The 115,343-nt window shown below is 70.6% G+C and carries 81 protein-coding genes, 2 tRNA genes and 3 pseudogenes (2 of these 86 running past the window's edge); 46 read left to right on the forward strand and 40 right to left on the reverse strand.

The features are described from left to right. Positions 1–4,869 carry the 3' portion of a fatty acid synthase subunit beta domain-containing protein gene (locus tag ACQPYY_RS07030; protein WP_433593145.1) on the forward strand. 4,488 nt of this gene lie to the left of the window's left edge, so the window shows 4,869 of its 9,357 coding nt (coding positions 4,489–9,357); the start codon falls outside the window, past its left edge; its stop codon occupies positions 4,867–4,869. Positions 4,870–5,070: 201 nt separating this feature from the next. Beyond that, the gene (gene acpS, locus ACQPYY_RS07035; RefSeq protein ID WP_357284227.1) at positions 5,071–5,493 is read left to right on the forward strand and encodes a holo-ACP synthase AcpS; all 423 of its coding nucleotides are present in this window, start codon (positions 5,071–5,073) and stop codon (positions 5,491–5,493) included. 19 nt (positions 5,494–5,512) lie between these two features. Here the strand turns inward: acpS and ACQPYY_RS07040 are convergent, their stop codons facing one another. After that, a complete protein-coding gene (locus tag ACQPYY_RS07040) occupies positions 5,513–6,151 on the reverse strand; it encodes a TetR/AcrR family transcriptional regulator (RefSeq protein WP_357284577.1) in 639 nt (212 codons plus the stop codon). A gap of 337 nt (positions 6,152–6,488) precedes the next feature. On the opposite strand from ACQPYY_RS07040, the gene ACQPYY_RS07045 reads away from it, so the two are divergent. Continuing rightward, positions 6,489–7,772, forward strand: a complete 1,284-nt coding sequence (locus ACQPYY_RS07045; RefSeq protein WP_379100759.1) for a hypothetical protein — start codon at positions 6,489–6,491, stop codon at positions 7,770–7,772. A gap of 188 nt (positions 7,773–7,960) precedes the next feature. Here the strand turns inward: ACQPYY_RS07045 and bcp are convergent, their stop codons facing one another. Further along, positions 7,961–8,461 carry a thioredoxin-dependent thiol peroxidase gene (bcp, locus tag ACQPYY_RS07050; RefSeq protein ID WP_379100762.1) on the reverse strand — a complete coding sequence of 167 codons (501 nt, stop codon included), beginning with the start codon at positions 8,459–8,461 and terminating at the stop codon, positions 7,961–7,963. 142 nt (positions 8,462–8,603) lie between these two features. Here bcp and ACQPYY_RS07055 point away from each other — a divergent pair, with 142 nt between their 5' ends. Continuing rightward, positions 8,604–8,828: a DUF3618 domain-containing protein gene (locus ACQPYY_RS07055; protein ID WP_357284235.1), complete on the forward strand. Its 225-nt coding sequence runs from the start codon at positions 8,604–8,606 to the stop codon at positions 8,826–8,828. Between the two features lie 93 nt (positions 8,829–8,921). On the opposite strand, the gene ACQPYY_RS07060 is transcribed toward ACQPYY_RS07055, so the two are convergent. Beyond that, positions 8,922–9,227, reverse strand: coding sequence for an excalibur calcium-binding domain-containing protein (locus ACQPYY_RS07060; protein WP_357284238.1), 306 nt, complete (start codon positions 9,225–9,227; stop codon positions 8,922–8,924). A 318-nt stretch (positions 9,228–9,545) separates the two neighbouring features. Between ACQPYY_RS07060 and ACQPYY_RS07065 the strand changes: the two genes are divergently transcribed. After that, positions 9,546–10,010, forward strand: a complete 465-nt coding sequence (locus ACQPYY_RS07065; protein ID WP_433593146.1) for a MarR family winged helix-turn-helix transcriptional regulator — start codon at positions 9,546–9,548, stop codon at positions 10,008–10,010. Between the two features lie 35 nt (positions 10,011–10,045). Here ACQPYY_RS07065 and ACQPYY_RS07070 read toward each other — a convergent pair whose 3' ends face one another. After that, the gene (locus tag ACQPYY_RS07070; protein ID WP_433593147.1) at positions 10,046–11,104 is read right to left on the reverse strand and encodes a crotonase/enoyl-CoA hydratase family protein; all 1,059 of its coding nucleotides are present in this window, start codon (positions 11,102–11,104) and stop codon (positions 10,046–10,048) included. A 61-nt stretch (positions 11,105–11,165) separates the two neighbouring features. Further along, positions 11,166–11,480, reverse strand: coding sequence for a hypothetical protein (locus ACQPYY_RS07075; RefSeq protein ID WP_433593148.1), 315 nt, complete (start codon positions 11,478–11,480; stop codon positions 11,166–11,168). 355 nt (positions 11,481–11,835) lie between these two features. On the opposite strand from ACQPYY_RS07075, the gene ACQPYY_RS07080 reads away from it, so the two are divergent. Then, on the forward strand, positions 11,836–12,693 hold the full coding sequence (locus tag ACQPYY_RS07080; RefSeq protein ID WP_357284247.1) for a GNAT family N-acetyltransferase: 858 nt from the start codon (positions 11,836–11,838) through the stop codon (positions 12,691–12,693). A gap of 16 nt (positions 12,694–12,709) precedes the next feature. Here ACQPYY_RS07080 and ACQPYY_RS07085 read toward each other — a convergent pair whose 3' ends face one another. Further along, positions 12,710–13,156: a MarR family winged helix-turn-helix transcriptional regulator gene (locus ACQPYY_RS07085; protein WP_379100776.1), complete on the reverse strand. Its 447-nt coding sequence runs from the start codon at positions 13,154–13,156 to the stop codon at positions 12,710–12,712. Between the two features lie 79 nt (positions 13,157–13,235). On the opposite strand from ACQPYY_RS07085, the gene ACQPYY_RS07090 reads away from it, so the two are divergent. After that, positions 13,236–13,610, forward strand: a complete 375-nt coding sequence (locus tag ACQPYY_RS07090; protein ID WP_433593149.1) for a cupin domain-containing protein — start codon at positions 13,236–13,238, stop codon at positions 13,608–13,610. A 96-nt stretch (positions 13,611–13,706) separates the two neighbouring features. Beyond that, the gene (locus ACQPYY_RS07095; protein ID WP_433593150.1) at positions 13,707–14,528 is read left to right on the forward strand and encodes a thioesterase family protein; all 822 of its coding nucleotides are present in this window, start codon (positions 13,707–13,709) and stop codon (positions 14,526–14,528) included. 9 nt (positions 14,529–14,537) lie between these two features. Here the strand turns inward: ACQPYY_RS07095 and ACQPYY_RS07100 are convergent, their stop codons facing one another. Continuing rightward, a complete protein-coding gene (locus ACQPYY_RS07100; RefSeq protein WP_433593151.1) occupies positions 14,538–15,293 on the reverse strand; it encodes an EI24 domain-containing protein in 756 nt (251 codons plus the stop codon). 56 nt (positions 15,294–15,349) lie between these two features. On the opposite strand from ACQPYY_RS07100, the gene ACQPYY_RS07105 reads away from it, so the two are divergent. Continuing rightward, on the forward strand, positions 15,350–15,997 hold the full coding sequence (locus ACQPYY_RS07105; protein WP_433593152.1) for an NUDIX hydrolase: 648 nt from the start codon (positions 15,350–15,352) through the stop codon (positions 15,995–15,997). Between the two features lie 13 nt (positions 15,998–16,010). Here ACQPYY_RS07105 and ACQPYY_RS07110 read toward each other — a convergent pair whose 3' ends face one another. Next, positions 16,011–16,889, reverse strand: coding sequence for a LysR family transcriptional regulator (locus ACQPYY_RS07110; RefSeq protein ID WP_433593153.1), 879 nt, complete (start codon positions 16,887–16,889; stop codon positions 16,011–16,013). A gap of 168 nt (positions 16,890–17,057) precedes the next feature. Between ACQPYY_RS07110 and ACQPYY_RS07115 the strand changes: the two genes are divergently transcribed. The 4 genes and pseudogenes from ACQPYY_RS07115 to ACQPYY_RS07130 all read left to right on the forward strand — a co-directional run bounded on the left by ACQPYY_RS07115 (position 17,058) and on the right by ACQPYY_RS07130 (position 19,951). Beyond that, a complete protein-coding gene (locus tag ACQPYY_RS07115; protein ID WP_433593154.1) occupies positions 17,058–18,044 on the forward strand; it encodes a LysR family transcriptional regulator in 987 nt (328 codons plus the stop codon). 56 nt (positions 18,045–18,100) lie between these two features. Beyond that, positions 18,101–18,190, forward strand: a pseudogene (locus ACQPYY_RS07120) (hypothetical protein); the annotation flags it as partial. A 127-nt stretch (positions 18,191–18,317) separates the two neighbouring features. Next, positions 18,318–19,091 carry an FAD-dependent monooxygenase gene (locus tag ACQPYY_RS07125; protein WP_433593155.1) on the forward strand — a complete coding sequence of 258 codons (774 nt, stop codon included), beginning with the start codon at positions 18,318–18,320 and terminating at the stop codon, positions 19,089–19,091. Between the two features lie 155 nt (positions 19,092–19,246). Beyond that, positions 19,247–19,951, forward strand: a complete 705-nt coding sequence (locus ACQPYY_RS07130; protein WP_433593156.1) for a flavodoxin family protein — start codon at positions 19,247–19,249, stop codon at positions 19,949–19,951. A gap of 74 nt (positions 19,952–20,025) precedes the next feature. On the opposite strand, the gene ACQPYY_RS07135 is transcribed toward ACQPYY_RS07130, so the two are convergent. The 3 genes from ACQPYY_RS07135 to ACQPYY_RS07145 form a co-directional block, all read right to left on the reverse strand. Then, on the reverse strand, positions 20,026–20,424 hold the full coding sequence (locus ACQPYY_RS07135) for a PPOX class F420-dependent oxidoreductase (protein ID WP_433593157.1): 399 nt from the start codon (positions 20,422–20,424) through the stop codon (positions 20,026–20,028). Between the two features lie 167 nt (positions 20,425–20,591). Beyond that, positions 20,592–21,206, reverse strand: coding sequence for a hypothetical protein (locus tag ACQPYY_RS07140; protein WP_433593158.1), 615 nt, complete (start codon positions 21,204–21,206; stop codon positions 20,592–20,594). After that, entirely contained in the window at positions 21,203–22,399 is a 1,197-nt protein-coding gene (locus ACQPYY_RS07145) for a hypothetical protein (RefSeq protein ID WP_433593159.1), read from the reverse strand. Before ACQPYY_RS07145 ends, ACQPYY_RS07140 begins: the two co-directional genes overlap by 4 nt. A gap of 266 nt (positions 22,400–22,665) precedes the next feature. On the opposite strand from ACQPYY_RS07145, the gene ACQPYY_RS07150 reads away from it, so the two are divergent. From ACQPYY_RS07150 to ACQPYY_RS07160, 3 genes are read left to right on the forward strand one after another with little or no spacing between them, the layout of a single operon-like run. Continuing rightward, entirely contained in the window at positions 22,666–23,403 is a 738-nt protein-coding gene (locus ACQPYY_RS07150; RefSeq protein ID WP_379100805.1) for a vWA domain-containing protein, read from the forward strand. 8 nt (positions 23,404–23,411) lie between these two features. Further along, positions 23,412–24,926 carry a protein phosphatase 2C domain-containing protein gene (locus ACQPYY_RS07155; protein WP_433593160.1) on the forward strand — a complete coding sequence of 505 codons (1,515 nt, stop codon included), beginning with the start codon at positions 23,412–23,414 and terminating at the stop codon, positions 24,924–24,926. An 11-nt stretch (positions 24,927–24,937) separates the two neighbouring features. Then, the gene (locus tag ACQPYY_RS07160) at positions 24,938–26,056 is read left to right on the forward strand and encodes a hypothetical protein (RefSeq protein ID WP_433593161.1); all 1,119 of its coding nucleotides are present in this window, start codon (positions 24,938–24,940) and stop codon (positions 26,054–26,056) included. 17 nt (positions 26,057–26,073) lie between these two features. Here the strand turns inward: ACQPYY_RS07160 and ACQPYY_RS07165 are convergent, their stop codons facing one another. From ACQPYY_RS07165 to ACQPYY_RS07185, 5 genes are all read right to left on the reverse strand, one after another. Beyond that, a complete protein-coding gene (locus ACQPYY_RS07165; protein WP_433593162.1) occupies positions 26,074–27,681 on the reverse strand; it encodes a protein kinase domain-containing protein in 1,608 nt (535 codons plus the stop codon). A 66-nt stretch (positions 27,682–27,747) separates the two neighbouring features. After that, positions 27,748–27,972, reverse strand: a complete 225-nt coding sequence (locus ACQPYY_RS07170; protein ID WP_433593163.1) for a hypothetical protein — start codon at positions 27,970–27,972, stop codon at positions 27,748–27,750. 68 nt (positions 27,973–28,040) lie between these two features. Next, the gene (locus ACQPYY_RS07175) at positions 28,041–30,638 is read right to left on the reverse strand and encodes an AAA family ATPase (protein ID WP_433593164.1); all 2,598 of its coding nucleotides are present in this window, start codon (positions 30,636–30,638) and stop codon (positions 28,041–28,043) included. A gap of 126 nt (positions 30,639–30,764) precedes the next feature. Beyond that, positions 30,765–31,175 (reverse strand): DUF6463 family protein, encoded by a 411-nt coding sequence (locus tag ACQPYY_RS07180; protein WP_433593165.1) that lies wholly within the window; start codon positions 31,173–31,175, stop codon positions 30,765–30,767. Then, complete coding sequence (locus ACQPYY_RS07185) at positions 31,172–31,801, reverse strand: DUF2867 domain-containing protein (RefSeq protein ID WP_433593166.1); 630 nt, start codon at positions 31,799–31,801, stop codon at positions 31,172–31,174. The genes ACQPYY_RS07180 and ACQPYY_RS07185 overlap by 4 nt, the downstream gene beginning before the upstream one ends. A 94-nt stretch (positions 31,802–31,895) precedes the next feature. Between ACQPYY_RS07185 and ACQPYY_RS07190 the strand changes: the two genes are divergently transcribed. Both ACQPYY_RS07190 and ACQPYY_RS07195 read left to right on the forward strand, forming a co-directional pair. Continuing rightward, a complete protein-coding gene (locus tag ACQPYY_RS07190) occupies positions 31,896–32,480 on the forward strand; it encodes a TetR/AcrR family transcriptional regulator (RefSeq protein WP_433593167.1) in 585 nt (194 codons plus the stop codon). Beyond that, positions 32,452–33,189: a ubiquinone/menaquinone biosynthesis methyltransferase gene (locus tag ACQPYY_RS07195; protein WP_433593168.1), complete on the forward strand. Its 738-nt coding sequence runs from the start codon at positions 32,452–32,454 to the stop codon at positions 33,187–33,189. The genes ACQPYY_RS07190 and ACQPYY_RS07195 overlap by 29 nt, the downstream gene beginning before the upstream one ends. 84 nt (positions 33,190–33,273) lie before the next feature. Here ACQPYY_RS07195 and ACQPYY_RS07200 read toward each other — a convergent pair whose 3' ends face one another. Together ACQPYY_RS07200 and ACQPYY_RS07205 are read right to left on the reverse strand one after the other, a co-directional pair. Further along, positions 33,274–33,897 (reverse strand): IclR family transcriptional regulator domain-containing protein, encoded by a 624-nt coding sequence (locus tag ACQPYY_RS07200; protein ID WP_433593169.1) that lies wholly within the window; start codon positions 33,895–33,897, stop codon positions 33,274–33,276. Positions 33,898–33,906: 9 nt separating this feature from the next. Beyond that, a complete protein-coding gene (locus ACQPYY_RS07205; protein WP_433593170.1) occupies positions 33,907–34,140 on the reverse strand; it encodes a helix-turn-helix domain-containing protein in 234 nt (77 codons plus the stop codon). A gap of 232 nt (positions 34,141–34,372) precedes the next feature. Here ACQPYY_RS07205 and ACQPYY_RS07210 point away from each other — a divergent pair, with 232 nt between their 5' ends. Continuing rightward, positions 34,373–34,807, forward strand: coding sequence for a YdeI/OmpD-associated family protein (locus ACQPYY_RS07210; RefSeq protein WP_433593171.1), 435 nt, complete (start codon positions 34,373–34,375; stop codon positions 34,805–34,807). A gap of 145 nt (positions 34,808–34,952) precedes the next feature. Here ACQPYY_RS07210 and ACQPYY_RS07215 read toward each other — a convergent pair whose 3' ends face one another. Continuing rightward, positions 34,953–35,855: a LysR family transcriptional regulator gene (locus ACQPYY_RS07215; protein ID WP_433593172.1), complete on the reverse strand. Its 903-nt coding sequence runs from the start codon at positions 35,853–35,855 to the stop codon at positions 34,953–34,955. A gap of 131 nt (positions 35,856–35,986) precedes the next feature. On the opposite strand from ACQPYY_RS07215, the gene ACQPYY_RS07220 reads away from it, so the two are divergent. From ACQPYY_RS07220 to ACQPYY_RS07235, 4 genes are all read left to right on the forward strand, one after another. Further along, positions 35,987–36,298 (forward strand): EthD family reductase, encoded by a 312-nt coding sequence (locus ACQPYY_RS07220; protein ID WP_433593173.1) that lies wholly within the window; start codon positions 35,987–35,989, stop codon positions 36,296–36,298. 184 nt (positions 36,299–36,482) lie between these two features. Then, complete coding sequence (locus ACQPYY_RS07225) at positions 36,483–36,881, forward strand: DUF4870 domain-containing protein (protein WP_379100842.1); 399 nt, start codon at positions 36,483–36,485, stop codon at positions 36,879–36,881. Between the two features lie 168 nt (positions 36,882–37,049). Beyond that, positions 37,050–37,661, forward strand: coding sequence for a transglutaminase-like domain-containing protein (locus ACQPYY_RS07230; RefSeq protein WP_433593174.1), 612 nt, complete (start codon positions 37,050–37,052; stop codon positions 37,659–37,661). Between the two features lie 93 nt (positions 37,662–37,754). Beyond that, a complete protein-coding gene (locus ACQPYY_RS07235) occupies positions 37,755–39,173 on the forward strand; it encodes a serine/threonine-protein kinase (protein ID WP_433593175.1) in 1,419 nt (472 codons plus the stop codon). Between the two features lie 7 nt (positions 39,174–39,180). On the opposite strand, the gene ACQPYY_RS07240 is transcribed toward ACQPYY_RS07235, so the two are convergent. From ACQPYY_RS07240 to ACQPYY_RS07260, 5 genes and pseudogenes are all read right to left on the reverse strand, one after another. Further along, positions 39,181–39,256, reverse strand: a tRNA-Lys gene (locus ACQPYY_RS07240). Positions 39,257–39,364: 108 nt separating this feature from the next. Then, positions 39,365–41,176: an acetyl/propionyl/methylcrotonyl-CoA carboxylase subunit alpha gene (locus ACQPYY_RS07245; protein ID WP_433594592.1), complete on the reverse strand. Its 1,812-nt coding sequence runs from the start codon at positions 41,174–41,176 to the stop codon at positions 39,365–39,367. Between the two features lie 816 nt (positions 41,177–41,992). Continuing rightward, positions 41,993–42,520, reverse strand: a pseudogene (locus tag ACQPYY_RS07250) (FAD-dependent oxidoreductase); the annotation flags it as partial. Positions 42,521–42,573: 53 nt separating this feature from the next. Then, positions 42,574–44,031: a purine-cytosine permease family protein gene (locus ACQPYY_RS07255; protein ID WP_433593176.1), complete on the reverse strand. Its 1,458-nt coding sequence runs from the start codon at positions 44,029–44,031 to the stop codon at positions 42,574–42,576. A gap of 225 nt (positions 44,032–44,256) precedes the next feature. After that, the gene (locus ACQPYY_RS07260; RefSeq protein WP_433593177.1) at positions 44,257–44,688 is read right to left on the reverse strand and encodes a MarR family winged helix-turn-helix transcriptional regulator; all 432 of its coding nucleotides are present in this window, start codon (positions 44,686–44,688) and stop codon (positions 44,257–44,259) included. A 134-nt stretch (positions 44,689–44,822) separates the two neighbouring features. Here ACQPYY_RS07260 and ACQPYY_RS07265 point away from each other — a divergent pair, with 134 nt between their 5' ends. The 13 genes from ACQPYY_RS07265 (at position 44,823) to ACQPYY_RS07325 (ending at position 84,324) form a co-directional block, all read left to right on the forward strand. Beyond that, positions 44,823–45,896: an alkene reductase gene (locus ACQPYY_RS07265; RefSeq protein WP_433593178.1), complete on the forward strand. Its 1,074-nt coding sequence runs from the start codon at positions 44,823–44,825 to the stop codon at positions 45,894–45,896. Positions 45,897–46,060: 164 nt separating this feature from the next. Beyond that, complete coding sequence (locus ACQPYY_RS07270) at positions 46,061–46,984, forward strand: zinc-binding dehydrogenase (protein WP_379100858.1); 924 nt, start codon at positions 46,061–46,063, stop codon at positions 46,982–46,984. 158 nt (positions 46,985–47,142) lie between these two features. Continuing rightward, positions 47,143–48,459 (forward strand): FAD-dependent oxidoreductase, encoded by a 1,317-nt coding sequence (locus ACQPYY_RS07275; protein WP_357284315.1) that lies wholly within the window; start codon positions 47,143–47,145, stop codon positions 48,457–48,459. Between the two features lie 2 nt (positions 48,460–48,461). After that, on the forward strand, positions 48,462–49,325 hold the full coding sequence (locus ACQPYY_RS07280; protein ID WP_433593179.1) for an alpha/beta fold hydrolase: 864 nt from the start codon (positions 48,462–48,464) through the stop codon (positions 49,323–49,325). Further along, positions 49,322–50,854, forward strand: coding sequence for an aspartate aminotransferase family protein (locus ACQPYY_RS07285; protein ID WP_433593180.1), 1,533 nt, complete (start codon positions 49,322–49,324; stop codon positions 50,852–50,854). Before ACQPYY_RS07280 ends, ACQPYY_RS07285 begins: the two co-directional genes overlap by 4 nt. A gap of 23 nt (positions 50,855–50,877) precedes the next feature. Then, on the forward strand, positions 50,878–52,392 hold the full coding sequence (locus tag ACQPYY_RS07290; RefSeq protein ID WP_433593181.1) for an FAD-binding oxidoreductase: 1,515 nt from the start codon (positions 50,878–50,880) through the stop codon (positions 52,390–52,392). 31 nt (positions 52,393–52,423) lie between these two features. Beyond that, a complete protein-coding gene (locus tag ACQPYY_RS07295) occupies positions 52,424–52,951 on the forward strand; it encodes an ester cyclase (RefSeq protein WP_433593182.1) in 528 nt (175 codons plus the stop codon). 92 nt (positions 52,952–53,043) lie between these two features. Next, on the forward strand, positions 53,044–53,820 hold the full coding sequence (locus ACQPYY_RS07300; RefSeq protein ID WP_379100873.1) for a thioesterase II family protein: 777 nt from the start codon (positions 53,044–53,046) through the stop codon (positions 53,818–53,820). Between the two features lie 114 nt (positions 53,821–53,934). Further along, on the forward strand, positions 53,935–67,218 hold the full coding sequence (locus tag ACQPYY_RS07305) for an SDR family NAD(P)-dependent oxidoreductase (protein WP_433593183.1): 13,284 nt from the start codon (positions 53,935–53,937) through the stop codon (positions 67,216–67,218). A gap of 50 nt (positions 67,219–67,268) precedes the next feature. Next, positions 67,269–76,277, forward strand: coding sequence for a type I polyketide synthase (locus tag ACQPYY_RS07310; RefSeq protein ID WP_433593184.1), 9,009 nt, complete (start codon positions 67,269–67,271; stop codon positions 76,275–76,277). Positions 76,278–76,292: 15 nt separating this feature from the next. Next, complete coding sequence (locus ACQPYY_RS07315) at positions 76,293–82,520, forward strand: type I polyketide synthase (RefSeq protein ID WP_433593185.1); 6,228 nt, start codon at positions 76,293–76,295, stop codon at positions 82,518–82,520. Beyond that, the gene (locus tag ACQPYY_RS07320) at positions 82,520–84,109 is read left to right on the forward strand and encodes an acyl-CoA carboxylase subunit beta (protein ID WP_433593186.1); all 1,590 of its coding nucleotides are present in this window, start codon (positions 82,520–82,522) and stop codon (positions 84,107–84,109) included. Before ACQPYY_RS07315 ends, ACQPYY_RS07320 begins: the two co-directional genes overlap by 1 nt. Beyond that, complete coding sequence (locus tag ACQPYY_RS07325; RefSeq protein ID WP_433593187.1) at positions 84,106–84,324, forward strand: hypothetical protein; 219 nt, start codon at positions 84,106–84,108, stop codon at positions 84,322–84,324. The genes ACQPYY_RS07320 and ACQPYY_RS07325 overlap by 4 nt, the downstream gene beginning before the upstream one ends. Before the next feature lie 48 nt (positions 84,325–84,372). On the opposite strand, the gene ACQPYY_RS07330 is transcribed toward ACQPYY_RS07325, so the two are convergent. Together ACQPYY_RS07330 and ACQPYY_RS07335 are read right to left on the reverse strand one after the other, a co-directional pair. Then, entirely contained in the window at positions 84,373–85,863 is a 1,491-nt protein-coding gene (locus tag ACQPYY_RS07330) for an FAD-binding oxidoreductase (RefSeq protein WP_433593188.1), read from the reverse strand. A 47-nt stretch (positions 85,864–85,910) separates the two neighbouring features. Further along, positions 85,911–87,965, reverse strand: a complete 2,055-nt coding sequence (locus ACQPYY_RS07335; RefSeq protein ID WP_433593189.1) for an AfsR/SARP family transcriptional regulator — start codon at positions 87,963–87,965, stop codon at positions 85,911–85,913. Positions 87,966–88,402: 437 nt separating this feature from the next. On the opposite strand from ACQPYY_RS07335, the gene ACQPYY_RS07340 reads away from it, so the two are divergent. After that, a complete protein-coding gene (locus tag ACQPYY_RS07340) occupies positions 88,403–91,732 on the forward strand; it encodes a BTAD domain-containing putative transcriptional regulator (protein WP_433593190.1) in 3,330 nt (1,109 codons plus the stop codon). Positions 91,733–91,807: 75 nt separating this feature from the next. Further along, complete coding sequence (locus tag ACQPYY_RS07345) at positions 91,808–92,242, forward strand: TIGR03667 family PPOX class F420-dependent oxidoreductase (RefSeq protein WP_357284353.1); 435 nt, start codon at positions 91,808–91,810, stop codon at positions 92,240–92,242. A 63-nt stretch (positions 92,243–92,305) separates the two neighbouring features. Here the strand turns inward: ACQPYY_RS07345 and ACQPYY_RS07350 are convergent, their stop codons facing one another. Beyond that, entirely contained in the window at positions 92,306–97,777 is a 5,472-nt protein-coding gene (locus tag ACQPYY_RS07350; protein ID WP_433593191.1) for a carboxyl transferase domain-containing protein, read from the reverse strand. A gap of 165 nt (positions 97,778–97,942) precedes the next feature. Between ACQPYY_RS07350 and ACQPYY_RS07355 the strand changes: the two genes are divergently transcribed. After that, a complete protein-coding gene (locus ACQPYY_RS07355; protein ID WP_379100899.1) occupies positions 97,943–98,236 on the forward strand; it encodes a hypothetical protein in 294 nt (97 codons plus the stop codon). A gap of 50 nt (positions 98,237–98,286) precedes the next feature. On the opposite strand, the gene ACQPYY_RS07360 is transcribed toward ACQPYY_RS07355, so the two are convergent. After that, complete coding sequence (locus ACQPYY_RS07360) at positions 98,287–99,753, reverse strand: PLP-dependent aminotransferase family protein (protein ID WP_433593192.1); 1,467 nt, start codon at positions 99,751–99,753, stop codon at positions 98,287–98,289. A gap of 28 nt (positions 99,754–99,781) precedes the next feature. Here ACQPYY_RS07360 and ACQPYY_RS07365 point away from each other — a divergent pair, with 28 nt between their 5' ends. Both ACQPYY_RS07365 and ACQPYY_RS07370 read left to right on the forward strand, forming a co-directional pair. Next, on the forward strand, positions 99,782–100,267 hold the full coding sequence (locus ACQPYY_RS07365; protein WP_379100905.1) for a carboxymuconolactone decarboxylase family protein: 486 nt from the start codon (positions 99,782–99,784) through the stop codon (positions 100,265–100,267). A 42-nt stretch (positions 100,268–100,309) separates the two neighbouring features. Then, entirely contained in the window at positions 100,310–100,537 is a 228-nt protein-coding gene (locus ACQPYY_RS07370) for a SelT/SelW/SelH family protein (RefSeq protein WP_357284367.1), read from the forward strand. 50 nt (positions 100,538–100,587) lie between these two features. Here the strand turns inward: ACQPYY_RS07370 and ACQPYY_RS07375 are convergent. Beyond that, positions 100,588–100,663, reverse strand: a tRNA-Lys gene (locus tag ACQPYY_RS07375). 218 nt (positions 100,664–100,881) lie between these two features. On the opposite strand from ACQPYY_RS07375, the gene ACQPYY_RS07380 reads away from it, so the two are divergent. Then, a complete protein-coding gene (locus ACQPYY_RS07380; RefSeq protein ID WP_433593193.1) occupies positions 100,882–102,090 on the forward strand; it encodes a L,D-transpeptidase in 1,209 nt (402 codons plus the stop codon). A gap of 82 nt (positions 102,091–102,172) precedes the next feature. Here the strand turns inward: ACQPYY_RS07380 and ACQPYY_RS07385 are convergent, their stop codons facing one another. From ACQPYY_RS07385 to ACQPYY_RS07395, 3 genes are all read right to left on the reverse strand, one after another. Beyond that, positions 102,173–102,592 (reverse strand): hypothetical protein, encoded by a 420-nt coding sequence (locus ACQPYY_RS07385; RefSeq protein WP_379100914.1) that lies wholly within the window; start codon positions 102,590–102,592, stop codon positions 102,173–102,175. 115 nt (positions 102,593–102,707) lie between these two features. Continuing rightward, entirely contained in the window at positions 102,708–103,355 is a 648-nt protein-coding gene (locus ACQPYY_RS07390; RefSeq protein ID WP_433593194.1) for a cyclase family protein, read from the reverse strand. A gap of 1 nt (position 103,356) precedes the next feature. Next, a complete protein-coding gene (locus ACQPYY_RS07395) occupies positions 103,357–104,196 on the reverse strand; it encodes a class I SAM-dependent methyltransferase (protein ID WP_433593195.1) in 840 nt (279 codons plus the stop codon). Positions 104,197–104,281: 85 nt separating this feature from the next. Here ACQPYY_RS07395 and ACQPYY_RS07400 point away from each other — a divergent pair, with 85 nt between their 5' ends. Then, positions 104,282–104,710 (forward strand): helix-turn-helix domain-containing protein, encoded by a 429-nt coding sequence (locus tag ACQPYY_RS07400; RefSeq protein ID WP_433593196.1) that lies wholly within the window; start codon positions 104,282–104,284, stop codon positions 104,708–104,710. Between the two features lie 17 nt (positions 104,711–104,727). Here the strand turns inward: ACQPYY_RS07400 and bla are convergent, their stop codons facing one another. Beyond that, positions 104,728–105,636, reverse strand: a complete 909-nt coding sequence (bla, locus tag ACQPYY_RS07405) for a class A beta-lactamase (RefSeq protein WP_433593197.1) — start codon at positions 105,634–105,636, stop codon at positions 104,728–104,730. 47 nt (positions 105,637–105,683) lie between these two features. Continuing rightward, the gene (locus ACQPYY_RS07410; RefSeq protein ID WP_433593198.1) at positions 105,684–107,462 is read right to left on the reverse strand and encodes a penicillin-binding transpeptidase domain-containing protein; all 1,779 of its coding nucleotides are present in this window, start codon (positions 107,460–107,462) and stop codon (positions 105,684–105,686) included. A 154-nt stretch (positions 107,463–107,616) separates the two neighbouring features. Between ACQPYY_RS07410 and ACQPYY_RS07415 the strand changes: the two genes are divergently transcribed. Then, on the forward strand, positions 107,617–108,522 hold the full coding sequence (locus ACQPYY_RS07415) for a serine hydrolase (RefSeq protein ID WP_433593199.1): 906 nt from the start codon (positions 107,617–107,619) through the stop codon (positions 108,520–108,522). Here ACQPYY_RS07415 and ACQPYY_RS07420 read toward each other — a convergent pair. Both ACQPYY_RS07420 and ACQPYY_RS07425 read right to left on the reverse strand, forming a co-directional pair. Next, the gene (locus tag ACQPYY_RS07420; protein ID WP_433593200.1) at positions 108,471–109,424 is read right to left on the reverse strand and encodes a LysR substrate-binding domain-containing protein; all 954 of its coding nucleotides are present in this window, start codon (positions 109,422–109,424) and stop codon (positions 108,471–108,473) included. The genes ACQPYY_RS07415 and ACQPYY_RS07420 overlap by 52 nt on opposite strands. A 36-nt stretch (positions 109,425–109,460) precedes the next feature. Beyond that, positions 109,461–110,315 (reverse strand): thioesterase family protein, encoded by an 855-nt coding sequence (locus ACQPYY_RS07425; RefSeq protein WP_433593201.1) that lies wholly within the window; start codon positions 110,313–110,315, stop codon positions 109,461–109,463. Between the two features lie 149 nt (positions 110,316–110,464). Between ACQPYY_RS07425 and ACQPYY_RS07430 the strand changes: the two genes are divergently transcribed. Further along, positions 110,465–110,653: a YegP family protein gene (locus tag ACQPYY_RS07430; protein WP_433593202.1), complete on the forward strand. Its 189-nt coding sequence runs from the start codon at positions 110,465–110,467 to the stop codon at positions 110,651–110,653. A 55-nt stretch (positions 110,654–110,708) separates the two neighbouring features. Here ACQPYY_RS07430 and ACQPYY_RS07435 read toward each other — a convergent pair whose 3' ends face one another. Next, positions 110,709–111,638 (reverse strand): LysR family transcriptional regulator, encoded by a 930-nt coding sequence (locus ACQPYY_RS07435; RefSeq protein ID WP_433593203.1) that lies wholly within the window; start codon positions 111,636–111,638, stop codon positions 110,709–110,711. Between the two features lie 71 nt (positions 111,639–111,709). On the opposite strand from ACQPYY_RS07435, the pseudogene ACQPYY_RS07440 reads away from it, so the two are divergent. Beyond that, positions 111,710–111,943 (forward strand): annotated as a pseudogene (locus ACQPYY_RS07440) (indolepyruvate ferredoxin oxidoreductase subunit alpha); the annotation flags it as partial. An 11-nt stretch (positions 111,944–111,954) separates the two neighbouring features. On the opposite strand, the gene ACQPYY_RS07445 reads toward ACQPYY_RS07440, so the two are convergent. The 3 genes from ACQPYY_RS07445 to ACQPYY_RS07455 all read right to left on the reverse strand — a co-directional run. Beyond that, a complete protein-coding gene (locus ACQPYY_RS07445; RefSeq protein WP_379100944.1) occupies positions 111,955–113,463 on the reverse strand; it encodes an amino acid permease in 1,509 nt (502 codons plus the stop codon). 36 nt (positions 113,464–113,499) lie between these two features. Beyond that, entirely contained in the window at positions 113,500–114,570 is a 1,071-nt protein-coding gene (locus tag ACQPYY_RS07450) for a Glu/Leu/Phe/Val dehydrogenase dimerization domain-containing protein (protein WP_433594593.1), read from the reverse strand. A 281-nt stretch (positions 114,571–114,851) separates the two neighbouring features. After that, on the reverse strand, positions 114,852–115,343 hold the 3' end of the coding sequence (locus tag ACQPYY_RS07455; protein ID WP_433593204.1) for an indolepyruvate ferredoxin oxidoreductase family protein. Its footprint extends 3,003 nt past the window's final position; 492 of the gene's 3,495 nt are visible here — the last part of the coding sequence; its start codon lies off the right edge, out of view; its stop codon occupies positions 114,852–114,854.

Consider the following 115,343-nt stretch of genomic DNA (forward strand, 5'->3'; position numbering starts at 1 on the left):
ATGCACGAGCTGGTGCCCCGGGATGCCCAGGGCCGCAGCGACTACCGCATGGCCGCCATCCGCCCGTCGCAGATCGGCATCGCGGACGACGAGGTCATCGGCTGGGTCAAGGGCCTGGGCGAGCAGGCCGGCGAGTTCCTCGAGGTCGTGAACCTGAACCTGCGGGGGGCGCAGTACGCCATCGCGGGCACGGTGAAGGGCATGGAGGCGCTCGAGGACGAGATCGAGCGTCTGCGCGCCGAGACCGGAGGCAAGCGCGCGTTCGTGCTCATCCCGGGCATCGACGTGCCGTTCCACTCGACCGTGCTGCGCGCCGGCGTGCCCGAGTTCCGCACCAAGCTGCTGGACCTGTTGCCCGCGGACCTGCAGCCGGAGCTGCTGATCGGCCGCTACATCCCGAACCTGGTGCCCAAGCCGTTCAACCTGGAGCGCGAATTCGTCCAGGAGATCGCGGATCTGGTGCCGTCGGAGCCGCTGGCCGAGGTGCTGGCGAACTGGGCCGACTGGTCTTCCGAGGCCAAGCGCGTCGAGCTGTGCCGCGTGGTCCTGGTCGAGCTGCTGGCCTGGCAGTTCGCCAGCCCGGTTCGCTGGATCGAGACCCAGGACCTGCTGTTCACCGATGTGGAGCACGGCGGCGTGGGCGTCGAGCGGTTCGTCGAGATCGGTCTGGCCGCGACGCCGACCGTGGCGAACCTGGCCTCGAACACGCTGAAGCTGCCGCAGTTCGGCAATGCCGTCGTCGAGGTGCTCAATATCGAGCGCGAGCGCGGCATCGTCTACTCGACCGACAACGATCCGGCCCCCGTGGAGGAGCCGGAGGAGACTTCGGCCGAGACCGCTGCCGCCGCACCGGCTCCCGCCGCTGCCGCCGCCCCAGCCCCCGTGGCCGTGCCGACCGGTGGCCCGACCCCGGACGACATCGCGTTCTCCGCCGCCGACGCCACCCGCGTGCTCATCGCGCTGTGGACCAAGCTGCGGATGGACCAGATCGGCCCGGTGGACACCATCGAGGGTCTGTGCGACGGCGTGTCCTCGCGCCGCAACCAGCTGCTGGTCGACCTCGGCGCGGAGCTGTCGCTCGGCGCCATCGACGGCGCGGCCGACGCCGACATGGGCGCGCTGTCCAACACCGTCGACCGCCTGGCCCGCACCTACAAGCCGTTCGGTTCGGTGCTGTCCGACTCCATCGGCGACCACCTGCGCAAGGTGTTCGGCCCGTCCGGCAAGCGCCCGGCGGCCATCGCCGACCGGGTCAAGAAGACCTGGGGTCTGGGCGACGGCTGGGCCAGCCACGTCACCGCCGAGGTCTCCCTCGGCACCCGTGAGGGCCAGTCGGTCCGCGGTGGCGACCTGGGTGGCCTGGTGGCGGGCGGACTGTCGGACGCCTCGTCCGTGGACGCCGCGATCGACGCCGCCGTGCAGTCCGTGGCCGCGCGCCGCGGAGTCGCGGTCTCCATGCCGTCCGCCGGCGGCGGTGCGGGTGGCGCGACCGTCGACGCCGCCGCGCTGGGCGAGTTCACCGAGCAGATCACCGGCCGCGACGGCGTGCTGGCGCAGGCCGCCCGGGTGATCCTGGAGTCCCTCGGCCACGCCGAGCAGGCGTCCGCGCCGGAGGCCACCGCGGACACCCTGGTGGATCTCGTGTCGGCCGAACTGGGTTCGGACTGGCCGCGTCTGGTCGCGCCCGCGTTCGACGCCAAGAAGGCCGTCCTGATCGACGACCGGTGGGCCTCGGCCCGTGAGGATCTGGCCCGCCTGTGGTTCGGCAACGACGGCTCGCTGCCCGCCGAACCCGCGGTCGAGGGCTACCTCGGCGCCGGTGAAGCCGTTGCGGCGCAGGCCACCTGGTGGCGCAACCGCGCCATGAAGGAGGCCCGCTCGGTGCTGGCGGGCGTCTACGGCGCCATCGCCGAGGCCGCGCTCAGCTCGGACGAGCCGGGCATCTGGTCCTCCGACATCGCCGTGATCACAGGCGCCAGCAAGGGTTCCATCGCGGCGGCGGCCACCGGCCGGCTGCTCGCGGGTGGCGCGACCGTCGTGGTCACCACCTCCAAGCTGGACGATGACCGCCTGAGCTTCTACAAGCGGCTCTACCGCGACAACGCCCGCAAGGGCGCGGCGCTGTGGGTGGTCCCGGCGAACATGGCCTCCTACACCGACATCGACGCGCTCATCGACTGGGTCGGCACCGAGCAGGTCGACAATGCCGGTGGCGCCAAGATCCTGGTCAAGGAGGCGATGACCCCCACCCTGCTGCTGCCGTTCGCCGCGCCCCGCGTGGCCGGCGACCTCTCCGACGCCGGTGCCCGCGCCGAGATGGAGATGCGGGTGCTGCTGTGGTCGGTGGAACGCCTGATCGGCGGCCTGTCCGCCATCGGCGCCGACCACGACGTGGACGCGAAACTGCATGTGGTGCTGCCGGGTTCGCCCAACCGCGGCATGTTCGGCGGGGACGGCGCCTACGGCGAGTCCAAGGCCGCCCTGGACGCCATCGTCGCCAAGTGGCGCGCCGAGACCTCCTGGTCCGAGCGGGTCACCCTGGTGCACGCGCTGATCGGCTGGGTGCGCGGCACCGGCCTGATGGGCGGCAACGACCCGCTGGTCGAGGCCGTCGAGAAGGCCGGCGTGCAGACCTGGTCCACCATCCAGATGGCCGACGAGCTGCTCAAGTGGTGCACCTCGCGGGCCCGCGTGGTGACCGCGTCCGGACCGCAGCAGATCGACCTCACCGGTGGTCTGGCCGGGGCCAAACTGGATCTGCCCGCCCTCGCCAAGGAGGCGCGCGAGCAGGCCGAGGCCGCGGCCGCCGACTCCGAAGGCGTTGACGGCTCGACCATTTCGGCCCTGCCCGCCCCGCCCACCCTGAGCTCCAAGCTGGTCACCCCCGAATGGGGTTCGGTCACCGCCGATCTCGACGACATGGTCGTCATCGTCGGCGCGGGCGAGCTCGGCCCCTACGGCTCGGCGCGCACCCGCTTCGAGATGGAGGTCTCCGATCAGCTCTCCGCCGCGGGCGTGCTGGAGCTGGCCTGGACCACCGGCCTGGTCACCTGGGAGAACGACCCCAAGCCGGGCTGGTACGACACCGAATCCGGTGAGTACGTCGAGGAATCCGAGCTGGCCGACCGCTACCACGACACCGTGGTGGAGCGCTGCGGCGTGCGCCGCTACGGCGACGACGGGGCCATGATCGAGAACGCGGCCCCGCTGCTCACCTCGGTGTTCCTGGACAAGGACCTGTCCTTCGTGGTCAACACCGAGGCCGAGGCCCGCGCCTTCTTCGCCGCCAACCCGGAGCAGACGGTCGTCACCCCGGTCGCCGGCCAGGGTGGGTCCGGGGGCTCCAGCACAGACTGGCAGGTGACGCGCAAGGCGGGCACCGAGATTCGCGTGCCCCGCAAGGCCAAGCTGACCCGTACCGTCGGCGGCCAGATCCCCACCGGCTGGGACCCCACCAAGTGGGGCATCTCCGCCGACATGGTGAGCTCGGTCGACCGGGTGGCGCTGTGGAACATCGTCTGCACCGTGGACGCGTTCCTGAGTTCCGGCTTCAGCCCCGCCGAGCTGATGAGCTGGGTGCACCCGGCCATGGTGGCCAACACCCAGGGCACCGGTATGGGCGGCATGTCGTCGATGCGCTCGCTCTACATCGACAACCTGCTCGGTGAGCCGCACGCCAACGACATCCTGCAGGAGGCCCTGCCCAACGTCGCCCTGGCGCACGTGGTGCAGAGCTACGTCGGCTCCTACGGCGGCATGATCCACCCGGTCGCGGCCTGCGCGACCGCGGCGGTCTCCGTCGAGGAGGGTGTGGACAAGATCAAGCTCGGCAAGGCCGACCTGGTCGTGGCCGGCGGCTACGACGATCTCGGCATCGAGGGCATCGTGGGCTTCGGCAACATGTCCGCCACCGCCGACTCGGCCGCCATGTCCGCCAAGGGCATCAGCGACCGCTACTTCTCCCGCGCCAACGACCGTCGCCGCGGCGGCTTCGTGGAATCGCAGGGTGGCGGCACGGTGCTGCTGGCGCGCGGTTCGGTGGCGCTGGAGATGGGTCTGCCGGTGCTGGGTGTGGTCGCGTTCGCGCAGTCCTTCGCCGACGGCGTGCACACCTCGATCCCGGCTCCGGGCCTGGGCGCCCTGGGCGCGGGCCGCGGTGGCCCGGAGTCCAAGCTGGCCAAGGAACTCGGCAAGCTGGGCGTCGCCGCCGACGAGATCGCGGTCATCTCCAAGCACGACACCTCCACCGCCGCAAACGATCCCAACGAGTCCGAGCTGCACGAGCGGCTGGCCTCGGCGATCGGGCGCTCGGAAGGCGCTCCGCTGTTCGTCATCTCGCAGAAGACCCTCACCGGTCACGCGAAGGGCGGCGCGGCGGCGTTCCAGATGATCGGCCTGTGCCAGGTGCTCGAGCAGGGCGTCATCCCGCCCAACCGCAGCCTCGACTGCGTGGACGAGAAGATGGCCCAGTACCCGCACCTGGTGTGGCTGCGCGAGGCGCTGACCGTGGGAGATCGCTTCCCGCTCAAGGCCGGTCTGGTCACCTCGCTCGGTTTCGGCCACGTCTCCGGCCTGGTCGCCATCGTGCACCCGCAGGCCTTCGTGGAGGCCATCGCCGACGCCGAGGCGCGAGAGGCGTACCAGCGCAAGGCCGAAGAGCGGCAGCTCGCGGGCCGTCAGCGCTTCGCCGAGGCGATGTGCGGTGGCGCTCCGATGTACGAGCGGCCCGCCGACCGCCGCCTGGGCGGCGACGGCACCCCGGCCAAGCAGTCGCGGCAGCTCGAGGCCGACATGCTGCTCTCGCAGCAGGCGCGGCTGGGCTCCGACGCCGTCTACGTGACGGCGCCGAAGGGACCGGCCTGCCGGTAACCCGAGAAAAGACCGGCCTGTCGGCCAAGTAGCTCCCGGCAGGTCTGACACGGCGGGTTCGTGTCCTGTGCTCCGCGCGACGCAGGACGCGAGCCCGCCGTTCCATGTCAATGGAACGCGCGAGCCTACGGTGCCGTAGGTCCGCTGGTATGTTCGCAGCCAATTCGACTGCACTAACGAGGAATCTAGGAGTCCCGCACTGTGACGATCCTGGGTATCGGCCTGGACTTGGTCACCATCTCCGAGTTCGCCGAGCAAATGGAACGCACCGGAACCACCATGCTCCGGGAGAGTTTCACCGCTGGGGAGCGGCGCTATTGCCAAAGCAAGGGCACCGACCCGGCACGCAGCTATGCCATCCGCTGGGCGGCGAAGGAGGCGGTCATCAAGGCGTGGGCGTCATCCCGCTTCGCTCGCAGCCCGCAGATCGGCGACAACCCGTACCCGCTGATCGAGGTCGTCAACGACGCCTGGGGACGGCCCAGCATCAAATTGCACGGGCTGGCAGCGGAATTCCTGCCGCGGGTGCGAGTTCACCTGTCGCTCACCCACGATGGCGACACCGCCGCCGCCATGGTGGTGCTGGAGGATCCCGGCGAGATCGCCGACCTGATCCGCGACTGACGCGGTTCGCGGGTGCGCGCTACTCCGGATCGAAGGTGGTGCGCTGCCCGCCGGATCGCGATTCCTTCTCCGCGATCAGCAGATACGCCACCATGAGGCGCTTGAGCTCGGCGACGGCGTCCTCGTGGGCCAGGCCGTCCTGCACCGAGAAGTTCAGCATCGAGTACACGACGTGCACCAGCACCTGCGCCATCATGGAGCGGCGGCCGCGCGGGGTGCGCGGCATCAGCGGGCGCAGCATCTGCGAAACCGCTTCGGCGAACTCCTTTTCGTGGATCGCGCCGGTGGCCCGGGTGGACGGGGTGGACTGCATGGCCAGCCACACCTCGCGCCGGGAGGGGTCGGTCATCCACAGGTCGGCCAGGTGGTCGACGAGCTGGGTCATGTGCCGCAGCCAGTCCATGGACGGGATCTCGCCGTGGAAGTCGGCCAGCTCCTGCGAAACCGCCACCAGGTCTTGACGATTCAGCTCGCAGACGATGACGTACTTGTTGGCGAAGAACTGGTAGAGCGTGCCGATCGGCACCTCCGCGCGGGCCGCGACCTCTTCGCAGGTGAACGATTCGAAGCCGACCTCGACCAGTAATTCGCGGGAGGCCTGCAACAGGGCGTCGAACTTGCGCTTCGATCGTTCCTGCGTCGGGCGGCGACGGGGCATCAGCTCCTGTGGGTCGTCCTGCAGCTCCAACGCAGGGTCCGGTCGTCGCGCCGACCTGGTTCCCGTGCGTGCTTCCACGCTCAACAGCCTACGGGTTACGACACGCGCATGACACGCTGCGGTAGTTCGTGTGTCACCGAATCCGACCCATCCGAGCCGTCGTCGGCTCCGAAGAATCATCGCAGCTGCCTCTCAGCTGCGGTTCTCCGTTGAAAGGGGCCCGGCCTCTTTCGAACCCGGTTCGTCCTCGGTTCTCCTCTCTCGACCGCGTGATCTTCGCCTGTACGTCGACGTTGGAAGGCTGATTGTGGTTGCTCCTACCCCTGTTCGTACCGCGGTGACGCTCGGCGTCGCCACCGAACGCGGCACGGTGCGCGCCGTGGCCCTCGCCGACACGGGCGACAAGCTGACCGAGCGGGTACTGCTCGAGCGCGTCCTGCCGATCGGCGGAGAGGCGAAGGCCGACTTGGCGGTCGCGGTGGAGACGGCGCTCGAGGACATCGCCGACAAGATCGGCGCGGATCGGGAGATCATCGGCGCGGCCGTCACCTACCGCGACGCCGCCGAGCGCCGCGCCATCGTCACCAAGCTGGCCGCCGGCCCCTGGCACGACGCCTCGCTGGTGTCCGCCAAGGCCGCGCACCTGGCGGTGGCGCGCGCCATGACCTGGGTGGACGAATTCGAGGACCTCGCCATCTGCGAGGTGGTGCCCGGCTTCCAGGCGTTCTCCCTCATCTCGCCGGACCGCGCCCGGGTGCTCGCCGCGGTGACGCTGACCGGCGGCGCGGCCACCGACGACGCCATGCGTTCCGCGGTGACCGCCGCCTGGGACCAGTTCGACGCGGCCGGGGTGAAGCCCGACGCGGTGGTGCTGATCGGTTCCGCCGCAACCGAATCCGCGGTGGTCGCGGCGCTGGAGTCCGGCTTCGGCGCGCCCGTGATCCCATGCCAGGTGGCGGCGGCCGCCCCGGCCCTCGGCGCGGCCCTGACCGCGCTGCCCGAGGCCGAGTTCGCGGGTGAGGCGGCCGAGCGCATCCGCCGGGCCCGTGGTTCCGCGGCACTGTTCGCGGCGGCCAGCGTGCTGGCGGGCGGTCTGGTGGTGGGCGGCGTCCTCGCCTCGGGCAGCGATTCCAAGAAGGTGCCCGAGCCCGTCCTCACCGATTCCCGGGTCACCGCCGACGGGCACGACGGCGAGCCTCGGATGAGTGAGGCGGCCGTCCCCGGCCCCGACTCGGGTTCCGTGCTCGGAGTCGACGGCCTGCCCATCGGCCCGGTGGCGGGGGAGGACGGTGTGGTCCCGAACGCTGACCCGCTGCCCGCGTCCGAATTGCTGCCCGGTGATTGGGTGACCGTCGACCCGGCCACCCTGAACTGGGGTCCCGCCCGTTCCGGCGGGAAGCCGCGGCCGCTGATCAAGGCCGAGCCGGAACCCACGATGGCCTCCAGCCCGGAGTCGATCATCCCCGCGCCGACCCGCACGGCGGGATCCCCGAGCGAATCCGGCTTGTTCCCGGGCGAACTCGCGCCGCCGGCGTACGGCACCGAGGAGTTCTCCTCCTGGTGGGACAACCACTGGCGCATGATGCTGAAGTGGGCCGCCCAGATGATGCCCAAGGTCTGACACCCGCCCCCGACATGACGAGAACCCCGGCTCCGGAATGGGCCGGGGTTCTGCGCTTTCGGTGGCCGGGGCGACAACCGATCTCGTGCCGATCCCGGTAACTCCCCGGGTACGTCCAGGATCGTTTCGGCACCTGGCCGCCGGCCCGGGTGCCGAAATAGTCCGGGTGCCGAAACGGTCGGCGGCTCTCAGTCGCCCGCTGAAGTCTCGGGGAGGCGGAGATTCAAGTCGCGGCGCAGCTTGGCCACGTGGCCGGTGGCCCTCACGTTGTACTGGGCGACCTCGACCTTGCCGTGCTCGTCGATCAGGAAGGTGGAGCGGATGACGCCGGTCACCTTCTTGCCGTACATCATCTTCTCGCCGAAGGCGCCGTACGCGGACAGCGTCTCCTTCTCCGGATCCGACAGCAGCGGGAAGGTGAGCTGTTCGGTGTCGCGGAACTTGGCCAGCTTGGCCGGCTTGTCGGGGGAGACGCCGATGACGTCGATGCCCGCGCCGTCGAGATCGGCCAGGTTGTCGCGGAAATCGCAGGCCTGCTTGGTGCAGCCGGGAGTGCTGGCGGCCGGGTAGAAGTACACGATCACCTTGCGGCCGCGGTAGTCCGACAGCGAGACGTCCTTGCCGTCGGCATCGGGCAGCGTGAAGGCGGGCGCGGTGTCCCCGGGACTGAGTCGGTGATTCTCGGTCATGCCGCCACGCTAGTCGACGGGCTCGAGCCGGTGTTGGCGATACACTCTCGGCAGGTCGGCTCGCCTGCGCGTGCGTCGCGCGAGAGCGGCCCCGATTCGACGGCGCCGCGGATTCCGCGCGGCTTTCAGACAGGAGTGTGACGTGGCGAGAGATACCGAAGCGATCGAGCGGGAGATCGAGGCCGCACGCAACCGGCTCGCGAGCACCCTCGACGAGCTGGCGGTACGCGCCGACCCCCAGCGGCTGGCGGACAATGCCAAACAGTCCCTGGTGGCGAAGATCAACGAGCCGAAGATCAAGTACAGCCTGATCGGCGCGGGCGCCCTGATCGCGACCCTGGTCGTGGTGAAGATCTTCCGCCGCTGAGCGGCAGCCGGATTCGGGGGACAGCCGCCCGAATCCGAACACGAATGTGGCCCGGTCCCATCGGACCGGGCCACATTTTTGTTTGGGTCTCTGTCAGACCGTCGGGCAAGCCATGCCGGTGCCGTCGGGGTCCAGATGCGGGCTGTAGCCGGGCTGGCCGCGGAACAGCGGAGCGGCGCCGGCGGCGCGGGCCTGGTCGCAGTTCTGGTACACGGGGCCGCCGGCGGAGCCGGTCTGGCTGAGACCCGCGGAGCCGGTGGCGGCCGAACCGGTGTCGATGGCGGAGGATCCGGTACCGGCGGATCCGGTGATGACATCGGCGGTGGCGACGGCGGTCTGGGCTGCGATGGTCGTCAGGCCCGCGACGCTGGCGGTGACGAGTAGCCGGCGAACGTTCATGTATTCCTCAATGTCGGCGCGGTTAGGGTTAGCTGGCCCGAGTGTTCTGGCGCAACGTTGCATTGTCAACCGGATGAGCTATTCATCGAGGTGAATTAGGGGATTTACCCCGAATGCCGGAACCTCTTCTGCCACTATGTGTCTCATTCGTCCTGACTGAAATGCGCTCGGGCATTGACGATTTCCGCCAGAACTACGCAAATCGAACGGTCAGTACTGTACCGAAGGTTGCATGCCGGGGGTGGCACGGATTCTCCGTGAACTTCCTGAGGATTGTTATGGTGTCCATGTCAACTATTTCCCGATACCATGGATGTCATGACGCGCTGGCTGACCGATGAGGAACAGACGACCTGGCAGTCCTTCATCCGCATGCGGCAACGCCTGGACTCGGCGATCGCCGCCGGACTGACCCGGGACGGGCTGTCGTTCTCCGACTACGAAGTGCTGGTCGCGCTGTCCGCGGCCGGTGGCCAGCTGCGTGCCAAGGAACTGGGCGCGGAGATCTGCTGGGACAAGAGCCGCCTGTCCAAGCATCTGTCCCGGATGGCGACCCGCGGCCTGGTCGACCGCTGCCAGGCCGCCGACGACGCCCGCGGCCGCGAGATCCGGCTCACCGACGCGGGCCGCGCCGCCCTCGAGGCCGCCGCGCCCAACCATGTGGAGCTGGTGCGGCTGCTGTTCATCGACGAGATGACCGCCGAGGAGGCGAAGGCCGTACGGTCACTGGCCGACCGGGTGGTCGCCGAGGTCGAGCGCACGGATCTGGACGGGATCGACTGAGCCGCGACCGACGGGGTTCGCCGACCAGGCCCCGACTACGCCTCGGGCTCGGCCGGTTTCGACTCGCCCGCGGGCTTCCCGAATTGCGCGCGCTTCCAATCGCCGAACGGCTCGTCGCGTTCCCGCACGGCCTCGCGGAAACCGGCGGTGGCCGAGCGCAATTGGAAGGCATAGCCCTCGCGGGTGTGCCGTGAGATCCCGTCGAACACGGTGCTGACCATGCCGGAGTTGGCCACGCCCTGGTTGAGTAGCGCGCTGTTGAGGGCCAGTTTCGCCATGACCAGCTGGTTGATCGGCACCATCGAAATGCGTTCCAGCAGTTCCTCGGTGCGCGCGTCCAGTTCGTCGGCGGGCGGGGCCTCGATGGCGAGGCCCCATTCGAGGGCCTGTTCGCCGCTGAGGCTGTCGCCGGTGAACAGCAGGCGCTTGGCCCGCTGGTCGCCGACACGGTGCGCCCACATGCCCGCGGCGGGGATGCCCCAGGTGCGGGTGGGCGGGTAGCCGAAGCGGGCGTCGTCGGCGCAGATGATCTGATCGGCGAACAGCGCGATATCGGTGCCGCCCGCGATCGCGAAGCCGTGCACCTTGGCCACGGTCGGCTTGTTGGCGTGCAGCAGGCTGGAGAAGCCGCGGTTGAAGCGCGACATCATGGCGTAGTCGACCATGGGATCCCAGGTGGCCCACGGATTGTGATTGCGCGCCTGCACGACCGGATCGAGCACGCTGCCCTCGGCGGGCTGGGCGCCCTCGGCCGGTTCGAGGCCGTTCTCGGCGAAGATCGACAGGTCGTAGCCGCCGCAGAAGCCCTTGCCGCGCCCGCTCACCACCATGACGTGCACCCGTGGATCCAGGTCGGCGCGCTCGACGGCCGCGGCCAGTTCGATCGGGGTGTCGACGGTGATGGCATTGCCGCGCTCGGGCCGGTTGAAGGTGATGCGCGCGATCCGGCCGGTCACCTCGTAGGTCAGGGTGCGCCCGGTGTACTCGTTCACCGGTTCCGGGCGGCCCGCGAACAGCGAGTCGTCGCCACCGGTCAGGTCGTCGCGCCAGGCGGCCGGGCGGGTGCCGGCGTGGTTTTCGTAGTCGGGGGACACCCAAGCAGTGAACCCTTGTTCATTTCTTGCTGTCAAGAGTTCGCGGGCGGCGGGTTTCCCGCTACTCCCACGGCTTGACCGGCGGTTTCACCCACAGGATCTTCTCGTCCGCGTGATCGCGCGTGGCCGCCGGATGCCCCGGATTCCGGGCCGCCCACGCGTCCTTCTCCCCGAGTAACCGGGCCACCACCTGCCAGGTCTCCTCGGTGCTGGGCGGATTCGTCTCCGCCGCCCGGGCCAGTTTCCGCCGCTGCGCCACCGGCAGTTCCAGCAACTCGTCCCCGCTGATCCCGCGTGCCCAGACATACGCGGCCAGCCGCCGAGCCTTCTCCTCGCGGCTTCGGCTGGCGTGATCGGAATGTGCGTAGTCGGCCATATCTTCCTCGAACTCCGCGCAACCTCGCAGGTCGCGGGGCATGACACACCGACCCTACCGGAGTCCCGGCCCCCGATCGCCGCGTGCTCGAGTCCCCGCTGCCGCACCCGGTCCTCGCCGTCGGCGCCGAGTGGCGGCGGTGCGGACGGCCTGTCCCCGGCGGTTTCACCGCGAACGGCCCGTCCGTCCCGGCTTGTCCAGCACGTGGCGCATCGCGGTGCCGGGACCGGAGCGGATTGTACCCACGTCGGGGCGGCGTCGTGCTGCCGCGCGGGCCGGGCGGCGCTGCTCGCGCTCTGCCCCGGCTCCGCGAATTATGCCGAGTAGCAGCGGTTTTGCGGCTACCGTTGGTCGCATGCCGGAGACCGTGCGCATCGATGATCTGGTCGTTTCCCGGGCGACGCCGGGGGAGTGGGCCACCGTGGTGGAGTGGGCGGCCGCCGAGGGCTGGAATCCCGGGCGGCGGGATACCACCTCGTATTTCGCGCAGGATCCCGACGGGTTCTTCCTGGGTCGGGTGAACGGGGAGCCCGCGTCCGCGGTGTCGGTCGTCAATTACGGCGCGGACTACGCCTTCCTGGGTTTCTATCTGGTGCGGCCCGAGCTGCGCGGGCGTGGCTTCGGGCTGGCCACCTGGGAAGCGGGGTTGAAGCACGCGGGAAACCGGGTGGTCGGCCTGGACGGGGTGCCCGCGCAGCAGGACAACTACCGGCGCAGTGGATTCGAACTCGCCTACAGCAGTGCGCGATTCATCGGGGTGCCACGACTGCCGTTGCCCGACAACGCGGTCACGGCGCTCGCCCCGGCGGATACGGCGGAGCTGCTGCCGTACGACTCCGCGTGCTATCCGGCGGATCGCCCGGCATTTCTCACCGCCTGGCTCGACGAACCGGGGCATCGGACGTTCGCGCGCATTGTCGACGGCACGCTCACCGGGTACGCCGTCCTGCGACCCGCCCGGGACACCCTGCGGGTCGGGCCCCTGTTCGCGGATACGCCCGCCGACGCGCGTCAACTGCTGGCCGCGCTCGCCGCGCACGCTGCGGGAATGCCGCTGGCGGTGGATGTTCCGCTGGTCAACGAGCCGGCGGTGCGCCTCATGGAGGAGGCCGGTCTGACGCCGAGCTTCGAGACCGCGCGCATGTACACCGGACCGGTGCGGGATTACCGGCTGGATCGGGTGTTCGGCGCGACCACCCTCGAACTGGGCTGAGTTCCCGGCGGATCGGTCACCAGGCCGAGGGGCGCACGCGGCCCGGTGTGACCACGCGTGCGAGGGCGTTGCGCAGCTCGGCCGTCGCCGCGACTCCGAGTGTCGCCGCCCATCGCTCGGTGAATCGGGCCGCGGCGGCGTCGGCGGCGCGGGTGCACGCCCAGCCGCGTTCGGTGAGCGTGACGATCTTGGCGCGGGCGTCGGTGGGATGCGGATTGCGCTGCGCGTAGCCCTTTTTGACGAGTTCGTCGACCAGCTGGCTGGCCGCCTGCTTGGTGACGCCCAGGTGTTCGGCGATCTCGCCGACCGTCGCCCCGGACGGCGCCATGCGCACGAAGGCGAAGCCGTGGGTGGGCCGGATGTCGGTGAACCCGGCCGCCACGCAGCCGTCGTTGATGGCGTCGGTCACCTCGGCGGCGGCCGCGAGCAGCAGCAGCGGCAGGTCCTGTGCGAATCCGGGCATGTCTGAGATCTTGACACTTGACAAAGAAGTCAACAAGCTTGACTATATAGTCAACCTGCTTGACCAAAGGAGAGTGTCCATGCCCGTCGTCCACGCCGCCGATGTCCAGTCCCACGAGATGCACGGTGCCCGCTTCACCCCCTTGATCCGTCCCGCTGTCGGCAGCAGCGAGCTGTGCGTGTGGCGTCTCGAGATCGCGCCCGGCACCGAAGGTGTCGCGCACCGCATCCACCGCGAGGAGGGCTTCGTGGTGCTGGCGGGCTCGATCACGCTGACCATCCAGGGGGAGTCGGCGCGACTCGCCGCCGGTGACGCGGGCGTGGCGCCCGCGGATTCGGTCATCCGCCTGGACAACCCGTCCGACCGGCCTGCCGAGGTGCTGGTCACGGCCCCCGTCGGTTTCACCGGCGAGCTGCTCGACGGCACCGTGGTGAACCCGCCCTGGGTGAACTGACCCCGTCCGTTGCTCGCTGATCGGGACGCGCGCCTTCCCCCGCGTTTCTGACACGTGTTCTAATTTGGAAGATCATCACCAGGTAGGGGAGGCACCATGACCGCGTTCTTCACTCGGGAGGACGGTCGCTACACGGCGACCCGTATGGCGGTCAGCGCCTGGTCTTCCAGCCAGCTCGCGGGCACCGCCGTCTGCGGCCTGCTGGCCCACGAGCTCGAAACCCACAGCCCCGGTCCCGGGTTCGTGCCCGCCCGTTTCACCGTCGACATGTTCAGCCCCGTCCTGAACGAGCCGATCGAACTGCACAGCTCGATCGTCCGCGACGGCAACCGCATCCGCGTCGTCGACGCCTCGATCGTCCAGCAGGACCAGGTCCGGGCCCGCGCCACCGTCCAATTCCTGATCGCCGCGGCCGAGCCGCCCGGCGAGATCTGGCAGCCCACCCAGGAACTGCCGGTCCCCGACCAGCGGCTCGACCGGCCCGAGGGCGCGCCGCCGCTGTTCAAGTCCGGGTCCGCCGACTGGACCCACGATTTCGCCTCCGGCGTCAACCCGCACCGCAAAGCCGCCTGGAACAACGTTCCGCCCCTGATCGCGGGCGAGCCCATCACCCCGTTCGAGCGCGCGGCCTTCGCCGCCGACACCACCAACCTGGTGTGCAACTGGGGCACCGCGGGCGTCGGCTACATCAACACCGATGTCACCATGACCCTCTCGCGCCTGCCGGAGGGCCCGGAGATCGGCGTGCACGCCCGGGATCACGTGTCCGCGAACGGCATCGCCGTCTCCACCGCCACCCTCTACGATCGCACCGGCGCGCTGGGCGTGTGCACCATCACCGCCCTGTCCAATGCCCGCCGCATGGTCGACATGGCGGCATTCGCCGAAGCCCAGTCCCTGCCCGCCGTCACTCGCTGAGCGGCGGCGTCAGGCCCGGGTCGGTTCGCCCAGCAGTTGGCGGCTCAGCAGTGTGGCCCCGGCGACCGCCCCGGGCATGAGGAACACGGCCACCACCGGGATGAGGAACGCCGCCGCGAGCGGTGCGCCGAAGCCCCAGGCCACGGTCTTGCGGGAGCGCAGCATGGCCATCTGCTGGTTCAGCTGCACTCCGCGTCGTTGCAGCGCAACCGATGTCAGTTCCTGGGTCAGGAAGAACCCGGTGACGAACACCGCCAGCACGGGAATCACCGTCTGTCCGATGACGGGTACGAACCCGAGCACGAACAGCAGTACCGCCCACAGCATGGCCCGCACCAGGATTCGGGCGCTGTCGCGGACGGACACCCACAGCTCGACCCACCAGGCCAGCCCCGATTCGGGCGCGGTTCCGTCCGGAGAGACCGACCGATCGACCCGCTCGGAGATCACGTCGTAGAACGGCGATCCGATCAACAGGGTCACCGCGGTGAAGGTCAACGCGGCCACCAGCACCGCCAGCGCGATCAACGCCACCATCAGCGCCCCGCGGAACAATCCCAGCCAGGGGCTCGGCCACCCGTCCGCGAACGGTGTCAGCGTCTCCGTCACGTCCCCGCCCCAGGTGATCACCCCGACCAGCGCGGCCCCGTAGATCACCAGCGTGATCAGTGCGGGCACCAGCCCCAGCCCGTACTCCCGGCGATGCCGGGCCACCCACCGCTGCCCCGCCAAGAACTGGGCAAATCCCATCCCGAAATCGCGCATGCCGGAACGATACTGGCTGCTTGACGGTGGGTGTCGCGGCGATCTAGGTTCGGCGAATGCCCGTCGACCAGGACAGCAGCGGATACCGCTGGACCGACGTGCCCGCGACCCGGTTGCGGGACGCGATGGCCGAGGCGCTCGACGCGTTCCCGCGCCGGACCGTCGATCCGGAAGGCCGCAAGCCCGCCGCGATGCTGATCGCGATCGTCGACCGCGGTGCGGACCAAGGCATCTGGCTGACCGAACGCGCCCCGAGCCTGCGCGCCCACGCCGGCCAGCTGGCTCTCCCCGGCGGCCGCCTCGACCCGGGTGAGGACCCGCAAGCCGCGGCCTTGCGCGAACTGCACGAGGAACTGGGCATCGCGCTGCCCCGATCGGCTGTCCTGGGCCTGCTCGACGACTACCCGACCCGCTCCGGCTACATCATGACCCCCGTCGTGGCCTGGGTCGGCGACCCGCCCCCGCTCACCCCGAATCCTGCCGAAGTGGCCGTCGTGCACTGGATCCCGCTCTCCGAACTCGACGTCGACCCGCGATTCGCCGCCGTCCCCGGTTCCGATCGCCCCACCATTCAGCTCCCGATGATGGGCGGCCACTTGCACGCCCCGACCGCCGCGATCCTCCACCAATTCCGTGAGGTCGTCCTCCACGGCCGCCCCACCCGCGTCGACCACCTCGACCAGCCTCGCTGGGCTTGGGAGTAGCGGGCGGTGATCCTCAGGCTCCGCGCAGGTCGGTGAGGACCTGGGCGAGCGCGCGGATGGGTTCGGTGTCGGCGTCGGCGCGCCAGCAGAGGTGGTAGGTGAGGGGTGGGACGTCGGGGATGGGGATGAAGCGGACGTGCGACATCTTCCAGAATTCGGTGACGTGGGCGGGGAAGGAATGGATGATGTCGCCGTTGATGACCCATTCGATGAGGTCGTCGACATTGGTGACCGGGCGCAGGCGGTTGATCGGGCGTCCGGTCGGCGTGGTGAAGGGGAGATAGGTCTCCTCCCATTCGCGGGCGTTGCCCGGCGGCATCGAATGCGTGTAGTCGGAGTAGTCCTCGATCGACACCGTGTCGCGGTCGGCGAGTTCGTGGTCGGAGCTGACCGCCATCACCCGGCTGTCGCTGAACAGTGCGGGCCCGATGGTGACGTCGTCGGGGACCGGGCCCCAGACCGCGATGACGTCGTAGTCGCCATTGCGCAGGGACCCGAAGACGTCGGTGTAGGGGAGTCGGTGGACCTGGAGCTCCCACTGCGGGTGGCGGGCGCGGAATTCGTTCCAATAGCGGTGGAACTCGGGGATATTGAACGGCAGCAGGGCCAGTTTCAGGACCGCGGTGTGCCCGCGGGCGGCCTGCTTCGCGCGCCGCACGCTGCGTTCCAATCCCTCGAACAGCGGCCGCAGATCGTCGCGTAGCTGTTCGCCGACGGAGGTGAGCCGCACCGTGCGATTGGTGCGTTCGAACAGCAGCGCGCCGATCTGCCGTTCCTGCTTCTTGATCGCCTGCGTGATGCGCGCCGGGGTGACATTGAGTCGTTCGGCGGTCCGGCCGAAGTGCAGTTCTTCGGCCAGCGTCAAGAAGATCTCGATCTCGCGCAGCTCCACGGAATCCCTGTCTCGTTAACTCCGCGGTTAATGCGGCATTGCTGGTTCTGTCGTTGTTCGGCGGTGGCCGGGCGACCACTCTAGTACGTGAGCCCCTGACGCCCGGTGTGAGCAGGGGTTCCGTCGTGGTGACCGGTCCGGTCGCGATCCCTTTGGAGGAGTTGTGGAATGACTTCCGAGCAGTTGCCGGCGGGTGTGCGGGATCGGCCGCCGGACCGCCGTCCCCGCTCGGTGCTGCCGGAGTTGAGCATCCGCCAGCTCGAGTCGTTCGGGGCGGTCGCGGAGGAGGGCAGCATCACGCGGGCGGCGGCCCGGCTGCACACCACCCAGCAGACGCTGTCCGCGCAGATCAAGCAGCTGGAGCGGGCGCTGGGAGTGATTCTCCTGGTGCGAGACTCTCGAGGGGTGAGTCTCACCGCTGCCGGCGAGATCTTCGCGGACGGCGCCAAAACCATGGTGGCCGGTTTGATGGAGTTGTCCGAACGGATGAATACCGTTGCGGGGCAGTCGATCAAACAGCTGCGGGTGGTGTGCTGCCCTCGGTCGGCGGCGCCGTCGCTGATCCGGGTCGCCGATCGGCTGGAGGCGGCCGATCCCGGGCTGCGGGTGGTGCTGGTGGGTGTCCGGTCGATGCCGGAGAGCCTGCGCGAACTCGAGTCGGGCCGAGTGGACGCGGGTCTGGTGTGGCTGCCGCTTGCCGGAAACCGCCTGCGCTACAGCGTGATCGGGCAGGACCGGTGGGTGGCGGTGCTCGCGCGTGGGCACCGGCTGGCCGCGCGGGAGCGGCTGCCGCTGGCCGATCTGGCCGCGGAGACCCTGGTGCTCCCGGCCATCTTCCCGTCCGATCCGGTCGAACGGCAGTGGGCCGCCGCGTTGCGTCCCGCCGCCGGGCGTCCGGCGCCGGCGGTGCTCGACACGGCGGACGGGCCGGGCATCGCCGTCCGGCGGCAGGGGATCTGGCTCGCACCGGAGTCCCTGGGCCGCCGTTTCGCCGACCCCGTGACCAGCGTGGTCCCGATCACCGACGCGCCGCCCATCGAGGCGGCGGTGGTCTGGACCGCGCGGGCGTCGGAACCGCTGATAACCGAATTGATCCGCGCGGTCGTGGTGGAGAGCTCGGCCGCGCTCGCCACCGAACCATACGAAAGGCACTGAGCGACAATGGGTGTGGAAACCGACGTCATCATCGTGGGAGCGGGCCCGACCCGCCCATGCGGGCACTGTCCATCGCCCAGCACGCCATCGAACGCGTGCTGGGCGAGCACGCCGACGCACTCGGCGCGGAGATCCGCCGCGGCCACGAAGTGACCGGGCTGAGTCAGGACGACTCGACCGTCACCGCGGAGGTGCGCGGTCCTTCCCAACGGCGACCTCGAAATCCCCGGAACAGGCACGGTCCGTTCCGGTTTCACCCGCACCGAGCGCGGCATGTTCGCCGTGGCGGCTCACGGCGGCATCCTCTATCTCCAGTCCACCGAGGACGACCCCGCCGACTACGACAGCGACGACCCGCTGACGATGGCCGAACTCGGCGCCAGCATCCGTCGCGTCCTGGGCTTCGACCTGCCTTTGGGCGAGCCGACCCGTCTGTCCCGCTATGTCTTCCAGGACCGCCAGGCCGAAAACTATCGCGCTGGACGGGTCTTCCTCGCCGGCGACGCGGCCCACCTCTTCCCGGCCACCGGGACGGCCCTCAACTGCGGCCTCTCCGACACCGTGAATCTGGCCTGGAAACTGGCTGCGGCAGTGCAGGGTTGGGCCCCCGCTTCACTTCTCGACACCTACCACACCGAACGCCACTACGCCGGTGCCCGAGCCCGCCGCCAAACCCGCGCCCAGGTGGCCCTACGCCGAGGCGGCGACCCCACCCCCGAAACCCACCCATTGACCGGAACTTTCGCCCCGAACCTCACCCTCCACACCGACCCCGACATCATCACCGTCGCCGAACTCATGCACACCTCCCGCCCCGTCCTCCTCGACTTCACCGACCGCCCCGAACTCCGGGAAATCGCCGAACGCCGGCCCCTCCGAGTCGACATCATCACCGCCAAAACCGACAACCCTCCAGCCGACGCCCTGCTGATCCGCCCCGACGCCTACATCGCCTGGGCAGCGGATTCCACCGAGCCCGCCGAAACCGCCACATCCGGTCTCCACCGGGCCTTGTCGACCTGGTTCGGCGCCGCTACGGCCCATTGACAGATACCCCATGCCCCGGCAGTCGATTGCCGGGGCATGCTGTCAGCGTTTCGTCACCTTGTTTCGGCAGTCCGCCGGGGTGCGGCGGTCCTAGGCTCGACTGATCCGGATGCGGTGCTCACGTCCGATCCTGTCGACGAGAGGTGAATGTTGTCATGTCCGATTATTCCGACCTGCGGGCCCTGTTCATCAATTGCACGTTGAAGCGGTCGCCGGATCGCAGCAACACACAAGGGCTTATCGATGTGAGCGCGCGCATCATGGAGAAGAACGGCGTGCGGGTGTCCCATATCCGGGCCGTCGACCACGATATCGCCACCGGGGTATGGCCCGACATGACCGAACACGGCTGGGCGACGGACGCGTGGCCCGCGTTGCAGGAGCAGGTCATGGCCGCCCACATTCTGGTGCTGGCCGGACCTATCTGGCTGGGCGACAACAGTTCGGTGATGAAGCGCGTCATCGAGCGCCTCTACGGCAACTCCTCGATCCTGAACGAATACGGCCAGTACGCGTACTACGGGCGCGTCGGCGGATGCCTGATCACCGGCAACGAGGATGGCGTCAAGCACTGCGCCATGAACGTCCTCTACAGCCTCCAGCACCTGGGCTACACGATTCCGCCCCAAGCGGACGCCGGCTGGATCGGCGAAGCCGGCCCCGGCCCGTCCTATCTGGACCCGGGTTCAGGCGGCCCCGGCAACGATTTCACCAACCGCAACACAACATTCATGACCTGGAACCTCATTCACATGGCCCGCATGCTGAAAGACCACGGCGGCATCCCCGCCCACGGCAATCAGCGCTCGGAGTGGGATGCGGGCTGCCGCTTCGATTTCGAGAATCCGGAGTACCGCTGACCACGTGATCCAGCTCATCGTCCGACGGGCGTCCACCGGACAACGAGCTCGATCACCTGTTGGACCGCACCTGATTACTCGGCGCGGCGGCTGGTGAAGTCGAAGGAGCCGCCGTCGATGCCCCAGGAGATGATTCGTTCCGGGTGGATTCGGATGATGGCGCGTTCCTGGTGGGGGAACGGCGGGTCGATGTCCTCGATCGCCTCTGCCGTGCCGCGCACCTCGACGCCGCGAATCTCGTACGGTTCCAGCGAAACCTGTTGGTCGACAACGAATGACACCCGGCTGCCGGACTGCACATTGCGGTACTTTCGAGTGGCGACCATCCGCATGCCGCCGATATCGATGGTGCCGTCGGCGTTCACCCGGTAGCTGGTCGGATTGTTCTGCACCACACCGTCGGCCGACACCGTCGCCAGCCGGCCGAGTCCGGCCTCAGTGAGGAACTTCTGTTCATTGATGGTGAAGCTCATGTCGATTACTCCTCGTCGATTACCTGCAATCTAGCATTGCTAGATTCTAGAGCAACGGTAACACGCACTCGAGAGCTTGTCTAGCATTGCTAGATCTCGAGTGTTCGCGCAGGGAACGAGGTCGAATAGGCCAGCTGCACAAGCCTGTTCGATGGAGTATGGGTCGTTCAGCGGCGCGGGGTGCCGGGGCGCGGACTCGGGCGCGGACTCGGGCCGACCAGCGTGATCGGCCGGCGGAGGTCGACCGCTCTCGCGGTCGGGAACGTGGTGTCGCGGGTGATGATCGGGCCGAGGTCCGGGGTGCCGATGGAGACCGTGGCGGTGCAGTCGCCCGGGCCGAGCCCGACCAGTCTGCCCCCTTGGACGGTGGCTTCGAGCGGCAGGAATTTCAGCGCTATGTCGACCGTGACGTCGAATCGGCCGACCTGCTGATCGTCCACGAACACCTCGAGGGTGGGCTGATAGGAGTGGGTGATCTCGTGCTCGTAGAGGGGGACGCGTTCGGATCCGCCGTGGCGGCTCCGTTCGGCGGCGCGTAGCAGCCGGTCGTAGCGGCACCAGCCGTCCACGGCGACCTGGGCCAGGTTGATGTTCAGCAGGCCGTCGATCGCCTGGGCGATCTCGTTGAGAGCGGCCGTGCGCAAGGGTTCGGTGATCGCTACCGCCCCGTTCAACGCGATGCGGTCGATTCCGCTGGAACGCAGGTAGTTCGCGAGGTCACCGGCATCGGGTGCGGAATAGCCGAGCACCACCGCGCGGGCGGAGATCATCGGGGTGGTCATCGCAGTAGCTCTCTCACGAGCACCTCGGCTGCGCCGACGTGCATGCGGACATGGACGGTGGGCGGAGCGGCCGCGCGGGGGATCTCGCGAATGCCGGTGCGCGGGGCGAGATCCGGTGAGACGGAGACCCGCACCGTCGGCTGATGCGGCGGCTGCCGGTGCGGCGATCGCAGCGAGGGCGGCGGCTGCGGAAGGAGTGTTTCGGGTGCGGCAGGTCGGCCGCGGCGGGCGATCAGGGCAACCACGGCGATGGCGATCACGGCGATGACGCCGAGCGCCGCCGGAATCGAGACGAGCGGGATCGGGTCTCGACCGTCGGCGCTCGTGGATGTCGGCGGCTGTGGCTGCGCCGGAGGCGGAATCTCGACCTCCGATGTCGTGCCGCCATTGTTGCCGTTATTGCCACCCTGATTGCCATTGTTGCCGCCCGGCGACGCAAGGACTTTCACCGATGCGCTCTGGGGCGCCGAGGGCGACCCCACGCAGGCCGCCTGCACCTTCCGATTGCCGGCCACGGCCTGGGACGGTACGGACACGGAGGTCGAGAATGCCCCTTTGGACACTGAAACGGTCTGTGTGGCGGGCGAATCGGACCAGTAGGCGGACAGCTGCACCGATGTGCAGGGCCAGCCGGTGCCCTTCACGGTGATCGAGCCGCCCGGTGTCGCGGTGGGCGGAACCTGCAGGTCCGGCGGATCGACCGGCGCCGCTTCTATGGTGATGGGCTTGGTGCGGGTGAGTGTGTCCGCGCCGCAGCAACCCCCGTTGATGTTGGGCACACTCGTTTTCACCACTGTGGTGGAGCAGGTGGCGGTGACCGATTGCGCCCCGAGTGCCGCCTGCTCGGTTACCGGCAGGCTGGTGCTGAAGGAGTTGTTCGACACCTGTGTGGTGGTCGTGCTCGACCAGCTCGTGGTCAGGGTCAGCGCGCCGCCGCAGACCCAATTGTCGCCGGAAACGGTGATCGTGGTTCCCCGCCGGGCGGTCGCCGGGACCGTGAGTGACGGCCCGAGCCCGTCGTGCGTGCCGCCACCGGTCGGCGGTGGCGTCGACGGCGTGGTGGGCGTGGTCGTCGGAGCCGCAATCGCGACAGAGCCGGTGCTCATGCCCAGCAGTACCGCTACGACGGCGGACGCCGCCAGCAGCCAGGCCGCGGCGAAGCGCCGGTCGCGGCGCGTTTTCGTCTCTTCCATCGTTGTGCGTCCTCCCCCGGGCCTGCACTACGACCCGATCTCAGGGTGCGCCTGTTTCCGAAAGAAGACTGAAGTAGTGCGCTACCTCAATTCCGGTCGCTACCGGTCGGCACGTCCGCGTTCGGACCTGGAGTAGTGGCCGTCCCGAAATCGAGTAGTCCGCTACCTCCGTCGCCGGGCCCGATCGGGGGCATGGTCGAGCCAGCGGTGCGCCGGGGCGGCGCGGGAAGGCGACTCGGTGATGAGGCCGTGGCGGCGGTGGTGTGATGCGTAGCGAATCTCGTTTCGGGGTGACCCAGGCCGGTGTGAGCGCCCGCCGGGTGTTCCCGTTCTACATCGTCTGCGACGTCTCCCGATCGATGTGGGATCCGGAATTCAATCCGGGACAGCCGGTTACGCCGCTGGACACCATCGAGCAGTCGCTGCCCGACATGCTGGGTGTGCTGGCGGACGACCCCACCACCTACGACACCGCCCACCTGAGCGTGATCGCCTTCGGCGACGCTCCGGTGGCGGTGCTCCCGTTGACCCCGCTGCGATCCGATCCGGCATTGCCGCGCCTACCCAGACAGGGTTCGACCGATTACGCGCAGGTGTTCTCGTTCCTGAACCGGATGCTCCGCGACGATCAGCAGCGCTTCTCCCGCGCCGGACTCCAGTCCTACACGCCGGTCGTCTTCTTCCTCACCGATGGCAATCCGCAGGTCAACGGCCAGCTGCAGCGTGACGAGGTGTGGCTGCCGGTCCGGCACGCGCTGGAGTCGCCGGGCCATCCGTTCCGTCCGGTGGTGGTGGCGCTGGGCATCGGCGAGGTGACTGAGGGGACCGTGCGGCAACTGCGGTCGATCGACCCGGTCGGCGCGGCCTGCGTGGCGACGGGAGGCGTCGCGCCGGGAGATCTGTTGCGCGCCATCATCAACAGCATCAAGTTCTCGATCAGCAGCAGCGTGGGTCAGGGCGCGTTCCTGTTCCGCACGCCGGCGGGAATGCGGCGGCTGGAGTGAGAAATTCGATGAATCGCCCGGCCTGGTCCGGACGCGGGAGCGGATTCGCGCGGCTGCGCCTGGCGTCGCTGGTCGTGCTGGGCGCCGCGCTCGGCTTCTTCCTGGTGGCCCTGCTGGTCCAGTGGTTCGGTAGCTCGTCGCCGCACCCGGTGGATCCGAAAGTCGTGTCCACGGCGGCAAACCAACTGCAGGCGAGTGGATGCGCGCCGAGCACCGCGCAGCCTCCCGCCGGGGGCCAGTCGGGCAATCCCGCATCGGCCACCACCGTGACGCCGGTCTACGGCGGCACCGCGGGACTCCCGAATGGCGTGGTGGGACTGGTCTTCCCGAATCCGGGCAACCGATCGCCGGACGAGATCGGAACACCGTGTACCGTGCTCGGAATCGCTGCGGCGCAACAGTATCCGGTCGCCAACCTGCGGCGGACGACCAACGACAGCGGTGTGGTCGTGGTGCTGGCCGAGCCGCCGCGCACCGCGGACCGGGGGCTCCTTCCGGCGGCAGTGGTCGCCGCGATGGCGGCACTGGTGACCGGAGGCGCGGTGATGTTGTTGTCCGCCATCGGTGATCGCAGGGTCGTTTCGGCTTCGGCTTCGGCTTCCGGATCGGCGGCAGGCCCGCGGCCGACCACCCCGTCCACCGCCGCGGCGGCCCGGCCGGTCGAGTTGGCGGCTGTCACCACCTCCGGTGTCAGCGGATTGACCGTGGACCGCGGGCGCAGTGGGTGTTTCGAGGTCTACGCCGCCACCCAGGTCGGGTTGCAGCATGCCCGAACCGGGCATACCCGGGAGGATGCCTACGCGATCGGCGGTGCGCCGGACCATCATTGGGCCTTCCTCGCCGTCGCCGACGGGCTCGGCTCGGCGGAGAACTCGCATGTGGCGGCGCAGCGGGCGTGCCGTACCGCGGTCGAGGCGCTGCATCGCCGGTTGCCGGGGTATCGTCCGGGTGATGTGGCCGCGCAGTGGAACCTGCTGGCGCGGGACATCACCGCTGAGGTCGCACACAGTCTGGGCGCGGAGGACCTCACCCGGTTGGCGGCCGAGATCGGCTATCGCGGCCCGCACGGTGCGGCGGAGGGCAAGCGGACATCGGTTCCAGCGTGCACGTTGACCTTCGCGGCGTTGGGTCCGGTGGGTCCGGGCGGATATCCGGTGCTCTGGGCGGCGGTCGGCGACTGCGACGCGCTCACCGTCGATCTGGCCACCGGCGCGGCGAGCTGGCTCACCCGCAACGACACCAAGTCGGGCGGCCGGATCAGCAATGTCACCGCGTCGCTGCCGCGCAATGCCGATCGCATGGTCTGCGGCGCCGAGCTGCTGCCGGTCCGCCGCATGGTGGTGCTGGCCAGCGACGGCATGGCGGACGCGATTCGCCTGGTGCCGCAACAGTTCTCGACGATCCTGCCGGAGCTCGCGGGCCCCGCGCCCGCCGAGCACGTGTTCGCCGAGATCGTCGGCTTCCAGCTGCCGGGCCTGCACGACGACCGGACGATCGTCGCGGCCTGGCCGGTCGAGCGGTAGCAGGGGCGCTGATGACCACGGCCGAATCCACCGGCGGCCAGGCCTGGTATCGATTGACCAGTCTGCGCCTGGACCCGGGCGGTCCGCTGGGGGAGGGCGGCGCGGCCGAGATCTGGCGCTGCACCGTGCCGGATCGGGATCGGATGGTGTTCAAACGGTTCCGGGACGAGGCCCGAGCCGACCTGGACGGCGACCGGTTGCGGCAGCTGGTGGCCTGGCCGCGGCGGCTCGCCGCCGAGGATCGGGAACGACTGCTGGCGCGGTGCGCGTGGCCGAGCGCCGTGGTCACCGACGGGGCCGAGGTCGTCGGCGTGGTGCTGCCCGAGGCGCCGGCCCTGTACTTCCACCATGCCGGGAGTGGCTGGAAGCCGAGGCATTTCACCCGCTTGGCGGTGCCGGAGCAGGTGGCGCACCGGCGCGGTTTCGAGTACTACGACTTCCCGCACAAGCTCGCCCGGCTCGGGCGGCTGCTCGGTGACCTGGACTTCCTGCACGACAACGGGATCGTGATCGGCGACCTGCAGCCGAACAATATTCTCGTCACCAGTGCCGTCCCGGCCGGGCAGACGGTGGTGACGCAGAACTACTTCCTGGACTGCGATTCGTTCCTCATCGACGGGCGGTCCGCCATGCCGAATCTGGATCCACTGCCGTGGCGGCCGCCGTACACGAACGACGACGGTTTCACGGCGACCACCGATCTGTTCAAGTTCGCGCTGCTCGCGATCCGGTGCCTGGCCGAGGATCTCGCGGCCGACCGGATCGACTATCAGCGCTTCGGGCAGCTGGTGCCAGTGTCGGACTTCGGCACTCTCGACGCCTTGCTGACCTCGCCGACCCCGGCATTGACCTCCGCCGACCTGCGCTCGCTGGCGCGGGCCTGGCAGTCGGTGGTGCGCCCGGACGGGGGAATGTTCCGGCGCACCGACGCGGTGCTGCTGGAACGATGGTCACCCGCGATGCGCGCCGCGCACCTCGCGGAGGTGGCCGTGCCGGAACCCGTTGCCGTGCAGCAGGATCTGCCCGTGAGGGCATCCGGCCGAGCGGCGGTGCTGGTGCCCGCCCTGCTGGCGGCGGCACTGGCAGCCCTGGTGATCCTGGTCGTACTCGGGGTGGCGCTGCACGGCTGAGATCGGTGCCGACCGGTTCAGCGGCCGCCGAGTAGCTGCAACGCCACCAGCACGCTCAGCATCCCGACGAGCAGCCCGGCCACGCCCACCGCGGTCGCGAGCCGGGTCCGTCGCGGCGGTTCGGCATACGCGCGGCGCGCGTACACCCGTGCTCGGGTCGCCTGGATCAGCGCCGCCGGTCCGAACAGCAGGCCGAGCGGCGGTATCAGCGACATCCACGCCAGGGGCAGGTATGTCGGTACCCGGCTGCGTCGCGCTCGCCGCCGTGACGCAGCGCCCACCCGGTCCGGCGCATGCGTCGGTCGCAGGCGCTGCGACGAGACCGGCTGCGACGGATCGTCATCGTCGAGTGCGGCGCGGTCGGGGCGTGCCACGATGGTCGGCCCCGGAACCACCACAGTGGGTCCGGGAGCGGCCACGGTCGGTCCGGGTGCCACCACGGTCGGTCCGGGAGCGATCACGGTGGGATCGGGGGCGATCACGGTCGGTCCGGGTGCCACCACGGTCGGTCCGGGAGCGATCACGGTGGGGTCGGGGGCTATCACGGTAGGGTCGGGAGCCGGCTGGGTCGCGTCGGGATCGGATGCCTTTGGCTGCGAATCCGGCTGCACCACAGTGGGATCGGTGTCTCGATCCGAATTCGCGACCGTGGGATGTGATACGGCGACAGTGTCCGGCAGATCGGTGCGAGTGAGGTAGGTGAGCCACGAGTCGGCCCGTTCCGTCGGCTCGGAATCCGATGGGATGGCGTCGATCCGGGCGTGGCCCGACGGCGTCACGGGCCTCGGCCGGCGGGGCGGATCCGGTCGCGCGAAGGCCGTCACCAGATCCTCCGCGGTCGGCCGCAGTTCGGGATCCTTGCTGAGGCTGACCGCCAGCATGCGCCGGTACTTGCCGGGCAGCCCGTCCAGATCCGGTGTGCCGCGCACGATTCGGACCATCACCTTCGGCACGCTGTCGCCGTTGAACGGAATCCGGCCGGTGGCGGCGAAGGCGACGCAGGTTCCCCACGCGAAGATGTCGATCGGCGCTCCCGCGTCGCCGACGCCGAACTGTTCCGGCGCCATCCACGCGATGGTGCCGATCACGACTCCCGGCGCGGTGATCCGCGTGCTGTCGGCGGTGTAAGCCAGCCCGAAGTCGATGATCTTCGGCCCGTCGAGGGTGAGCAGGATGTTGGCGGGCTTCAGATCGCGGTGCACCACCCCGGCGCGGTGCACGGCGGCGATCGCCTGTGCCAGCCCGGAGGTGAACTCGTCGAGCGCGTTCCCGGTGAGCGGCCCCCGCCGCGCCACGACATCCTGCAGCGGCTCGCCGCTGACGAAGGCGCTCGCCATCCACGGCCGGGACGCGTCGACGTCGGCGTCCACCACTTCGGCCACGAACTCGCCGTGCACGCGGCGGGCGGCGGCCACCTCGTGCCGGAAGCGGGCGCGGAATTCGCGATCGTGCGCCAGTTCGGGTTTGGGCACCTTGATCGCGACCACGGCGCCGTCGGGCCCGAATCCCTGGTACACCACGCCCATCCCACCGGCGCCCAAACGCCCGTGCAGGACGAAAGGTCCGATCCGGCCCGGATCGCCGGGTAGCAGTGGTCCCAGCACATCGCCTCGCTCTCGCCTCACCGCGGGTCCTCGAACGGGACCGACACCATGGTGCGGGCCCGCGCCGCCGCGGGCTGGCGTAGTGCGCTACTCCAATTCCCAGGCGGCCTCCGCGGATCCGTCCGGCCGCAGCGCGCAGGCGAGTTTCGCCTCCGCGATGTCCAGCAACGGGGCCAGGGCCTCAGGTTCGATCCTGAGGTATTCGCACATCAGCTCCGGTTCCACCCCGGCCTCGCGGAGCCGGAGCGCCAGCGAGTACGAGGTGGGCAACCGCCGTAGCGCGGCCTCGCGCGGGTCCACCGAATCGTTCACCGTTCGATGGTGCGCCCGCGACGGTGGCGTGCCTGGGGTAATCGACTACGCCAATCCGCTCGTGCCGCTCACCCTTCCGGCTCACCCCCGTGGCGGCGGGCCGCGCGGTAGCGGTGCCCCTCCACGGTGCGGACCGAGACGTTCAGCCGGGCCGCGATCTCGCGATTGGTGAGGCCGTCGCCGACCATCGCGATGATCTCCCGCTGCCGGTCGGTGCGCGCGGACCGGTCGTCCGCCGCGGTGAGCGCCGGTGTGGCCAGGGCGGATTCGGCGGCGAGCCGGTGTGCGCGTTCCAGTGCCGACAGCGCCGATCCGCGCAGTCCCCGGCGGCGGAAGACGGCCGCGGCCTGGGCGGCCACGTCGATCGCGGTGGCCCGGTCCCCGCCCGCCTCCGCCTCGGCGGCGGTGGCGAGCAGGCCCTCGCCGTCTCCGGCGGCCAGTGCCCGGGCGTGCGCGGCGGCGGTGCGGGCGCGCGGCCCGCCGACCATGGTGGCCAGTTCGGTCAGGCGCGCGGCGGCGCCGTGGTCGCCGAATCGGGTCGCCACCTGGAGGCACACCACTTCCTGTGCGGGAGTGTGCAATTCGACCGCTCGTCGGGCGGCTGCCCGGGCGGTGTCGACGGCTTCGGTGCTGGAGCCCTGGGCGGCCGCGGTCCAGGCCCGCGCCAGCAGCAGTGGCGGCTCGAGGATCGGGAACGGATTCGGCTCGGCCGCCAGTGCCGTGAGCATGGCCTCGGCCTCCTCGGCCCGCCCGGACATCGCCAGCCCGGTGGCCAGATCGATGCGAGAGTCGATGAGCCCGAACGCGTTCGAACCGTCGCGGGCGAAGACGTCGACCGCTTGGCGCAGTGCGGGCAGGGCGGAGCCGAGGCGGCCGGCGGCGAGGTCGGCGTGGCCGCGGAGCTGAACGGCGAAGCGGCCGAACATCGCGGGCAGTCCGACGGTTCGGGTCTCGATGCGGACGGCGATCCGGTCGGCCGCCGCGAGCCGCCCGGCCAGCACCTGCGCGCGCATATGGTGCCAGGTCAGGAAGAAGACCAGTGGGGCCGCCGCCGCGGACCGGGTCAGCAGTTGCGCACCGCGTTCGGCGACGGCGTCGGCCGCCGCGATGTCGCCGGTCGAGGCGTGTGTCGTGAGCAGGGCGCACAGCGCGGTCATGCGCGCGAAGTCGGGGAGTTCGGGGCGGTCGGGCAGGTCGGCCATCGCGCCGGCGGGGAGCCGGCCGGCCATGGCGTCGACTCCGGCGGTGAACGCGTCGAGCACGACCGCGCACGAGTCGGGCAGGTCGGCCCGGGCGGCGGCGAGCACGTCGGCGGCCCGTCCGGGCTCGCCGGCGCCGTAGGTCAGGTTGGCGGCCCGTCGCACGGCCAGGTCGGCGGTATCGTGCGGTCCGATGCCGATGGCCTCCGGATCCATTTCGGTGACAAGGCTTTCCACGTTCTCGGGTGAGCCGATCAGCTGGGTCGCCGACAGCTCGAGCAGGATCGCGTCGTAGCCGCGGCCCGCCACCCGCGCCGCGCCGGCGAGCCGGGCGGCGCCGATTCCGTCGAGCAGTTGCATCGCGGCGTTCGCGCCCGCGGTGAACAGCGCGGCGTCGGGCGGAAGGTCGGATTCCAGCGCCATCAGCGCGTGCCGCACCAGGGCGGTGGGACCGTCGGCCGCGGCCGTGCCGAGGGCGGCGGCGATCCGGCCGCGCAGGCGGCGCAGCCGGGCCGGGCTGGTGCGGTCCCGGCGAATCTCGCCGTACAGCGGATGACCGAGCAACACCAGTTCGCGGCGGCCGCTGCGATCGATGCGGACCAGTCCGCGGGCGAGCGCGAGGTCCAGCGCCTGTTCGTCGACCACCTCGATGAGCACGCCGGCATCGACCGGCTCGCTGACCGCGACGCTGTCGATCACCAGCGCCAGGTCCGGGGACAGCGAACCCATTTGCGCGTCGATCAGTTCGCCGAGCGTGCCGGAGATCACCGGATCGCCCGTCCACACCGCTGATCCGGGCCCGGCCGGCAGACGTCCGGCATCGCGCTCCTGCTCGATCAGGTGGCGAAGGAACAGCACGTTTCCGCGAGTCAGCTGCCAGAGCCGGTGTGCGGTAGGCGGATCCGGCGGTTGCCCGAGGACCCGGGCGACCAGGCGGTCGCACTCCTCGCGCGCCAGGGGCAGGACCTCGAGGCGGTCGAGCCGTTCGTTCTTCCACAGGCCGACGATCGCGTCGGGCGCGGGCTGCCCGGATCGCACGGTGAGCACCAGCCGGACGGTGCCGCGCTCGGCCAGTTGCTGCAACACCAGCGCCGACAGATCGTCGACGAGATGGGCGTCGTCGACCCCGACGACCACCGGCCGGCGCCGCGCGCTGGCCGACAGCGCGGTCACGACGGCGTGCACCTGCCGCATCGGATCGGCCCCGGCGGTCGCGGGCACCCATTCGGCGAACACGCCCAGCGGCAGCGCCCGGGCCGACACCGTCGCGGCGGCCCAGCGCACTTCGTAACGGCCGGAGAGGGTTTCCAGCAGTTCCCGCGCGAGCCGGCTCTTACCGACCCCGGACGCGCCCGCGAGCACGACTCCGGCGCGCGGACCGATCACCGCGGCCTGCGCGCGGCGTAGTTCCTCGGTGCGCCCGATCAGCGGCCACACGGACTGCGTCAGAGCGTTGTCGATCGTCATGGGACACCCGACCTCCCCCGGATCCTCAGGTGCGCACCGGCTCCCGTCCCGACCGGTGTTTCGGCTGCGCATCGCGCTGCGCAGCACGAGTATCGGCCGCGCCGGTCGGGAGCGCAGCACCCCGTGTCATTCAGTGACTCGGTCGGGGTCGGGATCGGGCAGGGCAGGGGCGGGACGTCGGGCTCCCGCCACCAGTAAGCCGGTCGCCACCGCCATGATCGGCCATGGCGTGAGCGGCATGATCACCGCACCCAGGACGGTCCAGGCCCCGAGTATCCAGGCGATGAACGGCGGTGGCGTGAGGCCGCGCCGATCCAGCCACAGCACGGTCAGTCCGACCATGACCAGCGGAATTCCGAAGCTGTCCAACGAAAGCCAGAGTGCGCTGTTCGCGGGGCTCATCGCGGACAGGTCGTCGTGCCACAGCGCACCGCTGAACCAGTCACCGGCATGGCGCGCGGCGCCCTCCAGTGTCAGGGCCAGCACGGTGTGCGCGGCTCCGAAGAAGACGATGAGCCGACCCGCCCACGCGATCACCGGACCTCCTCGGTGGCGCACCCGGCGTCGCCGCCCCCGATCGAATTGTGCTGGCGCCACAGACGATCCCATCGGCGCAGCATCGCGGGATAGACGATCAGCAGACGGAACGGTTCGATGCCGGCCAGGTACAACCGGCCGCGGAGTCCATTCGGTTTGACCAGGACCGCCATCCGCAGCTCGTACCCGTCGCCGGTCGGGACCCAGCCGAGGTGCGCCACCCCGTGCACGGTCTTGTTCGCCAGCTCGAGCGCTGATTCATCGTGGAGTTCGTACAGCGCGGTGAACGGGGAGTCCGGCGCCGCCGGTCCCGTCGGCTCCTGACGCAAGTCGTCGGGCAGCCGGTCGCGTAGTGACCGAACCCGGGTCCCGAGGCCGGCGCCGGGATCGTCCCAGCCCAGGAGGGCGCCGAGCCGCCAGCGCACCGCGAAGAGGAACCGAACCGGCAGGGACGCGGTGGATGGGCCGCCGTCGGTGTCGAGCAGGGCGAGCGCGACCGGGAAGTCGTCCGCTCCGGCGCCGGGCGCTCGAAAGGCCCAGACGTCCTGTATCTGGAAGTCGGGCGCGATTTCGTGGATCCGCCATGGCATTTCGGTGTGCGCGGCACGGGGGAGTCGATTGGACATGACACCGTCCTCATTGGGTTATACGGTTGCGTATAATGCGAGGCTAGATCGGTTATACGGTTCCGTACAACGCTGGAGTGAGGTGGATCACGGCATGGGTGCGCTGCGCACACCGCGCGAGACTTGGATCGACGCCGGGTTGAGCGCCTTGGCCACCGGGGGCGTCGATGCGGTGCGCGTCGAGACCCTCGCCAAGGTGCTCGGGGTGACCAAGGGCGGGTTCTACGGCTACTTCGCCGATCGAGAGGCGCTGCTGACGGCGATGCTCGACACCTGGGAGCACGAAGCGGTCGACAATGTGCTCGAGGAGGTCGAGCAGGCCGACGGCAGCGTTCTCGACAAGGCCCGGTTGGCCGGTCGCCTCACCTTCTCGGATGGCAGGTTGCTTCCCATCGACCTGGCCGTGCGTGACTGGGCCCGCCGCGACGCCGCCGTCGCCGAACGCCTACGCCGAGTGGACAATCGGCGCATGGACCTACTGCGTGACGCGATCGGCACCGTCTGCTCCGATCCCGCCGAGATCGAGGCTCGCAGCCTCCTCGCCTTCTGCGCGGCCATCGGCAGCCATTTCCTCGCCGCCGATCACCCCGGCCGGACCCGTGAAGAGGTCATCGCGCGAGCGGGAGATCTGATCCTGGAACGGTCGACGGGTGAGCGCCCCGACGGCGCGGGTGCGTGAGATGGCCATCGATGAGGTGCCCCAGGGCAAAAGTGTTGCGGTGCACGGGATCTTCCAGGGAATCGCCGAGTACTACGATCGGATGAACCGGGTCATGACCCTCGGCCGTCATCGCCGGTGGTGTCGTGAGGTCGCCGAGCTCGCCGCACCGCCCGCGGGCGGGAGCCTGCTCGATCTCGCCACCGGCACAGGCGTGATCGCACTGGAGGCCGCCCACGCCTATCCCACTGTCACCGTCACCGGCGCCGACTTCTCCGAGCGGATGCTGGAGCGCGCCAAGGCCAAGCCGGGGGCCGACGCCGTCCACTGGCAGCTCGCCGACGCCGCCGACCTGCCCTTCGGCGACGAATCGTTCGATGCGATCACCGAGGGCTACCTACTGCGCAACGTCGAAGACCTCGAAGGGGTACTGCGCGAACAGCATCGGGTGCTCCGACGTGGCGGTCGCATCGTCATCCTCGAGACCAGCCCGCCCAGCGGTCCGGCGAAGCCGATCGTGGAGTGGGGATTACGCACAATCGTGCCGCTGCTCGGGCAGGTGTTCTCCGGCGACCGCTCGTCGTACACCTATCTCGAATCCAGCACCCGCGCTTTCGAATCCCCCGGTCAGGTCGCGGATCTGCTGATTCGACTGGGTTTTCGAGACATAGGCTGGCGCAAGAAGTTCTTCGGAACCAACGTCATTATGTGGGCCACCAAGGCGCGCTAACCTGTCGGCGGCACACCGGTGTGTCTGCTGTGTACTGCGCTGCGAAGCACAAGGATCGGCCGCGCCGGTCCGCGGCACTCCGTGTCATTCGGTGACTCGGCTGGGGCCGGGCAGGAGGGGCCAGGTGTATCCGATTCCCGACCGGAGCCGCAGATAGGTCGGCAGGATGGTCGCCGGGTTCGGGGTGCGCCCGACGACGTCGCGCAGGTCGCGGCCGAGGCCGTCGGCCGATTTCGACAGTGCGGCACGCATGTCGGCGGTCGTCACCGAGGTGGTGCAGCCGGTGACGCCCACCACGCCGGTGAGCCGGCCGGTGTCGTCGCGCAACGCGACCGCGGCGCAGCGGTATCCAAGCGCGACCTGTTCCTGTTCCTCGGTGTATCCCGTGTCGTAGGCCTGTTTCAGCAGGTCGCCCATGGTGTGGGGGTCGGTCACCGATTGCGGTGTCATCGGACTCCAACCCGTGGACAGCACCTGGTCGGCGCGTTCGGGGGCGTGCGCGAACTGCAGCCGTCCGGAGGCGAACAGCACCGCGCTGTTGCCGAACAGTTCCAGGTTGGGCCACCAGCCGCGCTGCATGGCGGCCGCGTAGCGCGGCCCGAAGGCGGCGCCGACCGTCACCAGATTGTCGTCGTGCACGGTCGCGTACCAGGCGATCTCGCCGCGGGAGAGATAGTGCAACTCTTGCAGATACGGTTGCACGGTCATCGGCATCCGCTACTGGTAGGCCGACTGCAGCCCCTGGTTCATCAGCCGTGATCCGGCCCAGTACCCGTCCTCGGTGCGGATCAGCATGCCCCGGGCGACCAGGTCGTTGGCGATCCGCCGGACGGTGGGTTTCGGTATCCCGGTCCGCCGGGTGAGCTCGTGCAGCGGCAAGGGCGCCGGCGCGTCGGCGACGGTATCGAGGATCGCCACCACTCGCCCGACCACCGTGTGGTCATCGGTCATCCGCCGACTCCTCCCGGGTACGCGCCGACCACCGATCCGACTGTCGCACAGCCTGTCCCCGTTCTCCAGCGAAACAGCGCATCCGTATGGCCGCACGGCCGCACAGGACGGCGCGGCGCGAGCCGCGCCGGTTCCGGCCGCGGCGATGATCCTGGTGTAGGAAATGGGAGCGGCTATCGGAGCCGGGCGGGCCGGATTCGTGGTGAGCCCGCAGAACCACAGGAGAAGGAACATGAAGTTTCGGGCCATCGTCGAGCCACCGGAGCCCATGCGAGGCTTGGAAGTTCCGCCCGAGGTGGTGGAGGCGCTCGGCGGGGGCGCCCGGCCGCCTGTGACGATCACGCTCAACGGACACTCCTGGAAGAGCCGAGTAGCCATCCTGCGCGGCCGCAACCTCCTCGGCCTCAGCAACGCCAACCGGCAGGCCGCGGGCGTCGAGATCGGCGAAGAGGTCGAGGTCGACCTGGAACTCGACACCGAGCCGCGCGTCATCGTCGAGCCCGAGGACTTCACCCAAGCCCTCGACGCCGACCCCGCAGCCCGCGCCGCCTACGACAACCTCTCCCACAGCCGCAAACGAGAGCATGTCCACGCCATCGAGAGCGCCAAGAAGCCCGAAACCCGCCAACGCCGCATCGAGAAGGCCATCGCCACCTTGCGGGGCTGAACCCGAGCGGCGAATCAGCGTGCCGCGAGCCCGTTCAATGCCGAATTGACCTGCGCGCCAAGGTGCGGAGTGTCAGTGGTTCTCGGCGTGCCGACCTAGTCGGCCTCGCCACCGCCGACGTCCGTCTCGCGTGACCTGCCGCGCGTCAGTCCGGCAGCCAGTGCAGCTCGTGTGCCAGGGTTTTGGCGACGGTACGGATGCGGCTGTGCAGTGGTGACTGCTCGCGCGGGAGGACCAGGTGGATCGTCAAGGTGGGTGCGCCCTGCAGCGGTCGCCACGTGAGATCGGCCGGTATTGTCGTGACCGCGGCCTCGCCGGCCGGGGCGAGGGTGAGCCCGTCGCGTAGGTCGCGCTGCGACATGTCGAAAGAGACTGCGGGCGTGTGGAATCGGAGGTTCGGCCGGGTGTCGCGGAACAGTGCGGCCAGCTGATCGTGGATCACGGGGTTGGCCGTACGGTCGGGGAGGCGTAGCGGATACGCGGCCGCATCGGCGATCTCGATCTCCGGGTGTTCGGCCAGCGGATGATGCTGTGCCAATTGGACCCCGACGCGCATACGCCGCAGCAGGAACCGGCGCACGCCACGCCCCGGCTGTTCACCGCGGGTGATCCCCGCATCGATGCGGCCGTCGGCGACCGCGGGGGAGATCTCCGGTGTCGCCATCGGGACCGCGCTGACCTCGAGTCCCGGGCTGCTGCGAATGAGCCTGTCCACCAGGGCCGGTACCGTCTCGGCGCCGGCGCTGAGGCTGTATCCGATGCGCAGCGTGCCCAGTTCACCGGCCCCCGCCTTCCGGGCGGTGTCCCAGGCCCGGTCCAGCGCCGCCAGCGCGGGCGGCGCGGACTCCGCCAAAGCCGCACCGGCCGGGGTCAATACGACGCTACGCGTGTTACGAACCAGCAGGCTCGTACCGAGTTCCGCCTCCAATCGGCGCATCCGGGCACTGAGTGCGGGCTGCGCGATGCCGATCCGTTCGGCCGCGCGCGTGAAGTTCAACTCCTGTGCCAGCACCAGAAAGTACCGCAGGCTCATCGTATCCGGCGCCACATGCCCTCCCTGCCGATTGATAACGATCCGTTCTGAGTCTATCCCGTATCGGTCTTTCCCTCGACCACACATCAAGCCCTAACCTGCGCATATGACGATTCAACCGACCGCGGTAGATGCAGGAGGCAGTCATGCATAGGTTGTTGGTCCTGTATCCCGAGCCCTCCGACCCGGACCACTTCCGCGACTACTACGTGACCAAACACCTTCCACTGGTCAGGAATTGGCCCGGCCCGCTTGCGTGGCGCTACAGCTTCGACGTGGCGGCGACCGAGGGAGAATCGCCGTATTTCGCGGTCTTCGAAGCCGACTTCGCTGACGCCGCCGCCATGGCCGCGGCGCAGGCCTCGCAGCACGGCCAGCGGCTGGCCGCCGATGTCGTCAACTACGCCACCGGCGGTGTGGTCGTCATCCACTATCCGGTGCAGGACGCCACCGGCTGAGGCGGGACGGTACGCTCCGGGCCGCAGCAGAAGGCTGATCAGTCCACGTTCACGCAGGTGGCTAGCCTGCGCTGAACGTCCGCTCATGCCGCAGGCCGCGCCCCAGCCGTCGTTGGATCCGTGACCTGCGGGTTCATGGTGAAGTTGGGATCGGTAGGGGGCGTGCGCAGCATTTACTTACGCCATGACATTTTCTCAGCCCCCCGCCAACCAGCCGCAGTCCGCCGGACTGGACAAGAAGACCAGCGCGATCCTGTCGTATGCGCTGGGCTGGCTCACCGGAATCATCTTCCTGTTCCTGGGGAAGAACGACCCCGATGTGAAATTCCATGCCTCGCAATCGATCGTCTTCTTCGGAGCGGTCTCCGTCCTCAACTTCGTGCTCAGCATCGTCGGGTCGCTGCTCGGGGCGCTGGGGATCATCTTCAGCCTCGCCGGGCTCGTGGTCGGGCTCCTGGCGCTCATCGTCTGGATCATGGCCATGGTGCAGGCGAACAGCACCGGCGGTGTCCGCGCGCCGCTTCCCATCGTCGGAAAGTTCATCGCCCCCTATGCCGATCGGCTGGCCGGCTCGGTCCAGTAGCGGCGAAGATCAACGGCCCGAGGGGATCTCGGGCCGTTTGGCGTTTCCGGGGAAGGTGCGGGCGGCCGGTGTACGCCCGCCACAACGGCCACGCCGACCTGCTCCGAGAACGGCTCGACGGTCAGACGGGTGAATAGGACCGTCGCGGGCGCGCTCTAAGGTTTGATCATGTCGTTTTCCCCGGTGTCGTCGTTGGGTCCTGCTGCCTATCTGGCAGGCGATTCGATCGTCGAGGTCGATCACCCGGCGGTGCGCGAACTGGGGAATGAGCTTCGATCCGGGGCCGACGGTGAGGCCGAGTTTGCTCGCGGGGCATTCGCATGGGTGCGGGACAACGTCGCGCACTCCTACGACGCCCGCGATTCTCGGGTGACGCTGAGGGCGTCGGAGGTTCTCGAACAGCGGGTCGGGCTGTGTTATGCGAAGTCGCATCTGCTCGCGGCGGTTCTCCGCGGTCAGGGGATTCCCACCGCGCTGTGTTACCAGCGCCTGACCCACGGTGATGGGCACGTCCTCCACGGTCTGGTCGCGGTGTACCTCGACGGCGCCTGGCATCGGCAGGACCCGCGTGGCAATCGGGTCGATATCTCGGCCGAGTTCTCACTGGCCGAGGAACGGCTCGCGTTCCCCGTCGACCCCCGGCTCGGCGAGGTCGACTATCCGGAGTTGTACCGCACCCCGGCCCAATCCATCGTCGACACACTGTCGAAGGCGACCGACATACTCGCTGTCTATGACGGGGGGCTGCCCTCGGACCTCGTGCAGGCAAGGGCGGTCTGACCGTCCCGGTTGCGGGCGTCCCGGGGCGCCCGTGTTCGAGTACGGTTGACTGGTTCCGAATGTTGCTGGGGCACTGAACCGCTGGGGGCCTGCATGTCTGCGCTGGGACGACCGGGCTGGGTTCTCGGCGGCCGCTACCGGTTGATCGAGAAGCTGGGCAGTGGCGGGTTCGGGACCGTGTGGAAAGCGCGCGACGAGCGGTTGCGGGTGGATGTCGCGGTGAAGGAAGTGCTGCTCCCGCAGGCCGAGTCGAGTGCGCAGCACGCCGAGCGGGTCGTGCGGGCCGAACGCGAGGCCCGCAATGCCGCCCGGCTGCGCGACCATCCGAATATCGTCGGCGTACTCGACGTCGTCACCGACGGCGGGACGCCCTGGATCGTCATGCGCCTGGTGTCCGGTCGATCCTTGAAGCAGCGCCTCGACAGCGACGGGCCGGTGGACGGCGCGGAAGCCGCCACCGTCGCCGCCGCCCTGTTGCAGGCCCTGCGGGCCGCCCATGACGCCGGTGTGGTCCACCGCGATGTCAAACCGGGCAATATCCTGCTCGCCACCGGCGGCGAGGTGCTGCTCACGGATTTCGGAACCGCCCGCCACCACTCCGATCACACGCTGACCGCGAAGGAGACGCTGATCGGTTCGTTCGAGTACATGGCGCCCGAACGCATCGACGGCGACGACACACCCGCCGGCGACCTGTACGCCCTCGGCGTCACGCTCTACCAGGCGGTGGAGGGGGTTTCGCCGTTCCGTCGCGACACCATTCACGGAACCATGAAAGCGGTCATGTTCGGTGCGGTTCCCTCGCCGGTGCGCGCCGGGCAACTCGGCCGGCTCATCACTCGACTGATGGACCGACGGCCGGAGTCACGTCCGTCCATCCCCCACGCACTGGCCATGCTCACCGACCGGAAATCGCAGGATTTCTCGCCGAAATCGGAAGTGCCCAAGGAGAATTCGAGACCGCCAGGCACCGGCCGGAGGCGTGGCGAGATCGGCCAGTTGCTGGCCCGGGCCCGAGATCATCAGAAGCGCGGCGATATCGGCGAAGCCGAACGGCTACTCCGCCAAGCCGCTTCGATGAACGACACCCTCTCGATGTCCTTCCTGGCGCGACTCCTCGAAAACCGGGGCGCCCGCGCGGAAGCCGAACGCTGGTACCGGCAGGCCGCCGAGCACGGCGATACGCTCTCGATGCTGACCTTGGGCCATATGTGCATGAAGACCGGTGACCTCGGCCAGGCCGCCTACTGGTACCGCCGCTACATCGACAATGGCCACATTCTCGGAAAGGTCCACTTGGCAGCGGTTCACGAGGCCCGCGGCGAGGGCGACCGAGCCGAGGTCCTCTACCGCGAGGTGGAACAAGACGGCGACATGGTCGCGCTGAAAGCCCTGGGCGACCAATGGAAATCCCTCGGGCGCACGGACGCCGCGAAACGCGTCTACCGCAAATCCGCCGAAGCCGGGTACGGCCCGGCGAAGGACGCCCTCGGGAATCCGACCCCGGGTTAGGACTTTCTGGTGCGCCATCAGGGACTCGAACCCCGAACCCGCTGATTAAGAGTCAGCTGCTCTGCCAATTGAGCTAATGGCGCTTGCTACTTCGTTGCGGGAAGGAACTTTAGCAGGGTGGGGGCTGGAAGTGGAATCGGGTTTCCGGGAGGGGTGACGGCCCCGGCTGGAGTGCCGGGGCCGGGCCGGGGTCAGTTGATTTCGGCGAGGACGGTGCCCTGGGTGATGGCGCTGCCGGGCTCGACGGTGAGGCCGGTGATGGTGCCGGACTTGTGGGCGGTGACCGGGTTCTCCATCTTCATGGCCTCGAGCACCACGACCAGGTCGCCCGCTTCGACGGACTGGCCCTCTTCGACGGCCACTTTGACCACGGTGCCCTGCATCGGGGCGGTCACGGCGTCACCGGAGGCGGTGCCCGCGCCCGCGCCACCGCGCTTGCGGGGCTTCGGCTTCTTACGCACCGGGGTGGAAGCGGCGGAGGCGGAGAACTGGGCGGGGATGGAGACTTCTACTCGGCGGCCGCTGACCTCGACGACGACCTTGTGACGCGGGCCCTCGTCGTCCTCTTCGATGGCGACGGCACCGGTGTAGGGCTCGATCGGGTTGTCCCATTCGTTCTCGATCCACTTGGTGTAGACGTCGAACTTCTCGCCGTCGCCAATGAACGACGGGTTCTCGACGATGTGGCGGTGGAACGGGATGACCGTGGCCAAGCCCTCGATGTGGAATTCGGCGAGGGCTCGGGCGGCTCGTTGGAGGGCCTGGTCGCGGGTTTCGCCGGTGACGATGAGTTTGGCGAGCATGGAGTCGAATTGGCCGCCGATGACAGAGCCCTCGACCACGCCCGAGTCGACGCGGACGCCGGGACCGGTCGGTTCGTGGTAGGTGACGACCGGGCCGGGTGCGGGGAGGAAGCCGCGACCGGCGTCCTCACCGTTGATGCGGAACTCGAAGGAATGGCCGCGCGGGGTCGGGTCCTCGGTCAAGGTCAGGGCGTGGCCTTCGGCGATGCGGAATTGCTGGCGTACCAGGTCGATTCCGGCGGTCTCCTCGGTGACCGGGTGTTCCACCTGGAGGCGGGTGTTGACCTCGAGGAAGGAGACCGTGTCGCCCTGGACGAGGTATTCGACGGTGCCCGCGCCGTAATAGCCTGCCTCGCGGCAGATCTGCTTCGCCGACTCGTGGATCTGGGACCGCACGGAATCGGACAGGAACGGGGCCGGAGCCTCTTCGACGAGCTTCTGGAAGCGGCGCTGCAGCGAGCAGTCACGAGTACCCGCGACCACGACATTGCCGTGCTGGTCGGCGATGACCTGAGCCTCGACGTGGCGGGCCTTGTCCAGGTACTGCTCCACGAAGCACTCACCACGACCGAACGCCGCGATGGCCTCACGGGTCGCGGACTCGAACAGCTCCGGAATCTCCTCGATGGTGTGCGCGACCTTCATGCCACGACCACCACCACCGAAAGCGGCCTTGATGGCCACCGGAACACCGAACTCCTTGGCGAACGCCACGACCTCGTCGGCGTCCTTGACCGGGTCCTTGGTACCCGCGGCCATCGGCGCCTTGGCGCGCTCGGCGATGTGGCGCGCGGTGACCTTGTCACCCAGGTCGCGGATGGACTGCGGCGAGGGGCCGATCCAGATCAGTCCGGCGTCGATCACGGCCTGCGCGAAATCGGCGTTCTCGGAAAGGAAGCCATAGCCGGGGTGGATCGCGTCGGCGCCGGCCTTCGCGGCGGCGTCGAGGATCTTGTCGAACACCAGGTACGACTCGGCCGAGGTCTGACCACCGAGCGCGAACGCCTCATCGGCGAGCTTCACGAACGGCGCGTCGGCGTCCGGTTCGGCATACACGGCCACACTGGCGATACCGGCGTCCTTGGCGGCCCGGATCACCCGGACGGCGATCTCGCCTCGGTTGGCTACCAGGACTTTCGTGATTCGCGTGATGGGCACAGCGGATCCTGTCTTCTTGCCGGGTTCGGAGGCGGCCAGCATCTCGTCGCGTTCCACGACCTTGACGCGTTCGCGGCCCTGCGGTTCGCCGAGGGCGCGCTCGTGGGCGTCGAGGCGGTACCAGCCCGCCCAGGTGGTGAACGGGATGCCCTTGCGCTCCAGGAATTCGATGACGGCGTCGGGGTCGGGGTGGGCGGCGGGGGTGAAGGAAGCGGCGTCGTCGAGCAGGCAGGCGATGGTTTCGTTGGCGTCGCCCTTGGTGTGACCGATGAGGCCGACGGGGCCGCGCTTGATCCAGCCGGTGACATAGGTGGCGGCCAGGCCGGGAATGCGGCCCGCGGTGTTGGGGACCGTGCCGCTGTCCCCGTCGAAGGGCAGGCCCGGAACCGGCTGGGAGAGATAGCCGACCGCGCGATAGACGGCCTGGATGTCCCAATCGCGATACACGCCAGTGGGTTTCACGTTGCCAGTGCCGTCGAGTTCGGTGCGTTCGGTGCGCAGGCCGACGACCTTGCCGTCCTGGCCGAGGATCTCCGCAGGGTTCTCGAAGAAGTGCAGGAACAGCTTGTGCGGGCGGTCGCCGACATCGCGAATGGCCCACTGCTCCAGGGTGTTGCAGATCATGTCGACCTGCTTGGAGGTGCGGCGCGCGGCTTCCGAACCCTCGTCGTAGTCGATGTCCTCGGGGTCGACGATGACCTCGATGGTGGGGGAGTGGTCGAGTTCGCGCAGTTCGAGGGGCGTGAACTTGGCCTGGGCGGGACCGCGGCGGCCGAACACGTGCACCTCGAGCGCCTTGTTGGCCTGCAATCCGTCGTAGACGTTCGGCGGAATCTCCGTGGGCAGGAGCTCGTCCCCGGTCTTGGCCAGCACCCGCGCCACATCCAGCGCGACATTGCCGACCCCGAGCACCGCGACCTTCTCCGCCTCCAGCGGCCAGGTCCGCGGCACGTCCGGATGCCCGTCGTACCAGGACACGAAGTCCGCCGCACCGTAGGATCCGTCCAGGTCGATGCCCGGAACATCCAGCGCGCGATCAGCATTCGCCCCGGTGGAGAAGATGACCGCGTCGTAGAACTGACGCAGATCCTCCAGGGTGATGTCGACCCCGTAGTCGATATTGCCCAGCAGCCGCACCTGCTCCTTGTCGAGGACCTTGTGCAAGGCGGTGATGATCCCCTTGATCCGCGGGTGATCCGGCGCGACGCCGTAGCGGATCAACCCGAACGGCGCGGGCATCCGCTCGTAGAGGTCGATGCTCACCCCGGCGAACCCGGCGTGCTCATCGGATTTCATCAACGCGTCGGCGGCGTAGATCCCGGCCGGTCCCGCCCCCACGATCGCAATGCGTAGTGGGCGGGTCGCTGCACTCTGTTCGGTAATCATGGTTCCCTTCACGACTTTTCGGTCACCGACAGGCGCCGCGACCCGCCGGTTGTTCACGCGTTGATCTCGGCCGCCGCGATCCGCGAGCGGTAGAGCGTGCGGCTGAGCGCCGCGTAGACGGTGGCCGCGACGGCCGGCCCGGCCAGCGCAGACAGGTCCGCGCCGCCGAGGGCCGAGGCCACCGGCCCCTCCCACGAGGTGGTGTGGATGCACAGCCCCGCCGAGATGCCGCCGGCGATGATGGCCGTGACACCGGCGAGGTTGAAGCCCGCCGTGTACCACTGCGCGCTGCCGGGGTGTTCGTCGTTGAGCGACACGCCGTCATACCGGTTGCGGCGCAACACGATATCGGTCACGTAGATGGCGACCAGCGGCCCCAGCACCACGACGGTCAGTTCCAGCCACCGGCTCAGGGTCGCGAGGAAGTCCTCGGCGACGAACAGCGCGTAGAAGGTGATCGCGCCGCCGAGCACGCCGTCGATGAACACGGTCTGCGAGCGCCGCATCTTCACGCCGAGTCCCTGCAGGCACAGGCCGGACGAGTAGGTGGTGAGCACGTTGGTGGTGATCGCGCCGACGACGATCACGGCCAGGAACACCGGGTAGAACCACCCGGGCAGGATGCCCTTCAGCGAGGTCTGGGGATCGGTCATGTCGACACTGGTCCCGGCGATGACGCCGATGACGCCCAGCGCGACGGCCGGCACGAACCCGCCCAGCGCGGTCCACCCCATCACCGCGCGCTTGGACACCGATTCCGGCAGGTAGCGCGCGTAGTCCGCGCCGACGGTCCACGACAGCGGAGCCGACGCGACCAGCGCCACCCCGACCAGCAGCGCCGACCACAGCGAGGAACCCGTGAGCGGCTGTGCGGGAACGTAATCGAACGTGGCGTGGCCGAACACGAAGACGCCCAGCAGCACACAGCACAGCACGAGGGCGGCGGTGAAGAACGGGCTGAGCCGCACGATCGTCGCGTGACCGTAGATGCTGATCGTGAAGGTCGCGACCGCCATGACCGCGACGATCACCAGCTTCACCGGCGTCGACACCGTGACGCCCAGATGCCCGGCCAGCGCGAACGCCGCGAGCGAACCGAACGACAGGTTGATCGCCTCGTAGGAGATGGCGATCAGCCAGTTGAGCCCCGCGCCGAAGAGCCGGTTACCGCGAATGCCGAACATGGAGCGCATGATCACCACGCTGGGCGTCCCCGCCGCCGGGCCGCTGACCGCGAGCGCGCCGACGCCGAGCCAGAACAGGTTGCCCAGCACCACGACCGCCAGCGCCTGCCACAGCGACAGGCCGAGCAGCAGCGCCGTGCCGCCCAGCACGATGTAGATGTAGGCGACATTGGACGCCGCCCAGATGGTGAACAGTTCACGCGGCGTGCCGCGGCGCTCCTGCGGGGGAACGAAGTCGATGCCGCGAACCTCGATGTGCCCGAACGCATCCCCCGATGGTTCCGGTGCTGGTTCCCGGGTTGTGATGTCCTCTTGCTGACTGGTCACCGCGCGCCTCCGAATACCTTGTGCAGCTTCCGTGTTCGACGTGTCCACGACACGTCCGCGGCGAAACTATCGCCGCGAGCGTCATCGCCCGGTCATCGTCGGGACATCAGGAAGCATTCGCGCAGGTCAGAGCGGCGCGCGTGAGATCGTCACGCATTGATCAGGGTGTTTGCCCGCGGGTAGCGTTGGGCCGCAGTGAGTTCGGTGGGTCCGTCGCCGGTGTGGTTACCGGGGCGGGGTGAGTGCTTTGCGAAGAAGGTCGGCCAGTTGCTGTTGTTCGTCGGGGGTCAGATTGGCTACCGCGCGGCGGGGGAAGTCGAAGGAGTCCTCGAACGCGTCGTTGACGGCTTCGCCCTCGGGCGTGCGCTGGATGCGCCGGAAGCGCCGGTCGTCGGGGTCGGGTTGGCGCAGGACCAGGGAGCGGGCCTCGAGCCGGGTGACGATCTGGGTGATGTTGGAGGCGTCGCAGCCGAGTTCCTCGGCCAGTTCCCCCATTCCGCGGGGTGTGCCGACCCGGCCGAGTACGCAGGCGTGGGCCATGCTCATGCCCTGGTCGCGGGCGGCGTCCTCGAAGGCGTGGTTGTAGGCGTCCACGAATTCGAACATCACGCGCTCGACGTCGGTGGATGTGCTCACGGGACCTGCCGGTACTGCCATGCAGAAAATTCTAAGCCAAGACTTGACGAAGGTACTTGATTGGATAAATCACATGTGCCAGCATGGTGCTTGATCCAATCAAGTAATTCCGCGCACCAGTCCGGCGCGCGACTCGATCCAGCAAGGAGTACAAGGTGAGCACTCTGTTCGAGCAGGTCTCGATCGGTCAGTTGCAGCTGCCGAGCCGTCTGGTGATGGCGCCGATGACCCGCAACCGGGCCACCCTGGATGGGCTCGTCACCGAGCTCACCGCCGAGTACTACACGCAGCGCGCGAGTGCCGGCCTGATCATCAGCGAGAGCATCCAGCCCAGCGTCATCGGCCAGGGCTACTTCCTGACCCCGGGTCTGCACAACGAGGCCCAGACCGAGGCCTGGCGCCAGGTCACCGACGCCGTGCACCAGGCGGGCGGCCGCATCATCGCGCAGCTGACCCACTGCGGCCGCATCGGCCACCCGATGCTGTACCCGGACAACGCGCTGCCGCTGGCCCCGTCCGCGGTGGTCTCCGGTGAGCAGCTGTTCACCCCCAACGGCATGATCGACCACCCGGAGCCCCGGGAGATGACCGCCGAGGACATCACCACCACCATCGCCGACTTCGTGGCCGCCGCGCGCAACGCCATCGCCGCCGGCTTCGACGGTGTCGAGGTCCACGGTGCGAACGGCTATCTGCTGCACCAGTTCCTGGCCGACAACACCAACCTGCGCACCGACAACTACGGCGGCTCGATCGCCAACCGCATCCGCTTCGTCACCGAGGTGGTGGCCGCGGTCGCCGAGGCCATCGGCGCCGACCGCACCGGTATCCGGCTCTCGCCCGGCAACCCGTTCAACCACATCGTCGAGGCCGACCCGGCCCCGCTGTACGTCGAGCTGCTCACCAAGCTGTCCGACCTGGACATCGCCTACGTGCACATCATGGAGGGCGGCGACCGCGAGCTGACCACCAAGCTGCGCGCGGCCTTCTCCAACAGCATCATCCTGAACCCGCACGCCACCCCCGAGGCGTTCCCGGCGTCGGTCGACGCCGCCAAGCAGGCGCTGGAATCCGGTGTGGCGGACGCGGTCGCGCTGGCCACCCTGTGGCTGGCCAACCCCGACCTGGACGCCCGCATCAAGGCCGGCGGCCCGTTCAACGCCCCCGACGAGGCCACCTTCTACGGCGGCGACCACGTCGGCTACACCGACTACCCGACCCTGGGCTGAGTGACTCATGGCCCCGGGCCGAGTCGCTCACCGGCCCCGGGCAGCGTCACCCATAACTGAATTCGCAACGGCCGCCCCGATTTCCGATCCCGGCCGGGACGGAATCGGGGCGGCCGTGCGCCCGGACCATGTCCGCCGATCCCCTGAGAAGAGGAGCACTGAAGATGAAGGCACTCGTCCACGACCAGGCCGCCCCGCACATGCTGCGCCTGAGCGACGCGCCCGCCCCGACGCCGGGACCGTCGCAGGCGCTGATCGACGTCGCCGCGTTCTCGTTCAATTTCGGGGAGGTCGCCTTCCGGGTCCCGGACCTGCCGACCGGCACGATTCCGGGCTGGGACGCCGCGGGGACCGTCGTGGTTCCCGCGGCCGACGGCTCGGGTCCGCCCGCGGGCAGCCGCGTGGTGACCTTCGGCTGGGGCGGCGCCTGGGCCGAGCAGCGCGCGGTCGACACCGCGGAACTGGCCCTGGTGCCCGACACCCTGGATCTCGGTGCGACAGCGGCGCTTCCGGTCGCCGCGGTCACCGCCTTGCAGGCGATCCGTCGGCTCGGCGACATCACCGGTCGCCGGGTGCTGGTGACCGGCGCGTCCGGTGGCGTCGGCCGGTTCGCGGTGCAGCTCGCGCACCTCGCCGGTGCCGAAGTCGTTGCCTCGGTGGGCAGTCCGGCCCGTGGCGCGGGTCTGGTCGAGCTGGGCGCGACCGAGGTGATCCTCGGTCCCGCGGCTTTGCGCGGCCGCGTCTTCGGCGCGGTCGACAATGTCGGCGGCCAGCAGCTGGCCGACGCCTATCTGCGGCTCGAGACCGGCGGCACGGTGGTGGCGGTCGGCAAGGCCTCGAAGCAGCCGACCCTCATCGATTTCGAGGAGGCCCGCATGCGGGTCGATCGCGCGCGGATCGAGACCTTCGTCATCGGCACCCCGCTCGGCGGCGAGCTCGCCGAACTGGTCGGCCTGGCCGAACGCGGGCAGCTGGATCTGGCCATCGGCTGGCGCGGCGACTGGACCGACCACCTGCGCGCCGCCGACGCCCTGGTGAGCCGCCGGGTCCCCGGCAAGGCGGTGCTCGACGTGCGCCGCGCGGACTGAGTCAGAACCTCGAAAAGCGGCTCGTACCAGCACTATTCGTGCCCAGTGTCTCGACGATGACCGGTCGGTGAGCCGCCCGTGGATACGTTCACCCCGTGGCCGCGCGCGAACGGGCGGTGAGCCACTGGCACGAGCGGTACGAGCAGAGGAGACAGGCCATGACCACCCGTGGAGAGAACCGCGCCGTCGTATTGGGGGGTGGGCTCGCCGGTTTGTTCGCCACCCGCGTGCTCGCCGAGAAGTACGAGCGGGTAACCCTTGTCGACCGGGACCACCTGACCGGTCCGAACCTGCTGCGGCGCGGCCTGCCGCAGGGCCACCACCTGCACGGTCTGCTCTCGCGCGGCCAGCAGATCGCCGAGGAGCTGTTCCCCGGCCTGACCGACAAGATGGTCGCCGACGGCGCGGCCATCGGCGACGCGTCCAAGGACGTGCGCTGGATCATCAATGGCAAGAAGCTGGTTCAGGTGGACTCGGGCCTGGTCTGCCTGACCGCCAGCCGCCCGTTCTTCGAGGGCCACATCCGCGAGCGGGTGCTGGCGCTGCCGAACGTGGAGCTGGCCGAGCAGTCCGACATCAGCCGCCTCGAGGTGGTCGAGGACGGCAAGCGGATCGCCGGTGTGTGGGTGTTCCCGGAGAACTCGCACGAGACCCTGATCCCCGCCGACCTGGTGGTCGACGCCTCGGGTCGCGGTTCGCGCGCCTCGGTGTGGCTCGACGACCTCGAGTTCGGCCGCGTCGAGGAGGAGAAGCACAAGATCGGCATGGGGTACGCCACCCGGTACTACCGCATCCCGGACGAGGCATTCGGCGACGACATCTCGATCAACACCGTCGCCTCGGCCGGTGTGCCGCGCGGCTGCATCTGCCAGAAGATCGACGGCGGCCGGGCCATCGTGACCGCCTACGGCATCCTCGGCGACCACCCGCCGACCGATCCCGAGGGCTTCCTGGCCTTCATCAAGACCCTTGCCGCGCCGGACATCTACGAGACGCTGCAGCAGGCGGTGCCGCTCAACGACCCGGTCGCCTACAAGTTCCCCACCAACCTGCGCCGCCACTACCAGCGCATGACCGCCTTCCCGGCCGGCTTCCTGGTGATCGGTGACGCGGTGGCCAGCTTCAACCCCAGCTACGCGCAGGGCATGACGGTCGCCGCCATGGGTTCGGCCGTGCTGCGCAAGCACGTCCAGGCCGACGGCGAGATCGATCCGCTGGCCTACTTCCGCGATCTGGCCGCCGAGGCCATCGACGGCTGCTGGGACATGGCGATCGGCGCCGACCTGAGCTACCCCGAGGTCCAGGGTGAGCGCACCCCGGAGATCCTCGAGGCGCACGCCTTCATCGCCAAGGTCCAGGACGCGGCCGCCCGCGACGGCGACGTGTCGCGTGCCTACCAGCGCGTCATCGGCCTGGCCGATCCCGCCACGGTGCTGCACGAGCCGGCCCTCGAAGCCAAGATCTTCGCGGAGTAGTCATGACCGTAGAACGAATCAGCCTGGGCGAGTTCACCTTCGACGTCGACATCGCCGGTCCCGCCGACGGCCCGGCCGTGCTCCTGCTGCACGGCTTCCCGCACAGCCGCGAGTCCTGGAACGAGGTGGCGCCCATCCTGCACGAGGCCGGGCTGCGCACCATCGCGCCGGATCAGCGCGGGTACTCCGACGGCGCGCGGCCGGCCGAGGTGGCCGACTACGCGCTGCCGAAGCTGGTGGCCGACGCGCTCGGCATCCTGGACGCGCTGGGCGTCGAGTCCGCGCACGTGGTCGGTCACGACTGGGGCGCCGCGGTCGCGTGGTATCTCGGTGCGCGCCACCCGGATCGGGTGCGCAGCCTGGTCGCGCTGGCCATCCCGCACCTCGACGCCTACCAGCACGCCTACCGGGTCGACGAGGAGCAGCAGCACAGCTCGCAATACGTCGAATTCCTCATGTCGGCCGACTCCGGCGCGCAGTTCCTCGCCGACGAGGCCGCCCAGCTGTGGGCGTGGTTCGCCCAGGCGGGGGAGGGCGTGCTGACCCCGGAACAGGTGAGCCGCTACGTCACCAAGCACAGCGACCCGGCCGTGCTCGAGGCGGCGCTGAACTGGTACCGCGCCAACAACCTGCTCGGCGAGCCGTTCGGCTTCGGGCCGGTGACCGTCCCGACGACCTTCGTCTGGAGCGTCACCGACACCGCCGTCAGCAAGCTCGCGGTCACCGAGACCGCCCAGCACGTCACCGGCCCGTACCGGCTGGTCACGCTGGAGAAGACCTCGCACTGGCAGCCGCAGCAGGCGCCGGAAACCGTTGCGGGAGAGATCTTGAACCTGGTGCGCGCCGGAGAGGTCCAGAGCCGATGACCACGATCGAGAACGCACCGGACTACGCCGAACCGTATCTGCTCGGGGTGCTGGCCACGGCCGGGCTCGATGTCGAGTACACCCGCGGTGAGGCCGACACCCTGTACTACCGCAAGGACGGTCAGGAGATCGCCGTCCTCGACTTCGTCGGCGGCTACGGTTCGACGCTGCTCGGGCACAGCAATCCCGAGCTGATCGAGCACGCCCGCGAACTGCTGGCCGGTCAGACGCCGATCCACGCCCAGTTCTCACGCCACTCGTACGCCAATCGCGTGGTGTCCCAGCTGAATTCGATCATCCGGCGCGAGCTGGACGACGACGAGAACTACTTCGCGATCTTCGCCAACAGTGGTGCGGAGGCCATCGAGGCCGCCATGAAGCACGCCGAGTTCGAACGCTTCGCGCGGATCGCCGGGCTGCGGGCCGAACTCGAGGCCAATGTCGAGGCCGCGCGCGCCGCCGTCGCGGACGGGCGGGCGTCGGGCGATATCGAGGCCCTGGTGGCCGCGGCATCCGCGCACAACGACGCGTTGTTCGCGAGCACGCCGCTGTTCCTGAGCCCCGTCGGATCCTTCCACGGCAAGCTCGCGGGCAGCGTCCAGCTCACCTACAACCCGATCTACCGGTCGGTGTTCTCGGCGCTGGCCGCCCAGGCCCGGTTCGTCCCGATGGACCAGCCCGGCGCGCTCGACGAGATCGTCGCCGCCGAACGGCGCGACCTGCACGACCTGGAGATCGCCGACGGCCGGGTGCGCGTGACGCCGCGGTCGTTCCCGGTGTTCTGCGCCCTGGTGCTGGAACCGATCCTGGGCGAGGGCGGCATCCACGAGGTGCCGGTGGAATTCGCCAAGGACGTCAACCGGGTCGCCGCCGACCTCGGCATCCCGGTGGTCGTCGACGAGATCCAGGCCGGAATGGGCCGGACCGGCGCGTTCCTGTCCAGCAGCCATCTGGGTCTGCGCGGCGACTACTACGCCATGGCCAAGAGCCTGGGCGGCGGTATCGCCAAGGCCGCGGTGCTGCTGGTGCGCGAGTCGCGGTACCTGCGCGACTTCGAGATGATGCACAGCTCGACCTTCGCCAAGGACAGCTTCTCCTGCCTGATGGCGGAGAAGGTGCTCGGCGTGCTCGAGGCGAACGACGGCGAGGTGTATCGCACGGCGGCGCAACGGGGTTCGGAGCTGCTGACCGCGCTGCGCGGGCTGCGGGCCGAGTTCCCGACCGTCATCGCGGACGTGCGCGGCCGCGGCCTGATGGCCGGTCTGGAGTTCGCGAACCTGGCCGAGGCGGACTCGCAGGTGCTGCGGGAACTCGACGGCAGTGGCTTCTTCGGCTACTACGTCTCGGGTTTCCTGTTGCGTGAGCACAACATTCGCACCTTCCCCACCTCGAGCGCGGTCTACACCCTGCGGTTCGAGCCGTCGGTCCACCTCACCACGTCCGATATCGACCGGCTGATCGTCGCCCTGCGCGACGTGTGCCTCGAGATTCGCGACGCGGAGGGCGCCCGCCTGGCGCCGATCGCCTGAACGGACAGAAGGAGAGACACACCATGATCGACACCTTCGACGTCGAACGGGTGACCCCGGACGACGAGCGCTACGGCGTGCTCGCGGCCAGCTTCAACGGCCGATGGAGTGGCGCGCCCGAGTACGTGCTGCTGCCCAAGACGGCCGACGAGGCCGTGGCGGCGGTGCAGCACGTACTCGATCGCGGCGTGCGGTTCGCGCTGCAGAGCAGTGGCGCGTGCTACGAGGACCTGATCGTCAACCCGGACATCCAGGTCATCATCAGTGCGTCGCAACTGAATTCGGTCGACTACGACGCCGAGCTGTCCGCGTTCGCGGTGGGCCCCGGCGTCAGCACCGCCGACCTGTACCAGAAGCTGTACGACGGCTGGCAGGTCACCGTCCCGGCCGGGATCGGTCCGCCGGTCGCGCTGGGCGGGCAGATGACCAACGCGGGCTACGGTCCGCTGTCGCGTCAGTTCGGGCATCTCGTCGACTACCTCGAGGCCGTCGAGGTCGTCGTCGCGGACGCCGACGGCAAGGCCCGCAAGGTCGTGGCGACCCGGCGGGCCGACGACCCGAACCGGGACCTGTGGTGGGCGCACACCGGCGGCGGTGGCGGCACCTACGGGCTGGCCACCAAGTTCTGGCTGCGCGCGCCCGGCGCGACGGGCGCCGAGCCGGCCGACCAGTTGCCCTCGGCTCCACGGGAACTGATCGTGTCCGAGGTCGTCTGGTCCTGGGATCAGCTGACCGAGGACGCGTTCGGCAAGCTGCTCACCACCTTCACCGCCTGGCACGAGAAGCACGCGGGCGTCGACTCGCCGTACGTGAATCTGTTCAGCGCGCTGAAGCCGCGCCACATCTCGGCCGGTGAGTTCCTGATGTCCTCGCAGATCGACGCGGCCACCCCGGACGCCGACCGGCTGCTCGACGAGTTCCTGGCCGCCATGGCCGAGGGCGCCGGCATCACCTACCGGGTCGACGCGCGCAAGCGGGTCGAGTGGATCTCCCACGTCACCGCGTGGGCGGATCTGGGCGGCGACGGCTGGGAAGGCAAGGGGCGCTTCAAGGCCAAGTCGGCCTACCTGCGCACCGCGCTGCCCGCCGACCAGGTGGCGGCGCTGTACCGCAACCTCACCGATCCGGCGTTCGACAACCCCGCCACCCTGGTGGAGATCGCCGGGTACGGCGGTCACGTCAACACCGTCGAGGCCGCGGAAACCGCGTCCCCGCAGCGGGATTCGATCATCAAGATGCTCTACATCGTGATGTGGGCGACGCCGGAGGAGGACGCGGCCCAGCTGGCCTGGCTGCGCCGCTTCTACGCCGACGTCTACGCCGCGACCGGTGGAGTGCCGGGACGGGGCGGCGCCAACGACGGCGCGGTCCTGAACTACACCGACACCGATCCGCTGGACCCGGCGCTGTACACCGCGCCGATTCCGTGGCAGGAGCTGTACTTCGGCGACGCCCTGCCGCGCCTGCGGGAGATCAAGGCGACGTGGGATCCGCGCGGCCTCTTCACCCACGCCCTGGCCGTTCGCGGCGACAACTGACCGCACTACCGGATCACCCTGGAGGCATCCGATGACCTCGCTCGAGAAGATCGAGTACTTCGACGACCGCTACCGCAAGGCCCGCGCCGGGCTGGGCGGCGCGCTGCCCGACGCCGACACCATCGGCGACTTCATGGGCGCTTGGTACAAGGCGGTCAACTCCGCCGACATCGACGCGCAGCTGGCCATGTGCACCGACGACATCCTGGTCGAGGACCCGGCCATGTTCGGCCGGTTCAGCAAGGGGCACGACGACTTCCGCCTCTTCGCCCAGATCACCTACAAGGCGTTCCCGGACATGCGGTTCGAGGCCACCGGCGCGCCGCTGGTGTCCCTGGACGGCAACCGCATCGTGGTGCCGTGGCACGGCATGGGCACCCTGTCCGGCGGCATCTCCGGCTGGCCGCCGGAGCACCCGGAGGAGCCGGTCGCGGCCACCGGGCGCACGTTCGATCTGGAGGGCATGGACACCTACGAGTTCCGTGACGGCCTGATCAGCTACTGGCGCATCAGCTACGACAACTTCGAGATGTCGCAGCAGCTGGGCCTGATGGGCTGACACTCCTCCTGATCGGTTCGCGCCGGGCGCCGGGTACCCCTTCCCGGCGCCCGGCGCGAAACCGTTCGGTATACGACAAGGGAATTCGTGTGATGGAAAAACGTCTGTCCGGCAACCCTTCTCCGAACGCGTGGATTCGCCGATTCGGTCCGGCGCCCGACGCCCCGCACCGATTGGTTTGCTTTCCGTACGCGGGCGGAGCCGCGAGCTATTTCTTCCAATGGATGCAGGCCCTCGCACCCGAAATCGACGTGCTCGCCGTGCAATATCCCGGCCGCCAGGAACGCCGCACCGAAACGGTCGTCGACGATATCGATCGGCTCGCCGATCACATTGCCGCGGAGTTGCTTCCGTGGCTGGACCGGCCCACCGCGTTCTTCGGGCACAGCATGGGCGCGATCCTCGCCTTCGAGGTCGCGCTGCGACTGGAACGGTCCGGGACCCGGCTCACCGAACTGTTCGTCTCCGGCCGGCGCGCCCCCGCCACCAGCCGCGACGAGCGCACCTACCTGGCCGATGACGCCGAGCTGCTCGACGATGTCGTCCGCCTGGGCGCGACCGACGCCGTCGCGCTCGCCGATCCGGAGATCGCCGCCATGGTGCTACCCGTCATCCGTGGCGACTACCGGGCCATCGAACGTTACCGGTGGACCGACGGGCCTCGGGTGCGCTGCGGGATAACGGCGTTCACCGGGAACATCGACCCCAAGACCACCGTCGCCGAGATGGCCGAATGGCGGACGCACACGCACGGCGGGTTCGAGTTGCGCGAGTTTCGCGGGGGCCATTTCTTCATCAACGAGCATGTCGCCGCGCTGCACGCGGAGATCCGTGAACGGGCCACCGGCACCGCGGTGTGGTCGAAATAACTGAATTACCAACGGATTACCAACCTGTTCCGATCGCACGGCTACGTTGAAATCACGCCTTCTGATGGCGTCACTTCCACACCACGTGCCGAATAGGCAAGGGGGAGAGCCGTTTTGAGTTCCATCAACGCCACCGATAATGCCGGGATCGCCGTCATCGGATTCGCGTGCCGCCTACCCGGCGCGGGCAACCCCGCCGAGTTCTGGGAACTGCTGAGCTCGGGCACCAGCGCCATCTCCTCCTGGCCCGACGACCGCGCCGCGTACGCCGGGGCGGGCGACCGTCCCGAGCGGCGCGGCGCGTTCCTGGCCGATGTCGAGGGCTTCGACGCGCCGTTCTTCGGGATCTCCCCGCGCGAGGCGGCCGCGATGGACCCGCGGCAGCGGCTGGTGCTCGAACTCGCCTGGGAGGCCCTGGAAGACGCCGGCACCCGGCCCGAGCAGCTGCGCGGCGGCGACACCGCGGTGCTGGTCGGCACCCACCGCGACGACTACGCCGCGCTGCTCGGCACCCTGCCCGAGGACGCCATCACCCATCACAGCCTGACCGGCGCCAGCCGCGGCGTGATCGCCAACCGGGTCTCCTACTTCCTGGGCGTGCACGGGCCCAGCCTGACCGTCGACTCGGTGCAGTCCTCGGCCCTGGTGGCGGTGCATCTGGCCTGCCAGAGCCTGCGTGCCGGCGAGGCGTCCACGGCCCTGGTGGCCGGCGTCAACCTGAACCTGTCCGCGGCGACCGCGGTCGCGACCGAGCGTTTCGGCGGGCTCTCGCCCACCGGCACCTCCGCCGCCTTCGACGCCAGCGCCGATGGCTTCGTGCGCGGTGAGGGCGCCGTCGCGCTGCTGCTGAAGCCGCTGGCCGACGCCATCGCGGCCGGTGACCGCGTCCACGGCGTGATCCACGGCAGCGCGGTCAACAACGACGGCGCGACCGAGGGACTCACGGTGCCCGGGCAGGCCGCCCAGGAACAGGTCCTGCGGGAGGCGTACCGGCGGGCCGGGGTGTCCGCGGCGCAGGTCCAGTACGTCGAGACCCACGGCACCGGGACGCCGGTCGGCGATCCGATCGAGGCGGCCGCGCTCGGCGCGGTACTGGGGCCGGGGCGGACCCGGCCGCTGCCGATCGGCTCGGTGAAGACCAATATCGGGCACCTGGAGGGCGCGGCCGGGCTGGCCGGACTGCTCAAAGTGCTGCTGTGCCTGCGGAATCGGCAGCTGCCGCCGAGCCTGAACTTCTCGGACCCGAATCCCGCGATCCCGTTCGGTGCGCTGAATCTCGCTGTGCAGACCGGGCTTTCGGGGTGGCCCGAGCCCACCGTGCCGCTGGTCGCGGGGGTGAGCTCGTTCGGCATGGGCGGCACCAACTGCCACCTGGTGGTGGGTGAAGCACCGGAGAACGAGCCGGTGGCCGAGGTGGGCCGTCCGCTCGCGGTCGTGCCGTGGGTGCTCTCGGCGCGCACGCCCGAAGCGCTCGCTGACCAGGCGAAGCGGCTCGCGGAACTCACCGCGCCGGATCTCGACGATGTGGGCTGGTCGCTGGCCACCACCCGGGCGACGTTCGACCACCGCGCCGTGGTCGCCGCGGGCGACGGCCCGGCCCGGCAGCGCGCGCTCGAGGCGCTCGCCGCGGGGCTGCCCGCGCCGCAGCTGGTGACCGGTTCGGTCGAGCCGGGCGAGTCGGCGGTGGTGTTCTCCGGGCAGGGCGGGCAGCGGATCGGGATGGGCTTGGACCTCTACCGCGAATTCCCGGTCTTCGCCGCGGAATTCGACGCCGTCGCCGCGCATCTGGATCCGGTCCTGGACCGCCCGCTGCGCGACCTCATCGCCACCGGCGAGGACCTGGACCAGACCGGCTACGCGCAGCCCGCGCTGTTCGCGCTGCAGGTGGCGCTGTACCGGCTGGTCGAATCATGGGGTGTCGCACCGGATTTCGTCGCCGGGCATTCCATCGGTGAGATCGCCGCGGCGCACGTGGCGGGGGTATTGTCGCGCGCCGACGCGGCCACCCTGATCGCGGCGCGCGGACGGCTCATGCAGGCGCTGCCGAGCGGCGGGGCCATGATCGCGCTGGAGGCCACCGAGGACGAGGTCGCGCCACTGCTGGCCGGACTGCCCGAACTGGGGATCGCCGCCGTCAACGGGCCGCGCGCGGTCGTCATCGCCGGACCGGAGCGCGGCGCGGTCGAGGTCGCCGCCCTGGTGTCCGCGATGGGACGGAAGACCAAGCGGCTCACTGTCTCCCACGCCTTCCACTCACCGCTCATGGAGCCGATGCTCGACGGGTTCGCGGCGGTGGTGCGGACCCTGACCTTCGCGCAGCCGACTCTGCGGGCGGTGTCCTCGGTGACCGGGGGACCCGCGCAGGAGTGGGCGTCGGCGGACTACTGGGTGGAGCACATCCGGCAGCCGGTCCGATTCGCGGACGCCGTCCGCACGCTCGAAACCTACGGTGTGACACAGGTATTCGAGCTCGGTCCCGACGGGGTGTGCTCGGCCATGATCGCCGACGCGGCCGTCGACGCCGAGCGGATCACCGCCGTCCCGGCCCTGCGCCCGGACCGCGACGAACCCGCCACCATCGTGGCCGCGGCGGGGCAGCTGTACACCCGGGGTGCGCGGATCGACTGGCCCGCACTGTTCTCCGGGTCCGGTGCGCGGGTCGTGGACCTGCCGACGTATCCGTTCCAGCGCCGCCGGTATCCGCTCCTGGGGGGTGCGGCGGTGCCCGCTGTCGCCCCGGTGACGGCCACGCCCGCCCCGGCGGAGGTGGCGGTCGCCGCTCCCGCGGTGGCGGACATCGACGTGGATGCGCTGGTCACCGGCCACATCCGGGCCGTGCTCGGCTTCGACGCCACCGAACGCGTCGACGTCCACGCCCGCTTCCGTGACCTCGGGTTCGATTCCCTGCTCGGGGTGGAGCTGCGCAAGGCGCTCGCGCGCGCCACCGACCTGAGCCTGCCCGGCGGGCTGCTGTTCGACTACCCGACGCCCGCGACCCTGATCGACTACCTGAACGCCGCGCTCACCGGCACCACGAATGATGGTGCGGCCGAGACGTTCACGGCCGCCGGTGACGAGCCCATCGCCATCGTCGGCATGGCCTGCCGCTATCCGGGCGGCATCGCCGGACCCGACGACCTGTGGCGGGTGGTGGCCGACGGCATCGACGCCATCACCGAATTCCCGGCCGACCGCGGGTGGGACGAGGCTCTCTTCGACGGGGACCGGCCCGGCGGCAGCTACGTGCGGCTCGGCGGCTTCCTCGAGCACGCCGACGAGTTCGACGCGGCCCTGTTCGGCATCTCGCCGCGTGAGGCGCTGGCCATGGACCCGCAGCAGCGACTGCTGCTCGAAACCTCCTGGGAGGCCATCGAACACGCGAGCATCGATCCGCAGTCGCTCGCCGGTTCGCGCACGGGCGTGTTCATCGGCGCGACCGTCTCCGACTACGGCCCGCGCATGCACACGCCCGCCGCGGGCACCGAGGGCTACGTGCTGACCGGTACCGCGAACAGCGTGATGTCGGGTCGCATCGCCTACCAGCTGGGCCTGCTCGGCCCGGCGCTGACCGTGGACACCGCGTGCTCCTCGTCGCTGGTCGCCATTCACCTCGCGGTGCGCTCGCTGCGCGCGGGGGAGTCCGCCCTGGCGCTGGCCGGTGGCGCGGCCGTGATGGCCAATCCCGGGATGTTCGTGGAGTTCTCGCGCCAGCGCGGCCTCGCGCCCGACGGCCGCTGCAAGCCGTTCGCGGCCGGCGCGGACGGCACGGCGTGGGCCGAGGGCGCGGGCGTGCTGCTGCTGGAGCGGCTCTCCGACGCGCGCCGCAATGGCCACCGGGTGCTCGGTGTCATTCGCGGCACCGCCATCAACCAGGACGGCGCGTCCAATGGCCTGACCGCGCCCAACGGTCCCGCGCAGCGGCGCGTGATCGGCGCGGCCCTCGCCGACGCCGGGCTGACCGCCGGAGCGGTCGACGCGGTGGAGGCCCACGGCACGGGCACCGCGCTGGGCGACCCCATCGAGGCCGACGCCCTGCTCGCGACCTATGGCGCACAGCGTGACTCGGGCATACCCCTGTACCTGGGATCGCTGAAATCGAACATCGGCCACGCGCAGGCCGCCGCCGGTGTGGCCGGTGTGATCAAGATGGTGCAGGCCATGCGGCACGGCGTGCTGCCCGGCACCCTGCACCTCGACGCGCCCACCCCGCACGTCGACTGGTCGGCGGGCAGCATCGAACTGCTGGCCCATCCGCGCGACTGGCCGCGCGGGGCCCACCCGCGCCGGGCCGGCGTGTCCTCCTTCGGCATCAGCGGCACCAACGCCCACCTCGTCCTCGAAGAGGCCGAGTCCGACTCCCCGGCAGCCGCATTCCCCGCGGACCCCTCCGATCCGACCGGAACCGTGGTCCCCGCAGCCGCGCCGCCCGGAACCGGGGTGGCCGCCGTCGCGCCCACCCCGTCCACGTCCGCTGGATCTGAGAACGCGCTCTCGGTAGCCCCGTCCGGGGCAACCACATTCGCGGCGAGCGCGGCCGCGCGGCCGGTGGCGTGGCTGGTGTCCGGCCGGGACCGGCAGGCCCTGCGCGCGCAGGCGGGCAAGCTGGACGAGTTCGTCGGCGCGCGGCCGGACGCATCGGTCGGCGCGTTCGCCCACTCGCTGGTGCGGACCCGGGCGCTGCTGCCCGAACGCGCGGTCGTGGTCGGCCGCACGCCCGCGGATCTCCGGTCCGGTCTGGCTGCCCTGCGCGATGGAATCGACGCGCCGCAGCTGGTGTCGGGACGGGCCACACGTGCTGTGCGCACCGCGTTCCTGTTCACCGGTCAGGGTGCGCAGCGTCTCGGTATGGGGCAGGAGCTCTATGCCGCTTACCCGGCGTTCGCCGCGGCTTTCGACGCGGTGTGCGCGGCCTTCGACCCGTGGCTGGCACTGCCGCTGCGCGAGGTCGTTCGCGACGACATCGACGCCCTGGACCGGACCGAGTACACCCAGCCCGCCCTGTTCGCGGTGGAGGTGGCGCTCGCCGCGCTGTGCCGCGAGCTGGGCCTGATTCCCGATGCGGTGGCCGGTCATTCGATCGGTGAGCTGGCGGCGCTGCACGTCGCCGGTGGAATCGGACTGGCCGATGCCGCGAAGCTGGTGGCCGCGCGCGGTCGGCTGATGCAGGCGGCGCGAGCGGGTGGGGCGATGATCGCCATCGGCGCGCCCGCCGACGAGGTGGCCGCATCGCTCGACGGGCACGCGGTGGATATCGCGGCGGTGAACGGACCTGCCTCCGTGGTGGTCTCCGGTGACACCGATGCCGCCGAGGCCGTCGCCGAGCGGTGGCGGGCGGCCGGTCATCGCACGCACACGTTGCGGGTCAGTCACGCCTTCCACTCCGCGCACATGGATTCCGCGCTGGCGGAGTTCCAGGCCGTCGCCGAGTCGGTGTCCTTCACCGACCCCGTGATTCCCGTGGTGTCCGCGCTCTCACCCGAGCAGGCCGATCTCACCTCGCCCGACTACTGGGTGCGTCAGCTGCGCGGCACCGTGCGCTTCCTCGACGCCGTGCGCACGCTCGAGAACGACGACATTCGACTGTTCGTGGAGATCGGCCCCGATGCCGTGCTCACCGCCATGGCCCGTGAATCCTTCGCGACCCCGGCGTCGATCGCGGTGCCCCTGCTGCGCCGCGGCCGCCCCGAGGACGACACCTTCGTGACCGGTCTGGCCACCGCGCACGTCCACGGCGCGCCCGCCGACCTGACCGCCCTGGTCGAATCACCGTCGGCCCCGGTCGAATTGCCGACCTACGCGTTCCAGCGCGGCAGCTACTGGCTGCGCGGCGGCACCGAGCGGCCCGCCGCCGGGCATCCGATCCTCACCACCCGGGTCGATCGCGCGGACCGCGACGAGGTGCTCTTCAGCGGCACCCTGACCACCGCCGAACACGGCTGGCTGCGCGACCACGTCATCGCCGGTGCGCCGATCCTGCCCGCCGCCGCCTTCGTGGACTTCGCCGTCGCGGCGGCGAATCTGCTGGGCGCCGAACAGGTTTCCGAAGTCGTGGTGGAAGCCGCGCTGCCGCTGGCCGGTTCGGTGGAGGTGCAGCTGATCGCCGGCGCCGCCGGAGCGAACGAGCGTCGGCCCTTCACGATCCACGCCCGGACCGCCGAGGACGCGCCCTGGTCGCGGCACGCCTCCGGATTCTTCGACCTCGCCGCCGCGCCCGCCCCCGGCCTCGGCGACGAGTGGCCCGCACCGGATGCCGTCGAGGAGCCGATCGAGCACGCCTACGACCGGCTCGCCGGCCTCGGCTACCAGTACGGCGCCGCCTTCCGTGGCCTGACCCGCTGGTGGCGCACCGACGACGCGCTGTTCGCGGAAGTCCGGCTGCCCGACGCCCGTATCGACGAGGCCGGTCGCTACGGCCTCCATCCCGCGCTGCTCGACGCCGTCCTGCACCCGCTGGTGCTCGACCTGGCCGATGCCGCCGGGCCCCGGGAGATGCTGCTGCCTTACGCGTTCTCCGCTGTACGCGTGAGCCTTCCAGGCACGAGCGCACTGCGCGCCCGCCTGATCCGCACCGGCCGGACGTCGGCCGAGATCACCGTCACCACCGAGGACGGCACCCCGGTCGCCGTCATCGGGGCGCTGGACTTCCGGCCCACCGCCGTCGAGGGCTTGGTCGCCAGGCCGCCGCTGTACGCCCTCGCCTGGCAGCCGCTGCCCGAATCCGACTCCACCGGAACCGAAGTCGAGACCCTCGTCCTCGACCCCGGAGACACTCCCGAACAGGTGCACGCGGCCACGATCCTGGCCACCGAATCGATCCAGCGCCACCTGGCCCAGGCACGCTCGCCGCTCGTCCTCGTCACCCGTGGCGCGGTGGCCACCACCGCGGGCGAGCGGGTCGACGACCTCGCCGGCGCCGCGGTGTGGGGTCTCGCCCGCGTCGCCGCGAGCGAACACCCCGGACGGGTGCTGGTGCTCGACATCCCGGCGCAGGACGAGATCGGGGAGTGGCCGCACCGGGCCGCCGCCTCCGGGGAAGCCCAGCTCGCCGTCCGCGACGGTGCGCTGCACATCCCCCGGGTCGCCACGCGCACAGCCGAATTCACCGGCACGCCGATCCGCGCCGACGGCACCGCGCTGATCACCGGCGGTACCGGCGGCCTCGGCGCGCTGTTCGCCCGTCACCTGGTCGCCGAACACGGTGTGCGCCACCTGCTGCTGGTCAGCCGCCGCGGCCCGGCCACCCCCGGCGCGGAGGACCTGACCGCCGACCTGCGCGCCGCCGGTGCGACCGTCGAGGTGCTCGCGGCCGATATGGCCGACCCGAACGCCGTCGCCGGGGTGCTCGCCGCGGTCCCCGCCGACCGTCCGCTGCGGGCGGTGGTGCACGCCGCGGGCACGCTCGCCGACGCCATGATCGACACGCTGACCGCCGAGCAGATCCACACCGTGCTGCGCCCGAAGGTCGACGCCGCCTGGCAGTTGCACCGGGCCACGGCCGACCTGGATCTCGACGCGTTCATCCTGTTCTCGTCGCTGTCGGGCACCATCGGCACGGCGGGACAGGGCAATTACGCCGCGGCCAACGCCTATCTCGACGGCCTCGCCGCCCATCGCGCCGCCGCGGGCCTGCCCGCCCGCTCGCTGGCGTGGGGTCTGTGGGACACCTCGGTCGGCATGGGGACGGGTCTGTCCGCGGCCGATATCGAGCGCTGGAAGCGCCTGGGCGCACCGCCGTTGACCGTCGAGACGGGCCTGGCGCTGTTCGACACCGCGCTCGGCAGCCCCGAACCGGTCGTGGTCGCGGCGACCATCGACTACGGCGTGCCCGCCGCGGCCGCCCCGGCCATCCTGCGCGCACCCGTGCGCCGGGGGAACCGGACCGCGGGCGGCGCCTGGGCCGACCGCATGACCGCCCTCGCCGACGACCGGCGCGCCGACGCGCTGCTGGAGTACGTGCTGAGCGTGAGCGCCGCGGTGCTGGGCCATGATTCGGCCTCCGGCCTCGACGCCGACAGCGCCTTCCGGGAACTGGGCTTCGACTCGCTGGCCGGGCTCGAACTGCGCAACCGGATCGGCGCCGAGACCGGCCTCACCCTGGGCGCGACCGTCGTCTTCGACCACCCGTCGCCGACCGCGCTGGCCACCCACCTCGGGGAACTGCTGCGGCCGAAGCAGCCCGCCGCCACGGTGGCGGTGAAAGCCCGCACCGCCCAGGACGATCCGATCGTGATCGTCGGCATGGCCTGCCGCTATCCCGGCGACGTCCGCACGCCCGGCCACCTGTGGCAGCTGGTCGCCGACGGTGTCGACGCCATCGGCGAGTTCCCGGTCAACCGCGGCTGGAACGTGGAGGAGCTCTACGATCCGCGCTCCGAACGTCCGGGCACCTCCTCGACCAAGAACGGCGGCTTCCTCTACGACGCCGACCTGTTCGACGCGGACTTCTTCGGCATCTCCCCGCGCGAGGCCACGGCCACCGACCCGCAGCAGCGGCTGCTGCTCGAAACTGCCTGGGAGGCAATGGAATACGCGGCCATCGACCCGGCGACCCTGCGCGGCAGCCGCACCGGCGTCTTCACCGGGGCCATGTACGACGACTACGCCATCCGGGTGCAGGGCGCGGCGGGCGAATTCGAGGGCCTGCTGCTGGCGGGCAACCTGTCCAGCGTGATCTCCGGCCGCCTGGCCTACACCTTCGGCTTCGAGGGTCCCGCGATCACGGTCGACACCGCCTGCTCGTCCTCGCTGGTCGCCATGCACCTGGCCGCGCAATCGCTGCGCAGCGGGGAATGCGATCTCGCGGTCGCCGGCGGCGTCACCGTGATGTCCACCCCGAACACCTTCGTCGAGTTCTCCCGGCAGCGCGGCCTGTCCGCCGACGGCCGCTGCAAGGCGTTCAGCGCCGACGCCGACGGCACCGGCTGGTCGGAAGGTGTGGGACTGGTCGTGCTGCAACGACTCTCCGACGCCCGCGCCGCCGGACACGAGGTGCTGGCGGTGCTGCGCGGCACCGCGGTCAACCAGGACGGCGCGTCCAACGGCCTGACCGCGCCCTCCGGCCCGGCGCAGGAGCGGGTGATCCGCGCGGCATTGGCCGACGCCGGACTGTCCGCCGCCGAGGTGGACGCGGTGGAGGCGCACGGCACCGGCACCCGGCTGGGCGACCCGATCGAAGCGCAGGCCCTGCTCGCCACCTACGGCAGCGACCGCGCGGACGACCGGCCGCTGTGGCTCGGATCGTTGAAGTCGAATATCGGTCACTCGCAGGCGGCTTCGGGCGTGGGCGGCGTGATCAAGATGATCGAGGCCATGCGCCGGGGCGTGCTGCCGCGCACCCTGCACGCCGAAACGCCCAGCCCGCACGTGGACTGGTCGTCGGGTGCGGTGCGGCTGCTGACCGAGGCGCGGCCGTGGCCGGAGACCGGGCAGCCGCGCCGGGCCGGTGTGTCGTCGTTCGGTGTCAGCGGCACCAACGCGCACGTCATCCTGGAGCAGCCCGCCCCGCGGACCGCCGTCGCGGTCGCGCCGGAGCAGCCGGTGCCGTGGATCCTGTCCGCCAAGGACGACGCCGGACTGCGGGAGGTGGCCGCCCGGCTGCGCGACCACCTGGCCGAAACCGATGCCCGCCCGGCCGATATCGGCCTCACCCTGGCGACCGGACGCGCGCGGCACGATGTGCGCGCCGCCATCACCGGTGAGCCCGCCGAGCTGGCCCGGGCCCTCGACGACCTCGCCGCGGATCGGCCGAACACCGCCGTCGCCCGGGCGCGGCGGGGATCGCGCGGCACACTGGGCATGCTGTTCACCGGTCAGGGCAGTCAGCGGCTCGGGATGGGCCGCGAACTGTACGAGACCTCACCGGTTTTCGCGGAGGTCTTCGACGAGATCTGCGCGCTGCTGGACCCCGGTCTGGCGCGCCCGCTGCGCGAGGTGCTGTTCGCTCCGGAGGGCTCCGCCGACTCGGCGCTGCTCGACCAGACGCATTTCGCGCAGGCCGCGCTGTTCGCCGTCGAGACGGCCCTGTACCGGACCGTCGAAAGTCACGGTCTGCGACCGGATTACCTGACCGGGCACTCGATCGGCGAGGTCGCCGCCGCGCACGCCGCCGGGGTGCTCGACCTGGCCGGCGCCGCGACGCTGGTCTCGGCGCGCGGACGGCTCATGCAGGCGGCCCGCTCGCACGGCGCGATGATCGCCGTCGAGGCCACCGAGGCGGAGCTGGCCCCGGACCTGGCGGGGTACGGCGACGCCGTGGTGATCGCCGCGATCAACGGCCCGCGTTCGACCGTCATCTCCGGTGACGCCGACGCGGCCGCCGCGGTCGCCGAGCTGTGGCGCGAACGCGGCCGCAAGGTGCGGCAGCTGCCGGTCAGTCACGCCTTCCACTCCCCGCACATGGACGACGTGCTCGACGAATTCCACCGCGCCATCGCGCATCTGGACTTCCGGCCGCCGACCATTCCCCTGGTCTCCAATGTCACCGGAAGCCTGGCCACCGTGGAGGAGGTGACCGACCCCGGGTACTGGGTTCGCCACATCCGCCTCGCGGTGCGCTTCCTCGACGGCATCCGCTACCTCGAGAGCGCCGGCGTCACCGACTTCGTGGAGATCGGGCCCGACGGGGTGCTCTCCGCGCTGGCGCAGCAGACCCTCACCGCCACCGACGGTTTCGCCGCGCCCGTGCTGCGTCGCGGCCGTTCGGAGCGCCAGACGCTGACGGCGGCGGTGGCGATCGCGGGTATGCGCGGCCACCGCGTGGACTGGGACAGCCTGTACACCGGCGCCCGCCGGGTCGCCGCGCCCACCTACCCGTTCCAGCACAAGCGGTACTGGCTCGAACCCACCGGCCGGACACCGAATCTCGCCGAGCTGGGCCTGGGGGCCGCCGACCACCAGCTGCTGGGCGCGGCCGTCCCGATCGCGAATCGCGACGAGGTGCGTTTCACCACACGCCTGGGCGTCGAATCCGTGCCGTGGCTGGCCGACCACGCCCTCGACGGGCTGCCGGTCGTGGCGGGCACCGCGCTGGTCGACATGGTCCTGCACGCCGCGGGCCGGGTCGGCTGCGACGAGCTGGCCGAACTCACCATCGGCGCGCCGCTGGTGCTGCCGCCGGGCGGCACCACCGTCCAGGTCGGCATCGGGCTGCCCGACGAACTGGGCCGCCGCAGCGCCGAGGTCCACTCGCGTCGCACCGACGACGGCGAATGGGTCACGCACGCCGGCGGATTCGTGGTCGCCCGCACCGAGGACCGCGCCGCGGGCACGGTCGGCGCGATCGACGACTCCGAGTTCGACCTCACCGGCGTCTACGAGCGGCTGCACGACCTCGGCTACCAGTACGGTCCCGCGTTCCAGGGGTTGAAGCGGGTGCGCCGCACCGACGAATCCCTGTTCGTCGCGGTCGAACTCCCGGAGGCCCGGCACGGCGACCACGTCGACCTGCACCCGGCCCTGCTCGACGCCGCGCTGCACGCGCTGCTGCCGGGCGTCACCGACGAGCCGGCCCGCTCGTGGCTGCCCTTCGCCTGGAGCGGCGTGCGGATCCACGCGACCGGAGCGACCGCGCTGCGGGTGCGCATCGACCTGGAGGACGCCGGAACCGACGCGCTGCGGGTATCGCTGCACGCCGACGATCCGGCCGGAGCGCCGGTGGCCACCGTCGATTCGCTGGTCCTGCGGGCTCGCACGGCCGTCACCGCCGCCACCGAGGTGGACGGGCTGCTCGTGCCCCGGCTGCGGCCCCTGCGGACCGGGGGCGACGGCGTCGGTGTGCAGATCATCGAAGCGCCCACCGGCTCGCCCAAGGCCGTGCTGCACGCCACCCTGGAGACCGTCCGCGACTGGCTCGCGCAGTCCGAGGGCGAGCGGCTCGCGATCGTCACCGCCGCGGGCGAACTCGGCCACGCGGGCATCCGCGGCCTGGTCCGGTCGGCGGAGGCGGAGAACCCGGGCCGGGTCACCGTCGTCGAGATCGACGAGTCCGAACGCTCGCGCGACGTCCTGGACCGGGCCGCCGCGACGGGCGAACCGCACGTCGTGGTGCGCGACGGTGAACTGTTCGCGCCCCGCCTCGAGCGGATGCGGCAGGTGGCGGGGGAGACCCCGGACTGGTCGCGCGGCACGGTCCTGATCACCGGCGGCACCGGCACCCTGGGCACACTGCTGGCCCGCCACCTGGTGGCCGAGCACGGCGCCCGGGACCTGCTGCTCCTCAGCCGCCGCGGCCCCGCCGCCCCGGGCGCGGCCGCATTGAGCTCGGAGCTGGCCGAATTCGGTGCGCGGGTCGCCATCGTGGCCGCCGACGTGACCGACCGCGACGCGCTCGCGGCCGCCATCGGCGACCGCACCATCGGCGCGGTCGTGCACACCGCGGGCCTCACCGAGGACGGTGTCGTCACCGCCCTCACCCGCGAACAGCTCGACCGGGTGCTGCGGCCCAAGCTCGACGCGGCCTGGCACCTGCACGAACTCACCCTGGCCCACCGGCCCGCGGCCTTCGTGCTGTACTCCTCGGTGGCGGGCCTGCTCGGCACCGCCGGGCAGGCGAACTACGCGGCCGCCAACACCTACCTGGACGGTCTCGCCGAACACCGGCAGTCCCAGGGCCTGCCCGCGACCTCGCTGGCGTGGGGCCTGTGGGCCGGGAGCAGCGAACTCAGCGGCCACCTCGAGGACGTGGACCTGCGGCGGCTCGCCCGCTCGGGCCTGCTGCCCCTCGACCCGGCCGCGGCCCTGGACCTGTTCGACGCCGCCGTCCGCACCGGGGAACCGGTGCTCGCGGTGACCCGGATCGATCAGGAAGCCTTGCGCGCCAACGAGTCCGGGGTGCCCGCGCCGCTGCGGGAACTGGTGCGCACCAAGGCGCGCCGCGCCGCCGCGGCGGCCTCGGCCGCACCGGATCCGACGGCCCGGCTGGCCGGACTCGACCCCGACGCGCGCATCCAGGCGCTCGCCGATCTGGTCCGGGCCCGCGCCGCCGCGGCCCTGGGCCACGACGACGACTCCGCCGTCACCCGGGACCGGTCCTTCCAGGAGCTCGGCTTCGACTCGCTCATGGCGGTCGAGTTGCGCAACGATCTCGGCAAGGCGCTCGGCCTGGCGCTGCCCGCCACGCTGATCTTCGATCACGCCAACCCGGCGGCCCTGGCCGAACACCTGGCCGGACAGCTCGGATTCGACACCGGCGCCACCGAAGTGCCCGTGCTCGAACTGATCGACGGCCTGCGCCCGTCCATCACGGCCGCGCTGACCGACACCGACACCGGCCAGGCCGCGGCCATCGCGGCCCGGCTGCGGGAACTGCTGAGCCTGGTCACCGCCGACACCGGCTTCGAGGGCGATCTCGACGCGGCGACCGACGACGAGCTCTACGCGCTCATCGACGAGCTCGACTGAATTCCCCCACCTCCCTTCCTCTTCCGACCTCAACCGAAAGGCGACGGCCGATGTCCGACCAGGCGAAGCTGCGCGAATACCTCAAGCGTGCGATCGCGGATTCCCACCAGGCCCGCAAGCAGCTGGCCGCCGTCGAGGAATCGATGCGCGAGCCGATCGCCGTCGTGGGACTGGGATGTCGCTACCCGGGCGGGGTCGTGAACCCGGCGGGACTGTGGGACCTGGTCACCCGGGGCGCGGACGCGGTCTCGGAATTCCCGACCAACCGCGGCTGGGACCTGGGCTCGCTGTTCGACAGCGACGCCGCGCAGGCCGGCCGGTCCTACAGCCGCGGCGGCGGATTCCTGCTCGACGCGGACCAGTTCGACGCGGGCTTCTTCGGACTGTCCCCGCGTGAGGCGCTGGCCATGGACCCGCAGCAGCGCCTGCTGCTCGAAACCGGCTGGGAGGCCCTGGAATCGGCGGGGCTGGTGCCGCGTGCGCTACGCGGCACCCAGACCGGTGTGTTCGCCGGGCTCATGTACTCCGACTACGGCGCGCGGCCGGGTGTGGGCGGGGAGTTCGAGGGGTATCTGTTCGCCGGCAGCGCGGGCAGTATCGCGGTGGGCCGGCTGGCGTACCTGCTGGGCCTGGAGGGTCCGGCGATCTCGGTCGACACCGCGTGCTCGTCCTCGCTGGTGGCGCTGCACCTGGCGGCGCAGTCCCTGCGGCGCGGGGAATGCGACCTGGCGCTGGCCGGTGGCGTGACGGTGATGTCGACACCGCAGGCGTTCGTGGAGTTCTCGCGTCTGCGCGGTCTGTCGGAGGACGGCCGCTGCCGCTCCTACGGCGCCGGCGCCGATGGGACCGGCTGGGCCGAGGGCGCTGGTTTGCTTGTGCTGCAACGCTTGTCGGACGCAGTGGCGGCGGGCCGGGAGGTGCTGGCCGTTATCCGCGGCAGCGCGATCAATCAGGACGGCGCTTCCAACGGCCTGACCGCGCCGTCCGGCCCCGCGCAGGAGCGGGTCATCCGGGCGGCCCTGGCCGACAGCCGGCTGTCCGCGAGTGAGGTCGACGCGGTCGAGGGCCACGGCACCGGCACCCGGCTCGGCGACCCGATCGAGGCGCGGGCCCTGCTGGCCACCTACGGCAGCGATCGGGCCGCCCGGCAGCCGCTGCTGCTCGGCTCGCTGAAATCCAACTTCGGGCACTCCCAGGCCGCCGCGGGCGTGGGCGGCGTGATCAAGATGATCGAGGCCATGCGGCACGGCGTGCTGCCCCGCACCCTGCACGCGGAAACCCCGACCCCCGAGGTGGATTGGTCCTCGGGGGCGGTGGAGCTGCTCGTGGAGCCCCGGGACTGGCCCGAGACCGGGCAGCCGCGCCGGGCCGGTGTGTCGTCGTTCGGGTTCGGCGGCACCAACGCCCACGTGATCGTCGAACAGGCTCCGGCGCCGGAAACCGCTGAGCCGCAGCCGATCACGGTGGAACTGCCCGTGGTGCCGTGGCTCGTCTCGGGCCGGACGCCGGAGGCCGTCGCCGCGCAGACCGCCAGACTGCGTGAGTACGTGGCGGGTTCGCCCGCCGGTGCGCTGGATATCGCCTACTCGCTGGCCACCGCGCGCACCGCCTTCGAGCACCGCACCGTGTTGTGGCCCGGCGCGGACGCCGCCGACACCGCGCCCATCGTCGCCGGTGAGGGCGGGCTGGGCGTGGTGTTCACCGGTCAGGGCGCGCAGCGAATCGGCATGGGCGCGGAGCTGGCGGCCCGTTTCCCGGTCTACGCCGAGGCCCTGGACGAGATCGCGGCCCTGCTGGATCCGCTGCTCGGCCGCTCGCTGCGGGAGCTGATCACCAGCGGTGACGGTCTCGACGGCACCGGGATGGCCCAGCCCGCGCTGTTCGCCGTCGAGGTCGCCCAGTGGCGGCTGTTGCGCTCCTGGGGCGTGAATGTTCGTGCGGTGGCGGGCCATTCGGTGGGTGAGTTCGCGGCCGCGCATGTGGCCGGTGTGCTGTCGTTGGCCGACGCGGCGCGTTTGGTGGCGGCTCGTGGCGCGTTGATGCAGGCGCTGGCGGCGGGTGGTGCGATGGTCGCTGTTTCGGTGTCGGAGGCGACGGTGCTGCCGCTGTTGGGCGATCTGGTGTCGATCGCTGCGGTGAACGGTCCGGAGTCGGTGGTGCTGTCGGGTCCGGAGGAGGCGGTGCTGGCGGTCGTGGCCCTGTTGGTCTGCCGTCACAAGCGGTTGACCGTGAGCCACGCCTTCCACTCGGCCCTGATGGACCCCATGCTCGAGCAGTTCCGCGCGGCCGCCGAGACCATCACCTACTCGCCGTCCACCATCCCGTTCGTCTCCACCCTCACCGGCCAGGTCGCCGAGCCGGCGGGCGCGGACTACTGGGTGGACCAGGTGCGCGGGGCCGTCCGCTTCGCCGACGCCGCGAAGACGCTCGCCGGACTCGGCGTCGACGCCATCGCGGAGATCGGGCCCGACGCCGTCCTCACCCCGCTGCTGGAAGCCGTCACCGACACCCCCGCGATCGCGCTGCAGCGCCGCGACAGCGCCGAAGCCGACACCCTCGTCCGCGGCCTCGCGAGCCTGCACACACACGGCATCGGCATCGACTGGGAGGCGTTCTTCGCCGGCACCGGCGCCCGCCGGGTCACGCTGCCCACCTACGCGTTCCAGCGCGAGCGGTACTGGCTGCACCCCAATACGGCCTCGGCCGCCTCGGGTTTCGACCCGATCGACCACCCGATCCTCACCGGCGTGCTGCACCTGTCCGACATCGACGGCACGCTGCTCACCGGTGTGCTCGACCCCAATACCCAGCCCTGGCTGACCCAACACAGCATCGACGGCGCCACCATCGTCCCTGGCACCCTGCTGCTCGAGTTGGCCTTCCGGGCCGCCGCCGAAGCCGCCGAAGAACTCTCCCGGGTCGAGGAATTCACCATCGCCGCGCCCCTGGAACTCACCGATCAGCCGGTGACGATCCGGGTCAGCATCGCCGCCGCCGACGACCACGGCAAGCGACAGGTGGAGATCCGCTCCCGCGTGGCAGGCGGCCAGGACTGGCGATTGCACGCCACCGGCCTGCTGGGCGGGGCCGACGCGAGCACCGACCTCGGCGTGATCGGCGAGTGGCCCCCGCGCGGCGCGCAGGAAGTCGACCTCACCGGGGCCTACGACCGCGCGGCCGACCACGGCTACGAGTACGGCCCGGTGTTCAACGGCTTGCGCAAGCTGTGGCGACGCGGCGAGGACCTGTTCGCCGAACTCGCCCTCGACGACGAGTACGCCGCCGGGGCCGACCGGTTCACCGTGCACCCCGCCCTGCTCGACGCCGCGGCGCACGCCCTGGTCCCGGGCATCTCCGACACCGATCGGCCCGCGCTGCTGCCGTTCTCGTGGTCCGGGGTCGCGATCCCCGAATTCCCGGCGACGGCGCTGCGGGTCCGGATCGCCCCGGCCGGGCGTGACGCGGTCGACATGCTCATCGCCGACGGATCCGGGGCGACCCTGATCGCCGTGGCAGCGCTGGCCCTGCGCCCGCAGGCCGCGGCCGGTGCGGACCAGACGCTGTTCGAGCTGGAGTGGAGCGAAATACCCACTCCTGCAGCGGCATCCGATCGCAGCGGGTGGGTGGCGGTCGGCGAGGTGCCGGGCGTGCAGACCCGGTACGCCGAGCTGGACGAGGTCACCGGCACGCCCGCCGTGGTCGTGGTCAGGCTGCCCGCCGCCGAGCAGGACGCGGAGATCCCTTCCGCCACACACGATGTCGTCCACCGCGCCCTCGCGGTCGTGCGCACCGCCATCGTCGACGAGCGGTTCGCGAATTCCCGGCTGGTATTCCTCACCGAGTCCGCGGCCGGTCCTTCCGCGGCGAACCTGCCGCAGACCGGAGCCTGGGGCCTGGTCCGCGCGGCCCAGACCGAACACCCGGAGCGGTTCACGCTCATCGACGTCGGCACCGACGCCGGTGCGTGGGACGCCCTCGACGCCGCCATCGCGAGCGGTGAGCCGCAGGTGTCGATTCGCGGTGGGGCCCTGCATGTCCCGCGCCTGATCCGCGCCCGCTCCGCCACCGTCGACACCGATCCGTGGACGCGGGGCATGGTGCTGATCACCGGCGGCACCGGCACTCTCGGCGCGGCCCTCGCCCGGCACCTGGTCGACACCCACGGCACCCGCTCGCTGCTGCTGCTGAGCCGCCGCGGTCTCGACGCGCCCGGCGCGACCGACCTGCGGACCGAATTGACCGAGCGCGGAGCGGAAGTCACGGTCCTCGCCTGCGACGTCACCGATCCGGCCGAGCTGGCCGCCGTCATCGCCGCGCACCCGGTGCACGCGGTCGTGCACACCGCGGGCGTACTCGCCGACGGCATCGTGGAATCGCTGACCCCCGACCAGGTCACCAGCGTGCTGCGGCCCAAGGTCGACGCGGCCTGGGCGCTGCACCAGGCCACCCGCGATCTGGAACTCGGTGCGTTCGTGCTGTTCTCGTCGCTGGCGGGCCTGGTCGGCACGGCCGGTCAGGCGAATTACGCCGCCGCCAACACCTTCCTCGACGCGCTCGCCGAGCACCGCCGCTCGCTCGGACTGCCCGCGGTGTCCATCGCGTACGGCCTGTGGGAGCAGGCCAGCGGCATCACCGACGAGATGAGCGCCGTCGACCGCGAGCGCATCCGCCGCCTCGGCGTCCTGCCGCTGCCGACCGCGGCCGGGCTGCACGCCTTCGATGTGGCCACGGCCCTCGACGTCCCGCTGCTCGCGGTCACCGGCCTCGACACCGCCGCCCTGCGGTCCTCCGGCGACATCCCGGCGATGTTCCGCCGCCTGGCCCCCGCGACCCGCGCCCGCAAGGCTCCGCGCGACGGATTCGCCGCCCGCCTGGCCCCGCTGTCCGAGACCGAGCGCGCCGCGGCCCTGCTGGATCTGGTCCGCACCAATGCCGCCGCGGTCCTGGGGCATTCGGGCTCCAGCGCCGTCGGCGCGGACCGGTCCTTCCAGGATCTCGGGTTCGATTCGCTGACCGCGGTCGAACTGCGCAACCGGCTGGCCGAGGCCACCGGCGTGCGCCTGCCCGCCACCCTGGTCTTCGACTACCCGACGCCCGTGAGCCTGTCGGAGCGGCTGTCCGATGCGCTGGTCGGCGCGCGGCCGCAGGGCGTGGCGACGGCCACGGTGACCGCCCGGGACGACGAACCGATCGCCATCGTCGGCGTCGGTTGCCGCTACCCCGGCGGCGTCACCGATCCGGACCAGTTGTGGGACCTCGTGTTCCACGGCGTCGACGCGGTCTCGGAATTCCCGACCAACCGCGGCTGGGACCTGGGCTCGCTGTTCGACAGCGACGCCGAACAGGCCGGACGGTCCTACAGCCGCGGCGGCGGATTCCTGATGGACGCGGACCTGTTCGACGCGGGCTTCTTCGGACTGTCCCCGCGGGAGGCCCTGGCCGTCGACCCGCAGCAGCGCCTGCTGCTCGAAACCGGCTGGGAAGCCCTGGAATCCGCGGGCATCGTGCCCCGCAGCCTGCGCGGCTCACGGACCGGCGTGTTCGCGGGGGTGATGTACTCCGACTACGGCGCGCGCCCCGGCGTCGGCGGCGAACACGAGGGCTACCTGTTCGCCGGCAGCGCGGGCAGCATCGCGGTGGGCCGCCTGGCCTACTCGCTGGGCCTCGAAGGACCCGCGATCTCGGTCGACACGGCCTGCTCGTCGTCCCTGGTGGCGCTGCACCTGGCGGCGCAATCCCTGCGTCGCGGCGAATGCGACCTGGCTTTGGCCGGCGGCGTGACCGTCATGTCCACGCCGCAGGCGTTCGTGGAGTTCTCCCGCCTGCGCGGCCTGTCGGTGGACGGCCGGTGCCGATCCTTCGGCGCGGGCGCCGACGGCACCGGCTGGTCCGAAGGCGCGGGACTGCTCGCGCTGCAACGACTCTCCGACGCGCGCCGCGAGGGCCGCGAGGTGCTGGCCGTGCTGCGCGGCTCGGCCGTCAACCAGGACGGCGCGTCCAACGGGCTGACCGCGCCCAACGGCCCGTCCCAGGAACGCGTCATCCGCGACGCGCTCGCCGACGCCGCCCTGCTCGCCTCCGAGGTCGACGCGGTCGAGGGCCACGGCACCGGCACCCGCCTCGGCGACCCCATCGAGGCCCAGGCCCTGCTCGCCACCTACGGCAGCGACCGGGCGGGCGACCGTCCCCTGCTGCTGGGCTCGCTCAAGTCCAACGTCGGGCACTCGCAGGCCGCCGCGGGCGTGGGCGGCGTGATCAAGATGATCCAGGCCATGCGCCGGGGCGTGCTGCCGCGCACCCTGCACGCGGAAACCCCGTCGCCCGAGGTGGATTGGTCGGCCGGGTCCGTGGAACTGCTGAACGAGGTACGGGACTGGCCCGAGACCGGGCAGCCGCGCCGGGCCGGTGTGTCGTCGTTCGGCTTCGGCGGCACCAACGCGCACGTCATCGTCGAACAGGCCCCGGAGCCGGAAACGGCCGAGCCGCAGACGGTCTCGCTGGAACTGCCGGCGGTGCCGTGGCTGATCTCCGGTCGCACCCCGGCCGCGGTCGACGCCCAGGCGGCCCGGCTGCGGGAATTCCTCGCGAATTCGACCGTGCGGGAACTGGATATCGCGTACTCGCTCGCCACCGCGCGCACCCCCTTCGAACACCGGGCCGCCGTGGTCGGCGGCGACACCGGGGAACTGGTCGCCGCGCTCGCCGACGCGCCGCCGGTCACCGCGCGATCGGGCGGCATCGCCTTCGTCTTCACCGGTCAGGGCGCACAGCGCCTCGGTATGGGAATGAGCCTGTACGAACACTTCCCGGTCTTCGCCGCCGCGTTCGACGAGGCCGCCGCGCACCTCGACCCGCTACTGGGCCGGTCGGTGCGCGAGCTGATCACCACCGGTGACGGTCTCGACGGCACCGGGATGGCCCAGCCCGCGCTGTTCGCCGTCGAAGTCGCCTTGGCGCGACTGCTGGCGCACTGGGGGATTCGCTGCGACTACGTCGCCGGGCATTCGGTGGGTGAGTTCGCGGCCGCGCACGTGGCCGGTGTGCTGTCGTTGGCCGACGCCGCGCGTTTGGTGGCGGCTCGTGGCGCGTTGATGCAGGCGCTGCCGGCGGGTGGTGCGATGGTCGCTGTTTCGGTGTCGGAGGCGACGGTGCTGCCGCTGTTGGGCGATCTGGTGTCGATCGCTGCGGTGAACGGTCCGGAGTCGGTGGTGCTGTCGGGTCCGGAGGAGGCGGTGCTGGCGGTCGTGACCCAGTTGGACTGCCGCCATAAGCGGTTGACCGTGAGCCACGCCTTCCACTCGGCCCTGATGGACCCCATGCTCGACGAATTCCGTGCCGTCGCGGAATCGGTCACCTACTCCGCACCGGCCATCCCGTTCGTCTCGACCGTCACCGGTCGGATCGCCGAACCCACCACCGCGCGGTACTGGGTCGACCAGATTCGCCGGCCGGTCCGGTTCGCGGATGCCGCAACCACTCTGGCCGCCCTCGACGTCACCGTGCTGGCCGAGGTCGGACCCGACGCGGTGCTCACGCCGCTGGCCGACCAGGTCACCGACACCGCCGCCATCGCCCTGCAACGCCGCGGCACCGAGGAGGCCCGCACCCTCATCGCCGGTGTGGCGCAACTGCACTCCCTCGGCGCGACCGTCGACTGGGAGGCGTTCTTCACCGGGACCGGCGCGCGCCGGGTCGCGCTGCCCACCTACGCGTTCCAGCGCGACCGGTACTGGCTGCACCCGACCGCCTCCACCGCCGCCTCGGGTTTCGACCCGATCGAGCACCCCGTGCTGACCGGCGTGCTGCACCTGCCCGACGCCGACAGCGTGCTGCTCACCGGCGTCCTGAACCCGAACGCGCTGCCCTGGCTGGCCGCCCACACCACACCCGCGACCACCCTGGTCCCGCCCGCCGTCCTCGTCGACCTCCTGCTGCGGGCCGGCGACGAAGTCGGCGCGGACCACCTCGAGCAGCTGGAACTGACCCGGCCGCTCACCGTCCCCGCGGGCCAGGAGGCCCAGCTGCACGTGGTCATCGGCGCCGCCGACGACACCGGCCGCCGCACCGCCGGAATCCGGGCCAGGTCCGCGGGCGGCGCCTGGACCGCCATCGCCACCGGCGCCCTCGCCCGCGGCGGCGATCCGGGCACCCCGGTGTCGGCCGACCAGCCCGCCGAGCACCACCTGCCCGCCGAATCGGCCATCCAGGCCACCGGATTCGCCCTGCACCCGCAACTGCTGGACGCGGCTCTGCCGAGCACCCTCGGCACGGATTCGCTGCTGGCACCGGTCATCTGGCGGAACGTGCGCCTGTACGCCACGGGCGCGGACGCCGTCCGGGCCCACGTGCGACCGGTGGACGGAGACGTGGTCACCGCGTATCTGACCGATCCGGCCGGGAACCCGGTGTTCAGCGCCGAGGCCGTCGAGTTCCGGACCCTCGAACTCGGCATCGACAGCGAAACCCCGGGCGACACCGGGCGATCCGCGCCGGTTCGCCCGGCCGCCGTCACGGCCGACACCGCCGAGGTGCTGCGGGCCCGGCTCGCCGATCTCGACGAGACCCAGCAGCTCGACGCCGTGGTGGACACGGTTCGTGCTCAGCTGGCCGCGGTGCTCGGCATCACGGACCCCCTGAGCATCGAGGCCGACCGCCCGTTCCAGGAACTCGGCATGGACTCCATGACCGCGGTGCAGCTGCGCAACCGCCTCTCCCTGGCGACCGGAACCACGGTGCCCGCCACCGCGGTCTTCGACCGGCCCACCCCCGCCGACCTGGCCGCGTTCGTCCTCGACGCCCTGCGCCCGCCCGCCCCCGCCGACGTGCTGTGGGCCGAGCTGGACCGCTGGGAACGCGTCGCCGACGACCTCGGCGCGGCCGACCGCGGCCGGATCGCCGAGCGGCTGCGCGAGCTGGCCGGCCGGTGGGCGGCGAACCCGGCCACCGAGAGCCCCGCGGCCGAGGCCGTCGACGCACACCTCGCCACCGCCTCGGCCGAGGAACTCCTGAGCTTCATCGACGGCGAACTCGGCCGCATTTCCGACCACGAGCTGGGCTGAAAGAGGACACCGGCAATGCCTGAAGACAAGAAACTGGTCGAGTACCTGCGCTGGGCCACAGCCGAACTCACCAAGGCCAAGGGCCGCATCACCGAACTCGAATCGGCGTCGGCCGAACCCATCGCGGTCGTGGCTCAGGCCTGCCGCTACCCGGGCGGCGTGAACTCCGCCGCCCAGCTGTGGGACCTGGTCGACACCGGCACCGACGCCATCACCGAATGGCCCGCCGACCGCGGCTGGGACGTCGCGGCCCTCTACGATCCCGACCCCGAGCACATCGGCACCTCGACCACCCGCCACGGCGGATTCATCGATCACGCCACCGATTTCGACGCCGGGCTGTTCGGCATCTCCCCGCGCGAGGCCCTCGGCATGGACCCCCAGCAGCGGGTCGTGCTCGAAACCGCCTGGGAACTCTTCGAATCCGCGGGCATCGATCCGATGTCGCTGCGCGGCAGCGGCACCGGCGTCTTCGTCGGCGCCGGCGAGCAGAGCTACCTCGACCTGGCCGCGCCGCCCGACCTCGAGGGCTACGCCATGACCGGGCGACTGGGCAGCGTGGTCTCGGGACGGCTCGCCTACACCTTCGGGTTCGAGGGCCCCGCCCTCACCGTCGACACCGCGTGCTCGTCCTCGCTGGTCGCCGTGCACCTCGCGGCGCAGGCGCTGCGCCGCGGCGAATGCGACCTCGCGGTGGCCGGTGGCGTCACCGTCTACGGACACCCCGGCGGCTACATCGAATTCTCGCGGCAGCGCGGCCTGTCCGCCGACGGCCGCTGCAAGTCCTACGGCGCGGGCGCGGACGGCACCGGCTGGTCGGAGGGCGTGGGTCTGCTCGCACTGCAACGCCTCTCGGACGCCGTCGCCTCCGGCCGCGAGGTGCTCGCCGTCCTGCGCGGCTCCGCGGTCAACCAGGACGGCGCGTCCAACGGGCTCACCGCGCCCAACGGCCCCTCCCAGGAACGCGTGATCCGCGCGGCCCTGGCCGACGCCGGACTCTCCGCCGCCGAGGTGGACGCCGTCGAGGGCCACGGCACCGGCACCCGGCTGGGCGACCCGATCGAGGCCCAGGCGCTGCTGGCCACCTATGGCAGGGAACGCACCGCGGCGCGGCCGCTGTGGCTGGGATCGATGAAATCCAATATCGGGCACACGGTCGCGGCGGCGGGCGTCGGCGGCGTCATCAAGATGATCGAGGCCATCCGCCACGGCGTGCTGCCCAAGACCCTGCACTCGGAGACGCCCAACCCGGATGTGGATTGGTCGTCGGGCACGGTGCGCCTGCTGAACGAAGCCCAGCCCTGGCCCGAGACCGGGGCTCCGCGCCGGGCCGCGGTGTCCTCGTTCGGCGTCAGCGGCACCAACGCCCACATCGTCATCGAACAGGCTCCCGCGCCGGAAGCGCCGGAATCGCGGCCGGATGCGGTGGAATCCTCGGAATCCGCCGCGCCGCAGCCCGTTCGGCTGCCCGCACTGCCCTGGCCGGTGTCCGGCAAGTCCGCGGCCGCGGCCCGGGCGCAGGCGGCCGCGCTGGCGGAATTCGCCGCCGACACCGACGTTCGGGACCTGGACATCGCGTACTCGCTCGCGACCGCCCGCACCCAGCTGGAGTACCGGACCGTCGCCGTCGGCCGTGACCGCGCGGCACTGCTCGCCGGACTGACCGCCGACCCGACCTCCACCCGGACCGGCAAGACCGCCTTCGTCTTCACCGGTCAGGGCGCCCAGCGCCCCGGCATGGGCCTGCGCCTCCACGACGCCTTCCCGGCCTTCGCCGCCGCGTTCGACGAGGTCTGCGGCCACCTGGACCCGCTGCTGGATCGACCGCTGCGCGACGAGATCACCTCGGGCGAGCGGCTCGACGAAACCGCCGTCACCCAGCCCGCCCTCTTCGCCGTCGAATACGCGCTGGCGAAGCTGGTGGCGTCCTGGGGCATTCGCGCCGACTACCTCACCGGCCACTCGGTCGGCGAACTCGTCGCCGCCCAGCAGGCGGGCGTGTTGTCGCTGGCCGACGCCGCCACCCTGGTCGCCGCGCGGGCCCGCCTCATGAACTCGCTGCCGCGCGGGGCGATGCTCGCGGTGCGCGCGGGCGAGGACGCCGTGCGCGACCAGCTCTCCGACCGGGTGAGCCTCGCCGGCGTCAACGGACCCGCCTCGGTGGTGCTCGCCGGCTCGGCCGAGGACCTGGAGGCCATCGCGGAAACCCTGGGACAGCGCGGGATCCGCTCCCGCCGCCTGGCCGTCAGCCACGCCTTCCACTCCCACCACATGGACCCGATCCTCGACGAGTTCGAGGCGGTGGCCCGCGGACTCACCTTCCGGCCCGCCCGCATGCCCATCGTGTCCAACGTGACCGGCGCGCTCGCAGCCCCCGGCGACCACGCCGATCCCGCATACTGGCCACGCCACATTCGCGGCACCGTCCGGTTCTCCGAGGGCGTCGCCGCCCTGGCCGCGGCCGGGGTGACCAAGTTCGTGGAGATCGGGCCCGACGCCATCCTCAGCGCACTGGTCGACGAAACCCTCCAGGACCGCCCGCACATCTCGATCCCGGTGCTGCGCCGCACCGCCGAGGACGACGAGTCCGCCCTCGCCGCCGTCGCCGCCCTGCACGCCAATGGCGTGCGGGTCGACTGGGAACAGGTGTTCGCGGGCACCGGCGCGCGTCGAATCAGCCTGCCCACCTACGCCTTCCAGCGCTCTCGGCACTGGGCGGGCGACACCGCCATCGGGGCCGTCGGCACCGGGTCCGCCCTCGGCCACCCCGTCCTCGAGGTGGCGGTCGACCTGGCCGACAGCGCCGCCGACGGTGTGGTCGCCACCGGCCGCCTGTCCCGCCGGCAGCGCTGGATCGAACCGGGCGCGCCCGTCCCCGCCGCCGTCCTGGTGGAACTCGCCACCCGCGCCGCGGACGAACTCGGCTGCACCGAACTGTCCGCCTTGGCCGTTCGCACCCCGCTGACCATGCCCGCCGGGGCCGACCTGCACATCCAGGCCCGGGTCGGCGGCCTGCTGGACAGCGGCGACCGCACGGTGTCGATCCACTCCCGGGCCTCGGGATCCTCGGGACCGTGGACCCTGCACGCCCGCGGCACCGCCCGATTGCGCATCGGCGCACCGGATTTCGAACTCGCGGAGTGGCCGCCGGCGGCGGCCGACGACGAGAGCCACGCCGAGGTCGCGCTGCCGGACGAATTCGCGGCCGAGGCAGCCGCTTTCGGCGTGCACCCGGTGCTGGTGCACGCCGCGCTGGCCGCTGTCGCCCCCGGAACCGTGCGGGAACTGCGGGACGTCCGGCTGTTCTCCACCGGTGCGACGGCCCTGCGGGTGCTGGCTCGCACCGGCGGCGACGGCTCGACCACGCTGCTGCTCGCCGACCGGGCGGGCGTGGCCGTCGCCACCCTGCGCGCGGTGACCACGCCGGTGGAATCGATTGCGGCGCGGCCGGATATCGACGAGATGGCGTTCACCGTCGACTGGATGCCCGCCGCCGTCAGCGGTCGCGCCATCCGCTGGGGTGCGGTCTCCGGCACCGAGCAACTCCCCGAGGTGGGGGAGACCACCCTGTTCACGGACTTGGCCGAGGCCGCCACCGCGGACAAGCCGGTCGACGCCATCCTGGCCCCGATCGGCGCCGCGCCGACCGGCGACCCGATCCTCGGCGCGCACGAACTCTCCCGGCGTGCGTTGACTCTCGTGCAGCGCTGGATCGCCGTCGAGGACCGCACCGCCGCACCGCTGGTCGTGGTGACCGAGCGGGCCATGGGCTCCGGGGCCACCGACGTCGCCGCCGCGAGTGTATGGGGTCTGCTGCGCTCGGCCCAGTCGGAGCTGCCCGGCCGCATCGTGCTGGCCGACATCGACGACGACCCGGCCTCGACCGCCGCCCTGTCCGCGGTCGTCACGGCCGGGGAACCCCAGGTCGTGATTCGCGAAGGCCGCGTCTTCGTGCCGCGACTGCACCGCGTCGCCCTGCCCGCCCCGGCCCGCTGGGCGGGGGAGTGCGTGCTGATCACCGGTGGTACCGGCTCGCTGGGCGCCATGCTGGCCCGCCACCTGGTCACCGACCGCGGGGTCGGGCGCCTGGTGCTGCTCAGCCGTCGCGGCCTGGAAAGCCCGGGGGCGGAAGCGCTCCGGGCCGAACTGACGGCGGCCGGCGCACAGGTCGACATAGTCGCGTGCGACGCCGCCGACCGCGACGCCCTGGCCGCCGTGCTCGCCGCACACCCGGTGACCGCGATCGTCCACACCGCGGGCGCCACCGACGACGGACTGCTGCGCGACCTCGACCCGGACCGCCTGGCCGCGGTCCTGCGCCCGAAGGCCGACGCCGCCTGGCTGCTGCACGAACTCACCCTCGACCGTGAACTCACCGCGTTCGTGCTGTTCTCCTCGGTGGCCGGGATCATCGGCGGCCCGGGCCAGGGCAACTACGCCGCGGCCAACGTCTTCCTCGACGCGCTCGCCGCCCACCGCGCCGGACGCGGCCTGCCCGCCACCTCCATCGCCTGGGGCCTGTGGGAGCAGGAGGGCGGCATCAGCGGCCACCTCGACGACGCCGACAAACAGCGCATCGCGCGCGGCGGCTTCCCGGCCCTGCCCGCCGAATCCGGGCTGGCCCTGCTCGACGCGGCCGCCGGATCGGAACGGACCCTGGTCGTGGCCACCCCGCTGGAACTGTCCGCCATCCGGGCCCGGCCGACCCGGCTGCTCTCGGGCCTGCTGCCCACCCAGCGCGCGGTGGCGGGCAATGCCGAGGCCGCCGTCTCGATCACCGAACTGCTGCGCGGCCGCACCCCGGCCGAACAGCACGCCCTGGTGCTCGACCTCGTGCTGCGCGAAGCCGCCGCCGTCCTCGGCCACCAGGGCGCCGAAGCACTCGACAGCACACGGGAATTCAGCGAAGCGGGCTTCGACTCGCTGGCCACCGTCGAATTCCGCAACCGGCTGCAGGCCGCGTTCGGGACCCGGCTGCCCGCCACCGTCGCCTACGATCACCCGACCCCCGAGGCGCTCGCGGCGTTCATCCTCGCCGAATCCGGCGACGGTGCGGCCGGGGCCATCGACTTCGCCGCCGAAGTGCGCCTGGCCGACGACATCCGCCCCGCGGACACCGTCGTCCGGGTCGCCACCGATCCCGATCACGTATTGCTCACCGGCGCTTCGGGATTCCTCGGCGCGTTCATGCTGCGCGACCTCATGAGAACCACCGAGGCCGTGGTGCACTGCGTGATCCGCGGCGCGGACGAGGCCGCCGCGACCGCGCGGCTGATCGCCAACCTGGAGTTCTACCGGGTGTCGGGCGAGGTGGACCTGAACCGGGTTCGCGTCATCGTCGGCGATCTCGCGGCCCCGCGACTCGGGTTGTCCGAGCACGACTTCGACGATCTCGCGAAGCTGGTCGACGTGGTGTTCCACGCGGGGGCGACCGTGCACTGGCTCCAGCCCTACCCGCTGCTGCGTGACGCCAATGTCGGTGGCACCGAGGAGATCCTGCGCCTGGCCGCCCGCCACCGGACAGTCCCGGTGCACTACGTCTCCACCGTCGGCGTCTTCCCGGGCGCACCCGCGGACGGCGCGCCGCTGGCCGTGGACGACCCGACCGGTCCGCCCGAGGTGCTGCCCAGCGGCTACCTGCGCACCAAATGGGTGGCCGAGCAGAACATCGGACTGGCCCGCGACCGCGGCCTGCCGGTCTCGGTGTACCGCGTCGACGTGATCTCCGGCGACCAGCGCCACGGCGCCTGCCAGACCCGCGACTTCGTCTGGCTCACCCTCAAGGGCATCATCCAGGCGCGGGCCGTGCCGCCCGTCGGCGACGGCTACTTCCACCTGGCCCCGGTCGACTACGTCAGCGCCGCCATCGTCGCTTTGGCGGCGAACCCGGACGCCGCCGAGCGAACCTTCCACCTGCACAACCCGCTTCGGGTCGCGCTGCCGGACCTGGTCGAGCGGCTGCGGGCCATGGGCTATTCGATCGAGGACCGCGACCGGGCCGACTGGCTCGCCGAGATCGGCGCCACCACCGACAACGCCCTGGTCCCGCTGCTCGACGCCTTCGAGGCCATGATCGGCGACACCGCGGCCTTCTACCCGGCCATCGACGTGTCCGCGACCGAGGCCATGCTGACCGGCACCGGCATCGTGTGCCCGCCGGTGTCGGGCGACCTCTTCCGCACCTACGTCCAATTCTTCATCGAGTCGGGCCATTTCCCGGCGCCGGAACGGAGTGAGCACTGATGACCGAACTCGTCGAACGGCCCGTCACCACCGCGCCCGCGCGGCTGCGATCCCGGGTCGAGGAATTGCGCGGTGTCAAACACGAAGCCGTGCACGGCATCCCGTCGAGCGCCACCGAACGGCAGCACTCGATCGGGAAGCTCACCGTGCGCGAGCGGCTGGAGCTGCTGTTCGATCCGGGCACCTTCCGTGAGGTCGACCAGCTGCGCCGGCACCGGGCCACCGCCTTCGGCATGGCCGACCGCAAACCGCACACCGACGGCGTGGTCACCGGCTGGGGAAAGGTGCACGGCCGCACCGTCTTCGCCTACGGCCACGACTTCCGGATCTTCGGCGGCTCACTCGGCGAGGCGCACGCGGAGAAGATCCACAAGCTCATGGACCTGGCCGAGGCCGCGGGCGCGCCGCTGGTCGGCCTCAATGACGGCGCGGGCGCGCGCATCCACGAGGGCGTCACCGCGCTGGCCGGATACGGCGGCATCTTCCGCCGCCACGTCCGCGCCTCCGGCGTCATCCCGCAGATCAGCGTGATGCTCGGCCCGTGCGCGGGCGGCGCGGCCTACTCGCCCGCGCTCACCGACTTCGTGTTCATGGTGCGCGGCATCTCCCAGATGTACGTGACCGGACCGGATGTGGTGCGCACCGTCACCGGCGAGCAGGTGTCCCACGACGAACTCGGCGGCGCGGACGTGCACGGCTCCGGTTCCGGTGTCGCGGGATTCGTGTACGACACCGAGGAAGAGTGCCTCGAGGAAGTGCGCTACCTGATCTCGCTGCTGCCCGCCAACAATCGCGAACGCCCGCCCGCCGTCGAGACCGGCGACGCGCCCGACCGGCGCAACGACGTGCTCGCCGACCTGGTGCCCGCCGACTCCACCCAGGCCTACGACATGCGGGCCGTCATCGAGGAGATCGTCGACGACGGAGAGTATTTCGAGGTGCACGCGCACTGGGCCCGCAATATCCTCTGCGTCTTCGCCCGCCTCGGCGGCGAGGTGGTCGGCATCGTCGCCAACCAGCCCTGCGTGCTGGCCGGCGTGCTCGACATCGAAGCCTCCGAGAAGGCCGCGCGTTTCGTGCAGACCTGCGACGCGTTCAACATCCCCATCGTCACCCTGGTCGACGTGCCCGGCTTCCTGCCCGGCACCGGCCAGGAACACGCGGGCATCATCCGGCACGGCGCGAAACTGCTCTACGCCTACTGCAACGCCACCGTCCCGCGGGTGCAGGTGATCCTGCGCAAGGCTTTCGGCGGCGCGTACATCGTCATGGACTCCCGATCCATCGGCGCGGACCTGTCCTTCGCCTGGCCCTCCAACGAGGTCGCCGTCATGGGCGCGGAGGGGGCCGCGCAGGTGATCTTCCGGCGCGAGATCGGTTCCGCACCCGACCCGGATCTGGTTCGGGCGCAACGGATCAAGGAATACCAGCAGGAGCTGATGCATCCCTACTACGCCGCCGAACGCGGCCTGGTCGACGATGTCATCGACCCCGCCGACACCCGGGCCGTGCTCATCGACAGCCTGGCCATGCTCGCCGCCAAACACGCGCCCATCCCGGCCCGCAAGCACGGGAACCCGCCCGCATGAGCGGCGGGACGGGGGTACTCGCGGGCGAGACCGGGGTGCTGGCGGTGGAATCGGGCCGGCCGGGCGACGACGAACTCGTAGCCCTGGTCCTGGCCCTGACCGCCGTCACCCGACCGGCGCGGCGGAAAGCGGAGGTCCGGGCGGCGGCCTGGACCCTGCCCGCGCCCGCACAGCAGCCGCCCATCTCGTGGCGGCATCGGGGTCAGTCCCGCTGACCCGGGGTCCCGATGGGCGGCAGCGTGGCCGCCCATCGGGACCTTTTTTCATGCCCGGATGGACAGACCGTGCGAGAACACCTCGCGCGGATCCCATTTCGCCTTCGCGGCCCGCAAGGCCGGGTAGTTGTCCTTGAAGTACAGGCGGTGCCACGGCACGCCCGAGTCGTTCAGGGCCGGGTCGGCCAGATCGGCGTCGGCGTAGTTGATGAAGCAGCCGTCGGTCACCTCACCCGGCACCGGCACGCCACCGGTCGCCGCGTACACGTCGGCATAGCATTCCCGGATCCAGCGATCGTGCCGCTCGTCCTCCGACGGATCCGTCCACAGGGTCACGTACAGCATCTTGATGATCGAATCCCGTTGCGCCGCCGCGGTCGCGCCCGACTCCACCGCGTTGATCCGGCCGCCGTAGCTGACCAGGGCCACCATGGCGTACGGGTGCGGGTAGTCCTCGCGGGTCAGCTGCCGGTACAGCGCGTCCAGCTGCGGCTCGGGCAGCGACCGGCGCATGTAGGTGGACTTCACCTTCCAGCGCGCCACCGCGGCCTCCACGAAGCCGAACCACTCCTTCACCGCGTAGAACCACGGCACCCGGCTGCGGTCGTTGACCGTGTAGGTCGCGCCCGTGCCCTCGGCCATCGCGGCCAGAAACGCGTCCATGGTCTGCTCGGCGTCGGGCTCGTCGGCGTCGATCTGGGTGCTCATCCGGAACGAACCCGCGGACCGGTGCTGGAGCTTGAGCTGGCTGTACAGGCTCAGATGCGCGGACTCCGGACCCGAGTGGCGTTCGTGCCACGCCCCGAAATTGCTGACCAGGCGCGCGAATCCGGCCTCGTCCAGGTCGTCCCACGACCACGAGACGTCGGAGACGATGAGCTCGGCGGGCGGGGCGGGCAGCAGGCGCGCCGGGTCGTCGCCCGCGGCCTCGGGGGAGCGGAACCAATACCGGGTCACGATGCCGAAATTGCCGCCGCCCGCGCCGGTGTGCGCCCACCACAGGTCGCGGTTCGGGTCGTCGGTCTCACGGGTCGCGACGACCGGACGCACCCGGCCGTCGGAGCCGACCACCACCACCTCCACGGCGTACAGGTGATCGACGATCAGCCCGTGCAGCCGCGACAGCGCGCCGTAACCGCCGCCGGCCACATGCCCGCCCGCGCCGACCGTCGGGCAGGTGCCGCCGGGCAGCGTGACGCCCCAGCGCTTGTAGAGCGTCGAATAGACCCGGCCCAGGGTCGCGCCCGCGCCGACCGAGAACGCGCCCATCCGCGCGTCGAAATACACGGCGTCCAAGGCGGATACGTCGATGACGGCCCGCACCTTGCCATTGGCGGTGAAGTCCTCGTCGCAGTGGCCGCCGCTGCGCACCACCACGCGCAGCTCGTCGTCGACCGCCTGCTGCAGGGCCTCGACGACCTGCTCGGTGTTCAGGGCCAGGCGGATGTAGTCGGGTGTGCCCACCCATCGGGTATTGGAACCGGAGATCAGTCCGCGATAGCGCGCGTCGTCCGGGCGGATCAACAGCGATTCGGTCATCAGGTCACTTCCTCGTCGAGTGTGGTTGCCGCGGAGGGCAGGTCGGATCAGCTGGCGGCGAAGGCCGCCGGATGCCGGTCGGCGGTGGCGGTGAGCAGCGCGGCCGGACGCCGCCGCTGGGCGGGCCGGCGGCCGGGCCGCAGATCGGAGGTGATGAGCGTGGACTCGCGGGTGCCCGCGATGCGCGCGAAGCGGCCGTGCGCCAGCGAACCCTCACCGGTGAGCACCACCAGCAGCGGCGCGCACTCGGCACTGTCGAGCAGGGTCTCGAGGAAGTCCAGATTGGCGTGGTCGGCCAGATGGGCGTCCTCGAAGATCAGGGTCATCGGACCCAGACCCGCTTTGGCGCACAGCAATTCGGTCCAGGCGGTGAGCATCTGCCGGACCCGAGCCGGATCGTCGGATGGGGTTCCGGTGGCGAGCGGGTACAGGGCCTCGGCCAGCTTGCGCGCCGCCACCGGCGGACGCAGCGGATGATCCGCCGCCTCGGCCAGCCGCGCCGCGATGCTCGCGGGCGCGTCACCCACCTGGAAACCGCAGGCGGCGGCCAGCATGGCGCGATGGGTGTCGAGCCGATCCCCGTCACCGAACCGGGCGCACAGGATCAGCTCGGCATCGCTCTGCGCGCGCACGGTGGAGCGGAACGCGCGCGCCACCCGCCGGGCGCTGGTCGCGGCCGGAGCCACCACCGCCACCAGGTGCGAGGCCGCCCGCTGCTGGACCCGCTCGCGCAGACCCAGCAGCATCCGCACATCCGGATCGGTCTCGGCGGCGGAACCGTTCGTGGCCTCCAGGCCTGCCGCGTACCAGTGCCCGGTCGGGCGCTGCCGATAGCGGATCACGGTCTCCGACTCGCGACGGGTGCGATCGCAGACGGTCACCGAGCCGGTGGGCGCGTCGAGCAGCAGCCGGTCGCATTCGTCGAACAGGTCGGCGTAGCGGTTCGAGGTGCGCAGGTCGGAATACGCCCGGGGGACACGGCCTTCGGCGTCACCGGTCACGACCGCGGCCCGGAATCGCGGCTCCAGGCGCGCCCCGAATTCGGTGCGCGCCCCGGTGATCCACTCGTGCGGCCGGATCGCGGCGGCCACCACCTCGGCCACCTCGCACGGCTCCGGGAAGGCCGTCATCACCGTGGAGCCGATGACGCCGACCACCGTGCCGCCCAACGACTCCGCGGTCGCCCGGATCGCCGGAAGATAGCGTTCGCCCATGGTCGGGTTGTCCTCGGACGCGTCCGCCCCACCCGCCTCGATCCGGACCGACAGCACCGTGGAACGGGTCACCCGGTCGGCCGGGGCGACCACCACCACCGGCTCGGGCCGCACGGGTTCGGCGTCCGGCAGCAGCAGCGACGGGCTCTGATTCAGGATGGCCTGCTGCAATGTCTGCAGCTCCGAACCCGGTTCCAGCCCGTAGTTCTCGATCAGGGCATTGCGCCAGGCGGTGTAGACGGCCAGCGCGTCCGAGGGGCGGCGGCCGCGGTAGAGCGCCAGCATGAGCTGTCCGCAGGACCGTTCCCGCAGTTGCCCGGAATCGGCCAGCGCGCTGAGCGCGTCCACCACCCGGGCGTGGTTGCCGCGTGCCAGCTCGATCTCGAACAGATCCTCCGACACCGACATCCGGGCGTCCGCGGCGGCGGCGAGCTCGGGCCAGTCGACCCCGTGCTCGGTGAGATCGGACAGCGGTGAACCGCGCCACAGCGACAGCGATTCGGTCAGGCGAGCGGCGGCGGTGTCCAGGTCCGCGGCCACGGCCGCGGCGCGGCCGCTGTCGGCCAGGCGATAGAAGCGATGCAGGTCGATGAGGTCGGTGTCGACCTCGAGCACATACCCCGGCGGGCGCCGGATCAGCGCGACCGGTCCACTGTTGTCCTCCGGGAACAGATTTCGCAACGACCACACCGCGTTGTGCAGGATCTTGCGGGCCGAGGTGGGCATGGTTTCGGTGGGCCACAGGGCGTCCAGCAGTCGGCTGGCCGGGACGACGGTATTGGGATGCAGAAGTAGGTACGCGAGGGTTGCCCGCTGTTTCACGCCACCGAGTCGCAATGGCTGGTTCTGGTGCCGGACCTCGAGCGGTCCGAGAAGGCTGAACAACACGATATCCCCTGGTACTTTGGTCCCTGACGGTGCTGAATCACGGACGTCCGGTTTCCGGACGCACACGGCGCCAACGAATTTCGTCGGTCGGCGGGGTGCGCGGCGGAACGGCAGGGGTCCTGGGACACTGGCGGAACCCTGTTGTCCGAGCGCCTACGGCAATGGAGGCGCTGGTGCGGTGTCGATCTCGGCCTCGGAGTCCTCCCCAGGCCCGATCGGCCGGACCTGACCGGCGCGCATTAACGCCGATCGTGACACGCGCGACATGAACAATCGGGGCCCTGGCGGCGATCCCTTCCCTCGTCGTCGTGGCCTTGGTCGATCGTTCGGGACCATTCTGTCGGAAGGTCCTTCGGGTTCGCTTCGGGCCCACTTCCGCAGGGGCCGTGAGGGTTTCCGATCACATGATTGAAAAGTGAATTAGATAGGATCGGATCGTGCAGTTCGCGGTATTGGGGTCGTTGGAGGTCGCTACGGATCTGGGCGACCCGGTGTCGATACCGGAGTCGCTGGTGCGGGCGCTGCTCGCCGATCTCATCGCCCATGTGGGGGTCCCGGTCTCCACCGACCGGCTGATCGAGGATCTGTGGCCCGAATCCCCGCCCACCAATCCGACCCGATCGTTGCACACCAAGGTTTCTCAGCTCCGCCGGGCCCTCGAACAGGCCGAGCCGGGCGGCCGAGAACACATCGTCACCACCCCCGCCGGCTACCTGTTCCGGGTCGAACCGCACCGGCTGGACTCCACCCGATTCCTGGACCTCGTTGCGCGCGCCCAGCATTCGACCGACCTGCGGGCGCGGGCCGACCTGCTGCGCGAGGCCCTCGCGCTGTGGCGCGGACCCGCCTTCGCCGACTTCATCGACCTGCCCTTCGGCGAGGAGAGCTCCGCCTCGCTGAACGAGACCCGCATCGCCGCGCGCAGCGAACTCGTCGAAGCCCGCCTCGAACTCGGCGAACACCGCACGCTCATCGCCGAGATCAACGAACTGGTCCGCGAACACCCGCTGCGGGAACGCCTGCGGTCCATCCAGATGCGCGCGCTCTACCGCTCCGGCCGCGCCGCCGACGCCCTCGACAGCTTCAACGAACTGCGCGCCCTGCTCGCCGAGACCCGCGGCGCCGACCCCAGCCGCGAACTCGTCGACCTGCACCGCGCCATCCTCGAACAGCGCGCCGACCTGCAACCCGAACCGGTCCTGGTGGCGGGCCGCACCTTCGGGCACAACCTGCCCTCCCCGCCCAACGCGCTGATCGGTCGGGACGCGGCCGTGCACGAGGTGCGGGCCGACACCGCCTCGGATCGGCTCGTCACCCTGGTGGGACCCGGCGGCGTCGGGAAGTCCCGGCTCGCCCTGGCGGTCGCGCACAGCCTGATCGACAGCTTCGTGGACGGCATCTGGCTGGTCGAATTCGACGCCCTGGACCGCTCACACGGGCCGGAAGTGCTGGCGGACGCGGTGCTCTCGGTGCTGACCATAGACGTCAACGCGCCACCCGGGTCCGGCGGCAAGTCCCTGTCGCCGGGCCTCAACTCGGTGGACCGGGTGGTGGCGTTCCTGCGGGCGCGCCGCGCCCTGCTGGTGCTCGACAACTGCGAGCACGTCGTCGACGCGGCGGCCCACCTGGTGGAAGCGATCCTCGCCGAATCGGCGAACTGCCGGATCCTGGCGACCAGCCGCGCACCCCTGGCCGTCCGCGGGGAGCGGATCACCGCCGTCGAACCCCTGGACCTGCCGCCCGCCGACACCACCGGACCCGAATCGCTCGCCACCGCCAGCGCGGTCCAGCTCTTCGCCGCGCGGGCGCCCGGCCTGCGGGTCGACGCATCCAATATTCACGACATCATCGCCATCTGCCGTCGCCTCGACGGCATCCCGCTCGCCATCGAACTCGCCGCGACCAAGGTACGTGTACTCGGGGTGCACGAACTGCTCGTCCAGCTCGACCGCCGCTTCCAGGTGCTCGAAGGCGGCTTCCGCGACTCCCCGGACCGGCACCGCACGCTGCGCGCCGCCATCGACTGGAGCTGGGCGCCGCTCTCGCGCGTCGAACGGAATGTGCTGTGCTGGCTGGCCGTTCACGCCGAGGACTGCTCGCTGACGGCCACCCGCGCCCTCATCCGCGATCCGGGCGAGGACGGTGAGATCCTCGCCGTGCTCACCCGGCTGGTCGACCAGTCCCTGGTGGTCATGCAGGAATCGCGGCACGGCCCGCGCTACCGGCTGCTGGAATCGATCGCGGCCTACTGCGTCGAATACCTCGAGGCCACCGGCACCCTGCTGGAACTGCGGCTGCGGCACGCCATGCACTACGCCGACCGCGGCGAGCACGCCAGCGCCGAACTGCACGGGCCCGACCAGCGCCGCTGGCTCGAACAGCTCGACGTGGAATCGCCCAACATCCGCAAGGCCGCCGACTTCGCCATCGTGTGCCGCAACGCCCGCCTCGCCATGCGACTGGTCAACTCGCTGATCTGGTTCGGCTTCCTGCGCGGACGGCTCATCGAGGCGCACCGCTACCTGTCCGCGGTCAGCGCCATGGCCGGGCAGCTCCGGCCGGTCGAACGCGCGACCATCCTGCGCTGGCGGGCGGGCATGGCCCTGCTCATCGGGGAGGCCGGCCAGCTGGTCAGCCCCTCGCCCGCCCTCGACGGCGACGAGACCGACACCGAACTGCGGGCGCTCGCGCGCAGCGAATGGTTTCTCGGCTACGCCCAGTGGTATTCGGGCGCGCTGCCCGAGAGTCAGGACCGCGTCGGCCGGGCCCTGGCCGCCTTCCGGACTCTCGACGACAACTGGGGCATCGCGGCCTCGCTGAGCCTGCGCGCCGCCCAGAACACCGCCCGCAGCGACCTCGCCACCGTCCGCGACCACGCTCAGCTGAGCGCGGCCATCTTCGACGAGGTCGGCGACCGCTGGGGCCGGCTCAAGGCCATCGAGGCGCTGGCGGTGCTCGCCGAATTCGAGGGCCGCTACGACGAGGCCAACGACCTGCACTACGAGGGACTGCAGATCGTGGAGGAACTCGGGCTCTGGACCGAGACCTCCCACAAACTCGCGCTGCTCGGCCGAATCGCCTTGCTGCGCGGCGAATTCCGGACCGCCGACGAGCTCCATCACCGGGCCATGCGGCTCGCGGTGAGCCACGCCAACCGGCTGGGGGAGGGGTTCGCCGAGATCGGGCTGGGCCTGAGCGCGCGGCGGCAGGGCCGGTTGGAGGACGCCGAGAAGCACCTCAACCGGTGGCTGGGCTGGCTCGCCGCCATCGAGGCGCACAACGGGGTCGCGCTGGTGCTGGCCGAACTCGGCTTCATCGCCGAACTGCGCGGCGACGCCGACGCCGCCCGCACCCTGCACACCGAGAGCCTGTCGGCCGCCTCCGTCGCCGGTGACATCCGCGCCGTCGCGCTGGCCGTCGAGGGGCTGGCCGGGGCCGCGGCGATGATCGAGGACTACGAGCGGGCCGCCCGCCTGCTCGGCGCGGCGACCAAGGCGCGGGCCTCCACCGGCGCGCCCCTGGCCAGCGGCGAACGCATGGACGTCGACCGCATCACCGCCCGGGCACGCACCGCGCTCGGCCCCGAACGGTTCGCCGCCGAATTCGACCGCGAGGGCGCCATCACCGACACCGGCCATGGCGTCTCGGTGGCCGAGTTCGCCCGCATCACCACCGACCAGCAGACCCGGCAGGTCATCGACGAGGCGGTGGCCGAGGCCATACTGCTCAGCGACGGCACCGGACTGTGGCCCGAAAAGATCGTCTGAAACGCGGAATGCGCACGGACAGTGGGGCGTTGACCGTCATGGATCGAACCGACCCACACCTCGCAAGGAGACCGCATGTCCGCTTCCTCGCCGCTCATCGACACCGACACCGAATTCGGTGCCCTGGTCACCAAACGTCTGGCGGAGGATGGCATTGTCTGGCTGACCACCGTGAGCCCCAGCGGTACGCCGCAACCCAACCCGGTCTGGTTCCAGTGGGCCAACGGTGAGTTCCTGATCTTCACCCAGCCCGGCACGCCCAAGCTCCGCAATATCGCCGCCGACCCGCGGGTGTCGCTGAACCTCAACAGCACCGCCAGCGGCGGCCAGGTCGTGGTCTTCAACGGCCCCGCCCGCGTCGACACCACCGAGCCGACCCCCGCCGAACTCGACGCCTACGTCGAGAAGTACGCCAAGGGCCTGGTCGAGATCGGCATGACCCGCGAAGAGTTCTTCGCCGACTACTCCGTCCCGGTCCGCATCACCCCGGACCGCCTGCGCGGTTTCTGAGCTTCCCCACCGAACGAGAACGCCCCGGCAGTCGGACTGCCGGGGCGTTTCGTGTGCTGTCGATCAGCGGCGGGCGAGCCCGGCCTCGATGGCGGCGATGATGCGCGGGCGCATCTCGACGGTGCTGATGATGGCGTCCACCGAACCCACCTCGACGGCGCGCTGGATGTTGTGCACGCGGTCGAACTCCGCGGCCACCTCACCCAGCTTCTCCGCCCGCACCGAGAAGCGCAGTTCGTCGCGCTCCGCGGTCAGGGTGGCGCGGTCGGTGCCGGAGGCGTTCGCCGCGCGCAGCTCGAAGTCGCGCACCCGCGGGTCGGCCTCGGTGCGCGCGCTGACCTCGCCCGAGAACACGACCGCCGCGGCGGGGGCGCCGCCCAGCACGGAGGCGAACGAGCCCTCCAGCGCCAGCACGGTCATGCTCGGGTTCAGGGTCTTCGAGAACACCACGAAGGCGCCACCGTGGTAGCGGGAGATCACGCAGAACACGATCGGGCCGTCGAAATTGACGATGGCACGGCCGATCTCGGCGCCGTACTCCAGCTGCACCTTGCGCATCGACTCCGGCGAACCGTCGAAGCCGGACAGGTTGGCCAGCACCACCAGCGGACGGTTGCCGCTGGCCGCGTTGATCGCCCGCGCCGCCTTCTTCGATGACTGCGGGAAAAGCGTTCCCGCCGTGTAGGTGTCGGGTCCGTCGGTCGCGGGGAAGCCGCGCCGCCCCACGCTCTTGGACTCGATACCCAACAGGCACACCGGGATTCCGCCCAGACGCGCGTCGAAGACGACCGAGGTCTCGGCGTCGGCCATGCCCGCCCACCGCTCCAGCACCTCGTGGTCCTGGTCGGCCAGCGCCCGCATCACGGTGCGAATGTCGAACGGCTTCTTGCGATCCGGATTCGCGGCGGCGGAGAAGATCTCCCCGACGGTCGCGAAATCGCTGCCCTCCAGCAGGTGCGGGAAGTCGGAGACATCGCGGTCGACCGGGTCGGCGGTCTTGCCGCGCCGCGGGCCGTCCTCGCCGGGCACCACGTACGAGAAGTCGTAGTGCGCCATCAGGATGTCCCGCGCGGCAAGCAGATTCGGCGCCCAGTACTGGGCCTGGCCGTTGGGGCCCATCACGCGGTCGTAGCCGCCGATGCCGAAGTTGTCCTCGGCCGAGACCGCGCCGGAGAAGTCCAGCGCCTGCTTGCCGGTCAGCACCATCGCCGACTCCGGCGTCATCACCAGGATGCCCTTGGTGTGCATGAGCATGGTCGCCTCGGCGTTCCAGTACGGCTGCGCACCGACATTGATGCCGTTGACCACGATATTGATCTCGCCGCCGGCCTGGGTGAACTCGACGATCCGCTTGAGCGCGGCCGCCACCCAGTCCATGTTCTCGGTGCCCGACTTCATCGAGATGCGGGCGCCCGAGGACAGCGCGTACCACTCCAGCGGCACCCGCAGCGACTCGGCCAGATCGATGGCCGCGATCACCCGGCGGCACTCCGGCTCCGACAACGCGCCCAGCGACTTCGTCGGATCGCCCAGCAGGGCGACACGCATGACACCGGCCGGATGCTGCGGGGTCGGGGTGGTGACCACACCGGCCACCAGCGCCGCGCTGTTGCGGCCCTTGGGCCGGTCCACCGGCACCAGGGTGTTCGAGGCGTCCAGGTCGTACTCACTGAAATCGCCCAGCAGGCCGGTCAATTCGTACGGGTAGACGGTGTTGCGGCTACCCGCGCGCAGCACCTTCTGCCGGTACTCGTCGAGCGGCTCGACCGCGTCGTCGGTGCGCTCACCGACACTCACCTGGACACCGCCGGTCGCGTCGAAGGAGACGCGCACCGCGATCTTCTCCAGCTGACCGGTCTGCGGATCACGCTGCCGGGCGATGAGCAGGATCTCCTCGAGGCCCGCGCCCGCCGTCATCGGCAGCACGTGCCCGGCGATCACCGTCTCCAGCTCGCTGCGGGTCACATCGACCACCGGCCAGATGTACATGACGATCCGGTTGGTGTTGAACCGCTTGTTCGACGGCCGCTGCGCCTGGGCGCGGCGGATGGAGTCGAGGCAGGTGGCGATGGTGCTCTCCGCGGTCGGCAGCACCAGCAGGCGGCCGTCGTGCTCGCGCAGCGCGGCCAGGTCGCGCACCTGCGCGAACGCGATGAGACGGTCGTCGGCCGGATTCTCCTTGGCCACCGCGCGGAACAGGTACACCTCTTCGTCGTCCGAGGACGGCAGGCGGGTGAGGTCGAACTTGCGCAGCCGGCGCATCTGCATGCGCTGGGCGATGTACGGGTGCAGACCGCGGATCAGCCGCTCCTCCGACATCCCCGTGGTCGCGGGCCGGAAGGTGAAGTGGTGGTGCATGACCGCGCCGCCGCTGCCCGCCACCGTGCAGGTGATCCGGTGCACCTGACTCGGAAGCGGCTGTCCGGCAAGCGCTTCCTGCAGCGCCACCGCCATCGCCTCGAAGTCCTCCGGCTGCTTCTCCCAGCTGAGGTAGATGTCGGCCTCGACGGACGAGGAATCACGCGCCACCTCGGCCAGCCCGCGCAGCACGGTGGCGAGCGCGTCGAAGCTCACCGCCGCCGACACCAGGTTCACGCCCCGGCGCTCGGCGATGACGAAACGCTGCCCGTTCGACTCCTCGGTCCGCACATCGGTGAGGTCCTTGTTGCCGTAGTAGCGCCGCGTCAGCACCTCCAGCATGGCGGTGTTGTCGGTGCTGCCGCGGACCAGACGCTGACCCAGCAGGCGCACCAGCGGCTCGGTCGCCCGCACCATGTCCGCGATGCGGTCGGTGCGCTCGGCCGTATCCGGCTGGGCGTCCAGGAAACTCAGGTGCTTGCGCACGGTGGTGTACACCCGGGCGCGGTTGCGGCGCAGCAGCGGGTGGGCGTACCAGGCGTACGCCACACCACGCGCGAGGTCGGCCAGACCCGGGAAGCGGAACTGCGTCGCGGTCACCAGCCGTTCCAGCGCCAGACCGGCGGGCTCGCGCAGCGCGCGGTCCGGCACCGGCTCGCTCAGCCACTCGCGCAGCAGCGCGGTGATGACGGTGACCGTTCCGGCCGGCCGCTGCTGGGCCAGGAAGATGCGGAAGACCGCCGCCTCCAGGTCGGACGAGCGATCCAGCTCGGCGACACCGTAGTGCGCGAACGCCGCGCTCAGATCGGCCCGATACGACTCGGGCAGCCCGGCCCGCTCCACATCGAGGCTCTGCATATAGGTGTGGAAGAACTCGCGGGCGCTGTGCACGTGGCCCTGCGAGCCGTTGTCCTCCCAGGACCGGTTGTGGCTCAGCTCGGCCAGATCCGCGAAGACCTGCACCAGCTCGACTTCCTCGGCCAGCGGACGGCGGAGGTCGGCGACGGCCGCCCGGCGCACGGCCAGGTAGTCGTCGAGCACCCGCTGCTCGTCGTGCGGGTCCACGTCGAAGCCGAGCAGCAGGCTGCGCAGATCCTGCAGGCTGCGGGCCAGGCCCTCGTGCGGCAGGACCGGCGCGGGCGCGCCCGGCAGATCCAGCTCGACCGTGGCGGCCGGAGCGGCGTTCTCGGTCTCGGCGTCATCGGCGATCGGCTCCAGCCGCAGCAGCGGGGCGCCGGTCTCCACCTGGGAGCCGACCGCGACCGCGCTCTCCTTGAGCCGGGCCCGGAACGGCGCGCGCAGCACGGTTTCCATCTTCATGGACTCCAGCACCAGCACGGGCGCGCCCGCCTCGACCTCGTCGCCGACGGCCAGCGGGGTGGCGACCACCAGCGCGGGGGCGGGGGAGCGGACCACGCCGCCCTCGTCGCGGCTGATCCGGTGCGTCACGCCCTCGATGTCGACCAGGGTGACTGGTCCGTGGGTGCCGGTGACGACCCGGAAACGGCTGCCGTTCACCACGATCTGGCCGGTGTGCCGGTCGAAACGCTCCAGATCCACATCGGCCGAACGCATATCGCCGCCGGCTTCGATCCCGATCCGGAAGCGGTGCGCGCCGATCCGCGCGACCCGCACCCGGTAGGCGGCGCCGCGCAGCTTCAGGTCGTGCGGGCGGCCGCTCTCGTGCTGCACCTGCGGCCGGCCACCGGCCGCGGTGGACAGCAGGCGCTCCCGCTCGGCCCGCTCTTCCTCCTCGTAGGCGTCGATGGCGGCCACGGCCACCGCGATCGCCGAGTGCCGGTGCGAGACCAGGCGGCCCTGCGCGCGGACGCGGTCGATCCAGCCGGTGTCGGCGCTGCCGTCGATCACCTCGGGCTGCTCGAGCAGGTCGAGCACGAAACTCTTGTTGGTGGAACCGCCCTCGATGACCACGCGGGTCTGCGACATGGCGCGGCGCAGGCGGCCCAGCGCCTCGTCGCGGTCGCGGCCGTAGGCGATGATCTTGGCGATCATGGAGTCGAAGTCGGCGGGGATCGTATCGCCCTCGCTGACACCGGTATCCACGCGAATGCCGGGTCCGGCGGGCAGATCCAGGCGGGCGATCCGGCCCGGGGCGGGCGCGAAGTCGCGGTCGGGGTCCTCGGCATTGAGCCGGGCCTCGATGGCGTGGCCGCGCTCGGCGGGCGGCTGACCCTCGAGCTTGCCGCCGGAGGCCACGTGCAGCTGCGCGCGCACCAGGTCGAATCCGGTGGTGTACTCGGTGATCGGGTGCTCGACCTGCAGACGGGTATTGACCTCGAGGAACGCGAACAGTTCGTCGCCCGGGTGGTACAGGAACTCGACCGTCGCCGCGCCGCGGTAACCCACCGCGATCGCCAGCCGCTCGGCCGAGGCCTTCAGCTCGGCGGCCTGCTCGGGACGCAGCACCGGCGAGGCCGACTCCTCGATGACCTTCTGGTTGCGCCGCTGCACCGAGCAGTCGCGCACGCCCAGCGCCCACGCGGTGCCCTGACCGTCGGCGATCACCTGCACCTCGACGTGGCGGGCGCCGGTGACCAGACGCTCCAGGAACACCACGCCGCTGCCGAAGGCGCGCGCGGCCTCCTGCCGGGTCCGCTCGTAGGCGTCGACCAGCTCGTCGGGGGTGGTGATCATGCGGATACCGCGACCACCACCGCCGGCGGTGGCCTTCAACATCAGCGGATAGCCGATGTCCTCGGCCGCGGCCAGCGCGGCCTCGACGGTCTCGACGCCGCCGCGGCTCCACGGCGCGACGGGCACGCCGACCTCCTCGGCGATCAGCTTCGCGCCGATCTTGTCACCGAGCTTGCGCATGGCGTCGGGGCTGGGACCGATGAAGGTCACCCCGATCTGCTCGCACAGCTCGGCGAAGGCCGGATCCTCGGCCACGAAACCCCAACCGACCCACGCCGAATCGGCGTTGGTCGCCTTGAGCGCCTGCTCGAGCGCCTTCAGATCCAGGTACGGGCGCGCCGCGGCGGGCCCGAGGTCGTAGGCGATATCGGCCTCACGGACGAAGGTCGCGTTGCGATCCACATCGGTGTGCAGCGCGATCGTCTGGATCTGCAGGCCGGTCTCGGCCGCCAGATCCCGCACAGCGTGAATGAGGCGTACCGCGGCTTCACCGCGGTTCACAATGGCAATACGGCTGAACACCCGTCAGCTCCTTTATGTTGCGAAGGCCCGGTCGGGCAGCGTTTGGACTGCCGGTCACCGGTAGTGTGCACGTCTGTTGCTCTCGATACCACCGCGGTAGGGGGTTACTCGTACGTATCGTGGGCAAAGCGTCATCTGAGGCCGTGACTGTGGGAGGCGATCCGAGTGTCCGACATCCTCGACGTACTGCACTCGCGCTGGGCGGAATCCGCGGCGGAGGCCATCCTGACCGGCGAGGAACACCCGACGCTGACCCTCACCACCCACGAGGTGGTGGACCTGATCGCCCAACTCGCCGCCCTACGCCACGCGGTCGACAGCGCCGCCGCATCCTTCGAACGGATCCGCGTGGCGCTGAACCAGCACACCGCGCACCCTGAAGCCCAGGCCCGCCAGGCCGCCAGCATCGCGCGGCATGCCGCCGACACCCTGGCCCGCCGTGACCGGGACGTCGCCTGAACCGGAGTCGTGCTCCCGAACCGGCGTCGTGAGGCCATACGGCCCCGCGGTCATCGCGGGTTCGAAGTCCACGACAGCGCGCGCACCAGGGCGTCGAGCGCGGCCGGGTAGGCGCTCTCGGACGGCGCCGCGAATCCCACGACGAGGCCCTGCGGCCGATCGGGCCGCGCCTCGTGGGAGAGCCACATTCCGGACAGTCCCTCGAGCGCCAGGCCGTACTCGCGTGCGCGGGACAGGACCTCGGCCTCGGTCAGGCCGGCGGGCTCGAGCCGGATCAGCGCGTGCAGTCCCGCGGCGATCCCGGACAGGGCGAAACCCGTCAGCGGTCGGCCCGCCCGGGGTTTCAGACGATCGGCGAGCAGATCGCGGCGGCGGCGATAGCGCAGCCGCGAGGCGCGGATGTGCCGGTCGTAGGCGTGTGAGGTGATCAGCTCGGCCAGCGTCAGCTGCCCGAGCGTCTCGGAGTGGTGGTCGGCCAGGCGCTTGGCCTCGGCGACCGGGCCGACCAGGTGCGGCGGGAGCACCATCCAGGCCAGGCGCAGTCCCGGGCCGAGCGTCTTGGACGCCGTGCCGAGGTAGACCACGTGGTCCGGCGCGATGCCCTGGATCGCGCCGACCGGTTGCCGGTCGTAGCGGAATTCGCCGTCATAGTCGTCCTCGATGACCAGCCGTCCGGCCCGAGCCCAGTCGGCGAGGTAGTGCCGTCGCGCCGGGCTCAGCGTCGAACCGATCGGGAACTGGTGACTCGGCGTGACGACCGCGGCTGTGACGCCGTCGAATTCGCCCGTGCCGAGCAGGTTCACACGCGCGCCGTCGCCGTCGACCGGCAGCGGCCGCACGACGGGCCCGGCGGCTCGCATCGTGTCGCGGAACGACGGAATGTAGGGGTCCTCCATGGCGATGGCGGTGGTGCCGGATGCGGTCAGCACCGTGCCGATCAGCGCCAACGCCTGCTGGACGCCGGTGGTGACGATGATCCGGTCCGGTGTGGCCCGCACGCCGCGGGTGCGGCCCAGATAGTCGGCCAGCGCGGATCGCAGTTCGATCCGCCCGCACGGATCGCCGTATCCGAACGCGTCCGCCGGTGCCGCGCCGAGGGCCTTGCGGGCCGCGCCCAGCCAGGCGGTGGTGGGAAAGCGGCTGATGTCGGGACTGCCCGCGCGCAGATTATGGCGTGGCGCAGCGGGTTTCGGGCTGCCGACGATGGGCGGAGTGACCGGGCCCGGGGTGGCGACAGCCTCGGCGACGCGCGTGCCCGAGCCTTGCCGCGCGATCAACAGCCCCTCCGCGATCAGCTGGTCGTACGCCGCGCTGACCGTCCCGCGCGAGAGCCCGAGTTCGACGGCCAGGGTTCGGCTCGGCGGCAGGCGCTCCCCGGCGGCGAGACGGCCGTCCCGGATCGCCTCGCGCAATGCCTGCTCCACGCCGACCCGCCGCCCCGACCCCGGCTCGACGAGCAGATGCAGATCCAGACCAGAATTGGACCAGGAATTTGCCGTCGGATTGGCTCCTAACATTGGACCATTATCGGCCTACCGTGGAAGCATGACAACGAAAACCAGCGCATACGTCCAGCCGACCACCCGCCTCGCCATCGACGACCTGACCCCCGAGATCGCCAAGGCCATGAACGGCCTCGAGCGTGCCGCGCAACGGTCGTCGCTGGAGAAGCCGCTGCGCGAACTGGTGAAGCTGCGCGTCGCCCAGATCAACGGCTGCGTCTACTGCGTCGACATGCACTCCCGCGACGCGGTGGCCGCCGGGGACACCGCGCGCCGGGTGAATCTGGTCGCGGTGTGGCGCGAGGCCCCCTTCTTCACCCCGCGCGAGCGCGCCGCCTTCGACCTCGCCGAGGCCATGACCCGAATCGCCGACAGCGAGGTCGGCGACGCCGTCTGGCAGGAGGCCGCGGCCCGATTCTCCGAATCGGAACTCGCCGAACTGGTCTGGCACATCGCGATCATCAACACCTGGACCCGGCTGGGCGCGACCACCCGCGCCTGGACCCTCCCCGGCGACGAGAACGACTGAACCCCAACCCGATCCGACACCCGCACCGTGAGGAGCCCGACCATGCCCGCCGTCGTCATCACCTACTGCAAGCCCTGCGGCTACCTGAAGCGCGCCCGCGCCGCCGCCGACGCCCTCGACACCGAGCTCGGTATCGCACCGGAACTGGTCCCGGGCTCGGGTGGTGTGTACCGCGTCACGGTGGACGGCCAGACCGTGGCCACCAAGACCCGCCAGGGTTTCCCCACCCCGGAGGACATCGTCAAAGCCGTTGCCGAGCACGGGAAGTAGCCGAAAACGAACGAAGCCCCTGACCGGATTGCCTGGTCAGGGGCTTCGTATGGTGCGCCATCAGGGACTCGAACCCCGAACCCGCTGATTAAGAGTCAGCTGCTCTGCCAATTGAGCTAATGGCGCGTGTTACTCCGCCGGGGGCCTCGGTCTTGCGCTCCGGGCTCTCTGCGGTGCGGATAGAACATTAACAGGGATGGTTGCGGAAAGTGAAATCGCCCCTCTGAGCTGGTGGTTTTTCGAGTTGTTGAGGGTTGTTAACACGACGGGCGCGATCTCGGATGTTGTGGAGGAAGCCTTTGGAGGGTGGCCGGCCGCGCGCCGAGACGTGAAGTGGGGTTGCGATGGGTGAGTGGCGAGGCGGACGGCGGACCGGGAAGCTGTTGGGGGCCGGGGTTCTGCTGTCCGTGGTGGCGTTGGCTCTGGTCGGGTGTTCCTCCGGCGCCGGCGGCCAGAAGTCCTCGGTGGCAATCGATTCCAACCCGATCAGCGAACTGATGAAGCCGAAGCTGATCTCCCCGGTGAAGGACGGCGACAAGGGCGTGGCGCCCGGCGAGCTGAACCTGAAGGTGGAGGACGGCAAGTTCACCGCTGTCGTGCTGAGCAATCCGGACGGCAAGCCGGTGCCGGGTGAACTCGCCGCCGACGGCCGCTCGTGGAAGTTGGCCGAGCAGCTGGGATTCGGGCGCACCTACAAGCTGGCGGTCGAGGCCATCGGCCTGGGCGGGGCGACCACCTCGGTGATGAGTTTCACCACGATCTCCCCGAACAACCGCACCCACCCGTATCTGCTGCCCGCCGAGAACGACGTGGTCGGCATCGGTCAGCCGGTGGCGGTGCAGTTCGACGAGAACATTCCGGACCGCAAGGCCGCCCAGAACGCGATCAAGATCACCACGACCCCGGCGGTCGAGGGCGCGTTCTACTGGGTCAACAATCGCGAGGTGCGCTGGCGGCCGCAGAACTTCTGGACCCCGGGCACCAAGGTCGACATCGCGGTCAACGCCTACGGCCACGATCTGGGCGGCGGCCTGGTCGGTGACAGCGACATCCACTCCAGCTTCACCATCGGCGACGCCACCGTCTTCACCTCGGACGACAACACCAAGATCGTCACCGTGGAACGCAACGGCCAGGTGATCAAGACCATGCCCACCTCCATGGGCAAGGACTCCACCCCCACCGACAACGGCGTCTACATCGTGGGCGACAAGTTCGACCGCATCATCATGGACTCCTCCACCTACGGCGTCGCGGTGAACTCGCCCAACGGCTACAAGACGCCTGTGGACTGGGCGACCCGGATCTCGTACTCGGGCATCTTCTTCCACTCGGCCCCGTGGTCGGTGGGTGCGCAGGGCTATTCGAACACCAGCCACGGCTGCCTCAACCTCAGCCCGGCCGACGCCAAATGGGTCTACGACAACGTCAAACGCGGTGACATCACGATCGTGAGGAACACCGTCGGCGGCACCCTGTCCGGTGTTGACGGGCTGGGCGACTGGAACATCCCGTGGGAGCAGTGGAAGGCGGGCAACGCCGACCGCGGCTGACCTACGGCGTCGAAGACACGGCAGAAGGGGCATCAGCAGTGCGCTGATGCCCCTTCGACCATGCTCGACGGGTGGCTGAGAATCAGCCGATGGTGCCCGGACCGTTGGGGCCGCAGCCGAGGGCGGCGAGGCCGGACAGCGCCGAGGCGGTGCCCATGACGGTGCAGGTGCCCGGTTCGGCGGAGTTGGTGTTCGACGAGCCGACCGCCCCGCCCAGCTTGAAGCCGGAGGATCCGGTCACCAAGGCCTCGATCGGGCTCTTCGGCGCGGGGTCCTTGCTGGTGGGGCAGGGGGTGGTGGTCGTGGCCGTCGCGGGGCCCGCGGTGACGGTGCAGCCCGGCGTGGTGTCCGGAGTGGTGGTGCCCGGCGTCGTCGTGGTCGGCGACGTGGTCGACGGAGTCGTCGTCGTGGTGTCGATGAGGGCGATCTCCGCCATGGCGGCGGGCGCGGCGGGCAGCAGTGCCGCAACGGCTAGCAAAGTGGTTACGGCGTAACGGTTCACGTGCGAAAATCCTTCGGATCGAGCGTGGTCGGGGCCCCGACTCCCCAGATGGTCCTGAGCAGTCTACGAAGATCGCGTGACCTGCGCCGCAAAATGCGACACACTGACGTTTCTCTCACATTCCGACGCGCGCCACCGCCCGCACCGGAGCCCCGTCCGCCCCGGGCAGTCGCAAGGGGAACAACGACACTTCCACCCGCTGACCGGCCTCCTGTGCCGCCAGCACCGCCGCCAGGCAGGTCAGATTCTCCGCGATCACCGCGTGCGCCCCGCACAGGATCCGATGCACCGGAATCTCCTCGGCCGGGGTCGGGTCCACGCTGAGCGCGTCGACGCCGACCGTCCGCACCCCGGCCGCGACCAGATACTCGGCGGCCGCCACCGTCAGATGCGGATGGTTCAGGTACTCGTGCGTGCCCCAGTGCTCCGACCAGCCGGTCGCCACCAGCACGATCACGCCGGCCGCCACCCGCCCCTCGAAGTACTCGCGCCCGATCGACCCGCCCGCGCCCGCGGCCCGCGCGTCCACCACCACGGCCGGTCCGGTGAACCGCTCCAGCGGCAGCTCGTCGAGGGCGGGCAGGGCGTCGTCGATGTGCCGGGGCGCGTCCACGTGCGTGCCCGTCTGCGAACCCATGTCCAGGTGCAGCACATTGACGCCGTCGGCGGCCACGGTCAGCGCGGGCCGCACACTCACCTCGGGATCGCCCGGGTAGACGGGCATTCCGGATCGGATCGGCACCGAGAGATCGAGGATGCGCATGTCAGCCGTGCTCCGGGGCGGTGGCGCGCAGCAGCCAGCAGGCGGCGGTGAAGTGGGCCGCGCCGTCGTGGACGAAGGGTTCGAAGGCGGCGCGGACGACCTCGACGACCTTCGCGCGGGTCGCCTCGTCGGCCTCGAGCAGCGCCAAGCCGACCGGTCCCAATCGGGAGACGTAGCCGGTGAGCTCGGATTCGGGCAGCGCACAGTCGGCGTCGACTGGAGTGATGTCGATATCGGTCCAGCCGGCGTCGGCCAGGATCCCGGCCACCCGGTCGCGGTCGGCGAACCCGAATTGCCCTGGGGCGTCCGGGATTCGGGGCCCGAGATCGGGGAGCAGCGGGGCGGCCGCGTCTTCCGCGGTGGTGAAGAACGGGTTGTCGGCGGCGGCTCGCCACACGACACAGGCCAGCCGTCCGCCGGACCGGGTGGCGTGGCGCAGATTGGCGAACGCGGCCACCGGGTCGGCGAAGAACATCACCCCGAAGCGGGACATGACGAGGTCGTAGACCGCGGGGTCGAAGGTGTGGGTCTGGGCGTCGGCGCACACGAAATCCACCGGGAGGCCCGCCAGTTCGGCATTGGCGCGGGCCGCCTCGAGCATCGGCTCGGCGATGTCGACGCCCGTGCAGCGCGCGCCCGTCGCGCGGGCCACGGCCAGGGTGGTGCCGCCGGTGCCGCAGCCGACATCCAGCACCCGCCGGGCGCCGTCGATGCGGGCGGTCTCGACCAGCAGGTCCTCGAGCGGCCGCAGCACCCGGCCGATCAGGTCCTGGAAGTCGACCCAGGCAGTGCCGGAGGTGGCCCAGCGGTCGGATTGATCCTTGTCGAGCGGTGTCGTCATGATCGCTGTCCTTCATCGGGGAACGGACGGAGAACTACACTGTCTCAATTCAAGCCGACTTGAGGTCAAGTTCGAGGTAACCCCGATGACCAGCCTGGATATCGCCGAGGTGGTGCGCCGCACCGGCGTCCCCGCCTCGACCCTGCGCTACTACGAGGAACGCGGCCTGATCGCGTCCACCGGCCGGCGCGGCCTGCGCCGCCAGTTCGACAGTTCGGTGCTCGAACAGCTGGCCCTCATCTCGCTGGGCCGCACCGCCGGATTCTCCCTCGACGACATCGTGCTGGTCTTCGGCCCGCAGGGCGAACTCCGGGTGGATCGGGCCCTGCTCACCGGCAAGGCCGACGAATTGGACCGCACCATCACGCAAATGACCGCGGTGCGGGACGGCCTCCGGCATGCCGCCGCCTGTCCGGCCCCGAGTCACGCCGAATGCCCGAGCTTCCGGCGCATCCTGCTGGGCGTGATGGCGGGCGAGATCGACGTCACCGAGGCGATGGGCGGACCGAAATGACTGCGTGACAGGTCATTTCAGCGCACGGCGCGCACGGCCTCCTTGGTGAGCGCGGCCACCAGCGGATTGTCGTAGGCCGCGTCCTTGTCCGGTTTGGCGGTGAGCACCACGATCACCAGCGGCGCGGACCCGTCGGCGGGCCAGGTGACGGCGGCGTCGTTGGCGGTGCCGTAGTCGCCGGACCCGGTCTTGTCGCCGGTCTTCCAGTCCGCGGGCAGTCCGGCGCGGATGCGGGCGTCGCCGGTGGTGTTGGCGAGCAGCCACGCGGTCAGCTGCTTGCGTTCCGGCTCGGCGAGGGTATTGCCGACGACCAGCTTTCGATAGTCGCCGGCCAGGGCGGCCGGGGTCGTGGTGTCGCGCTCGTCGCCCGGGATATCGGTGTTGAGGTCGGGTTCCCAGCGGTCGCTGCGTGTCTTGCCGTCGCCGAGCAACCGCAGGAACTGGGTCAATCCCTGTGGGCCGCCGAGCAATTCGAGCAGCTGATTGCCCGCGGTGTTGTCGCTGCGGGTGATGGCGGCGTCACAGAGTTCGCTCACCGACATACCCGTGTCCACCCGGGTGCTGGTGACCGGTGAACCCGTCACCACCTTGTCCGCGGCGAAATGGATGACCTGGTCGAAGAATCCGCTGTCGAGGGGATGCATCTTCAGGAGCGCGCCGCAGGCCAGGCCCTTGAACGTGGAGTTGAAGGTGAAGCGTTCGTCCTGCCGGTAGCCGACGGTCTTGCCGGTGCCGGTGTCGATCACGAAGACGCCTGCCCGCGCGCCGTGCTGCTCTTCGAGGGTCCGCAGGGCGGCAGGGCTCGGCGCGGCCGTGGTGGCCGGTTCGTCCTGGGTGGCCTCGCCTTTCGAGTCGGTGCCGCACGCCGCGAACAGCGGCGTGAGCACGAGTAGTGATGCCAGGGCGCGGTATTTCAGGGTCGGCAAAACAAGCCTTTCCATCGGTTTCGAGCGGTGTGGGGTGTTGCTGCTGGTCAGCGCGGGGCACGCAGCATGCGGCCCGCGGCCTGCACGGCCGGGTCGGAACTGCCGGCGTCGCTGATGAAGACGGCGAAGGCCAGATCGCCGTCGATGCCGACGAACCAGCCGTGCGCGTGCTTGTCGTCGATGTATTCGGCGGTGCCGGTCTTGCCGAGCAGGCCGGGGATGTCGCGCAGGGCGGTGGCGGTGCCGCCGGTGATGGTCTCGCGCATCATGGATTTCACCTGATCGGCGATGCCGGGCGGCAGGGCCGGCGGCTGCCGGTCGGGCTTGCCGGGCTGCCCCTGCACGATCGTCGGCGGCTTGACCGACCCCTGGGCGAGGGACGCGGCCAGCAGTGCCATGCCGAACGGTGACGCGGTCACCTTGCCCTGCCCGATGCCCTCCTCCACCCGCAGGGCGGGCGTGTCGGCGGTGGGCACCTTGCCGGTAACGGTGGTCAATCCCGGTGTCACGTAGTCGATGCCGAGTCCGAGCTGGGCGGCGGCATTGGTCAGCCCATCCGGCGGCAGCTGCACGGCCAGCCGGCCCATGGTGGTGTTGCAGGACCGCGCGAACGCGGTGTGCAGCGGCACCTGGCCGAGGTCGAAGTTGTTGTCGTTGGGGATCTCCCGGCCCTCGATGTTCTCCTTGCCGGGGCAGGCGACGGTGATGTCCGGGGTGACCTGACCGGCCTGGAGCGCGGCCGACACGGTGACGGTCTTGAAGGTGGAGCCCGGCGGATACAGCCCGGTCAACCCGATCGGGCCCTGCGCGTCGGCGGGCGCGTTCTGCGCCATGGCCAGCACGTCACCGGTGGAGGGCCGCAGCGCCACGATGGCCGCCGGGGTGGTGATCGGGGCCAGCGCCGCCTCGGCGGCCCGTTGCAGGCCGACGTCGAGGGTGGTGCGAATATCGGTGACCGGCTGGGGATCCGGGCCGCCGACCCGCTGTGTGCCGTCGCTGCCCTGGGCGCGGACCGCCCATCCGGCGGCGGCGTCGGCCCGCTGCTGCCACAGATCCGACAGACCCGAGAAGGTCGGTGAGGCCAGCGCCTTGTCGACGGCCAATAGTCGCGTCTGCTGCGCGGTCGTCACGTTCGCCAGCGTGGTGAGCGCGGATTGGACGGTGGCGTAATCGGATTCGCGGAGGGTGACCGCGGTGACCGGCTTCCCCTGCGCCGCGGCCAGATCCGCCTGCAGGCTCGCGGCCGTGACATCGGGCGCGACGGGTTGCAGCGCCGCCGCGACGGCCGCGGGGTCCGCGCCGGGCGCGACGTTCACCAGTGTCACCACCTGCTGGGTGAGCAGCGGTCCGCCGGCGCTGTCCAGGATCTTGGCCGGGTCGGGGTAGGCGACGGCGTAGGACAGCGGGCCGATGTTCAGGCCGGGCGCGATGGTGGCCGGGTCCCAGCGGATCTTCCAGTCACCGCCGGAGCGTTCGGCGCGGCCCGCGGTGGTGTAGGTCCACTCGTTCGTGCCGTCCTTGCCCAGCTTCCAGGTGGCGGAGAGGGTGAAGGTGCCGCCGTCGTCGGTCTTCTCGACCTTGCTCGCCTCGAAACGCACCTGTTTGCCGAGGTTGTCGTACAGCGTTCCCAGGGCGGTCGAGGCGGTGGCCGGATCGCTGGTGGCGGTCGCGGCGGCCGGGACGTCGTCGCGGGTCAGCGCGGCGGCGAAGGCATCGACCGTCTTGGACAATCCGGACGTGGGATCGGATCCCGAGCACGCGGTCGCCGCCACCAGTACGGCCGCGACACAGATACCGGTGCTTGCCCTCCTGCTGAAAGCTGCCATGACAGCCACCCCAACACGGATCACCACCCGGTGTCCAAGACCAACACGGGCGAGAACCGATAAGCGTTTCCTTATCGTCGCAGCGCAAGGCCCACGGGATCGCGAAGTCGCGGGCGATTGACGGCCCGATCCGATCGCCGGGAATGCTGGGGGAGTGGAAGCGATCTTCGGGACGGCCGGTGTCGAAGGCCGCGTGCACGCCCGCTGTCTCGACTGCGACGGCGAATTCGGCTGGGCCGCCGACGAACCGGTGGTGCTGTCCTCGGTCGTGAAGGTGCCGCTGGTGCTGGAGTTCGCGCGGCAGGTCGCGGCCGGGCAGCTCGATCCCGTCGACCGGGTGCGCGCCACGGCCGCCGACCGGCTGGGCGGGGTGGGGTCGGCGGGCTGCCACGACGACGTCGAGTACAGCCTGCGCGATGCCGCCTACTTCGCGCTCACGGTCTCCGACAACACCGCCGCGGACCTGCTGTTCGACCGCGTCGGGGTCGACAACGTCCGCTCCCTGGTCCGCGAACTCGGGCTCGCCGACACCCGGGTGATGGGGTCGATCCGCGACATCCTGTACCTGATGGCCGAGGACATCGGCGCGCGTGACCTGCTCGAATTCGCCCGGCGCTATCCCGAATCCAGTCCCGAGGAGGTGTTCGGCAGCCGGGCGGTGGATCCGCTGCGCACCACGGCCGGGACCGCCCGGGACATGACGCGCATGCTGGCGCTCATCGGCCGCGACCTGGCGGGCCCGCCCGAGGCGTGCCGGTTCGTGCGAGATCTCATGCGGCAGCAGGTGTACGGGCACCGGTTGCCGTCGGCGTTCCCGCCCGAGACCGGCATCTGGTCCAAGACCGGGACGCTGCCGGGTATCCGCAACGAGATCGGGGTCGTCGAGTATCCGGATGGAAGCCGTTACGCCGTAGCGGTTTTCACGGTGTCACACAATCTGGCGGGACGGCAGCCCGTGGTGGACCGGGCGATCGGGACGGCCGCGCTGACGGCCATCGAGCGCATCGATCACTGCCTGCCCGCGACCACATCCCACGGGCGGCGCTGCGGCGCGTCCTGAAGCGGGGCCGGGGGCGCCACGCCGTCGCCCCGCACCACCGACACGATGAGCTCGGCGAATTCCCGCACCAGCGGATGCGGGGCGGCGGCGGGCCAGGTCAGAGCGAGTCGCCAGCTCAGCGTGCCCTCCGGCAGCGGCCGCCACACCACCCGCGGCTCCTTCTGCGCCACCCGGCCGGTGTCGAAGGCGACGCCGCGGCCCGACAGCACCATGCCGAGCACGAACTCCGGATTGACCGCGTGTTGCACCGAGGTGGGGTGGAAGCCGTGTTCCCAGCAGGTGCGCAGGGTGGCGTCGTAGAGGCCGGGGGCGGCGGCGCGCGGGAAGATCACCAGGCCGTGTCCGCTCAGGTCGGCCAGGGTGAGTGAAGTCCGTTGGGCCAGTGGGGAATCCCGGGGCAGCACCACGCCGAGCGGGGTCTCCACGGCCGGACCGGATTCGAGGCCGGGCGTCTCCGCCGGACATTGCAGCAGGCCCGCGTCCAGTTCCCGCTCGCCCAGCAGGCGGACCTGTTCGGCGGTGGTCAGCTCCTGCAGGTCCACCCGCACCTGGCGGTTCTCGAACGCGGTCAGCATGGCGGCGAGCACCCGGCCCGCCAGTTCGGGCGGCACGCCGACCCGCAGCGCGTCGACCTCGCCGCGGTGGGCCTTGTCGACCAGCGATTTCGCGCGTTCCCATCGGGCGATCAGGTCCCGTGCCTCGACCAGCAGGATCTGCCCGGCCTCGGTGAGCTCCACGCGGCGGCTGTCGCGGTCGAGCAGCCGCGCGCCGAGCTCGCTCTCCAGCTTGCGGATGCGCTGGCTCAGCGCGGGCTGAGCGATCCGCAGCCGCTCGGCCGCGCGGCCGAAGTGCAACTCCTCGGCGACGGCGATGAAGTAGCGCAGCTGACGCAGCGGGTCCATCCCGTCGACGATATAGGTTTCCTTATCGCCGGGTGGTCAGGCCCGGGCGCGCACCTCGAGGATCTGCAGGCAGCGCCCGATCGGGCCCTGCTGGTCGTGCAGCACGGTCGAGCACAGGCCGACCCCGTCGGGTCCGATCGAGGTCTCCACGGCCAGGCCGATCCATTCGCCGACCGGCAGCCGGAACAGGTCGATGGTCAGGTCGGTGTTGAGGAAGGTGTACTGCAACGGATCCAGCCGCGCGCCAACGCCATTGGCGACGTCCGCGACCGAGAACACGCGCACCAGGGGTGAGATCTCCTCGCCCTCGACCACCGCGACGCGGGGCTTGACCCACACCCGCCGGGTGATGTCGTCGCTCTCCACGCCGCGCAGGTCCACCGACTTCACGTAGCCGACGTCCCAGCCGGCGGGCAGGCCCCAGCTGACCTTGCCCTCTTCCGGCACGGGCGGCAGCGGGGCATCGGCGGTGTGCACCACCGGGGAGGTGTCGGTGGTGGCGATCCGCCAGGCCGCGGCCTTGGCCACCACGCGGGCGCTGCCGTCGGGCTGCGGCGCGACCAGTTCGGCCGCGACCAGCTCGACCCGCTTGCCCGGCCGCTCGATCCAGGCGCGAACCTCGATCTCTCCCACCGGAATCGGGCCGAGGATCTCCATGGTCAGCCGCGCGATCCGCGTGCCCTCCCGGGGCGCGCACCGTTCCACCGCGCGGGCCAGCAGGGCCGAGGGCGGTGCGCCGTGCTGCATGGTTGCCGCCCACACGCTCACCGTGGACGCGGTGGCCCGGTATCGCTCGAAACCATCGCGCTGGGACTCCAGCGCGAGGAAGTACGCCCTGGTTCCGGCCTCGTCCTCCGAGGCCGCCTGATCTACCGCTGTCGCATCCTGCATTCGGGTCACCCCGTCAACGTATCAGCCCACGTCCGACCCATTAGACGGTGTACGACAAACCCTCCGCATGTCCATTCCGAGCGTTCGGCATTCCTGCCCATACCCTGATGCATGTCCGATGCACTTTCCAGGCGTGGAACGAGGTAGTCATGTCAGGCAAGTTCGAGCTGTTCGCTGATGCGGCCGACAAGTTCCGGTGGCGGCTCAAGGCCGGCAACGGCGAGGTTATCGCGCAGAGCCAGGCGTACGCGAGCAAGGACGCGGCGAAGAAGGGCATCGCCTCGGTCCAGAGCCACGCCGCGAGCGCCGCGATCGCGGATCTCACCGACTCCAGGTAGCCCGACCCGACCGAGGCCCCGCCACAGGTGATTCCGCGGCGGGGCCTCAGCGCGTTCAATGCCGTTGCGTACGAGCAGCTTCGATGCGGGCCGCCAGGTCGACCAGATCGGCGGCCGGTCCGGTGGGCGGCGTGCGCCGATGCCAGATGGCTCGGAACTTCCTCGTCAATGGCGTCGATTCGGCGAGGGGCACGGCGCGCAGCGTGCCCGCGCGCAGTTCGTGCGCCACGATCAGCCGGCTGACCACCGCCGGGGCCGCACCGCTGCGGGCGGTGGCGAGAATCGCTGCGGCGGAACCGAGTTCGGCTGCGGGCGGAGCCGGGGTGCCGTGCATCTCGAGGGTCTCCCACACCGTGTCGCGAGTGCCGGAGCCGCGTTCGCGCCACAGCAGCGGGGTGTCGGCGAGTTCGCGCGCGGTCAGCGGTCGGCGGCGCCCGGCCCACCGGTGGCTCGGCGCGACGACCACCACCAGCTCGTCCGCGGCGAGCACCCGGCTGCCCAATCCCGGTGGCGGATGCGGTCCTTCGACGAACCCGAGTTCAGCCTCGCGATCGCCGACCGCCGCGGTCACCTGCCGCGAGTTGGCCACGTCCAGGACCACCGCCACCTCCGGATGCACTTTCCGCAGCGCGGTCAGCCAGTGCGGAATCCGATGGTCGGCAATGGTTGTCGAGGCGATGAGGCGCAGGCCCGGCCGCTCGGCGCGATGCAGCGCGGCGATGCCGTCCGTCAGCGCCACCGCCGCCTCGAGCACCGGACGGCCCAGCTCGACCACCACTTGCCCGGCATCGGTGAGCACCGATCCCGTGCGCCCGCGATCCAGCAGCCGCAACCCGAGTCGCCGCTCCAGCGCGCTGATCCGCATACTGGCGGCGGGCTGGCTGATGCCGTGCCGCCGCGCGGCCGCACCGAGACTGCCCAGTTCAGCGACCGAGACCAGCAGCGCGAGCGCGTCCAGGTCGGGCGTACCGGGCGGCAGGATCATAAGGACAGCTTATGACGTGATCGGTATTCGGGCGCTACCTGACCACGGGAAACGGCCGCAGGATCAGCACCATGACTTTCGTGATCGGCGCGGACTGCGTGGACGTTCTGGACAAGGCCTGCATCGAGGAATGCCCGGTCGACTGCATCGTGGTGGGCGACCGGATGGCCTATATCAATCCCGACGAATGCACGGATTGTGCTGCCTGCGAACCGGTCTGCCCGGTCGAGGCCATCCACTACGAGGACGACCTGCCCCTGGGACAGGAGCAGTTCGTCCTCGTGAACAGCGGGTTCTTCAGCGAAGGGACGCAGATCTAGGGGACCGGGTCGGGTTCTCGGTCCGGGATGGCCTCCACGGCGGGGGCTTTCCGCCGGCCGAGGACGGAATGGGAACGGCTGTAGGCGAAGTAGATGACGATGCCCAGGGCCATCCAGATGACGAACCGGATCCAGGTCTCGATGGACAGGTTGAGCATCAGCCACAGGCAGGCCAGGGCGGCCAGGATGGGGATGAGCGGGACCAGGGGGACGCGGAAGCCACGCGTCAGGTCGGGACGGGTGCGGCGCAGGATCGGGACGCCCAGGGAGACCAGGACGAACGCGACCAGGGTGCCGATATTGACCATTTCCTCGAGGGTGCCGAAGTCGACGAAACCGGCCAGGAGAGCGCAGACCACGCCGACCAGGACGGTCAACCGGACGGGGGTGCCGTGCTTGCCGGTGTGGGCCAGGCCGCGGGGCAGCAGGCCGTCGCGGGCCATGGCGAACAGGACCCGGGTCTGGCCCAGGAACATGACCATGACGACGGTGGACAGGCCCGCCAGCGCGCCGATGGAGATGATGTTCTTCACCCAGGTCGCGCCGTGGATGGCGAAAGCGGTTGCCAGCGTGGCGTTCCCGCTCGCGAGCTCGGTGTAGGGGACCATGCCGGTGAGGATCAGCGAGACCGCCACGTAGAGCACGGTCACGATGGCCAGCGAGGCGAAGATGCCGCGCGGGACGTCGCGCTGCGGGTTGCGGGTCTCCTCGGCGGTGGTGGCCACCACGTCGAAGCCGACGAACGCGAAGAACACCAGCGAGGCCGCGGCCAGCAGGCCGTACCAGCCGAAACTGGTTCCGCCGGAACCGGTCAGGAAGGAGAACAGCGACTGGTGCACGCCGCCCGCCTGCTCCGAGGGCTGGGCCGGGGGAATGTAGGGGGTCAGGTTGGAGGCCTTGAAGTAGGTCGCGCCGACCACCAGCACCAGCGCGATCACCGCCAGCTTGATGGCCACCGCCACCGCCGAGACCCGCGAGGACAGCTTGGTGCCGGTCGCCAGCAGTGTGCCGACCACGGCGATGATCACCACCGCGCCCCAGTCGAAGGTGATGGACCCGACGTGCGCGACCGGGCTCACCACCCCGTGCAGCACCTCGCCGAGATACTGCGACCACCCCTTGGCGACCACCGACACCGCCAGCGCGAACTCCAGGATCAGATCCCAGCCGATGATCCAGGCGATGACCTCGCCGAAAGTGGCGTACGCGAACGTGTACGCGCTGCCCGCCACCGGCACGGTCGAGGCGAATTCGGCGTAGCACAACGCCGTCAGCCCGCACGCGATGGCCGCGAACACGAAGGCCAGCGAGACCGACGGCCCCGCCACCTGGCCCGCGGTCCGGGCGGTGAGCGTGAAGATGCCCGCCCCGATGACCACGGCGACTCCGAAGATGGTCAGATCCCGCGCGGTCAGATCCTTGCGCAGTTTGGAATCCGGCTCATCGGTATCCCGGATCGATTGCTCGACCGATTTGGTGCGGAACACTCCGCTCGCGAACGCCACTGTTCGTCTCCTTTCCGAAGAGTTTCGGTGCCGCGATCAGCGAACTCGCGGAATGGCGTCGAGCCGCCGCTCCGCGAACCTGTTCGCCGCCGCACCGGTGCCGATGCCCTCGGCCTGGGATTCCGCGATGATGTCGCGGCAACGGTCGAAGATGCCCCTCACTGCCTCTTCGACCTCGGCCGGCGCCGCGTGCCGCAGCTCACCGGCCACCTGAACCAGCCCACCGGCATTGGCCACGAAATCCGGGACCCAGGTGATGCCGCGCTCGTTCAGGGCGTATTCCACCGCGGGCGTGGCCAACTGGTTGTTGGCCGCGCCGCAGACGAGTTTCGCCTCGATGGCCTCGGCGCTCGACACGGTGAGCGTGCCGCCGAGGGCGCAGGGGGCGTAGACGTCGACCGGAGCCGTGGACACGGTGCTCAACAGTCGAACCGAGGGATGGTCGCTCGAAAGTCGTTCCAGCGCAACTGTGTTCACGTCGGTCGCGCAGACCTCCGCGCCGTCGGCCAGCAGCAGCTCGATCAGTTCGCGGCCGACCTTGCCGACGCCCTCGACGCCGACCGTGCGGCCCGCCAGCGTCGGTGCGCCCCACACGGATTCGGCTCCGGCGCGCATCGCGTTGAACACGCCCAGGGCGGTGAGCCGGGCGCTGTCCCCGGACCCGCCCGCCGCGACGCTGCGGCCGGTCACATGGCTGGTGTAGCGGCCGATCGCGTCCAGGTCGTCGGTGTTGGTGCCGACGTCACCGGCCGTGATGTACCGCCCGCCAAGGGATTCCACGAAGCGCGCGTAGGCGGCGAACAGCTCCTCGCTCTTGTCCAGCGCCGGATCGCCGATGATGACGGCCTTGCCGCCGCCCAGATCCACCCCGGCGGCCGCGGCCTTGTAGGTCATGCCCCACGACAGCCGCAGCACATCGTCCAGCGCGGCCGCCTCGGAGGCGTACGGGTACATCCGGGTGCCGCCCAGCGCCGGGCCGAGCGCGGTCGAGTGGATCGCGATGATCGCCTTGAGACCGCTGCGGTCGTCCTCGCAGAACACCACCTGCTCGTGTCGCCGGGCGCTCAGTTCGTGCGAGCGGCCGAAAACCCCTGCGTCGGTGTGCATTGCGGTCACGGTCGATTCCTTTCGTGGACGCCGCTCGTGGCGGCTGGGCGGGGCCGCGTGGTGGGCGGCCGGGGAACTGCCACGCGGGTGGCAGCGGGTCGGGCAGGGGCGGCGGCGGGTGTGCCGCTCGACCGTGACCGATGGTCGGCGGTCGCGTCCGGTGGGCGCGGGCCGCGGCGATCCCACGCCGTGGGGTGGTCGGGGATCGCCGAGGAGGGCGACGGTCGCTGATCGTCGCCGTATTGCTGTGGGCTGGTGTGGAATTGGTCGCGGTCGACGCGTCAGCCGTCGAGGCCGAGTTCGCGCAGGCGGGCGCGGTAGAGCTCGACATTGCCGAGCTTGACGTCCTCGTAGCCGCGGACGAGATCGGGCAGCGCCGCCGCCTCGACGGCGATGGCGTACCCGTCGACGGTGAGACCGGCCGCGAGCCGGTGCACCATGCCGGTGTAGTGGGCCAGCAGTTCCCGCTCCACCTTGCGGACGTGAGCGTAACCGAAGGGGTCGAGCTTGGTGCCGCGCAGCGCCTTGCCCTTGGCGAGCAGCTTCAGGGCCACATGGGATTTCGGGGCGAGGCCGATCTTCTTCTTGCGGCCCAGCGCGCGCAGCGCCGGCGGGTGCAGCTTGTAGGTGAGGTTCTCGCCGCCGGGGACCTGCGCCTGGACCTCGTCCAGGAACGCGGGATCGACCAGCAGTCGGGCGACCTCGTACTCGTCCTTGTAGGCGGTGAACTTGAACAGCCCGCGCGCCACGGCCTCGGTGAACTCGGTGCGCTC

Origin of the sequence: Nocardia sp. CA-145437 (assembly GCF_050956485.1) — a bacterium.
GTDB lineage: Bacteria > Actinomycetota > Actinomycetes > Mycobacteriales > Mycobacteriaceae > Nocardia.

Excerpts from the sequence above, each read along its gene's own strand:
- ACQPYY_RS07040 (WP_357284577.1), bottom strand. The coding sequence starts at position 6,151 with ATGCCCCGTCGCCGCCCGACGCAGGAACGATCGAAGCGCAAGTTCGAC.
- bcp (WP_379100762.1), bottom strand. The coding sequence starts at position 8,461 with ATGACCGAGAATCACCGACTCAGTCCCGGGGACACCGCGCCCGCCTTC.
- ACQPYY_RS07060 (WP_357284238.1), bottom strand. The coding sequence starts at position 9,227 with ATGAACGTTCGCCGGCTACTCGTCACCGCCAGCGTCGCGGGCCTGACG.
- ACQPYY_RS07065 (WP_433593146.1), top strand. The coding sequence starts at position 9,546 with ATGACGCGCTGGCTGACCGATGAGGAACAGACGACCTGGCAGTCCTTC.
- ACQPYY_RS07075 (WP_433593148.1), bottom strand. The coding sequence starts at position 11,480 with ATGGCCGACTACGCACATTCCGATCACGCCAGCCGAAGCCGCGAGGAG.
- ACQPYY_RS07080 (WP_357284247.1), top strand. The coding sequence starts at position 11,836 with ATGCCGGAGACCGTGCGCATCGATGATCTGGTCGTTTCCCGGGCGACG.
- ACQPYY_RS07085 (WP_379100776.1), bottom strand. The coding sequence starts at position 13,156 with ATGCCCGGATTCGCACAGGACCTGCCGCTGCTGCTGCTCGCGGCCGCC.
- ACQPYY_RS07090 (WP_433593149.1), top strand. The coding sequence starts at position 13,236 with ATGCCCGTCGTCCACGCCGCCGATGTCCAGTCCCACGAGATGCACGGT.
- ACQPYY_RS07095 (WP_433593150.1), top strand. The coding sequence starts at position 13,707 with ATGACCGCGTTCTTCACTCGGGAGGACGGTCGCTACACGGCGACCCGT.
- ACQPYY_RS07100 (WP_433593151.1), bottom strand. The coding sequence starts at position 15,293 with ATGCGCGATTTCGGGATGGGATTTGCCCAGTTCTTGGCGGGGCAGCGG.
- ACQPYY_RS07105 (WP_433593152.1), top strand. The coding sequence starts at position 15,350 with ATGCCCGTCGACCAGGACAGCAGCGGATACCGCTGGACCGACGTGCCC.
- ACQPYY_RS07115 (WP_433593154.1), top strand. The coding sequence starts at position 17,058 with ATGACTTCCGAGCAGTTGCCGGCGGGTGTGCGGGATCGGCCGCCGGAC.
- ACQPYY_RS07125 (WP_433593155.1), top strand. The coding sequence starts at position 18,318 with ATGTTCGCCGTGGCGGCTCACGGCGGCATCCTCTATCTCCAGTCCACC.
- ACQPYY_RS07130 (WP_433593156.1), top strand. The coding sequence starts at position 19,247 with ATGTCCGATTATTCCGACCTGCGGGCCCTGTTCATCAATTGCACGTTG.
- ACQPYY_RS07135 (WP_433593157.1), bottom strand. The coding sequence starts at position 20,424 with ATGAGCTTCACCATCAATGAACAGAAGTTCCTCACTGAGGCCGGACTC.
- ACQPYY_RS07140 (WP_433593158.1), bottom strand. The coding sequence starts at position 21,206 with ATGACCACCCCGATGATCTCCGCCCGCGCGGTGGTGCTCGGCTATTCC.
- ACQPYY_RS07145 (WP_433593159.1), bottom strand. The coding sequence starts at position 22,399 with ATGGAAGAGACGAAAACGCGCCGCGACCGGCGCTTCGCCGCGGCCTGG.
- ACQPYY_RS07150 (WP_379100805.1), top strand. The coding sequence starts at position 22,666 with ATGCGTAGCGAATCTCGTTTCGGGGTGACCCAGGCCGGTGTGAGCGCC.
- ACQPYY_RS07155 (WP_433593160.1), top strand. The coding sequence starts at position 23,412 with ATGAATCGCCCGGCCTGGTCCGGACGCGGGAGCGGATTCGCGCGGCTG.
- ACQPYY_RS07160 (WP_433593161.1), top strand. The coding sequence starts at position 24,938 with ATGACCACGGCCGAATCCACCGGCGGCCAGGCCTGGTATCGATTGACC.
- ACQPYY_RS07175 (WP_433593164.1), bottom strand. The coding sequence starts at position 30,638 with ATGACGATCGACAACGCTCTGACGCAGTCCGTGTGGCCGCTGATCGGG.
- ACQPYY_RS07185 (WP_433593166.1), bottom strand. The coding sequence starts at position 31,801 with ATGTCCAATCGACTCCCCCGTGCCGCGCACACCGAAATGCCATGGCGG.
- ACQPYY_RS07190 (WP_433593167.1), top strand. The coding sequence starts at position 31,896 with ATGGGTGCGCTGCGCACACCGCGCGAGACTTGGATCGACGCCGGGTTG.
- ACQPYY_RS07200 (WP_433593169.1), bottom strand. The coding sequence starts at position 33,897 with ATGACCGTGCAACCGTATCTGCAAGAGTTGCACTATCTCTCCCGCGGC.
- ACQPYY_RS07205 (WP_433593170.1), bottom strand. The coding sequence starts at position 34,140 with ATGACCGATGACCACACGGTGGTCGGGCGAGTGGTGGCGATCCTCGAT.
- ACQPYY_RS07210 (WP_433593171.1), top strand. The coding sequence starts at position 34,373 with ATGAAGTTTCGGGCCATCGTCGAGCCACCGGAGCCCATGCGAGGCTTG.
- ACQPYY_RS07220 (WP_433593173.1), top strand. The coding sequence starts at position 35,987 with ATGCATAGGTTGTTGGTCCTGTATCCCGAGCCCTCCGACCCGGACCAC.
- ACQPYY_RS07225 (WP_379100842.1), top strand. The coding sequence starts at position 36,483 with ATGACATTTTCTCAGCCCCCCGCCAACCAGCCGCAGTCCGCCGGACTG.
- ACQPYY_RS07230 (WP_433593174.1), top strand. The coding sequence starts at position 37,050 with ATGTCGTTTTCCCCGGTGTCGTCGTTGGGTCCTGCTGCCTATCTGGCA.
- ACQPYY_RS07235 (WP_433593175.1), top strand. The coding sequence starts at position 37,755 with ATGTCTGCGCTGGGACGACCGGGCTGGGTTCTCGGCGGCCGCTACCGG.
- ACQPYY_RS07245 (WP_433594592.1), bottom strand. The coding sequence starts at position 41,176 with ATGCTGGCCGCCTCCGAACCCGGCAAGAAGACAGGATCCGCTGTGCCC.
- ACQPYY_RS07260 (WP_433593177.1), bottom strand. The coding sequence starts at position 44,688 with ATGGCAGTACCGGCAGGTCCCGTGAGCACATCCACCGACGTCGAGCGC.
- ACQPYY_RS07270 (WP_379100858.1), top strand. The coding sequence starts at position 46,061 with ATGAAGGCACTCGTCCACGACCAGGCCGCCCCGCACATGCTGCGCCTG.
- ACQPYY_RS07275 (WP_357284315.1), top strand. The coding sequence starts at position 47,143 with ATGACCACCCGTGGAGAGAACCGCGCCGTCGTATTGGGGGGTGGGCTC.
- ACQPYY_RS07280 (WP_433593179.1), top strand. The coding sequence starts at position 48,462 with ATGACCGTAGAACGAATCAGCCTGGGCGAGTTCACCTTCGACGTCGAC.
- ACQPYY_RS07285 (WP_433593180.1), top strand. The coding sequence starts at position 49,322 with ATGACCACGATCGAGAACGCACCGGACTACGCCGAACCGTATCTGCTC.
- ACQPYY_RS07290 (WP_433593181.1), top strand. The coding sequence starts at position 50,878 with ATGATCGACACCTTCGACGTCGAACGGGTGACCCCGGACGACGAGCGC.
- ACQPYY_RS07295 (WP_433593182.1), top strand. The coding sequence starts at position 52,424 with ATGACCTCGCTCGAGAAGATCGAGTACTTCGACGACCGCTACCGCAAG.
- ACQPYY_RS07300 (WP_379100873.1), top strand. The coding sequence starts at position 53,044 with ATGGAAAAACGTCTGTCCGGCAACCCTTCTCCGAACGCGTGGATTCGC.
- ACQPYY_RS07310 (WP_433593184.1), top strand. The coding sequence starts at position 67,269 with ATGTCCGACCAGGCGAAGCTGCGCGAATACCTCAAGCGTGCGATCGCG.
- ACQPYY_RS07315 (WP_433593185.1), top strand. The coding sequence starts at position 76,293 with ATGCCTGAAGACAAGAAACTGGTCGAGTACCTGCGCTGGGCCACAGCC.
- ACQPYY_RS07320 (WP_433593186.1), top strand. The coding sequence starts at position 82,520 with ATGACCGAACTCGTCGAACGGCCCGTCACCACCGCGCCCGCGCGGCTG.
- ACQPYY_RS07325 (WP_433593187.1), top strand. The coding sequence starts at position 84,106 with ATGAGCGGCGGGACGGGGGTACTCGCGGGCGAGACCGGGGTGCTGGCG.
- ACQPYY_RS07330 (WP_433593188.1), bottom strand. The coding sequence starts at position 85,863 with ATGACCGAATCGCTGTTGATCCGCCCGGACGACGCGCGCTATCGCGGA.
- ACQPYY_RS07345 (WP_357284353.1), top strand. The coding sequence starts at position 91,808 with ATGTCCGCTTCCTCGCCGCTCATCGACACCGACACCGAATTCGGTGCC.
- ACQPYY_RS07360 (WP_433593192.1), bottom strand. The coding sequence starts at position 99,753 with ATGTTAGGAGCCAATCCGACGGCAAATTCCTGGTCCAATTCTGGTCTG.
- ACQPYY_RS07365 (WP_379100905.1), top strand. The coding sequence starts at position 99,782 with ATGACAACGAAAACCAGCGCATACGTCCAGCCGACCACCCGCCTCGCC.
- ACQPYY_RS07370 (WP_357284367.1), top strand. The coding sequence starts at position 100,310 with ATGCCCGCCGTCGTCATCACCTACTGCAAGCCCTGCGGCTACCTGAAG.
- ACQPYY_RS07380 (WP_433593193.1), top strand. The coding sequence starts at position 100,882 with ATGGGTGAGTGGCGAGGCGGACGGCGGACCGGGAAGCTGTTGGGGGCC.
- ACQPYY_RS07390 (WP_433593194.1), bottom strand. The coding sequence starts at position 103,355 with ATGCGCATCCTCGATCTCTCGGTGCCGATCCGATCCGGAATGCCCGTC.
- ACQPYY_RS07395 (WP_433593195.1), bottom strand. The coding sequence starts at position 104,196 with ATGACGACACCGCTCGACAAGGATCAATCCGACCGCTGGGCCACCTCC.
- ACQPYY_RS07400 (WP_433593196.1), top strand. The coding sequence starts at position 104,282 with ATGACCAGCCTGGATATCGCCGAGGTGGTGCGCCGCACCGGCGTCCCC.
- ACQPYY_RS07410 (WP_433593198.1), bottom strand. The coding sequence starts at position 107,462 with ATGGCAGCTTTCAGCAGGAGGGCAAGCACCGGTATCTGTGTCGCGGCC.
- ACQPYY_RS07420 (WP_433593200.1), bottom strand. The coding sequence starts at position 109,424 with ATGGACCCGCTGCGTCAGCTGCGCTACTTCATCGCCGTCGCCGAGGAG.
- ACQPYY_RS07425 (WP_433593201.1), bottom strand. The coding sequence starts at position 110,315 with ATGCAGGATGCGACAGCGGTAGATCAGGCGGCCTCGGAGGACGAGGCC.
- ACQPYY_RS07430 (WP_433593202.1), top strand. The coding sequence starts at position 110,465 with ATGTCAGGCAAGTTCGAGCTGTTCGCTGATGCGGCCGACAAGTTCCGG.
- ACQPYY_RS07435 (WP_433593203.1), bottom strand. The coding sequence starts at position 111,638 with ATGATCCTGCCGCCCGGTACGCCCGACCTGGACGCGCTCGCGCTGCTG.
- ACQPYY_RS07450 (WP_433594593.1), bottom strand. The coding sequence starts at position 114,570 with ATGCACACCGACGCAGGGGTTTTCGGCCGCTCGCACGAACTGAGCGCC.